Origin of the sequence: Rubrilithobacter danxiaensis, assembly GCF_047272945.1 — a bacterium.
In the GTDB taxonomy this organism is placed as follows: domain Bacteria; phylum Bacteroidota; class Bacteroidia; order Sphingobacteriales; family Sphingobacteriaceae; genus Rubrolithibacter; species Rubrolithibacter danxiaensis.
In genome coordinates this window covers 1-115343 of record NZ_JBKOPS010000006.1, presented here as the reverse complement: position 1 = coordinate 115343, position 115343 = coordinate 1, and the positions used below count along the sequence as shown (strand labels likewise).

The 115343-nt window shown below is 40.6% G+C and carries 96 protein-coding genes (1 of these 96 running past the window's edge); 23 read left to right on the top strand and 73 right to left on the bottom strand.

What is annotated here, in order from left to right; genetic code table 11:
- Together ACLCDL_RS09225 and ACLCDL_RS09220 are read right to left on the bottom strand one after the other, a co-directional pair.
- A protein-coding gene (locus ACLCDL_RS09225; RefSeq protein ID WP_423147999.1) for a TonB-dependent receptor crosses the window boundary here: on the bottom strand, positions 1 to 438 show its beginning. 2853 nt of this gene lie to the left of the window's left edge; only the first 438 of its 3291 coding nucleotides appear in the window; the start codon lies at positions 436 to 438; the stop codon falls past the left edge of the window.
- A 193-nt stretch (positions 439 to 631) separates the two neighbouring features.
- Positions 632 to 1783 (bottom strand): FecR family protein, encoded by a 1152-nt coding sequence (locus ACLCDL_RS09220; RefSeq protein WP_423147998.1) that lies wholly within the window; start codon positions 1781 to 1783, stop codon positions 632 to 634.
- A 133-nt stretch (positions 1784 to 1916) separates the two neighbouring features.
- Between ACLCDL_RS09220 and ACLCDL_RS09215 the strand changes: the two genes are divergently transcribed.
- Complete coding sequence (locus ACLCDL_RS09215) at positions 1917 to 2498, top strand: RNA polymerase sigma-70 factor (protein ID WP_423147997.1); 582 nt, start codon at positions 1917 to 1919, stop codon at positions 2496 to 2498.
- Positions 2499 to 2624: 126 nt separating this feature from the next.
- On the top strand, positions 2625 to 3641 hold the full coding sequence (locus tag ACLCDL_RS09210) for a hypothetical protein (protein WP_423147996.1): 1017 nt from the start codon (positions 2625 to 2627) through the stop codon (positions 3639 to 3641).
- 14 nt (positions 3642 to 3655) lie between these two features.
- On the opposite strand, the gene ACLCDL_RS09205 is transcribed toward ACLCDL_RS09210, so the two are convergent.
- The 10 genes from ACLCDL_RS09205 to ACLCDL_RS09160 all read right to left on the bottom strand — a co-directional run bounded on the left by ACLCDL_RS09205 (position 3656) and on the right by ACLCDL_RS09160 (position 16526).
- Entirely contained in the window at positions 3656 to 4501 is an 846-nt protein-coding gene (locus tag ACLCDL_RS09205; protein WP_423147995.1) for an SDR family oxidoreductase, read from the bottom strand.
- 352 nt (positions 4502 to 4853) lie between these two features.
- Positions 4854 to 5948, bottom strand: a complete 1095-nt coding sequence (locus ACLCDL_RS09200; RefSeq protein ID WP_423147994.1) for an NAD(P)-dependent alcohol dehydrogenase — start codon at positions 5946 to 5948, stop codon at positions 4854 to 4856.
- A 168-nt stretch (positions 5949 to 6116) separates the two neighbouring features.
- Entirely contained in the window at positions 6117 to 8582 is a 2466-nt protein-coding gene (locus ACLCDL_RS09195) for a glycoside hydrolase family 3 N-terminal domain-containing protein (RefSeq protein ID WP_423147993.1), read from the bottom strand.
- A 138-nt stretch (positions 8583 to 8720) separates the two neighbouring features.
- Positions 8721 to 11003, bottom strand: coding sequence for a GH92 family glycosyl hydrolase (locus ACLCDL_RS09190; RefSeq protein ID WP_423147992.1), 2283 nt, complete (start codon positions 11001 to 11003; stop codon positions 8721 to 8723).
- Between the two features lie 520 nt (positions 11004 to 11523).
- A complete protein-coding gene (locus tag ACLCDL_RS09185; RefSeq protein WP_423147991.1) occupies positions 11524 to 12156 on the bottom strand; it encodes a flavodoxin family protein in 633 nt (210 codons plus the stop codon).
- Between the two features lie 206 nt (positions 12157 to 12362).
- The gene (locus ACLCDL_RS09180; protein WP_423147990.1) at positions 12363 to 13181 is read right to left on the bottom strand and encodes an SMP-30/gluconolactonase/LRE family protein; all 819 of its coding nucleotides are present in this window, start codon (positions 13179 to 13181) and stop codon (positions 12363 to 12365) included.
- Between the two features lie 16 nt (positions 13182 to 13197).
- Complete coding sequence (locus tag ACLCDL_RS09175) at positions 13198 to 14334, bottom strand: aldo/keto reductase (RefSeq protein WP_423147989.1); 1137 nt, start codon at positions 14332 to 14334, stop codon at positions 13198 to 13200.
- 14 nt (positions 14335 to 14348) lie between these two features.
- Entirely contained in the window at positions 14349 to 14852 is a 504-nt protein-coding gene (locus ACLCDL_RS09170) for a nuclear transport factor 2 family protein (protein ID WP_423147988.1), read from the bottom strand.
- Positions 14853 to 14880: 28 nt separating this feature from the next.
- Positions 14881 to 15339 carry a cupin domain-containing protein gene (locus ACLCDL_RS09165; protein ID WP_423147987.1) on the bottom strand — a complete coding sequence of 153 codons (459 nt, stop codon included), beginning with the start codon at positions 15337 to 15339 and terminating at the stop codon, positions 14881 to 14883.
- 203 nt (positions 15340 to 15542) lie between these two features.
- Complete coding sequence (locus tag ACLCDL_RS09160; RefSeq protein ID WP_423147986.1) at positions 15543 to 16526, bottom strand: aldo/keto reductase; 984 nt, start codon at positions 16524 to 16526, stop codon at positions 15543 to 15545.
- A 148-nt stretch (positions 16527 to 16674) separates the two neighbouring features.
- On the opposite strand from ACLCDL_RS09160, the gene ACLCDL_RS09155 reads away from it, so the two are divergent.
- On the top strand, positions 16675 to 17568 hold the full coding sequence (locus tag ACLCDL_RS09155) for a helix-turn-helix domain-containing protein (RefSeq protein WP_423147985.1): 894 nt from the start codon (positions 16675 to 16677) through the stop codon (positions 17566 to 17568).
- Between the two features lie 146 nt (positions 17569 to 17714).
- Here ACLCDL_RS09155 and ACLCDL_RS09150 read toward each other — a convergent pair whose 3' ends face one another.
- The 6 genes from ACLCDL_RS09150 to mnmE form a co-directional block, all read right to left on the bottom strand.
- Positions 17715 to 18185: a JAB domain-containing protein gene (locus ACLCDL_RS09150; RefSeq protein WP_423147984.1), complete on the bottom strand. Its 471-nt coding sequence runs from the start codon at positions 18183 to 18185 to the stop codon at positions 17715 to 17717.
- A 180-nt stretch (positions 18186 to 18365) separates the two neighbouring features.
- Positions 18366 to 18635, bottom strand: a complete 270-nt coding sequence (locus tag ACLCDL_RS09145; protein WP_423147983.1) for a hypothetical protein — start codon at positions 18633 to 18635, stop codon at positions 18366 to 18368.
- Between the two features lie 265 nt (positions 18636 to 18900).
- Positions 18901 to 19194 (bottom strand): tyrosine-type recombinase/integrase, encoded by a 294-nt coding sequence (locus tag ACLCDL_RS09140; RefSeq protein ID WP_423147982.1) that lies wholly within the window; start codon positions 19192 to 19194, stop codon positions 18901 to 18903.
- Positions 19146 to 20015: a site-specific integrase gene (locus ACLCDL_RS09135; protein WP_423147981.1), complete on the bottom strand. Its 870-nt coding sequence runs from the start codon at positions 20013 to 20015 to the stop codon at positions 19146 to 19148. The genes ACLCDL_RS09140 and ACLCDL_RS09135 overlap by 49 nt, the downstream gene beginning before the upstream one ends.
- A gap of 11 nt (positions 20016 to 20026) precedes the next feature.
- Positions 20027 to 20776, bottom strand: coding sequence for a helix-turn-helix domain-containing protein (locus ACLCDL_RS09130; protein ID WP_423147980.1), 750 nt, complete (start codon positions 20774 to 20776; stop codon positions 20027 to 20029).
- Positions 20777 to 20830: 54 nt separating this feature from the next.
- Complete coding sequence (mnmE, locus tag ACLCDL_RS09125) at positions 20831 to 22201, bottom strand: tRNA uridine-5-carboxymethylaminomethyl(34) synthesis GTPase MnmE (RefSeq protein ID WP_423147979.1); 1371 nt, start codon at positions 22199 to 22201, stop codon at positions 20831 to 20833.
- Positions 22202 to 22697: 496 nt separating this feature from the next.
- Between mnmE and ACLCDL_RS09120 the strand changes: the two genes are divergently transcribed.
- Positions 22698 to 23099 carry a hypothetical protein gene (locus ACLCDL_RS09120; RefSeq protein ID WP_423147978.1) on the top strand — a complete coding sequence of 134 codons (402 nt, stop codon included), beginning with the start codon at positions 22698 to 22700 and terminating at the stop codon, positions 23097 to 23099.
- Between the two features lie 4 nt (positions 23100 to 23103).
- Entirely contained in the window at positions 23104 to 24651 is a 1548-nt protein-coding gene (locus ACLCDL_RS09115; protein ID WP_423147977.1) for a GMC oxidoreductase, read from the top strand.
- A gap of 37 nt (positions 24652 to 24688) precedes the next feature.
- Here the strand turns inward: ACLCDL_RS09115 and ACLCDL_RS09110 are convergent, their stop codons facing one another.
- The gene (locus ACLCDL_RS09110) at positions 24689 to 26833 is read right to left on the bottom strand and encodes a TIM-barrel domain-containing protein (RefSeq protein WP_423147976.1); all 2145 of its coding nucleotides are present in this window, start codon (positions 26831 to 26833) and stop codon (positions 24689 to 24691) included.
- Positions 26834 to 26893: 60 nt separating this feature from the next.
- Here ACLCDL_RS09110 and ACLCDL_RS09105 point away from each other — a divergent pair, with 60 nt between their 5' ends.
- The 3 genes from ACLCDL_RS09105 to ACLCDL_RS09095 all read left to right on the top strand — a co-directional run bounded on the left by ACLCDL_RS09105 (position 26894) and on the right by ACLCDL_RS09095 (position 31484).
- Entirely contained in the window at positions 26894 to 27346 is a 453-nt protein-coding gene (locus ACLCDL_RS09105) for a 3-oxoacyl-ACP synthase (protein ID WP_423147975.1), read from the top strand.
- A 157-nt stretch (positions 27347 to 27503) separates the two neighbouring features.
- The gene (locus ACLCDL_RS09100) at positions 27504 to 29366 is read left to right on the top strand and encodes a 3-keto-alpha-glucoside-1,2-lyase-like domain-containing protein (RefSeq protein WP_423147974.1); all 1863 of its coding nucleotides are present in this window, start codon (positions 27504 to 27506) and stop codon (positions 29364 to 29366) included.
- Between the two features lie 21 nt (positions 29367 to 29387).
- A complete protein-coding gene (locus ACLCDL_RS09095; protein WP_423147973.1) occupies positions 29388 to 31484 on the top strand; it encodes a plastocyanin/azurin family copper-binding protein in 2097 nt (698 codons plus the stop codon).
- Between the two features lie 122 nt (positions 31485 to 31606).
- On the opposite strand, the gene ACLCDL_RS09090 is transcribed toward ACLCDL_RS09095, so the two are convergent.
- Positions 31607 to 32263: a protein-L-isoaspartate(D-aspartate) O-methyltransferase gene (locus ACLCDL_RS09090; RefSeq protein ID WP_423147972.1), complete on the bottom strand. Its 657-nt coding sequence runs from the start codon at positions 32261 to 32263 to the stop codon at positions 31607 to 31609.
- A gap of 140 nt (positions 32264 to 32403) precedes the next feature.
- Here ACLCDL_RS09090 and ACLCDL_RS09085 point away from each other — a divergent pair, with 140 nt between their 5' ends.
- The gene (locus tag ACLCDL_RS09085) at positions 32404 to 33153 is read left to right on the top strand and encodes a hypothetical protein (RefSeq protein WP_423147971.1); all 750 of its coding nucleotides are present in this window, start codon (positions 32404 to 32406) and stop codon (positions 33151 to 33153) included.
- On the opposite strand, the gene priA is transcribed toward ACLCDL_RS09085, so the two are convergent.
- Both priA and ACLCDL_RS09075 read right to left on the bottom strand, forming a co-directional pair.
- Positions 33150 to 35630 carry a replication restart helicase PriA gene (gene priA, locus ACLCDL_RS09080; protein ID WP_423147970.1) on the bottom strand — a complete coding sequence of 827 codons (2481 nt, stop codon included), beginning with the start codon at positions 35628 to 35630 and terminating at the stop codon, positions 33150 to 33152. The genes ACLCDL_RS09085 and priA overlap by 4 nt on opposite strands.
- Complete coding sequence (locus tag ACLCDL_RS09075; protein ID WP_423147969.1) at positions 35623 to 36012, bottom strand: DUF423 domain-containing protein; 390 nt, start codon at positions 36010 to 36012, stop codon at positions 35623 to 35625. The genes priA and ACLCDL_RS09075 overlap by 8 nt, the downstream gene beginning before the upstream one ends.
- 81 nt (positions 36013 to 36093) lie before the next feature.
- Here ACLCDL_RS09075 and ACLCDL_RS09070 point away from each other — a divergent pair, with 81 nt between their 5' ends.
- The gene (locus ACLCDL_RS09070) at positions 36094 to 38727 is read left to right on the top strand and encodes a hypothetical protein (RefSeq protein WP_423147968.1); all 2634 of its coding nucleotides are present in this window, start codon (positions 36094 to 36096) and stop codon (positions 38725 to 38727) included.
- 3 nt (positions 38728 to 38730) lie between these two features.
- Positions 38731 to 40152, top strand: coding sequence for a DUF5723 family protein (locus ACLCDL_RS09065; protein WP_423147967.1), 1422 nt, complete (start codon positions 38731 to 38733; stop codon positions 40150 to 40152).
- 5 nt (positions 40153 to 40157) lie between these two features.
- Here ACLCDL_RS09065 and tsaB read toward each other — a convergent pair whose 3' ends face one another.
- The 5 genes from tsaB to mscL form a co-directional block, all read right to left on the bottom strand.
- Positions 40158 to 40844, bottom strand: coding sequence for a tRNA (adenosine(37)-N6)-threonylcarbamoyltransferase complex dimerization subunit type 1 TsaB (gene tsaB / locus ACLCDL_RS09060; RefSeq protein WP_423147966.1), 687 nt, complete (start codon positions 40842 to 40844; stop codon positions 40158 to 40160).
- Between the two features lie 18 nt (positions 40845 to 40862).
- Entirely contained in the window at positions 40863 to 41111 is a 249-nt protein-coding gene (gene yidD, locus ACLCDL_RS09055) for a membrane protein insertion efficiency factor YidD (protein WP_423147965.1), read from the bottom strand.
- Complete coding sequence (locus ACLCDL_RS09050; protein WP_423147964.1) at positions 41089 to 41481, bottom strand: ribonuclease P protein component; 393 nt, start codon at positions 41479 to 41481, stop codon at positions 41089 to 41091. The genes yidD and ACLCDL_RS09050 overlap by 23 nt, the downstream gene beginning before the upstream one ends.
- A 73-nt stretch (positions 41482 to 41554) precedes the next feature.
- Entirely contained in the window at positions 41555 to 41713 is a 159-nt protein-coding gene (rpmH, locus tag ACLCDL_RS09045) for a 50S ribosomal protein L34 (RefSeq protein ID WP_017258626.1), read from the bottom strand.
- A gap of 91 nt (positions 41714 to 41804) precedes the next feature.
- Positions 41805 to 42215: a large-conductance mechanosensitive channel protein MscL gene (gene mscL, locus ACLCDL_RS09040; RefSeq protein WP_423147963.1), complete on the bottom strand. Its 411-nt coding sequence runs from the start codon at positions 42213 to 42215 to the stop codon at positions 41805 to 41807.
- A 139-nt stretch (positions 42216 to 42354) separates the two neighbouring features.
- Between mscL and rpoN the strand changes: the two genes are divergently transcribed.
- On the top strand, positions 42355 to 43827 hold the full coding sequence (rpoN, locus tag ACLCDL_RS09035) for an RNA polymerase factor sigma-54 (protein ID WP_423147962.1): 1473 nt from the start codon (positions 42355 to 42357) through the stop codon (positions 43825 to 43827).
- Positions 43828 to 43839: 12 nt separating this feature from the next.
- Here rpoN and ACLCDL_RS09030 read toward each other — a convergent pair whose 3' ends face one another.
- The 11 genes from ACLCDL_RS09030 to ACLCDL_RS08980 all read right to left on the bottom strand — a co-directional run bounded on the left by ACLCDL_RS09030 (position 43840) and on the right by ACLCDL_RS08980 (position 55486).
- A complete protein-coding gene (locus ACLCDL_RS09030) occupies positions 43840 to 44181 on the bottom strand; it encodes a hypothetical protein (protein WP_423147961.1) in 342 nt (113 codons plus the stop codon).
- A 107-nt stretch (positions 44182 to 44288) separates the two neighbouring features.
- On the bottom strand, positions 44289 to 45536 hold the full coding sequence (locus ACLCDL_RS09025; protein ID WP_423147960.1) for a PAS domain S-box protein: 1248 nt from the start codon (positions 45534 to 45536) through the stop codon (positions 44289 to 44291).
- Positions 45537 to 45645: 109 nt separating this feature from the next.
- Entirely contained in the window at positions 45646 to 46884 is a 1239-nt protein-coding gene (locus tag ACLCDL_RS09020; RefSeq protein ID WP_423147959.1) for an efflux RND transporter periplasmic adaptor subunit, read from the bottom strand.
- Between the two features lie 3 nt (positions 46885 to 46887).
- Complete coding sequence (locus ACLCDL_RS09015) at positions 46888 to 48195, bottom strand: heavy metal-binding domain-containing protein (RefSeq protein ID WP_423147958.1); 1308 nt, start codon at positions 48193 to 48195, stop codon at positions 46888 to 46890.
- Positions 48173 to 49426 carry a TolC family protein gene (locus ACLCDL_RS09010; RefSeq protein WP_423147957.1) on the bottom strand — a complete coding sequence of 418 codons (1254 nt, stop codon included), beginning with the start codon at positions 49424 to 49426 and terminating at the stop codon, positions 48173 to 48175. Before ACLCDL_RS09010 ends, ACLCDL_RS09015 begins: the two co-directional genes overlap by 23 nt.
- A complete protein-coding gene (locus tag ACLCDL_RS09005; protein WP_423147956.1) occupies positions 49410 to 51317 on the bottom strand; it encodes an efflux RND transporter permease subunit in 1908 nt (635 codons plus the stop codon). Before ACLCDL_RS09005 ends, ACLCDL_RS09010 begins: the two co-directional genes overlap by 17 nt.
- Before the next feature lie 26 nt (positions 51318 to 51343).
- Positions 51344 to 52624: an efflux RND transporter permease subunit gene (locus ACLCDL_RS09000; RefSeq protein ID WP_423147955.1), complete on the bottom strand. Its 1281-nt coding sequence runs from the start codon at positions 52622 to 52624 to the stop codon at positions 51344 to 51346.
- A 7-nt stretch (positions 52625 to 52631) separates the two neighbouring features.
- On the bottom strand, positions 52632 to 52886 hold the full coding sequence (locus ACLCDL_RS08995; protein ID WP_423147954.1) for a heavy metal-binding domain-containing protein: 255 nt from the start codon (positions 52884 to 52886) through the stop codon (positions 52632 to 52634).
- A gap of 111 nt (positions 52887 to 52997) precedes the next feature.
- Positions 52998 to 53393 (bottom strand): HYC_CC_PP family protein, encoded by a 396-nt coding sequence (locus ACLCDL_RS08990; protein ID WP_423147953.1) that lies wholly within the window; start codon positions 53391 to 53393, stop codon positions 52998 to 53000.
- A 57-nt stretch (positions 53394 to 53450) separates the two neighbouring features.
- Positions 53451 to 54653, bottom strand: a complete 1203-nt coding sequence (gene uxuA, locus ACLCDL_RS08985; protein WP_423147952.1) for a mannonate dehydratase — start codon at positions 54651 to 54653, stop codon at positions 53451 to 53453.
- An 11-nt stretch (positions 54654 to 54664) separates the two neighbouring features.
- On the bottom strand, positions 54665 to 55486 hold the full coding sequence (locus ACLCDL_RS08980; RefSeq protein ID WP_423147951.1) for an SDR family oxidoreductase: 822 nt from the start codon (positions 55484 to 55486) through the stop codon (positions 54665 to 54667).
- A gap of 153 nt (positions 55487 to 55639) precedes the next feature.
- Here ACLCDL_RS08980 and ACLCDL_RS08975 point away from each other — a divergent pair, with 153 nt between their 5' ends.
- From ACLCDL_RS08975 to ACLCDL_RS08965, 3 genes are all read left to right on the top strand, one after another.
- Positions 55640 to 56200: a DinB family protein gene (locus ACLCDL_RS08975; protein WP_423147950.1), complete on the top strand. Its 561-nt coding sequence runs from the start codon at positions 55640 to 55642 to the stop codon at positions 56198 to 56200.
- Positions 56201 to 56432: 232 nt separating this feature from the next.
- Complete coding sequence (locus tag ACLCDL_RS08970) at positions 56433 to 56900, top strand: GNAT family N-acetyltransferase (protein WP_423147949.1); 468 nt, start codon at positions 56433 to 56435, stop codon at positions 56898 to 56900.
- Between the two features lie 16 nt (positions 56901 to 56916).
- Complete coding sequence (locus tag ACLCDL_RS08965) at positions 56917 to 57708, top strand: polysaccharide deacetylase family protein (RefSeq protein WP_423147948.1); 792 nt, start codon at positions 56917 to 56919, stop codon at positions 57706 to 57708.
- A gap of 28 nt (positions 57709 to 57736) precedes the next feature.
- On the opposite strand, the gene ACLCDL_RS08960 is transcribed toward ACLCDL_RS08965, so the two are convergent.
- The 8 genes from ACLCDL_RS08960 to ACLCDL_RS08925 all read right to left on the bottom strand — a co-directional run bounded on the left by ACLCDL_RS08960 (position 57737) and on the right by ACLCDL_RS08925 (position 68002).
- Positions 57737 to 58879 carry a glycoside hydrolase family 172 protein gene (locus ACLCDL_RS08960; protein WP_423147947.1) on the bottom strand — a complete coding sequence of 381 codons (1143 nt, stop codon included), beginning with the start codon at positions 58877 to 58879 and terminating at the stop codon, positions 57737 to 57739.
- Positions 58880 to 58950: 71 nt separating this feature from the next.
- Positions 58951 to 59877, bottom strand: coding sequence for a YihY/virulence factor BrkB family protein (locus ACLCDL_RS08955; RefSeq protein WP_423147946.1), 927 nt, complete (start codon positions 59875 to 59877; stop codon positions 58951 to 58953).
- A gap of 101 nt (positions 59878 to 59978) precedes the next feature.
- Complete coding sequence (locus ACLCDL_RS08950) at positions 59979 to 62366, bottom strand: TonB-dependent receptor (RefSeq protein ID WP_423147945.1); 2388 nt, start codon at positions 62364 to 62366, stop codon at positions 59979 to 59981.
- Between the two features lie 154 nt (positions 62367 to 62520).
- Positions 62521 to 63261 (bottom strand): 3-keto-disaccharide hydrolase, encoded by a 741-nt coding sequence (locus tag ACLCDL_RS08945; protein ID WP_423147944.1) that lies wholly within the window; start codon positions 63259 to 63261, stop codon positions 62521 to 62523.
- Between the two features lie 28 nt (positions 63262 to 63289).
- Positions 63290 to 65020 carry a GMC oxidoreductase gene (locus ACLCDL_RS08940; protein ID WP_423147943.1) on the bottom strand — a complete coding sequence of 577 codons (1731 nt, stop codon included), beginning with the start codon at positions 65018 to 65020 and terminating at the stop codon, positions 63290 to 63292.
- Positions 65021 to 65042: 22 nt separating this feature from the next.
- Positions 65043 to 66170, bottom strand: coding sequence for a PfkB family carbohydrate kinase (locus ACLCDL_RS08935; protein WP_423147942.1), 1128 nt, complete (start codon positions 66168 to 66170; stop codon positions 65043 to 65045).
- The gene (locus ACLCDL_RS08930; RefSeq protein ID WP_423147941.1) at positions 66160 to 66906 is read right to left on the bottom strand and encodes a glucosamine-6-phosphate deaminase; all 747 of its coding nucleotides are present in this window, start codon (positions 66904 to 66906) and stop codon (positions 66160 to 66162) included. Before ACLCDL_RS08930 ends, ACLCDL_RS08935 begins: the two co-directional genes overlap by 11 nt.
- Positions 66907 to 66919: 13 nt before the next feature.
- The gene (locus ACLCDL_RS08925; protein WP_423147940.1) at positions 66920 to 68002 is read right to left on the bottom strand and encodes a Gfo/Idh/MocA family protein; all 1083 of its coding nucleotides are present in this window, start codon (positions 68000 to 68002) and stop codon (positions 66920 to 66922) included.
- A 93-nt stretch (positions 68003 to 68095) separates the two neighbouring features.
- Between ACLCDL_RS08925 and ACLCDL_RS08920 the strand changes: the two genes are divergently transcribed.
- Positions 68096 to 69079, top strand: a complete 984-nt coding sequence (locus tag ACLCDL_RS08920) for an aldo/keto reductase (protein WP_423147939.1) — start codon at positions 68096 to 68098, stop codon at positions 69077 to 69079.
- A 240-nt stretch (positions 69080 to 69319) separates the two neighbouring features.
- On the opposite strand, the gene ACLCDL_RS08915 is transcribed toward ACLCDL_RS08920, so the two are convergent.
- The 5 genes from ACLCDL_RS08915 to ACLCDL_RS08895 form a co-directional block, all read right to left on the bottom strand.
- Complete coding sequence (locus ACLCDL_RS08915) at positions 69320 to 69817, bottom strand: hypothetical protein (RefSeq protein ID WP_423147938.1); 498 nt, start codon at positions 69815 to 69817, stop codon at positions 69320 to 69322.
- 82 nt (positions 69818 to 69899) lie between these two features.
- Positions 69900 to 72662 (bottom strand): PQQ-dependent sugar dehydrogenase, encoded by a 2763-nt coding sequence (locus ACLCDL_RS08910; RefSeq protein ID WP_423147937.1) that lies wholly within the window; start codon positions 72660 to 72662, stop codon positions 69900 to 69902.
- 317 nt (positions 72663 to 72979) lie between these two features.
- Positions 72980 to 73894, bottom strand: coding sequence for a PorP/SprF family type IX secretion system membrane protein (locus ACLCDL_RS08905; protein ID WP_423147936.1), 915 nt, complete (start codon positions 73892 to 73894; stop codon positions 72980 to 72982).
- Positions 73895 to 73922: 28 nt separating this feature from the next.
- Entirely contained in the window at positions 73923 to 81716 is a 7794-nt protein-coding gene (locus tag ACLCDL_RS08900; protein WP_423147935.1) for an Ig-like domain-containing protein, read from the bottom strand.
- A gap of 295 nt (positions 81717 to 82011) precedes the next feature.
- A complete protein-coding gene (locus ACLCDL_RS08895; protein ID WP_423147934.1) occupies positions 82012 to 82218 on the bottom strand; it encodes a hypothetical protein in 207 nt (68 codons plus the stop codon).
- A gap of 128 nt (positions 82219 to 82346) precedes the next feature.
- Between ACLCDL_RS08895 and ACLCDL_RS08890 the strand changes: the two genes are divergently transcribed.
- The 6 genes from ACLCDL_RS08890 to ACLCDL_RS08865 all read left to right on the top strand — a co-directional run bounded on the left by ACLCDL_RS08890 (position 82347) and on the right by ACLCDL_RS08865 (position 89067).
- Positions 82347 to 82910, top strand: a complete 564-nt coding sequence (locus ACLCDL_RS08890) for a helix-turn-helix domain-containing protein (RefSeq protein ID WP_423147933.1) — start codon at positions 82347 to 82349, stop codon at positions 82908 to 82910.
- A gap of 87 nt (positions 82911 to 82997) precedes the next feature.
- The gene (locus ACLCDL_RS08885; protein ID WP_423147932.1) at positions 82998 to 85421 is read left to right on the top strand and encodes a heavy metal translocating P-type ATPase; all 2424 of its coding nucleotides are present in this window, start codon (positions 82998 to 83000) and stop codon (positions 85419 to 85421) included.
- 176 nt (positions 85422 to 85597) lie between these two features.
- Positions 85598 to 85813 carry a heavy-metal-associated domain-containing protein gene (locus tag ACLCDL_RS08880; RefSeq protein ID WP_423147931.1) on the top strand — a complete coding sequence of 72 codons (216 nt, stop codon included), beginning with the start codon at positions 85598 to 85600 and terminating at the stop codon, positions 85811 to 85813.
- A 2-nt stretch (positions 85814 to 85815) separates the two neighbouring features.
- The gene (locus ACLCDL_RS08875; protein WP_423147930.1) at positions 85816 to 86256 is read left to right on the top strand and encodes a DUF3347 domain-containing protein; all 441 of its coding nucleotides are present in this window, start codon (positions 85816 to 85818) and stop codon (positions 86254 to 86256) included.
- A gap of 85 nt (positions 86257 to 86341) precedes the next feature.
- The gene (locus ACLCDL_RS08870) at positions 86342 to 88567 is read left to right on the top strand and encodes a multicopper oxidase family protein (protein WP_423148195.1); all 2226 of its coding nucleotides are present in this window, start codon (positions 86342 to 86344) and stop codon (positions 88565 to 88567) included.
- Between the two features lie 116 nt (positions 88568 to 88683).
- Positions 88684 to 89067, top strand: a complete 384-nt coding sequence (locus ACLCDL_RS08865; RefSeq protein ID WP_423147929.1) for a rhodanese-like domain-containing protein — start codon at positions 88684 to 88686, stop codon at positions 89065 to 89067.
- Positions 89068 to 89389: 322 nt separating this feature from the next.
- Here ACLCDL_RS08865 and ACLCDL_RS08860 read toward each other — a convergent pair whose 3' ends face one another.
- The 21 genes from ACLCDL_RS08860 to ACLCDL_RS08760 form a co-directional block, all read right to left on the bottom strand.
- Complete coding sequence (locus tag ACLCDL_RS08860) at positions 89390 to 90238, bottom strand: SMODS-associated NUDIX domain-containing protein (protein WP_423147928.1); 849 nt, start codon at positions 90236 to 90238, stop codon at positions 89390 to 89392.
- A 1-nt stretch (position 90239) separates the two neighbouring features.
- Positions 90240 to 91121 (bottom strand): AAA family ATPase, encoded by an 882-nt coding sequence (locus ACLCDL_RS08855; protein ID WP_423147927.1) that lies wholly within the window; start codon positions 91119 to 91121, stop codon positions 90240 to 90242.
- Positions 91122 to 91124: 3 nt separating this feature from the next.
- The gene (locus tag ACLCDL_RS08850) at positions 91125 to 91631 is read right to left on the bottom strand and encodes an HORMA-1 domain-containing protein (RefSeq protein WP_423147926.1); all 507 of its coding nucleotides are present in this window, start codon (positions 91629 to 91631) and stop codon (positions 91125 to 91127) included.
- Complete coding sequence (locus tag ACLCDL_RS08845; protein ID WP_423147925.1) at positions 91631 to 92608, bottom strand: CBASS oligonucleotide cyclase; 978 nt, start codon at positions 92606 to 92608, stop codon at positions 91631 to 91633. Before ACLCDL_RS08845 ends, ACLCDL_RS08850 begins: the two co-directional genes overlap by 1 nt.
- 267 nt (positions 92609 to 92875) lie before the next feature.
- On the bottom strand, positions 92876 to 94177 hold the full coding sequence (locus ACLCDL_RS08840) for a DGQHR domain-containing protein (protein WP_423147924.1): 1302 nt from the start codon (positions 94175 to 94177) through the stop codon (positions 92876 to 92878).
- Positions 94178 to 94383: 206 nt separating this feature from the next.
- Positions 94384 to 96693 (bottom strand): GmrSD restriction endonuclease domain-containing protein, encoded by a 2310-nt coding sequence (locus tag ACLCDL_RS08835; RefSeq protein WP_423147923.1) that lies wholly within the window; start codon positions 96691 to 96693, stop codon positions 94384 to 94386.
- Positions 96694 to 96721: 28 nt separating this feature from the next.
- Positions 96722 to 97144 carry a nucleoside 2-deoxyribosyltransferase domain-containing protein gene (locus ACLCDL_RS08830; protein WP_423147922.1) on the bottom strand — a complete coding sequence of 141 codons (423 nt, stop codon included), beginning with the start codon at positions 97142 to 97144 and terminating at the stop codon, positions 96722 to 96724.
- Positions 97128 to 97823, bottom strand: coding sequence for a hypothetical protein (locus ACLCDL_RS08825; RefSeq protein ID WP_423147921.1), 696 nt, complete (start codon positions 97821 to 97823; stop codon positions 97128 to 97130). Before ACLCDL_RS08825 ends, ACLCDL_RS08830 begins: the two co-directional genes overlap by 17 nt.
- Before the next feature lie 12 nt (positions 97824 to 97835).
- A complete protein-coding gene (locus ACLCDL_RS08820) occupies positions 97836 to 98939 on the bottom strand; it encodes a phosphoadenosine phosphosulfate reductase domain-containing protein (RefSeq protein WP_423147920.1) in 1104 nt (367 codons plus the stop codon).
- The gene (locus ACLCDL_RS08815) at positions 98932 to 102153 is read right to left on the bottom strand and encodes a hypothetical protein (RefSeq protein WP_423147919.1); all 3222 of its coding nucleotides are present in this window, start codon (positions 102151 to 102153) and stop codon (positions 98932 to 98934) included. Before ACLCDL_RS08815 ends, ACLCDL_RS08820 begins: the two co-directional genes overlap by 8 nt.
- Entirely contained in the window at positions 102150 to 103019 is an 870-nt protein-coding gene (locus ACLCDL_RS08810) for a DUF4007 family protein (protein WP_423147918.1), read from the bottom strand. The genes ACLCDL_RS08815 and ACLCDL_RS08810 overlap by 4 nt, the downstream gene beginning before the upstream one ends.
- Before the next feature lie 208 nt (positions 103020 to 103227).
- Positions 103228 to 104145, bottom strand: a complete 918-nt coding sequence (locus ACLCDL_RS08805; RefSeq protein WP_423147917.1) for a tetratricopeptide repeat protein — start codon at positions 104143 to 104145, stop codon at positions 103228 to 103230.
- Positions 104133 to 104711, bottom strand: coding sequence for a toxin-antitoxin system YwqK family antitoxin (locus ACLCDL_RS08800; protein ID WP_423147916.1), 579 nt, complete (start codon positions 104709 to 104711; stop codon positions 104133 to 104135). Before ACLCDL_RS08800 ends, ACLCDL_RS08805 begins: the two co-directional genes overlap by 13 nt.
- Positions 104712 to 104715: 4 nt before the next feature.
- Positions 104716 to 105210 carry a hypothetical protein gene (locus ACLCDL_RS08795; protein WP_423147915.1) on the bottom strand — a complete coding sequence of 165 codons (495 nt, stop codon included), beginning with the start codon at positions 105208 to 105210 and terminating at the stop codon, positions 104716 to 104718.
- Positions 105211 to 105215: 5 nt separating this feature from the next.
- Positions 105216 to 106154, bottom strand: a complete 939-nt coding sequence (locus tag ACLCDL_RS08790; protein WP_423147914.1) for a fibronectin type III domain-containing protein — start codon at positions 106152 to 106154, stop codon at positions 105216 to 105218.
- A gap of 7 nt (positions 106155 to 106161) precedes the next feature.
- Entirely contained in the window at positions 106162 to 106698 is a 537-nt protein-coding gene (locus tag ACLCDL_RS08785) for a hypothetical protein (protein WP_423147913.1), read from the bottom strand.
- Positions 106698 to 107927: a hypothetical protein gene (locus tag ACLCDL_RS08780; protein WP_423147912.1), complete on the bottom strand. Its 1230-nt coding sequence runs from the start codon at positions 107925 to 107927 to the stop codon at positions 106698 to 106700. Before ACLCDL_RS08780 ends, ACLCDL_RS08785 begins: the two co-directional genes overlap by 1 nt.
- A 1-nt stretch (position 107928) precedes the next feature.
- Positions 107929 to 109890 carry a type II secretion system protein GspD gene (locus ACLCDL_RS08775; RefSeq protein ID WP_423147911.1) on the bottom strand — a complete coding sequence of 654 codons (1962 nt, stop codon included), beginning with the start codon at positions 109888 to 109890 and terminating at the stop codon, positions 107929 to 107931.
- A complete protein-coding gene (locus ACLCDL_RS08770; protein ID WP_423147910.1) occupies positions 109890 to 111326 on the bottom strand; it encodes a GspE/PulE family protein in 1437 nt (478 codons plus the stop codon). The genes ACLCDL_RS08775 and ACLCDL_RS08770 overlap by 1 nt, the downstream gene beginning before the upstream one ends.
- A gap of 511 nt (positions 111327 to 111837) precedes the next feature.
- A complete protein-coding gene (locus ACLCDL_RS08765; RefSeq protein WP_423147909.1) occupies positions 111838 to 112254 on the bottom strand; it encodes a type IV pilin protein in 417 nt (138 codons plus the stop codon).
- Positions 112255 to 112297: 43 nt separating this feature from the next.
- Positions 112298 to 113233 carry a hypothetical protein gene (locus ACLCDL_RS08760; RefSeq protein WP_423147908.1) on the bottom strand — a complete coding sequence of 312 codons (936 nt, stop codon included), beginning with the start codon at positions 113231 to 113233 and terminating at the stop codon, positions 112298 to 112300.
- Between the two features lie 380 nt (positions 113234 to 113613).
- On the opposite strand from ACLCDL_RS08760, the gene ACLCDL_RS08755 reads away from it, so the two are divergent.
- Positions 113614 to 113949, top strand: coding sequence for a helix-turn-helix domain-containing protein (locus ACLCDL_RS08755; protein ID WP_423147907.1), 336 nt, complete (start codon positions 113614 to 113616; stop codon positions 113947 to 113949).
- 469 nt (positions 113950 to 114418) lie between these two features.
- Here ACLCDL_RS08755 and ACLCDL_RS08750 read toward each other — a convergent pair.
- Positions 114419 to 115343: RHS repeat-associated core domain-containing protein (locus ACLCDL_RS08750; RefSeq protein ID WP_423147906.1), on the bottom strand; the 925-nt coding region annotated here is incomplete at its 5' end.

Below are 115343 nucleotides of genomic sequence, written 5' to 3'. Positions count from 1 at the left end.
CAGAGAATATTTTCCTTCGCCATCCGTTACTGTGGCAGTGCTGGTACCTTGTAATCTGATACTTACTCCGGGTAAGGGTTCGCCCTTTTCGTCTGTAACGGAACCGGTAACCTGTACAGCCTGTGCTTCCTTTGCAGTATTAGCTATGGGAGTTATTACAATTGTTTTACGGTTGATAACATAACTGAAGGGCTGCCCTTTGAAGCATTGTTTTAAAGCCTCGTCTAATGGAACAGCGGACAGGTGCAGGTTTACTACCCGCGCTTTCCGGAGCATTTTTGCATCGTACAGAATGCTATAACCTGTTTGCTGGTGAATTTCTTCCAATGTTTCTGACAGGGAAGCATTGCTTTTATTCAGACTGATTCGTTGTGCATAAGTTGTAGCAGCTTTTACCTGCAACATTGCCGTCAGACACAAAAAAAACACCAGTTTCATAATAAGAAATAATTTAAGTTTACTGCAGGAGCGATCCCTGCATCTTATTGCAGTAGAATTTTTATACATTTGAGTGTTAGGTTTAATAATTGATTGTGTGATAAATACATCAACAGATCCTGACCCAGCTGATACAGCTTAAGTCCAGGGGTGCGGCAACACTCCTGGTTCTTTTTATCAGGAAACGTATAAACTATTTCATGATAATCAGCCTCCTTCCTTCCATTTTATAGTGTATTGCTCCCGTTAACTGCATATTCTGCAGCAATTCAGTAATTTCTTTATATTTCGAAACTGTACCACCAAACTCCCTGTCTTTTACATCTCCCCGATATTCTACATCCACATCATACCAGCGGCTTACTTTTTTCATAATGTTTACAATATTTTCATTATGGAAAGTAAAAAATCCGTTTTTCCATGCCATTGTTTCCTCAATATCGGCAGCACTCAAAGTAATTTCGTTGCTATTATGTACAGAAACCCCCTGTTCTCCGGGCTTAAGCATGGCAAACTTTTTCCCCTTTACCATTCGAACAGCCCCTTCGAGTAAAGTTGTTGTAACTGCATCGTCATCGGCATAAGCAGACACATTAAAATGAGTACCCAATACCTGAACCTGTGTTCCGTTTGCGTTAACAATAAAGGGATGTTCTTTATTTTTAGCTACCTCGAAATAGGCTTCCCCCGTAATTTCTACTTCCCTTTCTCTGCCGGTAAACACCACCGGAAAACGGATAGAAGAAGCCGCATTAAGCCACACTTTCGAGCCATCTTCCAGAATAACCTGATATTGTCCGCCTCGGGGAGTTGTAATAGTATTATATTCTGTGACTGCAGCATGAACGCTACTTTCGTTTTTATTGTACTGATAGACGAGTAAGCCATTTTTAGTTTTCCGGATGGTTATTTCATCTTTCACTTTCAGATTACCGTTTTCAACAGTGTTCAGTTCAATTCGGCTTCCGTCTGCAAGGGTAAGGTAAGCCTTATTGCCCCCGGCCTGGATTTTAGCGGGAGTATCTTTTGCAAGACTTTCTTTCTGCTGTTTATGTGAATAAAATTTAGCTATCCAGAGGCTGGAAGATAAGGTAATAAGGATAACAGCTGCAGCTTTCCACCACAAATTCGTCCTTCTTTTTACAGGAATCTCCACTCTTCTGCTTTCAGAAAGGCGGGACCATATGCTGTCGTGTATTTCCTGTCTGTCTCCAAGTTCGTTCAGCCACTCTTCATCGGACAGTTCCATTTCATCGCGGTAAGAATTTATTAATTTTTCCTCCGCGGGGGAACATTTTCCTGCAACATACTTTTCATACAAAGTGAGGAACTCTTCTATGGTCATTATTTAGGTTTATGATATTATAGTGTAATTTAATTCACGTTACACACATACTTTTTTCAATTATTTTAAATTTTATGCTGTTTATTTTATTGATTGAAGAATCTGATTTCCTATTTTTATCAACCAAGTATAAATGCCAACATCTTTTTGTAGCGACGCTGACCTATGGAAAGCTATTCGTCGGGATGACGAACAGGCTTTTAATACCCTTTTTGAGCGGTACTGGGTGAGGCTATATAAAACAGCATATCAATATTTAAAAGATGCTGAATCAAGTGAAGAGATCGTTCACGATGTTTTTTTAAGTATCTGGAATCGCAGGCACCTACTGGAAATAGAATCTTTTCCGAACTTTCTTTTAACTTCGGTACGTTACCAGATCTATAACCGGATGCGATCTGCAAAGCTTTCTATCGTTTCTACCAGTGATTACGCTGATGTTGCCAGTGCGTCAACAGAAAATAAAGGGAATGAACGAATAATGTACAAGGAGCTTCAGCAGGAATTACATCACTATCTTAACCAGTTACCAAAACGCTGCAGGGAAATTTTTGAATTAAGCCGTATAGAGCATCTATCGAATGAAGAAATTGCACTGAGACTCGGAATCTCGAAAAGAACAGTGGAAAACCAGATCACCGTGGCATTAAAACATTTAAGGGTATGTCTTAAACACATTGCTTCTATTGCTACCCTGATTATTTTCTTTAAATAAAAATCCGGTATTACAATGTTTACATGCAGCTAACATATTTTCATGTCTAGGATGTGAATGATATCCACGCAGGAAAACAATTAGCAACAATATTTGCTATACAATTCGGAAAGATGTTTTTATATTGTGAGATACCTTCTGTTACTACTTCCATTTGTATACGTTACCGCCCTCGCCCAACAGAAAGAAAGTACTGTTTCGATTAGTTGTTATGTAAATCCCGAACTTTATATTCAGGCAGGTGTTATTGCCTATGTTAGCGACAAAACGGGAAATGTTTCGTGCACCGGCAGATACATACATATTAACAATACAAGCAGAAACTCTTTTTATTATGAACATAACAATCGCTGGTTTGCGGTTAAACCCCAGGGAAAAACCGTTATTTTAATAGCTAATACCCCAGCTGCTGCTTCAACATCTCCTTCCGTTTTAAAACTTAATGTAAGATATACTCCTGATTCATCTGGTGATATAACTACCAAAATCCGGTCCATGGCCCAGATGAATGCTCGAACTGACGAGGCAAAATCCGGCAAACAAGTCGGCACTATTTCACCTCCGAAAGATCCTGACAATGAAACGTCAACAATTGATAAGCCTCAACCGGTAAAAACAGTAGTTAGAACCCCTAAAAAAGAGACCACAAAGAAAGCAGTGACTGCAGCTAAACCATATACTCCGGCAAAAGTGAGTAAATCTACATCTGGATCAAGAAAGAGCACGAAAACCAGAAAGCAAGAAACTTTAAAATATGCTACTACTGCCGGTTTACGTATTGATTTGGGATCCGGGCGTACCGGAACCGGCCCCAACATTAAGCACAAGTTTAACAGAAATCTTGCTATTGATGCAGCATTGCTGTTTTTTGAAAAAAACGTAGTAGGTTTAGGTGGACAATTAGAGCGTAATTTCTACCTAAAAGGCACACCCGGTCTCAACTGGTATGTTGGAATCGGCCCTCAATTCTTATTCGGCAAGGAAAATACAGCAACAGGCTTAGTCCCGGTAACAGCCTTAGAGTATAACGTTCCCGGAACGCCGTTAAACTTTAGTTTTGACTGGCGACCCAGCTTCTATTTATCTCCAGAGACAGATACAGAAACTGCTAGATTTGGATTGTCCCTCCGTGTGGCGTTTTAGTGACTAAATCAGCCTTACTTTAAAGCATTGGCCACGACAGTTGCAAGAGGTGTTGTTGGCCTGCCAATCAAGGATGATAGCTGGTGACTATCATCAAACAAATCTCCTTTAGATGCAGAAACATCCCAGCTGGCAATGGCTTGCGCCAAACCTTGAGGTAAGCCAAATCCGGTAAGAGTGGCAGCATATTCAGTTTCAGATAAGTTCTTGTAAGGGATATCTTTTCCTGTTTGTCGGGAAATTTCAGCAGCTAAATCACTTAAGGTGTAGGCTGTATCTCCGGCCAGTTCATATATTTTACCTTGCTGGCCTTCACGTATTAATACAGCAACTGCCGCTTCGGCATAGTCAACACGTGCGGCGGAAGCAATTTTGCCGTCACCTGCGCTTCCAACAAAAGCGCCTCCAGCCAAAGCCCCCGCAATAGATCCGGTATAATTTTCGGTATACCAGCCATTTCTTAAAAGAGTGAAAGAAATACCCGCTTCTTTCAGTGCTGTTTCAGTTGCAAGATGCTCTTCCGCCAGGCTCAGACTTGACTTGTCTGCATGAAGTAGACTTGTATAAATAATCCACTTTGTACCAGCCCTCTTTGCGGCTTCAATAATATTTTTATGCTGAACTATGCGTTTACCTACTTCGCTTGCTGAAATCAGAAATAAGGTATCAATACCGTTCAATGCAGGTTCAAGAGTTTCAGGATGGTCATAATCAGCTTTACGAACCTCAACCCCCAGATCTGCAGCTTTCTCGGGCGAACGAACCAGGGCAACACTATTCTCAGCTAATAATTTCTCTTTAAGTTTGTTTACTACAAGTCGGCCAAGTTGTCCTGTAGCTCCTGTAATGGCAATTTTCATTATTTTTCTTCCTTTTTAATAAAACCTCATTGTTCCAATATTGTTTTTTGTTAAAGCTGTCAACTAAAATTATTTTTAACGGCCCACTTACCTCCTGGTAAAGGATAGATTCCGAAGCATCCGCTTAGTACGGCTGCCACCTCCGTCTCCTTCCTAGCAACCTCCACCGAAGAAAAAGCCCATTTTACCACTCATATAATTGTTATTCGTACCTGCCGTCTTTCTTGATTTACAAATGGGACAATACGTCCATACTTATGGTTACGCTAAACTGATCTCCCGGACCTATGCCGGAAGGTTAGCTTGCCTATTCTTGTTATTTCGATTTTACAAGTTCTATTCCAAGAATAGTTTATTGTTTTATTGAAGCCATATCAATTACAAACCGATATTTTACATCCCCTTTCAATAATCTTTCATAGGCTTCGTTAATCTGTTGAATGTTTATCATTTCAATGTCGGAAACAATATTGTGCTTGCCGCAGAAGTCGAGCATTTCCTGCGTTTCGGCAATGCCTCCAATCATTGAGCCGGCAAAGCTTCTGCGATATGGAATAAGGCTGAAGGCTGCTACCGGAAGGGGATGTTCCGGCGCCCCTACCAGTGCCAGTGAACCATCTACGCGAAGCAGGTTTAGATAAGCGTTAATGTCATGCTGCGCAGAAACGGCATCCAATACAAAATGAAGTTTGCCAGCGTATCGCTTCATCTGTTCTTCATCTTTTGATAGCACTACATCGTCTGCTCCCAGACGCTTTGCGTCTTCAACCTTCGAAGGCGAAGTTGTGAATACGATAACTTCAGCTCCCATAGCCTTTGCAAGTTTAACTGCCATATGCCCTAAACCGCCGATGCCCACAATACCTACTTTCTTACCAGGACCTACATTCCAATGCTTTAACGGCGAATATGTAGTTATGCCAGCACATAGCAAGGGTGCAGTAGCCGCCAGGTCCAGATTTTCAGGTACCCGTAAAACAAAGGCTTCATCTACTACAATGCTTTCTGAATATCCGCCATAAGTTTGTGTACCCAAGTGTTTATCCGGTGAATTATATGTCCCGGTATTGCCCTCTTCGCAGTATTGTTCCAGCCCTTCTTTACAGTACTCACATTCGCGGCAGCTGTCCACCATACAACCTACTGCTGCATAATCACCTACCTTAAATTTGGTAACATGACTACCAACACTTACTATTTTCCCTACAATTTCATGGCCGGGAACACATGGGTAGATAGTACTGTGCCATTCATTTCTTGCTGTGTGAAGGTCGGAGTGACACACACCGCAATACAATATTTCAATTTCAATGTCGTGTGGTGTAGGATTTCTTCGCTTAATGTTTAACTGATTCAAAGGAGCCTCTGCTGCTTCAGTACCAAACGCCTTGGCATCTTTGGCGTTAATGGTAGTTGCCCCCTCTGCTGTTGATCTTACTGCTTCCATAGTTATACGTTTTTTAATTACTGAATTATAAATACAAGGTTAATCAATTTAAATCTTCACTTTAAATCATCCCAACAACCGTGCTATCTTATTAAAAAAGGAAGAGAATAGAAAATTATTCTCCTGCTTCAAGTCTGTGTTGACATGGTGTTGCGTGTCCTTTCTACCTTATCTTTCATCCTTTATCAGGATCTTTTGATCCATTTGAAATATTGTTTTTAACCTGATATCTTCAGAAGAGGCACCGATCATCACAGTAAACTCTCCCGGTTCAACTACCCACTGCATTTCCTGATCCATAAGCATCAGGTCTTCTGCATTCAAATCGAATGCGATTACTTTTTGTTCACCCGATTTCAGGTGGACCCTTTGAAATTTCTTGAGCTGCTTGACAGGTGTAACTACAGAACTTACATTATCTTTCAGGTACAGTTGAACTACCTCATCTCCTTCCCTAATACTTGTATTCTTAAGGGTAAAGCTTACCTTCACCGGCAACTTTTCCGGATTCTGCTGTAAGACAACTTTTAAGTCGCTATAATCGAATTTTGAATAACTAAGCCCATAACCAAAACAGTAGAGAGGTTTAGCATCCATTTCCACATAATCATGCTTAACAGGAGGTTTGTAGTTGTAGTATACAGGAAGCTGTCCCACTGACTTTGGAATTGAAACCGGTAATCTTCCTGCAGGATTAAAATCACCGAACAACACATCGGCAATGGCATTCCCCCCTTCCTGGCCGGGGTACCAGGCATCGATAATAGCGGGTACATGAACAGCAGCCCAGTTAAGATTAAGCGGACGTCCTTCAATTAAAACAAGAACCACCGGAGTTCCTGTCTTCACAACTTCCTGCAACAGCTGGAGTTGCTTTCCCATCAAACTAAGTGTAGATCGATCAAAACCTTCACCACTTTCCATATCACTCACCTGATCAGTCTCTCCGTTTACTTTTGCTGCGCCTGTACTCTGATACTCTGTCCGGAAATCTCTCGCACTCGAGCCCCCTAGCACTACAACTGCCAGTTCTGCATCACGTGCAGCACTAACAGCCTGTTCTATATTATCATTGGTGGTATCTCTGATGGCACATCCCTTTACATACTTAATTTCCGAACCGGCAGGCAGCTTGGCTTGAATGCCTTCAAGTACCGTAACTACTGAACTTTCAGGTTGCGGGGCGGTGTAATCTCCCAACTGGTTGTATATTTTATCAGCATTAGGACCAATAACAGCTATTTTTTTTATAGTCTTCTTTAACGGGAGAAGATCATTTTCGTTCTTCAGTAATATCAGTGATTCCTGAGCTACCTGCCTCGCTAGTTTCACGTGATCATTGCTTTTTACCTCTTTTGCAGCCATTTTCGGATCGACAAAAGGATGCTCAAATAGTCCCATCGCAAATTTGAGTCGCAACACTCTGCCAACAGCCGTGTCAAGGGCAGCAACGCTAACCAAGCCCCTTTTTACTGCACTTTCCAGTGCTTTTCCATATCCATATCCACTCAAATCAGCATCCAGGCCTGCATTCAAAGCCAGTGAGGCAGCATCCGTTGCGGTAGCTGCTATATGATGGCTGCCTACCAGGCCAGAAATACTGCCAAGATCGGAGACTGTAAACCCCTTAAATTTCCATTGCTTTCGCAGCACATCAGTAAGTAAAAAAGAGTTTGAAGTACAGGGAATTCCGTCGACTGAGCTATAGGCTGTCATTACCGATAGGGCTCCGGCTTTTACTGCTGCCCGAAACGGAGGCAGATAATACTGGTACAGTTCGCGAATACCCGTATTTACGCTTCCCCCATTCTGGCCACCTTCTGAAACTCCGTATGCAGTAAAATGCTTTAGTGTAGAGACAACATTAACACCGCTTTTCAAATCACTGCCCTGAAAGCCACGTACCATTGCCTCGCCCATACGACTGGAAAGAACAGGATCTTCACCATACGTTTCTTCCACCCTCGACCAGCGAGGCTCCCGTGCAAGGTCAAGCACGGGTCCATATCCAATGTGGGCGCCCTGAAGCCTTGTTTCTTCTGCTATAGCTGCAGCCATTTTCCGGATTAAGTCAGGATTCCAGGTACTGCTTTGCCCTATGGAAGTAGGAAAAACGGTTGTTCCAATAGCCATATGGCCATGGGGGCATTCCTCGGCAAGAAGTAACGGGATACCAAGTCGGGTATTTTCTAACGCATATTTCTGGATAGCATTTGTCGCCCGAGCAGCCAATTCGGGCGTTAAACCTGTTTGGAGCGTTTTTTTTGTCCATGGATCAGCTCTTAACGTCGCCCATAACATACCCGGATGCTCTTCTTTTAAAGTTTGTTTAAACTTATCACTAACGGCTACCTTATTGCCTTGTTTGGAATACATTTCCCAGCCCAATAAGACAGACAACTGTCCGACTTTTTCTTCGAGAGTCATCCGCTGCAAAAGATCGCTGATCCTTTTTTCTACAGGGGCAGAAGGATCTTTATAAACTAGTTGGTTTTTTAATGTGTTTTTACCAGAGTCAGTTACATTCTCAACTAAGGGCAGTATAAAATTTTCAGAGTTAGAAGATGGGGAGATGCTGTTTGCATTTGATCGGTAAACAAACAGGATTAACAAGAAAATTAAAGATTTTTTCATCAAAAACGTTTTTACTTTATCGTACAGGTAAAAAATTTGTTCTATCATATTACGCCCGATAGGTTACTGCAGGCATTTATAGCTTCCCATGAGAAAACATCCTTGAAAATTATATTATATATGTCTGGCAATCCCACTTTATCTTTCAGCCTTTACAACTGAACGTGGCCTGTCTTCATGACTAACACCCCAGTTTCCCGAAGGTTTACTACCCATTTCAATAACAAGGTTTCCACCATTAACGATATCCTTGTGAAGTATATAGGATTTTGAATAAGATTTACCGTTCAGCGTGATTCCCTGGATGTACTTATTTTCTGGAGTATTGTTCTTAACCCGAATACTAAAGGACTTTCCATCACCTGTTTTAATAACAGCACTGTTTATTAAAGGGCTGCCAAAAACATACATGCCGTTTGCCGGATTTACAGGATAAAATCCGAGAGCCGAGAAAACATACCAGGCAGACATCTGGCCCACGTCTTCATTTCCGCTGAGACCGTCGTATTTATCTGTATAAAGAGAATCCATGATATACCTCACTTTATCCGCAGTTTTCCAGGGCTCACCTGTATAAGCATACAAGTAAGTAATGTGGTGCCCAGGCTCATTCCCATGCGCATATTGTCCTATAAGACCGCTGATATCGGGCGATGCTTCTTTTCCTAAATCACCCTGGACAATAAAAAGAGAATCAAGTTTTTTGGTAAATGCAGTTTCACCGCCCAGAAGTTCGATTAATCCCTCCACATCCTGCGGCACCAGCCAGGTATATTGCCATGCATTTCCTTCGGTAAAATCACTTTTCATATGAACCGATTGGAAAGGATTAAATGGAGTACGCCACTCATTGGCCGAAATTCTGCCCCGCATAAATCGAGTTTCAGAATCAAAATAATTCTTATAATTTTCTCCTCTTTTACTAAAATATTGGTAATCATCCATCTTGCCCATTTCCCTTGCCACCTGCGCAATACACCAATCATCTATGGCATACTCCAGTCCCATTGACACAGATTCAACAGTACTATCAGCTGGTATGAAGCCTAGTTTTTTCACATATTTAACTCCACGTTCATCCAACAATGCAGTAGTTTTCATTGCTTCAAAAGCCAGATTAGCATCAAAACCGTGAAAACCCTTCAGGTAAGCATCGGCAATAACAGGCACTGCGCTATACCCTACCATTGTATTAGTTTCATTGCCCATCAAATGCCATACCGGCAACTTCCCCTGCTGCTTGTAGATGGCGAGCATCGTATTGACCATGTCATCTTCTTTATCGGGATGAAGAATGGTGAATAAAGGATTGGCTGCCCGGTAAGTATCCCAGAGAGAAAAGGTAGTAAGATTCGTAAATGGAGCCTTTTGATAAACATTCTTGTCGGTGCCCCGGTAGTCGCCATTATGATCATTAAAAATTGAAGGTGCAATCATGGTGTGATATAAGGCAGTATAGAAGATACGCTTAGATGAAAGGTCGTCTGTTTCTATAGTAACCTTTTGCAGTTCCCGGTTCCATGCAGCTTCTGCATCTGCAACTTTTTGATCAAAGTTCCATTCTGGTATTTCCGCCCTGATATTCATAGCTGCATTTTCTTTGCTTACAGGAGATATACCAACCTTTACCATAATTTTCTGATCTTTTTTTGTCGGGAAAACAGCCAGTGCTTTTACTTTCTTTCCTTTTAGCATTATTCCCTGCTTTTGTTCCGTGCTGTCAAACAGTGAAATTGTATTGATAGGTTCAGAAAATACTGCTGTAAAAAAAATACGCTGATCTGTCGCCCAACCTTTAGAAAACCGGTAGCCCGAAATAGTGGTATCATTTACCTTATGGATAAAAGTTTCAACAGGCATATCCCAACCTATTCCCTCCTGGAGATCGATAAGGATTTTACGTTCTGATGATCCTTTGAAAGCATAACGATGAAAACCAACCCTTTCTGATGCCGTTAGTTCGACATCAACGTTGTACCTTTTCAAATGTACCGCATAATAGCCCGGACGAGCCTTTTCTTCTTTGTGTGAAAAGAGCGAGTAATACCCGCTTTCCGGCTTTCCGGGTATGCCTTTCATCATTTTTACGTCTCCGCTCAGCGGCATAAAAGAAATATCTCCCAGGTCTCCAATTCCGGTTCCACTTAAGTGAGTGTGAGAAAAACCGATAATCGTGGAATCTGAATAATGATATCCGGAGCACCAATCCCAACCCTCAGACCTGTTGGTCGGACCAAGCTGAACAGCCCCAAAAGGCACATTTGCCCCCAGAAAAACATGACCATGTCCTCCCGTTCCAATATAGGGATCTACATACTGCGTGAAGTTTGTTGATGAATAACGTTTTTTCATGCGTTGCGGCGCACATCCGCTCACAACCACTAGTAAACAAATTATTGAGCAATGAATTATTTTTTTCATTAATTGTTGTTTCATTTATCCTATTTATCGTGCTATTATATGATATTTTTTTTGGTTTGAAGAGTATAATTTCCCGATTATTCCTTTTCAAACAAACACGAGATTATGAGAGGGAGCAGAAATATAAAAATTAAGTACTTTCGAATATTTTATTAAATTCTTATCTCTTCTGTTACTTTCCGATACAAAAGATACTAATTACTTAATTATCAATAGTATAGCAAAAAAATAGGTACAAAATAAGTATACGATTTTCTATTTTACCATAATAAACTGATATACAGACACTTATAGAGCAATTTTACCATTTTAGGGCCGGACAAAAAGTAAGGCTGCTCCTTCTGTAGTTGAAACATAGTAAAAAAGCGCGTTTTGGGGCCTTGGAAGCATAAATCGTAGATTTGCTGAATTTCGAGTAAAAGAGGCTCATATTAGAGAACATACTAACGGCTATCATTATGAATGATATCGCTATTTCTTTATAAAATAAGTTCCTCTCCGGATGTCTTATGTTTTTCGATCAGCGGGTATTTAGCAGCCCGACTTTTTGCAACCATTTCTTGACTTGAATCCGGGCCTGCTTTTCTTTTTCGCCTTTCATTACAAAATAAATTCCGTCTCTTTCCACACCGCCTTTGATTGAAAAGCCTTCCAAGACAGTGCTGTTCGGACACAACTCTTTCACTGTTTGAAAACCGGTTCCAACACCATACCCCGCGTTGGTATTAAATGGGATGATGGTTTTCCCGGTCAAATCATATTGCTTCAAAAAACTTTTCATTGGCGGTGGCAACTGCATTCCCCAAGTCGGGAAGCCCACAAAAATCAGCTCATATTGTTCGATGCCGACAATCTTAGTTTTGAGCGCCGGCAAATACCCCTTCTCATTTTCCCTCGCCACTTGGTCAACCGTTGCTTTATAGTCGTCCGGATATGGCGCTGCCAATTCCAATGCTACTAATGTTCCTCCCGCTTCTTGATGGATCATATCTGCTATGGCTTTCGTGTTTTGTGTTCGGGACAAGTACACAATCACTATGTTTTTATCAGCCGGCAAGACTCCTTTTTCCGCCGGTGGTTTCTGAGCTTGGGAGCAGCCGGAAAATATGCTAATCGCTGTCATCATAACCCAAATCGCTGTCATCTTTTTCATTTCATTTAAACTTGTCTATTTGCAAACGTCCGGAGTATGATAGGATTTTAGGTAGATGGATGACCGGAATTCAAAACCGGTATTACCGAATCGAGACCTGAATGCCATTTTTCAAGGCTCGACAGACTCCGGTAATTGAAGAAACATCAAACTCGTCTTTTTTTATAGAACTGAATTTAACAGGAGTGCGACAGAAAGCTAAAATTTTACCGGTTAGATGCCCATTTTAGTTTATATGCGATAATACGGTTGGTTCCAAATGAGGGAACATAAAGTGTTTTTGTTTCGTCGTTATAACTAATATCGTTGGCCATTATGCCATTAGCGCGGCTATCCAATAAAACCCGGTTTGTTCCGTCTTTACTTACATAATATAAAATGCCCTTGTAGTTGCTGAGCACAAATTCATTTTCTGCTACCCTCACAATACCGTCAAGTCCGCTCTCAAAGCCGTCGGCGATTTTCGTGATTTCTTTGTTGGCACTCACTTTTTGGAAAGTTGTTGATCCTGCTACGTACAAATCGTTGCTTACCGTCAATAAACCGTTGGCCCCCGGGATATTTTCTAAGAAAAGAGCGGGTTTGTCTCCCTCTATCCTATATACCTTACCTGTCCGTGTGTCGCTTACATAAATAACTCCCTTTGAATCCGCGGCAAGATCGTTCAACATTACGGCTCCCTCGACCGGAATGCGTTTTAAAATTTTACCGGTAGCAACATCCACCACAGCGATGGAGGAAGTTTCGGCGGTATAGAATTTACCGTTAAACAAAGCCGATCCTTTGTTCGAGTTGAGACCGGTTACCCAGTCACTTTTAATCACTTTTCCATCCGGCCCCATCCGTACGACAGAACCGGAATTCATGCTTGATACGTAAAGCGAGTTTGATTTTGAATCGTAGAGCACCGATTCAGGGCCTTTCAATGTGATCGAGTCGGATTCCCACAACTTTTCCAAAGCATGCTGAGCAAATAAGGGAGAAAAGGCTAGTACTATGATTGCTAATAACAAGGATTTTTTCATAATAACCATGTTTAGTTTATTTCTTCTTTGGTGCTTCAACTCCCGAGAAGGCTAGGACTGCCTCCGGTAAACGCAGCCCCTTGATCTCAATGGCCCTAACGGCTGAATTCAGCGCGGTGAGTTCAGAGGTTGTAAATTTCACGTTATATGCGTTACTATTCTGCTGCATGTGAGCCATATTAGTTGTCCCCGGTATCGGAACAATCCAAGGCTTCTGCGCCATTAGCCAGGCAATGGCGATTTGAGCAGGTGCAACTTGCTTTCGTACGGCCCAGGTCTTTATCAAATCGACCAGCTTCATATTGTGAACGAGGTTTTCCGGAGAGTATCGAGACGTACCTGCACGGATGTCGCCGGGCGCAAATGTTGTATTTTCATCAATCCATCCGGTTAACAGTTGGCAACCAAGTGGCCACCAAGGTACAAATCCAACTCCTAACTCCTCACAAATAGGAATTACATCCTTTTCCGGTCCTCGCCAAATCATGGAGTATTCGTTTTGAATGGCAGTCAACGGTAATGTGACATGAGCACGCCGGATTGTTTGAAGCCCCGGTTCGGAAAGTCCCCAGTGCAAGACTTTGCCCTGATCCATTAGATCCTTGATCGCTCCTGCCACGTCCTCGATCGGCACTTCGGGGTCAACGCGATGCTGGTAGAGCAAATCAATGCGGTCGGTGCGAAGGCGCTTCAGGCTCCCCTCCACCGCAAGTTTAATGTGATCGGGCTTACTGTTAAGCCCGGGAAACCGCTTCCCGGTTTGTAGGTCGATGTTCCACCCGAACTTGGAGGTGATGACCACTTTATCCCGAAACGACAGGATCGCCTCACCTAGGATTCTCTCGTTTTCGTGCGGCCCGTAAGCCTCCGCGCAGTCAAAAAATGTTATGCCATGGTCGTAAGCGGCACGTATGATTTCGATCATTTCGGGACGGTACGGCACGATCGTATTGTGCTTGCGATGCATATTCTGCACGCCAAGGCCAATGCTTGATACTTCCAGTTTCCCAAGCTTCCGTCGTCCCGGAGCCACTTTTTTTAAATTATTTTGATCGGTCTGTTCTTGTGCCAGCAACTCAGCGCTAGCATTTGAAGCCAGCAAAGAACCTCCGGCTAATGTTAAACCTGTTTTTAAAAGATTACGTCGATTCATGTCTAAAGTGTCTGTTAGTGCTGCTGATTGTTATTACTGTTATTTATCTTTAGCGGTCTAACCAATCTTGAAAATATTAGTGAGCCCATTTTCCATTTCCCGTTCTCTTTAACATATACTTCAGTAACCATGAACGGGTTAACAAGTTCGTTTCCGCCGACTATAGCCACTAAGTCGATGTCGTTTAAAAGAATGGCGGTGTTACCGATAAAATTTACGGCAGCCGAGTAAACCGCTGCTTTCTTGTACCAAATACCGCCGCTTTTTATGACGTTAAGTTCTTGGGCCTTTCCCCAACTTCCGCCCATATGAACAAATACACTCTCTTCATGAAACAATCCGTGCAAAGACTCTACGTTCTTATCTGCCATCCATTCCCACTTGGTTTTGGAAAGATCAAGTATCTCCTGTTCTGCCTTGGTAGGGCTGTCCGTTGTTGAACCCGGTAACTTGGCCTGAGCAAATGACAGCTCCACAGTGGAGATAAACAAGAACATTCCGATAATAGCTTTTTTCATAATCTTAAGTTTTCAGTTTATATCTGATCTAATTTTTTGCGCTTTTGTATTCCTCATCAGTAACCCTTTTTCCCCAGATTGTTTTTCCCTTCTGAGCGGGGGTAGTACCGATATAAGCAAAGCTGCTTTGTGGAGTTGCACCATGCCAATGCTCCACTCCCGGAAGACATTTGATCACGTCCCCTTTACGAACTGTCTGTTTAGGCTTTCCTTTTTCCCGGTAATAACCGGTACCCTCTGTGATTAACAGGATTTGTCCGGCAGGATGAATATGCCAATCCAATTTTGCACCGGGTGCAAAGGTGGCAACAGCAATGCTGTAGTTAAAGATACTATCAGGTTCACTCAGTTCATTCAGCCAAACTGTTCCTGTGTGGTTATTTACGGTAGCAACTTCACCTTTTGGGAAAATTTCGGACTCTTGGGCCATCGCTTGGGTAGACATAACTACCATGAATAAGCAGGCAAAATACAATAGTTGTTTCATCACTTTTTTTAGGGTTAATTGATTCAAGTTTATTTAAAATATTTCTTTTCCTGGTTATTAGAAATACAAAGGTCTAACCTTTTGTTCGCCGGGGTAGGATATAGATTACGGATTTGTGAACCATTTTTACTGAATAACCGCACCGAGCCCGTACTTCTGTCGAAAAAACAAACACAGATAATTTCTGATATCTAATTTCAACGCTAGCGTCCCACTCGCTTTTGCAGATGTTCCGGGTAGCGTGCACCCTGCACTTCGACTTGTGCAACCGCCTTATTGATCTCTTTTAGGTCACTATCTGTTAATTCAATTTCAGCAGCAGCAATGTTTTCCTTCAGACGGTGCAACTTTGTTGTACCCGGAATAGGAACTATCCAAGGTTTTTGAGCCAGAAGCCACGCTAACGAGATTTGAGCAGACGTTGCATTTTTTTCGTCCGCAATCTTTGCGAGCAAATTAACCAAAGCTCGGTTGGCTTTCCTGTTCTCCTCAGAAAAGCGCGGAACAATGTTTCGGAAATCTGTCGCGTCGAAATTGGTATTTTCGTCTATTTTACCTGTCAAAAAACCTTTGCCAAGTGGGCTGAAAGGCACGAAGCCAATTCCCAATTCTTCCAGTGTCGGCAGTATTTCTTTTTCCGGCTCTTGCCACCAAAGTGAGTACTCGCTTTGCAATGCGGCTACCGGTTGAACAGCGTGTGCCCTTCTGATCGTGTCAATACCTGCTTCCGAAAGACCAAAATATTTGACCTTGCCTTCTTGAATCAGTTGCTTCACTGTGCCTGCAACATCTTCGATCGGAACATTGGGGTCGACCCGATGCTGATAAAGCAAGCCAATAACATCTGTTTTCAAACGCTTAAGAGCCGCGTCGGTAACTGCTCTTATATTTTCCGGTGTGCTGTCCATCCCCAGTTCAGTTTTGCCTCCCTTGAAACCAAATTTGGTTGCAATCACCGCCTCGCTTCGAACTTCCTGCAGTGCTTCTCCCAGCAGTTCTTCATTCTCAAATGGGCCGTAGGCTTGGGCAGTGTCGAAGAAGGTGACTCCCGATTCAAAGGCTTCTCGGATTAGTTGAACTGCATCTTTTTTATCCGTTGCCGGTCCATAGCCGAAGCTCAGTCCCATGCAGCCTAGGCCGAGAGCTGAGACCTCTAAACCACTATTACCCAATTTTCTCTTTTTCATAGTCATTAGTTTTCCATTCAAAGGTCCTACCTTTTGTTTGCCTAAACCGGATACAGATTACGGATTTTCAAACCAATATTACAGATCAGGGAAAGAGAACATTTACAGCATGGATAAAGTAGTAACTTTGGTTTAAATATTTAGGGATATGGACATGAGACGCTTCAATACAATCAGCGAGTACAACGCGTTTAATAAAAATGAGACGAAACACCCGTTGGTGAGTGTTGTGGATTTATCGAAGGCAGACCCAAGACAAGGCTCCCGCATGTATTTCGGTTTTTATACCATATTCCTCAAAGACGTGAAATGCGGAGATCTGGTGTACGGACGAAATACCTATGACTACCAAGAAGGGACTTTGGTTTTCCTTGCTCCCGGTCAGGTAGCCGGTATAAACAGCAACGGGGATATCTATCAGCCGAAAGGATATGCGCTTGTCTTTCATCCCGATTTAATTCATGGCAGTTCTCTCGGTCGTCGCATACGAGATTATACTTTCTTCGGGTACCACTCAAACGAGGCACTTCATTTATCGGAACGCGAAAGGAAGATCATCTTAGATTGTTTTTCGAAAATCGAATACGAATTGGAACACGCGATCGACAAACACAGCAAAAAATTGATTGTATCCAATATCGAATTGTTTCTTGATTATTGTGTCCGCTTCTATGATCGGCAATTTGTAACGCGAGACACTGTACACAGTAGTATTTTGGATAGGTTTGAAGCCCTGTTGAACGATTACTTTCAGTCCGAAAAACCGCAGACGGTCGGATTACCGTCCGTTGCTTATTGCGCTGACGAACTATATTTGTCGGCGAATTATTTCGGTGATCTTGTTAAAAAAGAAACAGGCAAGACTCCTCAAGAGTATATACATTTCAGATTAATTAATGCTGCCAAAGAGAAAATGTTTGATGCGAACAAAAGCATCAGTCAGATTGCGTACGAATTGGGCTTCAAATATCCTCAGCACTTTGCCCGCTTATTCAGGCAACAAGTAGGGTGTTCCCCCGTAGAATTCCGATCTCGTAATTGAAGTAAGTGAAACAAGCCCGATTGGACAGCAAGCAGGTATGGACATTAAAGCTTCTTTATCTTAAAAAGTCTTATTATATCTGAAATAAGCTACTTTTTGCAAATTTATTCCCGGGAGGCTCGATAACAAAAAAGGGGTCTCCCCCCTTAAATCATTCCTTCGTCTGCAAAAGAATAATAACCTTCTGAAGAAATGATGACATGATCAAGGACTGCTATATCGAGTAGATCTCCTCCATGTTTAATTTTTTGTGTCAGCGTTATATCTGCCTGACTTGGTTTCAAGTTTCCTGACGGATGATTGTGTGATAGAATAATTGAAGCGGCACAGGCTTTTAATGCAGTGCTGAAGATAAGCTTTGGACCTGCTATTGTTCCGGCCATCCCTCCTTTTGATACTTCATAAATGCCAAGCACTTTATTCGCCCTATTCAGAAGCAATATCTTGAATTGTTCCTGCAGTTCCAGGATGTCGATGTCCCAGTTATTTATCAGAATGTTATAGACGTCACCGGATCCGCAAACCTTTAATCTTTCGCTCGCCTTTAATTTCGGTTGATAGGTAATATTGATTTCTGATACTCGGAACAATGAAATCGTACTTTGAAGCTTTTCCATAACTTAAGATTTAATAGTGATTAAATGAATTAATTATGGCGCTTTCAAGTCGCTGTCCTTCACTAAGGGCAAGGTGGAGATTAAAAAAATGCGGAGGGCTCCCCTTGGGATACCCCTTTTTTTAATACTACCTTGGCGAAGCACACCCATGTGAAGGACAGGGACTAACTTTGTGGCGTATTAATGAGATGACCTCTCTTTCTTTTCTTTTAATCGGTCTGCCTTCTTCCTTGCTTCTTTGGCCTGCTCTTCTTCCCTCATAGCTATGATTTCTGCATCATGCACCTGCTGCTGATGTTGCTCCATACGCATAACGGAATCTCTGATCCCCTGAACATCCTCATTATATAGACGATCAACCCGTAGAGCTTCATTCGGGTAGAGCTGCCGCATTATCCTGTATTTCCAGGAATTAGCTAAAAGTTCCGAATTCCTTTCCCAAAGACTCATCGCCGAAATACTCGCAATGGTCAACACGGACAAGGTGGGCAGAACCGGCCCGATTTACTGCGGATGCCTTCGCTGCAAAAGGTGATCAGGCCTATATTTATCTATTCTCATATGTTTTCTTCCGCCAAGGTGTGAACACCTAAGGAGTTTCGGATAATGAGAAGAATAGCAGAAATTTATTTATTAAAAATACCTAGATAATGATTGACCTTGTTTTTGATCAGGCTAATTTTACGGCAGAAACATTTAAATGAATTAAATTTTTTCAAACCTTTAAATTCAACTTTATTCTATTTGCTGCTTCTTTCTTTTTATCATCAATTACTTTAGTATAGATCTGTGTGGTTTTCACGTTACGATGCCCCAGCATTTTTGACACCGTGTAGATGTCAGTGCCCGATGATAATTGTAAAGTAGCGTAGGTATGCCGAAAGCTATGGAAAGTAATATTTTTAGTAATCCCTGCATCTGCAAGCCATTTAACGAGTGCAGGCTTTACCTGTGAATAGGTTAAACCTTTAAAGACTTTCTGCTCTGCCGGTCGTCTTTCGCCAAGCAAAGAATGAGCCTGATCAGAAATAGGAAGCGTTTGGCTCCAGATGTTTTTACCTGCCTGAACTGCAGATAATAATTGTCAGCAACGCCTCGAACCTCAGACCAAACCAAGGTAGATATATCAGAAAAACGAAGGCCTGTTAAACCCGAAAATATTGCCGCCCTTTTAACCAAATCATTTGAACAATACGCTTCAGCCAGTTTTTGAAATTCGGAAATTGTCAGGAATTCGCGATGCGTTTCCTTCTCTTTTACAGTTTCAACCAATTCATACAGGTTTACCGGAATCAATTTAGACTTATATGCGGCTTTTAGAACGAAGCGAAACTTTCCGAAGTAACTAATGGCCGTGTTGTTAGATATCCTCCTGCCCCTCTTTCCAAGCGCCGGAGCAGAGAGCAAATAGTCTCTGTAGTCGTTACAAAAGGATTCCGAAAGGTCAATAAACCTAAAATCCGGGCCGGCAAAATTCTCAAAATATCTTAGTGCCATTTTCCAGTTATCGGTATTAGTCCCTCTTTTCTTCGCCACGATTTTTCCAAAAAAGGCTACAAAACTTTCATTCCTGCTGCTATTCGGAATAAAACCGAAATGTTTATTTTGAATCTCCAGTTGACGTGTTGCACGTATATTTTCTGCAAGAGCCAGTGTTTCCTTGTTGTGGAATCTCTCCAATTCAGTTTTAGGTTTATCGAACAAGTAAATACGAAGAAATTCCCGCCGGGTAAGTTTGCCGGTATGCGGATGAAGAAAAGGAGGATAATAATCCAGATATAAACTGTGTCTCCCCTCTGTTATTGGCTTCTTTCGCAATGTCACTTTCATAGGTTAAAATATTATTTCGACAATGGATCAATTAATGCTTTAGGCACATAAACAAATTTTCCTTTTTGAATCTTAGGAATATCATTTCTTTTAATATAGTCATACAAGGCTTTTGAAGACATTTGAGATTTCGCCTCAGCTTCAGCGATGGTATAACAATCTTCTATTTTATATACATTCTTTTTGGGTTCTACCTTAAAAATCTTTTCAGGTATAGAAGATTCGTAAAGCTTTTCAACTTCTGACCGCTTTATCACTGTTCTTCTTTCACTTATTTTACCTGCAATCAATCTTCCGGAATTAATCATCCCATAAACTGCCTGTTTTGAACAGCCCAAAAGAAATGCTACCTCTTTCGCGGACAGATATTCTTTATCCTTCACATTCCCAAATGAATTAACTATAATTTCTTTGGTCTCTTCCTTACTACGTTCAATCTTTGATTCCTTGATTTTTTGCTTATAGGCCCTTTTTGCGCAGGGATCAGAACAGTATTTTGTAACTGTAGTCTTTGCGGTAAACCCCTTGCCACAATGCTGACATATTCTGCTAATTCGAATATTTGAACTCATACTTCTTGTTCTAAATAAATATAAATAAGGAGCAGCTAGTTTAAATAAGTTTAAATAAGACAAGTAATTTCTCCTAACATAAGACAAATGATAATTTCGAGGATTGAGGTACAAATAGGCAACGAAAACACTCAAACCATCAAAAAACTTCGAAAACAAAAATAATAAAAAATCCGCTATATCATTCAAATACAGCGGATTTCCTATTTTTACTACGAGCTTATTTTGCGAATTATTGTCCGTTTATTTGCCGATACAGAACTTACTAAAAATATTATCCAGCAAATCATCTGTCGTCACTGTTCCGGTAATTTCTCCCAGATAATACAATGCCTGTTTAATGTCCATAGAAAGGAAATCAGAAGTAACGGGGTTATCAATACCATAAAGTACACGTTCGAGTGCTTCCTGCGTATGACGTAATGCCTCAACATGACGTATATTGGTTACCATAATATCATCTGTGTTGATGTTATGGAGGTTTACTTTTCTTAAAATCTCCTCTTGCAGTTCATTAATTCCCTCATTATTCCTGGCTGAAATATAATTCGGACTGAAATGAGCAAACTCCTGCTGTTTCTGGGGACTAATCAGGTCGCTTTTATTCACTACCAGTACCAGCGGAATATTTAGCAGGGAGGTATCTTTAATTTGTTCTTCTATTTCTGCGAAAGTTTGTCCGGGATCAACGAGATAAATTATAAGCCGGGCCTGTTTCATCTTTTCCAACGTACGTTCCACACCTTTCGCTTCTATAATGTCTTCTGTGTGACGAATTCCGGCAGTATCAATAAATCGAAAAGTTATTCCCGCTATATTTATTTCATCTTCAATTGTATCGCGTGTAGTTCCGGCAATATCAGAAACAATGGCACGCTCTTCGTTTAAAAAAGCATTCAGCAAAGTTGATTTTCCAACATTTGGCTTACCTGCAATAACAATGGGAACACCGTTTTTCAGCACATTTCCCTGCTCGAAAGAGTGGATAAGTCGATTCAAGATGTTATTAATTCGAATAATTAACCCTTTAAGATCATCCCGGTTGGCAAATTCCACATCTTCTTCCGCAAAATCGAGTTCCAATTCTATCATCGAAGCAAAATGGATCAGTTGTTCTCTTAAATTTTTGAGCTCATTAGAGAATCCACCCCGCATTTGCTGCAATGCAACCTGATGAGATGCCTGAGAATTGGAAGCAATCAGATCTGCAACCGCCTCCGCCTGCGAAAGGTCCAGGCCGCCATTTAAAAAAGCTCTTAAAGTAAACTCTCCGGGTTTTGCCGCTCTTGCGCCATTATGGATCATCAGTTTAATAATACTTTCGATAATGTATTTTGATCCGTGGGTAGAAATTTCAACTACATTCTCTTTTGTATAAGAATGTGGAGAAACAAAGATTGACACGAGTACTTCATCTAAAATATGTTCTTCATCCCGGATGGTGCCAAAATGAATAGTATGCGATTGCTGTTTACTGAGATCTTTGCCTCTGAACACCTTATTTACAATGGTAATTGCATCGTGACCCGAGAGGCGGATAACGGCAATGGCCCCTGCCCCCGAAGGGGTGGCTAAGGCAACTATGGTATCCGGTTGATTGAAGTTTGCTGACATTGCGGTAAAAGTACGAAGTTTGAAATTCCCCCTTGCAGCCTCAGTGTAATTTGTATAATAAACAGGTTCATTAAGATTCTAATCTGTTTAATTATCTTACTTAACATACTTTGTAACATCTTTGTCACTGCCATGTACAAAATGATGTCCTCTTCAAATTAATTCCTTTTAATTCAAATTGATAACGACTAAATTCAAAAAGTCAAAAACTATAAAAACTTTTTATTGTTCAAGTAAAAGTTATTAATTAATAATATGGTCAGATGGCCGATCGGAAGGCGGAAGTCCGCAAGACTTCTTATGGTGGTTCGAATCCATCTCTGACCTCAATGAGTTTACTATACTAAACTTAAAAGATATCCGTTTATTAAAAGCTTGCGGATAAATCAGGAGTTGTTGATGAAACACTCCTTTTTTTGTAAAAGTAATTTTACTTCTTTTTTTACCCCAACTGATTACATTTGATAAAGGATCTTCCCGACATCCTAAACCAGTTATGAACAGGAGAAATTTCCTTTATATTTCATTTGCAGGCGCTGCAGGTATTACGCTTCCATTTGTACGTTGTAAAACAAAAACTTCCGACGTAGAAGGAGTTTTGGTTAAGCCGCAATTGTTATCGCAGTTGTGCGATGAAAAAACTGTAATAACTATTGGTAAAGATTATCTGAGAAGATTTCCGGAAGAAGCAAAATCCGCCACTCTGGAAAGTTTACTGTTAACTGATGAGAAAGGAAACGCCGTTTCTGAAACAGCATCTCTTTCTGCTATTCAAACCCTACTGGATAAAAAAATACAACAGGATTTCCGGTTGAAAAAAATACTAACACTTAAAGGCTGGATACTTTCTGTAACCGAAGGACGCCAATGTGCCCTTTATTCACTTATTCACTCGTAATCCTATGCATATTGACGCCAGAACTTTAGAAAACAATTCTGTAATTGAAGGTGATATTTGCATTGTTGGTGCAGGTGCAGCGGGAATAAGTATGGCTCTTCAATGGATTAATACACCCTATAAAGTTATTTTACTGGAAGGTGGTGGTTTTGAAGTTGAAACCGAAATACAGGATTTATACCGTGGAAAAACAGAAGGCCAGCGGTATTACCCCCTACAGTCGGCACGTTTGCATTATTTTGGCGGAACAACAGGACACTGGGCGGGTTTCTGCTCTACCTATGATCCAATCGACTTTAAAAAGAGAGCCTGGGTACCCAAAAGCGGCTGGCCGATTAAAAGAGAAGATCTGGACCCTTTTTATCCACGTGCACATAAACTGGTTGAACTTGGCCCGTATGAATACGATCTGGAATACTGGCAGCAGAAAAACGAGGGACTGATCCCGCTTCCGTTTGATAAAGATGTTATCTGGAATAAGATCTGGCAATTTAGCCCTCCAACCCGCTTCGGAACTAAATACCGGGAGGCTATAGTAAAAGCAAAGAACATTCACTTATATACTTATGCCAATGTAAACAACATTAAAACAACTGATTCCGTCTCAGAAGTAGAGGAAGTGCATATAAAAAACCTAGCGGGGAAAGAGCACAGGGTAAAGGCGAAGCATTTTGTACTAGCTTGTTGTTCTATTCAAAATGCAAGATTACTGCTTGCATCCAATAAGCAGGCTCCAAAAGGATTAGGTAATGACTACGACAATGTCGGCAGGCATTTTATGGAACACCTGGAAGTTTACTCAGGAGATTTGTTTTTAACGGCACCGCAATCTCTTAAATTGTATATGTGGGAGTTTTTCACCACAAAAGCTCGTGCAGAACTGGCAGTGACAGAAAAGAAGCAGGAAGAACTGCAAATCCTTAACGGAACAGCTTCCCTCATGCCATACATGGGAAAAGAACAACCTGCGTTTATAGATACTTTTTCCGATAGTGCGCAGGTTTCGGTTGAACAATGGAAAGAAAGAGAAAAAAACTATAAAGAAGGTAAAATGCCGGAACGGCCACCGGGCACATATAAGCAGTTTACCTTGTTTACACGGATGGAGCAGTCGCCTAACCCGCTTTCAAGAGTAACACTTGATAAAGAAACCGATGCACTGGGAATGCCACGAGTACTATTAAACTGGAACCTGACGTCGTTAGAAAAAAGAAGTATACGAAAACTTTACGAACTGATCGGGCAGCAATGCGGGTTATCGGGAATTGGCCGGGTACGTGTGATGGACTGGCTGCAGGATGAGAACGACAGCAACTGGCCTTCTATTTTAGGAGGAGGCTGGCACCACATGGGCACCACGCGTATGCACCACGACCCTAAAGAAGGGGTGGTGGATGCAAACTGTAAGGTGCATGGGATAAGCAATTTACATATTGCCGGTTCATCCTGTTATACTACAGGAGGCACTGCAAATCCTACCTTAACATTAATTGCATTAACCCTGCGCCTTTCAGACCATATAATGAAATTAATGGATACAAAACAAGCGTAAGAGTCTCAGTCTGAAAATTGTCTTAATAAAAACCCCTTTATTTTACTACTTCCCAGGAAACCACTTTATACCGTTTTTCGGGATATTTTCCTGCATAAGTAACTTTCCCTTTCTTCCGTTTCCATAAAAGTTCGGCCTGACTGTACAGCCCTTTTTCAAAATCGAGATTTGTACTGTTATCAGAAAACAGATGAACCGGCTGATGCGGATCTCCATATACTTTACAATGTATTTTAAACGTGGTTGAAGGGGAAATAAACTGAACAGGCTCGGCTAAAGGCAATATAGTGCTATCTTTTATGAACATGGGTATTTCATCTAAAGACATCGTAATTGTATAGCTTTTCCCTCCTTCGTATTTTTTGTTAGTATTAAAATCATACCAGATACCTTCGGGGAAATAAATCTTTCGGGTAGACGAACCGTCAATAAAAGGAGCACACATAATATTATCACCCATCAGGTATTGATCATCAATTTTCCAGACTTCCTTATCTTTCGGAAAATCTACTACTAGAGCACGGAAAGGCGGAACTCCCTGAAAATGATACTTCGCAAAAGCGCTGTACAGATAGGGAATTAAACGCATTCGCAATTCAATCAGTTTTTTGGCTTTCACCTCCAGTTCTTTATGATTTGGAAGCAGTTCGTGCCGGGTATTTTTATCAGCATCGTATTGCAGCCACGGCGGCAGATCAAGATACCAGCAATTGGCAACCATCTGAGAAGACATAACCGTGGTTTGCAAGCGACGAATAAGATCGGCTTCCGAAGATGTTTCCCTTAATTCAGGCGACCAGTTTACTCCTGCAAAACCAGAATTAACAATCATTCGTACAAAATCCCCGTGGCTATACATGTCTGAATACAAAGCCGAATTGTAGGGAGAAGCAAATAAATAAGAAGCCCGAACATCAAACATGGTTCGAATGTTATTCTTTTTATACATCTCCAGCATGGATTTCTGGTAAAGCAATCCGAATAGCTGGCGCATTTGTTCCCCGTCTAAACCTGAAGGAAATTCTGCAATATCAGGAAAGCTCCATTCACGATGGGCGAGTTCAAAATTGGCTGCGTCACATTCATCGAGTTTAAATGCTGCAATTCCTTTCTTTAAAAATTCATTTTCATGATAAGTAGTAAATATTTCACGGCCTTGAGGGGTTATAAAATCTGGCACTGCTCCCCCCCAAACCGTATAATCTGCAGAATAAGGAACTATTTTATTGAATATTGGTGAACTTGGATGCGTATAGGCATGTTCCCACAAATTCAATTTAAAACCCTGGTCATTTATTTTATGCGTAAGAGAATAGGGATCGGGATAATTCTTTTTATTCCAAATAAAAGAGCAGGAATAGGCGGCTGTTTGCCAGCCGGGCTCCAGTCCAATTACATCACAAGGAATTTTATTTTTCCTGAAATAGTCGGCTGTTTCTAAAACCTGTTGATCTGTAAAAGTCGCCTTTGCCCGGTACTTAAATCCCAGGCCCCACATTGGCGGTAATGAGCCGCCGCCTGAGAAGAGATTATAGCGCTGAAGCACTTCTTTCATTTGCGGACCGGCAAATATATAAAGTTCAATACCCTGAGTACCATTAATATGAATGCTTACTTCGTTTGAAGGAGTAACTGATTTTCCATACAAATCAACCGTGCTTAAGGCAATTTTTTTCTCCTTCTGATCGGCAATCTGTTTTTTCACACTATCATCCAGTTTACCTTTGGAAGCCATGTAAAAAGTAACATAACGTGAAGAATTAACAAGTACGCCGTAACCTTTAGATGAAATATAAAATGGCATGGACGCGTGGCCAAAGCCTACATTTCCTGCTGTCCAGCTGTTGGTTCTGATTTCCCGCCGCATTCCACGCTGCTCAAAGCTGTTTGTTTGCATTCCGAAACCATAAAAACGTTCTGCCTCCTCCACCTTCATTTCTGCCAGAACGCCTCCGTTAAGCAATCTAAACTGCACATCTTTTAAGTCGAAAGGAGGTTTATCTACAGCAGAAACGTTCTTTAACTCCTGAAGCTTTAAAGGTTCTTTAAATTCATCAGGCAAATGTTGTTGGGGAATACCATAGCTTATTTTCCATATTCCAGGCGCAACCGAGTCAATTTTCTGAGCAAAAAGCGCTGAGGAAAAAATCAGGAAGAGAAAAACCAGGCTATAATTTTTCATTTTTAACTATTAGGGTTTACAAATACAGGCAGTTACCAAAATAAAGTATAATCTTGCAAAATGTTTGAAATTAAGGAGAAGTTATACCGGCATTGTTTGAAATACATTGAGGATAGAATCAGCACTGCCGAGAATGCAATTATATCTGCACAGGAAGCTTCAAAAGATGATACCAAAAGCAGTGCCGGCGATAAATATGAAACAACCAGAGAAATGATGCAGCAGGAAATTTCAAGAAACCAGGTGCAGTTACTGGAAGCTAAAAAACTTCATCATGCCTTACTGCAGATAAGCCCCGAAAACACGTCAAAAACAATACAAGCTGGGAGTTTAATTTATACCAGTAACGGAAATTTCTATTTTGCAATAAGTGCAGGGCAGGTTCGTATTGAGAATGAACTATTTTTTGCTATCGCCCCAACCTCTCCTATTGGTTTTAAATTTAAAGGAAGAACAGCCGGAAATGTAGTTGCATTTAACGGCAGAGAATTTCTGATTAAAGCTATATATTAATGTAAAAGTGTAACAGCAATTAAACTGTAAATATTAAAAAAAATAAAGGCATAAATGCTATTTTTGAAAGATAAATGTAAAAGAAACAATTGATATAACTACTTAACTGCCTTTACAAAACCAACTATTTATAATCATTTATACAACCTTTATATTCATGCGACGTTGTTTTAATTTTATTATTGCTCTAATCCTGTTAAACTGTTATCAGGTCTTAGCACAATCTGAACTTCCTTATTCTACCCTCGATTTAAGCAGCCTGAAAGATTTTAAATCTACCAATGGAAACTGGAAAGTTGCAGGTGATGTTTATTACGACATTAATAAAGAGGGTAAAGGTTCAACAAAATCCGGCAATGGAATTCTGGTAAACGATCCCTCCTCAAAAAGCCACGATCATCTTTTCACCAATTTCGAACACGGCGATCTGGACCTCGAACTTGATTTCATGATGGATAAAGGCTCTAATGCCGGCGTATACCTGCAGGGAAGGTATGAAATTCAAATGTTTGATAGCTGGGGAGTAGAAAAATCAAAAGTTACAGATTGCGGAGCTATCTATCAACGCTGGGATGAAAGCCGGCCGGAAGGATTTAAAGGATATGAGGGACATGCTCCGGCACAGAACGTAGCAAAAGCGCCCGGATTATGGCAACATTACCGCATCATCTTCCGAGCGCCCAGATTTAATTCAAAAGGAGAAAAAATTGAGAATGCCAAATTTGTGAAGGTTATTCATAACGGTGTTGTTATTCACGAAAACATTGAAGTTACAGGGCCTACCAGGGCTGCAGCCTTTGAAGATGAAAAACCGCTGGGACCTTTAATGATACAGGGCGACCACGGTGCTGTAGCAATCCGAAATATAAAATATAAAGCTTACGGAACAGAGGCAGTAACCCTTACCGGCATGAAACTAAGCTCCTACGACGGCTCATTCAAATCTTTCTCCGACCTGAACGCTTCGACTTTTAAAAGAGAAATGGCTGTGGACCTGCTTGCTCACGCTGCTCCGGGAAGTAAAGATAAGTTTGGCGGCAAGATAACCGGAACACTAAATGTGCCTGTTTCCGGAAAATACCTGATAAATCTTGATCTCAAGTGGATTCCTTCAGAAACTAATCCACAAAATCCGAATGGAGCAGGCGAATTAATGATCGGAGGAAAAAAAATACTGGCGATTGAAGGGACTAAAGGAGGAACTGCAACAGCACTTGTTGATTTACAAGCGGGCAAACTTCCATTCGAACTTAATTATTATAAAAATTTTGGCTTGTGGTATGCCAGAAGTAACGATATCGTTTTGGGTATTGAGGGGCCTGGCGTTCCATATACCATCTTAAATCCGGTAATTCCGGAAGTAGAGGCTGTAGGTGCAATAAAGGTGCTCAGTAAAGGTGTTCCGGTTATGCAAAGAGGTTTTGTAAACAACCACGGCACTAAAAAAACGCATGTAATTTCTGTAGCAGAACCCGGAGACGCAAATTATACTTACGATCTGAAACGCGGAGAATTTATCCAAATATGGCGTGGCGATTTTCTTGAAACTACCCAAATGTGGTATGGTCGCGGCGAAACACAACTTGCAGTTCCGCTGGGAAGTGTTACCGAACTTCCTGCTAAACCTGCACTTGCTTTTCTCTCAGACAAAAATGCTGCATGGCCTGATTCAAACTTAACCTATAATTATTCAGGTTATGACGTGGAGAATGACCGTCCGATAATAAAGTACACATTAGGAAATACTCCTGTGAGAGAATCATTTATTTCGGAAGACGGAGGAAAGAAATTAACACATATTATTGAAATTACCAATAAAGCAGATAAGGATTTATGGGCTCTTGTTGCAGAAAGCAATGAAATTGAAAAATTAGCAAACGGACTTTATGCTATCAATAACAAACAGTTTTATATAGACCTGAAGGATATAAAAAAACCTCTTATCCGAACCAATAGCAAAGGCCTTAAAGAACTGATTGTGCCCATAGACAATACCGTTAACTACTCTATCATCTGGTAATTAATTTTCTAAGAAGAAATCATGATACTATATATCAACCGAATATCTAAAGTCATATTACTCCTCTTTGTGCTGTCATCCGTAACATCGGCGCAGACTAAAAAAGTAAATCCTGCTACAGGAAGCAAACAACCTGCACCACCTCCCGCCGGACTTGCGAAGGTTGATCAGGAGCCTGAAAAGGAAGATGATTTTTACAAATTAATATCCTTACCTGTTCCGGAAGATGTTATACTGGAAGTTGGAGGCATGGCAACTCTGCCTGACGGCAGCCTGGCAATCTGTACACGAAGAGGAGAAGTTTGGATCGTCAGCAATCCATATATAAAAGGAACTGAAAGGCCTTCCTATCGTCGTTTTGCTTATGGCCTTCACGAGCCGCTTGGTTTGGCTTATAAAGACGGGGACATTTATGTAACACAAAGAAGTGAACTCACGCGGTTAAGAGATAAAGACGGAGACGGAGTGGCCGACTCATATGACAAAATCTATTCCTGGCCCTTATCCGGAAATTACCACGAGTATTCATACGGTCCAACTTTCTTACCTAATGGCAATATGCTGGTAACCTTAAATCTGGGATGGAGCAATAGTTTGGGCCATGGCATTAGTCTGGTTCCATGGAGAGGCTGGACACTGGAAATCACTCCAGACGGCAAGATGGTTCCTTTTGCCGCGGGAATGAGATCACCTGCCGGCTATGGAATGAATGCTGCCGGAGATTTTTTCTATACAGAAAACCAGGGAGACTGGGTAGGTTCTGGTAGAATATCACAAGTTGAAAAAGGGGATTTTTTAGGAAATGCTGAAAGCTTAAAATGGACCAATCTTCCCTGTTCACCACTGAAACTTCGGCCCGAAGACGTTCCAAACACGGGCGAACCTTTATACGATGTTGCAAAACGGGTTCCGGATTTAAAAGCCCCGGCGGTATGGCTTCCTCATGGAATTTTAGGGATTTCAACTTCGGGCTTGCTGAATGATAATACAAACGGAAAATTCGGCCCCTTTGAAAATCAGCTTTTTGTAGGCGACCAGGGACAAAGTATAATTACACGTGTGGATCTTGAAAAAGTAAAAGGAAAATATCAGGGCGTGGTTTTTCCATTTCGTGAAGGTTTTTCTTCAGGAATATTACGGATGGTTTGGGGGCATGACGCTTCTATGTTTGTTGGTATGACAAGCAGAGGATGGTCATCAACAGGAAAAGAGCTGTTCAGTTTACAACGGGTTGTATGGACAGGAAAAACACCTTTTGAAATGAAAACCATCAGGGCAAAGCCTGACGGATTTGAAATTCATTTCACCGCACCCGTTAATAAAGCAACTGCAACTGATCCTGGCTCCTACAACGTCAAAGGATTCAATTATAAATATCATTCTACTTACGGAAGCCCTGTAATAAATAATGAAGAATGCCCGATAAAAGGAGTAGTGGTTTCGGATGATGGCATGAGAGCGAGGCTGGTAGTAGATAATTTAAGATTAGGATATATTCATGAAATAACTGCGGAAGGCGTAAGGTCTGCCGATGGTAAACCTTTACTGCATGCTGTTGGATACTATACACTAAACTCTGTTCCTGATGGCGAAAAACTCGCAATAAATTTTCCTGCTCCGGCCCATTCTCATAAAACGGAACCTATGAAAATGAAAAGTTCAGGAACCGGAAAAAGCACTGTAACTGCTAAAACTGCTGCTGTTAACGGCAAAAGGATCACTAAAATGCCGGCAGCCTGGGGCGAAGCAGACTATACGATTAATATGGGAACAAAACCCGGACTGAAATTTAGCCCTTCTCAATTTCAGGTAAGAGCCGGAAGTAAGGTAAAAGTGGTATTTACAAATAACGACGACATGCTTCACAACTTTGTAGTTGTAATGCCCGGAACAGCTATAAAAGTAGGTGAAGCGGCTATGAAACTTGGTCTGGAGGGGCAGGAGAAAAACTACATCCCCAACACCAGCAATGTTCTTCATCATACCAAACTGCTTCAACCAAATACTTCAGAAACTATTTATTTTACAGCACCTGTACAGCCGGGAGAGTATACTTATGAATGTTCTGTTCCGGGGCATTTTTATTCCATGCAGGGAATTATGAAAGTGGTAAAATAAATTACCTTTCAAAAATAAATCGAAGCAAAAATCAATTTGCGGCAATCTGTAATTTTCTTTTATAGATTGCCGCAATTGCTGCTTAAACACACTCCTCAAAAGCAAAAAGAGCTTTCTTTATCTTACCAGGCCTGGTCGCCAACCAGAGGCACAAAACGAAAGGTATCCAGTTCTATCTTTTCATAATCGGTTTCCGAAACCCGTAAAACAGTAATCATTTTTTGCGTATTTTCATCTCCTACCGGGATAACTACAATACCACCTATTTTTAGTTGTTTCAGCAACACTTCAGGAACAAAAGGCGCTCCCGCGGTGACTAATATCTTATCATAAGGTGCCTTATCGAGAATTCCTTTGGAACCATCGCCACAAAAAAACTCAGCCTGATATCCCATCCTGGGCAGCACGGTTTTTGTTCTTTCAAAAAGCTTTTCCTGCCGCTCAATGGTATACACTTTTGCTCCCAGTTCAAGCAAAATACAGGTTTGGTAGCCAGAGCCAGTACCTATTTCTAAAACTTTATCTCCCTTTTTTATATGCAGCAGTTGCGTTTGATAAGCTACCGTATAAGGCTGTGAAATGGTTTGCCCCTCGCCTATCGGAAAAGCGATGTCTTTATAAGCCTGGTTCCAGAAAGTTTCGTCAAAAAAGAAATGGCGAGGAACTTTTCCGATTGCATGCAATACTTCTTCATCGCTGATGCCCTTTTCTTTTAACTGCGTAACCAGGCGCTTTCTCGCTCCTCTTTCCCGGTAATTATCTACATATTTGTATGCCATTTGGGTTTCAAAAATACTTCCCAGAAAGAAATTTATCACATAAAAAACTATTTCTTTCTTTTAAAATTATTAATGAATTGGTTATCATTGGCCTTATTTTCGCTAATCCGGCAACCATTACTTGTTTTAAAACAGATATAATGAAAAAAAGTGTCTTACTAATTATACTTCTTTGCACAATTATTTTTGAATTAAAAGCTCAAATTGTACGCATTGACACCTTAAAAGCACCCGATCTTTCTGCATGGAAAAACAATTCCTATCAGCGTAACCGGTCGTATAATTATTCTGTTGCTGTAAAAGTGCTGGGCATTGAGCAATTCCCCAAGATTCTGAATCAGGTAAATACAGATAATTTTATTAAAACTCCTTTCAGCGGTTTAATCTTTAAAATAAACGACAACCAGATCAGCTATCGCTTTTCGGGGAATTTTTACCGGAAAGATTATTCTTTTAAGAATAATTGCGCTGAGTGCGAAATAGCAGCAGGTAAATTAACAGATTTCTCATTAAAGATGGGATTTGAAAAAGCCATTTCTTATTCAACTATTCAGCCTTACTATGGCTTTGACCTGGGATACAGAAGAACAAAATTTACCGGCGATGTTACAAATGCCTCATCAGTAGGCACAACCACGCCGTATGATGTTAACACTTCAAAAAACGGAGCTATGCTGACACCTTTAATAGGAGTTAAATTTAACCTGGTTGACCATTTGACTATCGGATTTGAAGGAAGCATGGACATTTTATACGACTACGAGCGCCAGGACAAAACCACTCAGGATGTAAACCGAACCAGATCGCTGAACAAAACAACCAACTGGGAATTTCTTTTAAAACCCCTCAGCATGTTGTCGGTACAGTATAACTTCGGCTTGTTAGATTAATAAGGATCAACATCTATTTGTATTAAAACACCTTTCTGAGCTTTGTCTGATTCGAATTTCAACAAAGCTTCCCTGAGGGCCTGTTTTATTTTTTGTATTGAAACTCCGCTACGCTCCACTTTTATGATCACGGTTTTAATAAAGTAATTCCTGATTTTAGAAATTAAAGGTGCTTCGGGACCCAGAATCCGGTCTCCGAATAACTGCCGCAGTTCAACTGCTAATTTATCTGCTATCGCGTTTAGCCGTACAAAGTCCTTATGTTTTACATCCAGCTGGATAAGACGATAAAAAGGAGGATATTGAAAATTCTTTCTTTCGGCCATTTCTGTTTGAAAAAACTCCTGGTAGTCATTCCGTATTACCTGGTCTAAAATCCGGTGTTTTGAATTATACGCCTGAATAATAACCTTACCAGCCTTATCCCGCCTTCCTGCCCTTCCTGCTACCTGTGCAAGCAACTGAAAACTTCTCTCAAAAGCCCTGAAATCCGGATAATTGAGCAAACTATCTGCATTGATGATGCCGATAACGGTAACATCGTTAAAGTCGAGGCCCTTTGCTACCATTTGTGTTCCTACCAGAACATCGATCTTCTTTTCTTCAAAATCACCCAGAATCTTCTGAAAGCTATTTTTCGAACGGGTAGCATCAAAATCGAGGCGCCCGATTTTGGCATCAGGAAAAATAAAACTCAAATCATCTTCAATTTTTTCCGTCCCGTATCCTTTCTGTTCAATATGAGTTGATCCGCATGCCGGGCATACAGAAATTACTTCCTGCTTATATCCACAGTAATGGCAATGCAGTTTTCCGGTACTTTTGTGGTAGGTTAAACTAACATCGCAATTAATGCACTTAGGAGAAAAACCGCAGGTACGGCAGAGTAGAAAAGGCGTATATCCTCTGCGGTTTTGAAAAAGAATTACCTGCTCCTTTTTCGCAAGGGCATCTGTAATTTCTTTAACCAAAACACTGGTAAAATTATATTGAATTGTTTTCCGTTTTGTTTCTTCCTCAATATTAACCACTTCAATTTGTGGAAGCCGGGCAGAGCCAAAACGTGTTAAAACTTCGGCAAACCCATATTTACCTGCCACAGCATTGGAATAACTTTCTAAAGATGGTGTTGCCGAGCCTAATAATACTTTCGCCTTATGCAAAGAAGCCATATAAATTGCAGAATCTCTTGCATGATAACGTGGTGCCGGATCAAATTGCTTATAAGAAGACTCATGCTCTTCATCCACAATAATCAATCCCAGGTTATTGAAAGGCAGAAAAATTGAAGAGCGTACACCAAGTATTACCTTGTATTCATCTTTTAGAACTTTATTCCAAACTTCAGCCCGCTCATTATCATTAAACTTAGAATGATAAATACCAATAGATGAACCAAAATGCTTCCGAAGCCTTTCAATTATGTGTGTCGTAAGCGCTATTTCCGGCAGTAAATACAAAACATTCCGGCCGCTTTGAATTGCCTGCTCGATGAGCCGGATATAGATCTGGGTTTTGCCGGAAGCTGTTACGCCGTGTAACAACACTACGTCTTTATCGGAGAACTGCTGGTTTATTGAATCAAATACCTCTTGCTGAACCTTGTTTAATTCAAACTCTTCTGAATTTTCCTGTTCCAAACTAAGCAGCCTGCTCACCTGAATATCCTCTTTAATAAAAACACCTTTTTTTATTAACGCGTTTATTGCCGCATCGCCGCAATTGCTTTCCTCTAGTATTTCGGCTTTAGAAATTTTAGGATTATTTCTGCTCAGCTTAATATAAGCCAGTAATGCTTCCAGTTGTTTTGGCGCTCTTCCAAGCTCGTCAAAAAGATGTTTTTTATTTACAGGATCATTATAAAAATCACTTAATTGAATAAATGACTTATACCTCGGCTTATAACGCTCTGATATCTCTTCAGAAATATGGATAATACCTTTGTCAAAAAGACCCTTCAAAACCGGAAAAACAGTTTTTTGACCCAGCAGTTTACTGATATCGCTTACCTTTAATTCCGGTTGAATTTCCAGGGCATCTACAATCAGGTACTCTTTATCAGTAAGTTCCTGCTTGGAAAACTCATGCTGAGGGAGGAGTATAATTTTCGTTTCGCTTGCAAGCTTTAGGGCTGCCGGCATTGCTGCCTGCATCACTTCACCGGCATTGCACATGTAATAATCCGAGATCCATTCCCACAGTTTTAATTGAAGATGATTGACGATTGGATATTCATCTAAAACCTCTATAATATATTTTGCTTCGTAAAGTGCTGGAGGATTTTCTGAAACAGAACAGATAATGGCAGTATAAATTTTACTTTTCCCAAATTGCACAATTACCCTTTTGCCAATCTGCACCTGCTCGTTTAAAGAAGCAGGTACACGGTAAGTATATGTTTTCGAAATGGCTAAAGGTAATATTACCTCAACGAAAAGTGTTTGACGTTGACCGAGCCCTTCGTTAAGTTCAAGCATTTTTAACCTTTACGGCAGCAAAAAAGAGACATGCCCAGCCAATAATAAAACTTAGCCCTCCTATCGGAGTTATAGGCCCTAAAAAAGCAGCAGCAAACCCTGTTAAAGATCTTGTTGAAAGTAAATAAAGTGATCCGGAGAACAAAATTATCCCTATAATAAATGCGACAGAAGAAACATTAATCAGCTTGATGCGATGCTCCGGAATAAGAGATAAGAACAAAAGCGCAAGGGTGTGATAAAACTGGTAATTTACCCCTGTTTTCCAATTATCCAATTCAGCAGCAGTTAGGTGAGCTTTCAATCCATGGGCACCAAATGCACCCAGCAATACAGCAAGTATTCCGGATATAGAAGCGATAAGAACCAGGCGTTTATTCATACATTTTCTAAAAGATGCTAATTTAATAAACCTTCCAGCATTTTCTTTCGCAGCGCTTTAAAAATATACTTTTGTAATTGGATGAGAAAGACGCTACTCTTTATAATTCTGTTATTTATTACTGTTTTAGCTGTAGCGATACTGTATTTTTCGAATATTGCTACCGGTTCAAAACAGAATACCAGGGCGCTTGCATTTATTCCTGCAGATGCAGCAATGGTAATGGAATTTAAAAACGATCCGTCTTTTTATGAAATCTTTAGGAATTACCGGCCTTTTGATGCTGTTATTGGCAGTCAGAAATCAGCAGAGCTGCTGCAATTAAAAAACATTTTTATTGAAAACACTCAACTGCATGAGCTACTTAACGGGCAAGATATTTATTTTTCATTCCATCCGGCCTCAACAGGAATAGAATTATTATGGCTGCTAACTCTGCACACTGATTATTCTGCAGAAGATATAGAGAAAATCTTACTCAAATCTCAAAATACATCTTTTAAAAAAGATATATTTGAAGGAGAAACTTATTACGAAATAGAGGTAAAAGACTTTAATAAGCCTTTTTACTTACATCTTTCAAGAGGAATTGCTGCAGGAAGCTTCTCAAAAAACCTGTTTTTACAAGCTCTGGATAAAGATGTTAAAAAAATTGACAGAGAATTTATAACCGAAATCAATAACGACAGCCAGAAAAATTCAAATTCACCTTTAAACCTGTTTATAAATCACAACACTCTACCCTTGTTTCTGGGCGAGTATTTTAAAGAAAAACCGCAGTCTTATTTCAATTTACTGAAACAGTTAAACGGATTCTCTTCTCTGAATATGAATTTCAGAACCGATGTTATGATGTTTAACGGATTGACTTCAACCGATACTTCTGAAGCCAATTATCTGAACGTATTTCTTCATCAGCAACCTGTTCCGAATACGATAAAGAAAATAATCCCGTCAGGCACGGCAAATTTCATACTTTTCGGTATATCAAACACCGATCGTTTTTCTGCCGATTTGAACAACCTTTTTCAGAAAAGAGGCGAAGCAGACGCACTTAAAAAACAAATAGAGCGTATTAATTCAAAAACAGGAATAAATACAGGCAAAGATCTGCAGCGATTATGGGGAAAAGAATTTGGCCTGATACAGGCAGCAAACAGAGAAAAAGTTGCAGCAATAAAAACTACCAACGGACAGGAACTTGGGCGGGCACTTGATCCACTAAGTACGTCCTACTCGCCAACTATCCGGCATTTTGATAATTCAAATTTACTTTACTATTATTTTGGCGACGCCTTAAAAGAATTTACAAGGCCATTTTATACTATTATTGACAATTACCTCATTGCAGGAAAAACACCTTCAGCTGTTCAGCAGTTTCTGAACGATTATTCAGCAAATAAACTGCTTATAAAAGAAGCAGACTTTACTAATTTCAATCAGTATCTTGCTACAAAAAGTACAGTTCTATTCTTTATACATACCAGGAACTCCGAACGGATAAGGAACGCTTCACTCAAAAATTCTTTTTCGAACAAGTTTAAAGACAACGACTATGACCTGAAGAGTTTTTACGGCCTGTCTTTTCAGCTAAGTTCAGAGAACGACCGGTTTTATACCAATTTATATACGGAGTATAAATCGCCTGAAAAAACTGAAAAAGAATTAGCCTGGAAATTTAAGATGAACGGACGGAATGCTATTACTCCCCAGGTTGTTTTGGCAGATAACGGACAAAAGCTAATACTTGTACAAGATAATATAAATAATTTGTACGCCCTTTCTGAAAATGGCAACAAGCAATGGAGCACGCAGTTAGACGGAAGAATACAGGGAAAAGTTTTCCAACTGAGCGATAGTTCCTTATTATTCAATACAAGCAGGCGTCTTTATCGAATCCGCACTACGGGAAATTCCTTTCCTTCATTTCCCATAGATCTTACTGAAAAAGCCACTAACAGCTTAAGTATTACGAGCACAGATACCGCCGACTTGCAGATCCTCATTCCCTGCACTGCTGATATTATTGCCTATACAGTGACAGGAAAACAGCTTCCAGCATGGAAAAAACATTTTGAATCGAGCATTTTAGAAGACATTAAAATCATAGATACGGAACCCGAAAAGCGAGTGCTTGTAGGAACAGAAAGTGGAGCGTTCTATTTTTATACTTACCAGGGAAACCTTGCGGAAAAACTACAGGATCCGAAAAGAAGAAAAATAGCGGGCCATTTTTACCTGGATCTGAAAGAAGAGAAAAAAGATTCAAAAATTGTGACTACTGATACCAGTGGCACGCTGCTAAATTTCCATTTTAACGGCACGGTTACGGATAAAAGTTTCGGCTCCTGGCCATCGGAACACTTTTTTTATTTAATGAATATAAACCGTGAAGAAAGTAAAGAATTGATCTACCTGTATACTAATCAGCTTGAGGTATATGATTCTGACAATACATTGTTGTATACTTACGAATTTCCGTACCCTATTACTGAAGATGCTTCGTTTTTTCCTGTTAATAATACTATGTATCAGATAGGAATCTACTGCGGCAAAAATAAATCCCTTTATTTATTTAATGATGACGGAACTCTTGTTAAAGGATTTCCGTTTAAAGGAGAGCCGAACTTTTCCATTTCAACAATAGGAAATAAAGGCGAAAGATATCTTATCTGCGGCACTGAAGGCAATCATATCAGTGCTTTCAAACTTTAAAGAATGAAATTACGACTGCTACTATTAATCTTATTAATAAATTCAACTTATTCATTTGCGCAACAGTTCTCTTTATACAACACCAATACTTTGTTTGACGGATTTGAGAACCCTTCACAGAAAACAGCAAAAGCAGATACTACACGGCAATATGCATTCAATTTTCTTATTCCCGCCACCGGATTTAATGCTGCTTTTTTAGGCCCTGCCCAACCGGCAGTTAAAAATATTCTTGCACAAGGCTCTGTAAAAGGAAGTAATCTTACTGTGGGAGATAATGAGCTAAATAACCTGTATATAAGCTCCAATAATTACCTGGCAATGTTTAAAATATTTAAAACAGTACGTTTAAATAAAGAGATAGGGTTTGCATGGCAGGTACGCACCGATAATAAGGCTGATATTACAACAGAAACTTTAGCAATTTTTGATAATTACGGGCCATTCCGAAAACAGGCTTATTACGAAAACGCCTTTAATAATATAATAAACAATCAATCGTATCACCAGTTAAGTTTTACCTACCGGCAGGATATAGATAAAAAAACTGGATTTGGGGTTAAGCTAAGTTATTTAAGCGGAATAACTTATAATAAATTAGAAGTTGATTCTTCCATGTTATCCGTTAATAAAGACGCTGATTATTACATTTTGCGGTTGCAGGGTTCATTAAAGTCAAACTATCAGTATAAAGAAATAGACCCTGGCATCAAGTTGCCCGGATTCAAAAACCCCGGCCTGGCGTTCACGCTTAGTGGCTATCATAAATTCAGGAACGGCGTTTTTGTAATGGGTAATATCAAAGACCTTGGAATAATTAAATGGAGTAAAAAATCATATTACTACTCTTTTGATAACTCTCTTGATTCGGTACGCATTGACAATGCTTCCCGCCAGGATGCAGGTAAAAGATTAGGAAAAGGAATAGATACCTTAATAATGAAACATGCTGCTCAGAAGGGCTTTGTTTCTGCCATTAACGGCAAAGCTGAATTATTGGTCACCCGCGAGTTTGGGAACTACAAACCTTCACTCCTGCTTTCAAAAAGCCTTTTCTACCCCGGGTCTGATATTGCTTTAATGAACAGTTTCAGAATAAAGGCATTCAATTTCAGCCTTTCAACCACGTACAACACTACCGGATTATGGCAGGTTGGCGGTATGGGCATGATCCAAACGCCAGATTTTGAGTTTTACATTGGCAGTGATCAGTTTTTAAGATCTTACTATACAGGCAAAGGAATAATAACAAGTGATAATAATCTTGGAAATGGAAACTCTTCAGGGGCTTCCTTTTACATGGGTTTCGCAGTAAAATTTGGACGCGTTGTAGAACACAATGCCAATGCGAGTTCAATACCGGGAGTCGGCCGAAATGAAGAACGGCCCGGAATATTCAGCAGGTTGTTTAAGAAGAATAAATAGAAAAACTATTTCTTCGGGGGCAGGATTAAAAAATCTTTCAGGTAAAAAGGCTCGAAATAAGCTGTATCTTCAAATTGCCTGCTTCTGAACTTGCTGTATGCCGCCGCACTCATGTGCTTTGCTGAGTTTGAGAATTCGGCATAAAAATGAGCATTTTTATTATCAGCCAATACTGCTTTACACTTAGAGGCACCATCGCCAAAAAAAACAATCGGTTTTTTTTCCAATACCTCTTCAAAAGCATGTTCATCAATAATCTTTGCTTCAACAGGTAAAATCTCTTCCAGTTCAGAATTATAAAGAGCGGTATACACCTCCATTCGGCGTGCATCTATCATAGGGCAGAATAAGGTATCCTGATCATATACATTTAAAGCAATTATACCTTTCGTCATCGATTGAAGCGTATCTACAGCAATAAGAGGTATATCCAATGCAAAACAAAGCCCTTTAGCTACAGAAACACCAATACGCAACCCTGTATAAGAGCCTGGCCCTTTGCTTACTGCAATGGCATCCAGATCATTCATGCTTTTAGCTGCATCGGCCATCACCTTTTCAATAAACAATGTAATTTTAGCAGCATGAATATTTTTTTCATCCCTCTCTTCAAATGCAATTACTTTTCCTTCCAGAGATAAAGCTACTGAACACGAGGATGTAGAAGTTTCAAGTTGAAGAATTAGTGACATCAGTAATGAATTTTAATTTTAAGGAACAGGGTCGTGACCGTGTTTTCCCCAGGGATGGCAGCTTGCCAATCGCTTTAAAGTAAGCCATCCGCCTTTAAATGGTCCGTATTTCTTTATCGCTTCTACTCCGTATTGCGAACAGGTTGGAGTAAAACGGCAGGAAGCACCTAATAAAGGTGAGAGAAAATACTGGTACAATTTAATTATCAGTAAAAATATTCCTCCTATAAAAGGTTTTAAACCGTTATCCCAAAGTTTTCGCCACATACTCCCTCACTAATTGTTCAAATACCTTTTTGATTTTTTTCTCCAGAAACTGAAAATCATGAATTTCCCGGCCGATGTAACTTACACCAAAAACAACAGGAGTTTCATCTTTCAGAAAAGGATACAGAAGATTGTTTTTATTTAAACGATAAGCTTCGCGTATACGCCGCTTCAGCAAATTGCGGTCATGTGCCCGTTTAAATTTTCGTTTTGGAACACTTATCACTACCTGCGCCGGAACGTTTTCTGTAAGCTCTGTAATGAGCCAGCTTACCCGGTAGGGATATAAAAGAAAAGAAGAACCTTTATGGAAAAGCTCGTCTAAAAGCTTTTTACTACATAATCGTTCTTCTTTTTTAAAAGTATACATTTTCGAATGCTTCAACTTTAAATGCAGATAAAAGAATCTGCCTTGCTCCGAAGAGCTGCCAAGCAATCAAAAATTATGCTTTATGACGACGCTCGTCAGATACTGTCAGTCTTTTTCTGCCTTTTGCTCTTCTGGATGCTAACACCCTTCTACCATTGGCAGTGCTCATGCGCTCTCTGAAGCCGTGCTTATTTCTTCTTTTTCTCTGAGAAGGCTGAAATGTTCTTTTCATGACGTTATATATAAAGTAGCTTTAAAAACAAGAGCGCAAATATAGCTGCTTTTTTTTCAAAATCAAATTCCAAAACTAAAAAAGAACTTCTTTATGCCTTGCTTTTTAAAATATCGCGTATCTCTGTTAACAACACTTCTTCTTTTGTTGGCGCCGGCGGAACTGAAGGTGCAACTTCTTTCTCCCGTTTCAATGAGTTAATCAGCTTTATGATCAGGAAAATACAAAAAGCTACTATCAGGAACTGAATAATTGTATTTATAAAATTTCCGTATTTAACAGCAACTTCCGCAATATTATTTGCCTTATCTGCTGGTTTTAAAACCCATTGAAGTTCTGAAAAATCAACACCACCGGTTAAATACCCTATGGGTGGCATAATAATATCATCTACAAGGGAGGTAACGATCTTTCCAAAAGCAGCTCCGATAATTACACCGACTGCAAGATCTACTACATTGCCACGCATGGCAAACTCTTTAAATTCTTTTACAAAGCCCATAAATAGTTAATTTGTAAATAAAATTATAAATCTTTTTTATACATACAACGTTTAAGCGATACAGAATTAACAGTAATAATTTTGCGGCAGGAGTATCTGCAATGCTATATTTATTTAATTTTGCGCTACCAAGGTATATATGCTAAAACAGAATCTACAACAAAAGCTACTTCAAAAACTCTCTCCCCAGCAAATTCAGTTCATAAAGCTACTGCAAGTTCCAACCGTTGCTTTAGATACGCGAATTAAAGAAGAACTGGAAGAGAACCCCGCTCTTGAAGATCTGAGTTTAGCAAATATGAACGAGCCTGCCGAAGAATATCCGGATAAAGACCCCGATGAGGAGAGTTTCAATGAGGAGGATACCGGCGAGTACGACGAATTCAATATAGAGGATTATCTTCAGGACGATAACCTGAACGAATACGGATCAAAATACGAACACAATGGAGATGATGAGGAAGAGCATAAGGAAATACCGATTGCCGTTCAGAACTCTTTTTTTGAAAACTTGCAGCAGCAACTCGACCTGGTGCCGCTGTCGGACAAAGATTTTTTAATAGCACAGCAGATAATTGGCAGTCTGGATGATGACGGTTATTTGAGAAGGTCCATTACTTCGCTGATAGATGATCTGGCTTTTTCACATAACATCTTTGCTGAAGAGGATGAATTGGAAGAAATGCTGAAACTGATTCAATCTTTTGAGCCTCCTGGCGTTGGCGCAAGAGATCTGCAGGAATGTCTGCTTATCCAGTTGCGAAAAAAAGACCTTAATAATCCAGCCATTAAAAAAGCTATTATAGTAGTAGAAGATTACCTGGACGAATTTACCCGCAAGCATTACGAAAAAATTGAGAAAGCACTAAACCTGGATTCTGAAGAACTGAAAGAGGTTGTTGCTGAAATATTAAAACTTAATCCCAAACCGGGAGATTCGGGAGAAGTAACGACGAAGCAGTTGCAGGTTATTCCCGATTTTCATATAACTAATAATGATGGCGTGCTGGTGTTAACTTTAAACTCAAAGAACGCCCCCGAACTTCGTGTAAGCCGCTCGTACCAGGAAATGTTCGAGCATTATGATAAAACAAGCCAGAAAGACAAAAAGCTTAAGGAAGCTGTTCAGTTTGTTAAACAGAAGCTCGATTCGGCTAAATGGTTTATAGACGCTATAAAGCAGCGGCAGCAAACGTTATTAAAAACCATGAACGCTATCATGAATTACCAGTATGATTATTTTCTTACCGGTGATGAGCGGAACCTGCGCCCGATGATTCTAAAGGATATTGCCGATAAGATTGGAATGGATATCTCTACTGTATCGCGGGTAGCAAATTCTAAATACGTGCAAACAGAGTTTGGTACTTTTCTGCTGAAATCCTTTTTCTCTGAAGCCATACAGACAGAAAGCGGCGAAGAAGTTTCAAACAAGGAAGTGAAAAAGATACTGGAAGAATGTATCAGCAAGGAAGACAAACACCATCCATTAGCGGATGAAAAATTAACGGAGATATTAAAAGAAAAAGGATATAATATTGCCCGACGAACGGTAGCTAAATACCGGGAAGCTATGAATATTCCTGTAGCAAGGTTACGGAAAGAATTGTAGCATTACCGGTTTTTATTCCATCTCTAAACCTATAGCCTTTGCTATAAGCATAATTTTACTTAACCAGCTTTGCAGCAGATATCCTTTTCCTTTAGGGTATTTTACAATGAGAAGAAATTCACGCTGGTTAATTTGTGAAGAAGAGTGAAAATTATAGGTATAACCCTCGTTCAGGTATTTTCCGAAATCATATTCCAATGCAGATGAAGCTGCTTTAATGGTATTCGAGCCCCACTCCTCCTGTTCATACAAATCCAAAACTTCTTTCCCGGTACGTCCTAATAATACGGCAAATTCTTCTGCTGATAACCCCTGAGCCTGAGCAACACTTTTTACAATTTTTCCAAAATGCATTGAAATAAGTTTTTATTGATTTCTGAACAGATTGCTGTTCCCGTATTTGTTCGGAAAAGTGGGGATAAAAGTTACAAGTACTTATAATAGGTTCAAGAAAAGATAGTTCAGGATTCTACCTGGTTTATTTTCTGAGTTATTTCCCTAACGATTTCATCAAGCTCGATGGAGGATGTCTCAAGTAAGGCAATCAGCTCTTTTCTTTCTTCTGTATCATAAATATCTTTTAATAAAGAGGTGAGGCTTAGAATGGAAGCAACCGGTCGTCTAAACTCATGCGAACTCAGCCAGGCAAGATGCCGCAACGCATTATTCTGCTGATTTATTTTTTCTTCCTTTTCCTTTCGCTCTGTAATTACTGTTTCTACAACAATATAATATTCCAGGTCAGCTTCCTTATCAAAAACAGGGCTACCGTTTATCTGAACCCAGTACTCTTTACCGGTTTTAGTATAATTAATATTCTCGGCAATAAAAGTCTGGCTATCCTTTATAGATTTATCCAGCAAAGCACTTATTTCCCTGTTGGTATTTTCTCCTGCTAATAGTTCTTTACTTCCATGTTCTGTTAATTCATCTGCAGTATAATTTGTGTAATGTACAAAAGCTTTGTTAACCCAAATTATATTTCCCTCTTTGTTATAGACTTTTATGTGGTTGTCAATCTTATTTATAATTTCTGCCAGGCGCCTGTTTTCTTTATTAGATTGGCTGATCAGTCCAATATGTTCTTCCAAAACGCTGTTTAATTCTTTTTCTTTTTGATATGCCTCCTGTAGTTTTTGTTCCTGGTTTACATTGTCGGTCACGTCGGTTATCAGCACCATTCTGCAGGTAAGCTTATTAAAATACACAGTATGAGATACGATGGAAACAATAAAGACCTCCCCCGATTTTTTCATGTGATTCCAAACACCCGAATAATTTATGGCGAATTTCAAATCTTTTATCGTTTCAACTAATTTGGGGCTATCCTCTACAGGCCGGATATCTTTAATCGTCATTTGTAAAAACTCAGATCGTGTATATCCGTATTTTTCAATCGCAGCATCATTTACTTCAATAAATTTTAAATCTGAAGTACTATACAGCCACATTGGGTTGGGATTAGCAGCAAACAGCGTACGGTATTGCCTTTCGGAAACGATGAGCCGTTTTTGCTGGCGTTTCATTTCGAAATATAAAATAATAGCGGTAACAGTTACAAAGAAAGAACCTTTACTGATTCGGATAAACAACCTTACCTGATTGCTGGCATCCAAGGCAAACCAATCTATCAGATTATCGCTAAAATACACCCAGCACAAACCGGTTATAAGATATAGCAGAGGAATTCTGTATAATTTTAGTTTCATGTGAGCGCCCGCAAGTATTAATTGGTATAGTTATAATACTGATACGTAAATTATTCGCCGGGGTTGTATAAATAATAAAAAACTTAATTTATAGTTTATTGAAGAAATATTATTGAAGCATTCCCATTCCTGACATGGGATCGGCTCCTTTTTTAAGAACAAATTCGCTGTAAATAAGATAAGCTCCAGTGGCTGCTATGGCATCACCTTCGTTAAGTCCTGATACGATTTCAACAGCTTCAGAACTTTCTGTACCCGTTTGCACTGTACGTGGTTCAAATGTATTTTGCCCTGTTTTTACGTACACCTGCGTTCCTTTTTGACTGCGTACTATAGCAGTTAAAGGAACCGTAAGTTTTAAAGAGCTGTTTCTGTTCAGCTTTATCTGCACCGGCATTCGGGGTTTTAACATGCCTGAAGGGTTAGGCAAAACAGCCCTGAAAAGCGTCAGCTGAGTTGTAGGTTCATATTCAGGATTAATAAAACTTACTGTCGCATTGAGTAATTGATTTTCAAAACCCGGTATAAGTAGTCCAATCTTTTCACCAATTTTAATTTCGGAAGCTTCCCCGGGATATAATTCGCCCTCGACCCATACTCTGTCTAACTTTTCAAATGCATAAACGGCTGCTCCTTCCGGTAAATATTGACCTTCCGTAGCCCTTATTTCGTTTACAATACCTGCTTGCGGAGCAAAAAAAGTAACCTGAGGTGTTGTTTTCCCGGCTTTTCTGATGTGCGCAAGCTGTTTTTTACTCATACCAAAAAGTAGGAGCTTCTTTTCAGCGGATTGAAAGAAGGATACATACCTTGGATTTTCCCTGCCAAATTCCCTAAGTTGAGCCCAGGCTAATAAATATTCCTGCTGCAATGTTAAAAGTTCTTCACTAAAAAGCTGAAATAATGCTTCGCCCTTTTTTACTGAAGTTCCTGTTTCTTTTATAAAAAGTTTATCGATGCGTCCTCCAATTTTCAAGCTCACAACCTCAGATTGTTCCGGGTCTGCAGCTATTCTTCCATTAATAATCTTTTTTGAAGCCAGCGAACCTGTACCTGCTTTCATTAATGTGATGTTAGCAAGCTTGAGTTGCGCATCTGTAAATTTTATAGAATTGGATTTACCCAAATTTTCTTTTACAGGAACCAGATCCATCCCGCAAACAGGACAGGAACCAGGTTCATCTTTTACAACTTTCGGATGCATCGGACAGGTATACTGCTGATGCAAATGATGCTGCCCTGCATCGTGAGAGCCTGAATCAATAGCTGTAACTGTATTCTTTTGGCCAGTACAGGCCGCAAGAAAAACAACCAAAAACAATACTACAAGAATTTTAAGTTTCATCATCTCTTATTCTGAAATTGCAATAAAGCTTTCACTGTCAACCAGGTAATGTGCATTGGCAGCAATCTGATCGCCAGAAGATAACCCTTTTTTTACCTCAACTTTACCGTTCAATCGCATACCCGGAACGATTTCCCTCGGAGTAAAAACACGCTCATTTTTTACAAATACCAGTTGTTTTGTACCCAGATTGATTACTGATGCTGCAGGAATCCACCATGCATCTTTGACTTCCACAGGAAGTTTTGCCTGAACTAATTGCCCTATTTTCAACTCGCCTGCATTGGAAACATTCAAACGGACTTTTAAAAAACTTTCTCCGGCAGTATAAAAAGGAAGAATCTGTTCAATATGAGCATTTTCAAAAGTAGTTCCATTTGAAAATAACGGAACCTTTTGGCCTTCGCTCACCTGTTTTACATTTTCGGGGGGAATAGTAATTTCTGCCCATACTGCTGAAGTATTTACAACTTTAAACAGAACCTGACCGGTATTTACGTAGCTGCCTTCCTGTAATAAAGATGTAGTATTATTGTCAGAGACCGGAGCTGAGGCCGTGTTGACTGTTTCCATTCCTCCACCCATCACCGGTTCCTGTGAGGATGTGATGTTACCTGTAACAGCATTCTGAACCGGTCGCTGAGCACTTTCATCTACTAAATAACCAGAATAAGGGCTATAAATTGCAAAGCTATATCTTTCTTTTCCCGAACGTATTACCTGCTCAACCTGCGCCTCTGTAACTCCCAGCAGATACAGTTTATTTTTAGCAGAAGCAATTAAGCTCCTGTTTTCCGGATCCATATTTACCAGGTAAATTAATTCCCTCTGCGCTGTAACCAATTCAGGACTGTATATTTCAGCAAGTTTCTGCCCTTTATTAACACGCTGATAACGATATTTTAGATATAATTTTTCTATCCTTCCGGAAAAACGTGCAGAAATTGAATGTATCTTGCGGGTATCATAAGTAATAATTCCAGGGACAGTAACAGTTGTTTTTACAGATTGTGAATCAGGCCTGACCACATCAATATCACTTATAATTACTTCATTGGGCGATTTTAGTAAAGAAGTCAGGTTTGCGGGAACTCTCAATGTATCTGCTGCTGATTTTTGGCGCACTAAATTCATCCCGCAGATCGGACAATCTCCAGGTTTATCTTTTACAATTTGCGGGTGCATCGGGCAGGTATAGCGTGTTTCTTCATTTGCACTTCCTTTTGTATGTTCGTACTGATCGCAGGAAACAAGCATCTGGACGATCAGCATAACTGCAAGAACAAGCGTATTACTTTTCAATCTCTTTTTCATACTCCGCAATCATTAAATAATAATTCTCCATTTCATCCAAGTATTTCATCCGTGCCATATTCAACTCTTCCCATGCTCGTATCACAGTTGGGAGATCGGATTGATTTTCTTCGTAAGCGATATGGCTTGCATCAAAACTTTTCCTGAGGGCAGGAATAATCTTTTGCTGGTAATTATCCAGATGATGTTCCATCACCATCAGATCACTTAACATTGACTGAATTATATTTTCGGTTTCTATCAGCCTGGCACGACGCTCGTTTTTCATTGCTTCAATATTAAGCTGCATTGCTTTTACTTCTGATCTATATCCTTTAGCCGACCAGGGAGCAATGGGAATAGAAATCATAGCCATTGCCGTGAACTGGGCAGGCATCATGGCATCCCTGTTCGCCATATGATCAAAGCGGATCCGTAGATCCGGCCTGGCTTCTGCCTTTGCTGCTTCTGTATTTAATTTCATCGAAGCTATATTTTTATCTATCTTGCGGATTTCGCTTCTCGACTGGCTTAAATAGCTCGTGTCAATACCTGCAAGCGGATTAAATTTCACTTCGGTAGAAGTATCTATTTTAAAAACCTCCTGCGCAGGCCTGTTCATCAGTGTATTGAGGCCAATCTGCTTTTTGCGGATCTCGCTTTCAAGCAGCATCTGCATGTTTTCTACATCAAAAAGCTTTGCTTCTGCTGCATAAATACTGCTTAAGTTTCCTTTATTATAGGAGTAGCGTATCCGGGCAAGCTTTTTCAAGGTTAATAGTATTCTGTCATTTTCCTGCACTACTTCCATCCTCTTTTCGGCTACTAACCATTGATAATACAGTTTTCTGGCGGTAAACCTTAAATCGTTAAAAGCGTTCTCCCTGCCTTCAATTTCGACTGAAGAAAGCGAACGCTGATATTCCTGTTTTCTATTGAGCTTTGCAGGATTGGGAATTTCCTGTTCCAGAGAGAACATTAGAGCACCTTTGTCCTGTTCAACAACTTGACCCTGCCGGGGATAGGGTGTCATATAAGTTCCCGCACCAATCATGGGAGGCATCCATGCCTTTGCACCTTGTGCCTGAACTGAGATGCTTTTAGCACGGCTGTTGAATGCTTTTAAATAAGCATTATTCTGATCAATACGGTTTAAAATAGTATCAAGTGTCAGGCTTTCCTGCCCCAATGCTTGTAGCTGCAGCAATAAAACTGCTGCAAATAGTACGTATTTCTTAATGTTTAACATCATACACTTCTATTTTTCCAAATTTTTTCAGCTCATATTCCTTTGTCATTTCAAAAACAACCGGTGTAACCAGCAGAATATGAATAGATGAAGTAAATACACCACCTATCATCGGCAATACAATGGGTAACATTACATCGGTTCCTACTCCTGTAGCCCATAAAACAGGTATTAAACCAAATAAAGAGACTGAGACGGTCATGATTTTAGGACGAAGACGCTTAGCTGCACCTTTAAAAACATAGTCTCGCAGATCTTTTTTACTGATTGTTTCATTTGAATTCCCTTTAAGTTCCACCAGTTCCCGCATAGCTTCATTCAAATAAACTACCATAACCATTGCCGTTTCTACTGCCAGTCCGAAAAGTGCAATAAAGCCAACTGCTACAGCTACCGAAAGATTAATTCCGTAAAAATACACGATGAAAACGCCCCCGATTAGGGCAAAAGGAATAGTAATAAGATTCAAAAGGGCCTCCCGAAAGGACCGGAAAGTAAAATAGAGAATAAAGAAAATGATAATTAAAACCAGCGGAATAATCAGTTTCAGAGTTTGTGTTGCCCTGATCTGGTTCTCCCATTGCCCGCTCCATTCTACATAATAACCTTTGGGAAGAGCGGTTAAACCATGATTCAATTTAGCAATTGCTTCTTTTACTGTAGAGCCAAGATCGCGTCCACGCACGTTAAATAAAACAGCTCCGCGTAGCATAGCATTTTCGGAGTTAATCATCGGAGGGCCATCTTCAAAACAGATATCAGCCACGGATGACAAAGGAATATTACCCATTGACGAAGTAGGAACAGGAATCCTTCTGAACTGATCCAGGCTGTTTCTGAATTGTTGCGCAAGCCGTACACTGATCGAGAAGCGCCTACGCCCTTCTACCGTTGTTGCAACGGGAGCGCCCCCAATGGCAGATTCAACCACACTGTTAACTGCGTCAACACTTAGTCCATATCTCCCAAGGGCGTCTCTTTTCACATCCATTACCAGATATTTCCCCCCGGTAACAGGTTCAACATACAAATCATTCACACCGGGAATATCTTGAAGAAGTGTCTTTATTTTCTCAGAAGAAGAATAAATAGTATCTAAACTTTGCCCGTAAACTTTTACTCCTACATCGGTACGAATACCTGTTGCAAGCATATTGATCCGGTTAATAATGGGTTGAGTCCAGCCATTAACCACTCCCGGAATCTGAAGCCTGGCATCAAGTTCTTGTATAATATCCTGTTTGGTTTTTCCTGCCCGCCATTCTGACTTTGGCTTCAGCATAATAATTGTTTCGATCATGCTGATTGGGGAGTTATCGGTTGCTGTATTCGCCCTTCCGGCCTTTCCCAAAACCTTTTCTACTTCAGGAACAGACTTGATAATCTTATCCTGCACCTGTAAAATTCGTTTTGCCTCTGAATTGGAAATATCCGGAAGTGTGACGGGCATAAACAGGATAGAACCTTCGTCAAGCGGAGGCATAAATTCTGTACCTAGGCTGAACATCATCGGAATTGCAACTGCAAATGCTACGATATTAATCCCAATGGTTGTTTTACGCCAGTTGAGGCACCATCTTAAAACAGGGCCATATACGCGTTCTAAAAAATTATTTACCGGATTTGATCCTTCCCGCCTAAACTTTCCACGCATAAAAATATAGATCAGCACCGGAGCTACGCTTATCGCAACAAGTGTATCCACCAGCATAATAAAAGTTTTAGTCCAGGCTAAAGGGCTGAAAAGCTTCCCTTCCTGCCCTGTCAGAAGAAATACCGGCAAAAAGGAAGTGATTACAATTATTGTACTCCAGAAAACACTGGGACCAACCTGTTTTGCAGATTTTTCTATAATCTCGAGCCTTTCCTGGTTTGTTAATTTACGGTCGGACATAACTAATTTCTTATTGTTGGATACTGTTAGCTTTGAATTTCTTTACCATGAGCAGCATCCGCAAGGTGCCGATAGGCATTTTCAACCATTACAATAGCATCATCTACAATTACTCCGATAGACAAGGCAATACCCGTAAGCGACATAATATTGGATGTAATACCGAAAGCATTTAATAGAATAAAGCCAATTGCTATTGATAAGGGAAGCTGAATGAGGATTACAAAAGCACTCCTCCAGTGAAAAAGAAATATCAACACAATAATGGCGGCAACTATCATTTCCTCGATCAAGGTTTGTTTAACAGAACTTACAGACTCCTCAATAAGTCCGCTTCTGTCATAAACGATATTAAACTTCATACCCTTAGGCAAGCCTTTTGCTACCTCGAGCATTTTTTGTTTTACATCTTTTATTACCCGATCGGCATTTTCGCCGTAACGCATTACCACAATTCCTCCTACAGCCTCTCCTTCGCCGTTCAAATCAAAAATCCCCAGTCGTGTTTCTCCTGTCATCTGAACTGTACCGACATCAGCGATGGTTACAGGAACAGAGTTTACACTGCTTACAGGAATGCGACTAATCTGCTCTATGGAATTAAGATAACCGGTGGTTTTAATAATATAGCCTACATCGCCTAATTCGATCTTTCTGCCTCCGGCTTCATTATTATTGCTACGAATTGAAGCAATAACTTGAGGCACTGAAAGTTTAAAATATGCGAGTTTATTTGGATTCAGTGTTACCTGGTATTGTTTTTGAAACCCTCCGAAGGAAGCTATTTCACTAACTCCCGGCACATTCTGCAATCCAAATTTCACATACCAGTCCTGAACTGCACGTTGCTCACCCAAATCCATTCCGGGAGCATCCAGCGTGTACCATAAAATATGCCCCACGCCTGTTCCGTCAGGACCTAATGAGGGTGTAACACCTGAAGGAAGTAGTTTTGAAGCATAATTAAGACGTTCAAGAACACGTTCGCGAGCCCAATAAACATCGGTATCATCATTAAAAATAATATAGACAAAACTCATCCCAAACATGGAAGAACCCCGCACATACTTCACCTGCGGCAATCCCTGTAAATTAGTAACTAAAGGATAAGTGATTTGGTCTTCAATGATCTGCGGGCTCCTTCCCATCCATTCTGTAAAAACAATCACCTGATTTTCTGACAAATCGGGAATAGCATCAATTTTATTCTGCCGGATGGAATAAATTCCCCATCCGAATAAAATTACAGCTACCAGAAGAACCAGGGTGCGGTTTCTTAAAGAAATCGAAATGAGTTTTTCTATCATAAGAAAATTAATGAACGTGATGAACGCTATCAGTTGAAGAAATTTCTGAACCTTTTTCCACCAGGTTCATTCCGCATTTTGGACATTTGCCCGGTTTATCACTTATTACTTCCGGGTGCATAGGGCAGGTGTAAGTTACTGCTGTTTTTTGTACTGCTGCTGAATCTTCTGTTTTCTGATTTACAGAAGAATTTGTTGCATTGTTACAAGCCGAAAAAGCGATTGTTAAAGAAGCTGCAAGAGCTGCAATTAGAGTTTTCATGTTCTGAATGATAATTAATTGTAAAAAATATTGAAAAACTACTGGCAGAAATTACCAGAAAAAGATAGTTGCCTGAGTCAGAAGATCAGGTTGAGAGAAGACAGGAAAAGATCAGATACGGAAAATACAATGCAGGATATAATTGGAAACAGCATGTACCCGTGGAGGTGCATTGCTTACCGGGTAATCATGAATAATGGCTGTAAGGCCGGGAAAAGAAAAACTTGTAAAGCTGCGGATGATCGGAATTGAGGAAATAACTTTGGCAAGAAAAGAAGCTTCGGATGCAGTGTGCGATTTATCCAGCTTGACTTGTTTTACTTCATCTTTACAGCAATTTTCGGCTTTCTCTTTTTTCATGCCGCAATTACTGCATACCTTATTATGTGCTTTCTCCCCCAGTTCCCAGTTAATAAGTTTGCCCATACAATAATGTAATTGTACAGTTGCCCCGCTTGATATACCGAGATAGAAAAACGCCAATATGGTTACAAGAGCTTTTTTCATTTAATGCTACAAATATATGCAGAAATTAAATAATAAAATAAATTAGATGTTGAGGCTTTATTTTTTACAGAACGAATTAATAATCCCATATTCCAGCCCTCTTAACTCTGCTAAGCCTCTTAATCGGCCTATGGCGGAATAACCGGGGTTCGTTTTCTTTTTTAAATCGTCCAGCATCTGGTGCCCATGATCGGGCCTCATTGGAATACTTATTTCTCTTTTATGACAAACCTGTACAATTTCCTTTACTACAGCATACATATCCACATCTCCCTCCAGGTGGTTATCCTCATAAAAATCACCAAATTCGTTTCTTTTTGTGCTGCGTAAATGAATAAAGTTGATCCTGTCAGCAAACTTGTGGACCATCTCGGCAAGACGATTGTCTGGGCGCACACCAAAAGAGCCCGTGCAAAAACATAACCCATTCCTTAGAGATGGTACGGCTTTTATCAGGAAATCGATATCCTCAGCAGTGCTTACTACACGGGGCAAACCTAAAATACTATATGGAGGATCATCTGGATGAATGACCATATTAACATGGTTCTCTTCGGCCACCGGGATAATCTGTTTTAAAAAATAGATAAGGTTTTGTCGTAATTTTTCAGCGTTGATTTCTTTATAGGCAGCTAAAGCTGTTCTGAATTGCTCAAGAGTAAAACTTTCCTCGCTTCCCGGCAAACCGGCTATGATATTTCTTTGCAGCAGGAGCTTATCATCTTCGGTCATTTCTTCAAACCGTTGTTCAGCCCCCGATAGTTCTTCGGCAGTGTAATCCTGCTCTGCTCCTTCCCTTTTCAGGATAAATACATCAAACGCTATAAAAGCTGCTTTTTCAAATCGCAAAGCTTTTGATCCGTCTGCTACCGTAAAACTAAGATCGGTACGTGTCCAGTCAAGAACAGGCATAAAATTATACGTAATGATTTTTATGCCGCAAGCTGCCAGATTCCGGATACTTTGCTTATAATTTTCAATATAAACTTCAAAACCTTCGCTTTGCGTTTTAATATTTTCATGCACCGGAACACTTTCTACCACGCTCCAAACCATGCCCGCCTCTGCAATTTCATCCCCGCGTTTTTTTATTTCTTCCACAGGCCAGATCTCGCCGTTTGGAATATGATGCAGCGCAGAAACAACGCCGGAACAACCTGCCTGTCTTATATCCTGAAGGCTTACTGAATCTTTTGGCCCGTACCAGCGCATGGTTTGCTGCATCGGATACTGCCCGTTAACAGAATAATTTGAACCCATCAGATGTTGATTTATACTCCTCCAAATATTGAAAAGCCACCATCCACACAGATCATTGCACCCGTTACAAATTTTGAGGCATCACTTAGTAACCAAACCAAAGCTCCTTTTAATTCATCCGGATGCCCGAATCGTTTAAATGGCGTCTGCCTGATGGCCAGTTCTCCCCTTTCCGTATATCCGCCATCGGGTGTGGTTAACAAATTTCGGTTTTGTTCTGTAAGGAAGAAACCTGGTGCCAACGCATTCATCCGGATCGTATCCCCATAGCGTCTGGCAAGTTCAACTGCAAACCACTGATTATAACAGTCCATTGCTGCCTTTCCCATATTGTACCCCAGCACCTTAGTAATGGCTCTTTTGGAATTCATTGAAGAAATATTTACAATACTTCCTTTACCTGCAGTTTGTGCAATAGCTTCGCCGAAAATCTGTGTTGGAAGCAATGTTCCCCACACATTCAACTCCATTACTTTTTTCATTCCTTCCAGGTTCATCTTAAAAATATCTTCATCCGCATTCAGCACTCCTTCAGGACGGTTACCGCCGGCGGCGTTTACAAGGCCATCTATTTGGCCAAATTCACTTATAATTTTTGAACGTGCACTTTGCAAATCCTCCTCATTCATTACATCGGCAATAAGGGCAATGGCTTTTCCGCCGTTTTGGTTAATCTTCTGTGCCCGCTCTTCTGCAATTATTTTGTTTCTGCCGAGGATGCCTACGGTTCCGCCTGCCTCTACTATCCCGTTAACAAATGCTTCTCCCAAAATTCCGGTGCCACCGGTTACTACAATTACCCTATCCTTTAAAGAAAACAGTTCTTCTGACATAAAATTGTTATTGTGATTTTAAGAATGAAATTAGTACAATAATAACTTTTTCTTTTGCTATACCTTAAGGTAAAGAAGATTTATTAATAAAGAAGATTAGTTCTGTGCTCAAATACGTAAATTAGAATATAAATTATACCTAAATTTTAAGTCATGAAAATCTATTTAAACCCAACTGGGGTAAAATCCTTTATGATAGGATTACTTATCAGTTTTATGAGTATCGGTACGCTGCTGGCTGACGCTCTACCTATTGACCAGGCTCAAATGCTAGCCGACTGGAAACGTGCAAAAGAATACACCAAGGAGTACCTGGACGCCATGCCGGAAGATGGAATTAATTTCAAACCTACTCCTGAAATTCGTTCATTTGCCGAACAAATGCTGCATATAGCAAATGCAAATTATGCTTTTGGTGCAGGAGCTTCAGGAAAAGCAAATCCTAATGAAGGAAAAGACCTGGAAAAAATGAATGATTTTAAAACCAAAGCAAGTCTCACCAAAGTCGTTATGGACAGCTATGATTATGTAATTAACGCTTTGCAGGGAACCAATAATTCACAATTATCAGACAAGGTAAAAATATTTAATATGGATTTAGAAAGGGGCCTCGCATATGAAAAGGCTTTTGAGCATCAAACCCATCACCGCGGGCAATGCACGATCTATTTAAGGTTAAAAGGTGTAAAACCGCCTCAGGAAAAATTATTTTAACAAGTATAAACATTGATAAAAGTCCCAAATATGGGACTTTTGCTTTTTAACATAAATCCTTCACACAAAAAGACCTTTTTTTGACAAACTATTTTGCATTCATTGAAGAGAATTAAAATATCTTTAGAAAAAACAATAAGTTAAACTGGAATTAGTGAGTTTTTTGGCTCAAAAAACTAAAAAAGAAGAAAATTTTTCTCATTCATTAATTTCTTTTGACTTCTGATGTAATATGATGAAACTTAAAAGAACAACAAGCGATCATAAAGATTTCCAAGATTTAATTAAATTACTGGACAATGATTTAGCGGCACGATACAGTAATCATGAATATAAATACAATGTGAACATTAACATTGACCGCCTTGACACGGTTGTTCTTGCTTATATCAATAAAGTAACCATCGGTTGCGGATGCTTTAAAGAAATAAATGAAGATACAGTAGAAATTAAAAGAATGTATGTTCACCCCCAACTAAGAGGCTTTGGAGTTGCTTCTGCCATTTTAGAAGAATTAAGCAACTGGGCAAAGGAACGGTATTATATAAATTTGGTACTGGAAACAGGGAAACAACAACCTGAAGCCATTAAACTTTATAGTGAACACGGCTTCTCAATTATTGAAAACTTTGGCCCCTATATTAACTCTCCCGGTAGCCTTTGTATGGGAAAATCAATTAAAACCTCCTCCTGGCGATAGTTTTAACTATAAATTCATGAAGCAACTACTTTTCATCCTGCTACTTCTTTCACCTTTTTTCAGCAGTGCCCAGCAACATGTCCGCTGGCCGAAAGGTAAAAAGGCCGCTATTATTTTAACATATGATGATGCATTAAAATCACAGATTGATATTGCAATTCCTCAGCTTGATTCTGCAAATCTGAAAGGCACTTTCTTTTTAGACACTTATTTTAATGAACAGGATTTAAGCCGATGGCGGGCGGCAGCGAAAAAAGGGCACGAACTTGCAAATCATACACTTTATCATCCCTGCGCTGCCTCATCTGTAAAAACGAAGCCGGAGTACAGCTCTGAGAATTATACCCTTAATAGCATAATAAGAGAGATTGCAACCATGAATAAGCTACTATATACTATTGATAACAAAACATCACGTACCTACGCTTACCCTTGCACTGAAACAGTTGTGGGCGGAGGAAATTATCTGGATACTTTACGACGTTCATCTTTAGTAAAATATGCACGCTCCGGCGGAGATAAAAATTCGATAATTACTGATTTCAAAACCCTTGACAACTTCCAGGTGCCCAGCTGGGCTGCTGCAAATAATCCGACTGGTGATGAATTAACAGATTTTGTAAAAAGAACGCAGACTGCAGGCGGCCTTGGAATTTTTATGTTTCATGGTGTAGGCGGCGACTATCTGCAAATTTCAGCACAAGCCCACCGTCAGTTACTCAAGTATTTAAAGGATCATGAAAAAGAAATCTGGATTACTACTTTTCAGGAAGTAATGGATTACGTGAATAAAAATCTGAAACAGTAGCCCTCTAAACCTTTTTCATCCCACGATTCTAATTAACCTCCAGATCATTTTTTGAAGGCAACCTGGGGAAACGTGCATGAGGTTCGGTTTGATACCAGTAAGCTACCGAACTGATATCCGATTGCTGCGGTAAATACCTTCCGCCGCTTCTCCAGCCAAGGTCCTGAATGGTAACTTTTAATTCCTTGTTAAAACGGATAGGATCCATAATATGCCAGCGGTATAAACCAAAGCGTTCCTGCGATTTATACGCTCCGTCGGGACGAATTACCTGTGGCAAGCCCGTATATGCTGTACTAAACTCGGTATACTTACCCTGGCGATCGAAATTATACGAACCGCAAAAATAATCTTCTGTTCCTGTGCCGGCTATAGTTGGAAATTTGTTATCCCCATCCATATAAAATTTAATCTCTCCTTCTCCCCACCAGCCATTATTATTAACGCCCCAGGCAAGATACGTACCCACGTACTGACCCTTACCTTTTATACCATCAACCAGGGTATGCAGAGAGCCTTTGGTAGGATTGCTGCGATTAAATTGGGCATGAAAATAAGCAGCGTCAGCCGGAACGTCTGTTAATGTATAATCAATCTGATAATATAAAGTCATCCTTTCAGTATTGATATTTTCCATCGTAATCCTGCATTTTCTTCTGAAAGGCATTGCCCAATAGCAGTTAAAAGCACTTCCTGGATTTACCGTTACTGCAAGCGAATTTAAATGTGCATACTCTCCCCAACCCATTCCAAAAAAGTCACCAACAGGAACTTCTACCGATGGTTCTTTTTCATCATCCCAATAAAATCTAAGAATTGAATAGCGCCAGTTCCCCGTTGGTGTCATCCAGATATGCTGTATTGCTCCCGGGCCGGTTATTTCAGCAAGGGTGAACGTCTGCCCCGGTTCTATGTGGATATACGGATTGACTTTCCAGCCCTGGCCCAATTCACGGGCAGCGCCTTTTGCATTTCCTTCCTGAAGCGTTGCCATTCCGCCTTTTCCTGGTTCGCCGGTTAAATTTTCCGGACTTATAGACCGGGTTTTAGCATCCGAAGTACGGTATAGATTTCCCAATCCTAGATCCAGTCCGTTAAATTTTTCTTCCTTCTGGGCATAAGAACAAACGGATAGAAAAAGCAGGACAGTCAGTATGTGTAGAAATTTCATGGGTTTATGGGTTAGAAAAACAAGATAGCAAATTTTGAGAGTTGAGAACAAATGTTGTTTCTCAAAAAATGTTATACTTCGTGGATTTCGTATCTGTAAGCTTCTTTTAATGGCCTTATGGGTTGATTTAGCATTTCACTAAGTATCTTGATCACGCATCCCCCAAAATAAAATATGAAAGACGAGTAGAAAACGAAAAGCATAATCAGTACAATTGAGCCCGAGGTTCCATAAATAGTTCCGATGTTGCTTTTTGACAGGCAGAACCGCAGAACAATTTTCCCGATATCAAACAAGAGGGTTGTTAATAATCCTCCACTAAAAGCTATTTTCCACAGTGGTCGCCCTACTGTAAGGAATCGGAAAATGCAGCTGAACCAGGCTGTTGCTATGAGAATAAACACTACCTCATTTATCGTGGTATTTAGGTATTTACCAATTTCAGGCAACAAATAATCAATATAATTGCCTAACAAAGCCTGTACTCCTTCTATTAACAATCCTATAACAAACAATATTCCCGCTAATATTATAATAACCAGGGAGCGCAATCTTCTTTTGAGGCCAAACATAAAACCTGCATTGGGTTTTATACGGATCTTCCAGATTTGATTCAGGGAATTTTCGATTACAGAAAAGAGCGTTGTAGCAACAAAAATAAGGAATAAAAACCCGAAAACGGTAACGTACCAATTTTGGGCAAGTGCTGTAATATGTTCGGCAACTTCCTGTATTTGTCCCGCAGCACGACGCCCCAACATAATCTGCAGGCGCAAAATAAGTTGCGAACTGAGCCTGTCTTGCTTAAAAAATACCCCTAACAGCTGGATAATGATGATAAGGATAGGCGTAATAGCAAAAGTACTGAAAAAGGAAGTAGCTCCTGCCATTCGCAAAGGATCGTTCTTTTTTAATTCCTGAAAGGACTGTTTAATAAGCCGGCCAGTAAACATAATGCCTGGAATCGCTTTATTAATTATGGTAGCTGATCTGCTCAAAACTTTATAAATATATAAATTCTGATACAGCTTTCAGACAAAAAAAGCGCCTGCTAATTGAATAACAGGCACTTATGTTTGGTAAAAATACTGTGGCAAAATCAGTTATCTTTTACCCGGTTTGCTTCTGCTTCAGAAGCGGTATCACGTCTCCGGGCAGATTTCAGGCTTTGGTTTCCAAAATTATAAGTAAACGTTAAACGGATATTACGGCTTTCATATAACTGCCGGAAGTTGACATCTATTGCCTGGTACTTTATAGTTGCTTTTGTTTTATCGGTAAAAAGCAGATCGTTGCAATTCAGGCTTAGCTTTCCTTTTTTATTCATAATCGTTTTCTGAATGCCGAGGTCCAAACTGCCAAGGTTGTCTATCATGATAAACTCATTCAGAAACCGTGTCATGTAATATCCTGATACTTCAAAGTTCCATGATTCTGTCGGCTTGAATGCAACCTGCCAGTAGGCTAACCAATTCCATTTTCCTCTGTTAAAATTACTGCCCAGATATTCTGCTTTATAGTGGTTATAAATCAGTTGATTGCCACCATAGCCGCTTACCTTTTTTCCGAATTGAATAGGAAAATTAAGTTCGGCAGCGAAATTATCGTAAGAAGCGAGATTTTCGGAGGTGGTATAGGTGAGATTCCCTTCCTGTCGTGGCGCATTATCAAATATGACATCGTGCTTCTTATTGTAACTGAGGGCAAAGAACGGTTGCTTCTCGTATGTAAAAGAAAGTTTATACTGATCGGCTGTTTCAGGTCGCAGTAAAGGATTACCTTTTGTATATGTTAACGAATCTAAAAATTCAACAAAAGGATTTTGCTGCTGGTAACTGGGCCTGTTAACCCTTCTGCTGTATTGAACAACGGTGGCTATCTTGTTTGTTATATTTCTGGTAATGAAAACAGATGGGAAAAACTGCCAGTAATTGCGGTTCAACACCTCCTGTGACTGGCTTTTTCCACTTGCCATGGTTTGTTCTGCCCGCAAGCCGCCCTGTAACTCCCATTTATTAAATTTCTGATAATAAGAAGTATATGCCGCATTTATATTTTCTGTATATCTGAAATCTGTACTTCGTTTGTTATCAATAATACCGCTTTGCCTGTAAGTCAGGAAATTATCAATAGTAGCAAGGCTTACCTTTGCTCCCGCTTCAAAACGCGAGGTTTTACCTAAAGGATGTGTATAATCTGCTTTAAGAACTCCAAACCTTACAGGATTATCTACCAGCTGATTATTTATATATTGAGTTCCGTCGGTTAGCCTGTTAATAATCACGCCATCGTTATTAATACTGAATTTCGAGTAATCCAGGTCGATATTCAAATCTCTTCCCGCTGTATCAAAACTATGCTTCCAGTTCAGGTTACCTGAAAAATTACTTCTTGTGCTTTTGGTAGTGTTAATAGTTTGAAAGGCACTCAACAAAGCATCGTTTGCAACCTGTAATTGCTGGGTATTATTATTTGCTTCCCGTAATCCATCCCGGGTAAAACCTCGCACAATAACACCAAAAGTATTTTTCTTATCAGCGTATAAATCTGCTCCAGCCATAAAATTATGACTATCTCCTTTGCCAGGACTGTAATTTGTCTGAAAGAAGCGGTTGGTATTTATTATGCGGCTAAACTCGCTGTAGTCGTAATAATTGTGATGAAAAAAACTATAACTGCCAAAAAGATTCCATTTGCCATTACGGTGATTCAGATTCAAAGTTGGACTTAACCGGTAAAAATTACGATCTAAATAAGGAGTTGACTTATCATACAGCCCCACCCCGCTTGAAAGGCTGAAGCTGCCATTAGTGCCAAGATTTGCATTCTTTTTAAGGATAACATTAATAACGGATCCACCCGCCGCATCGTATTTCGCTCCGGGGTTCGAGATCACCTCCATCTTATCAATATTGGCAGAACTTATTTCTTTTAATACCTGAGATATATCGGTATATTGAGAAGGCCTTCCATCCACCAAAATAATGGGCGTTCCTTTTCCGATAATGGTTACCTTATCATTCGAAACCATCACTCCCGGAACTTTCTTCAACACCTCCAAGGCTGTTGATCCGGCAGCTGTTGCACTTGCCGCTACATTCACTACTAATTTATCCGCCCGTTGTTCAAGAAATGGCTTCCGTGCTGTTACGGTTACTTCATTTAAAATTTTTGCTTGAGGAATCAGAATTATTGGCGGTACTGCTGTTTCTGCCTGACTAACAGTTAAAGCCTGATAACTTTTCTGATAACCAACCATTGTTACAGAAATTATATAATTTCCCTGTTGAACCTGCGGAAATACATATGTCCCCATTTCATCTGTAAGCGCTGATTTTAATATGGAAGAATCAGATTTTAAAAGAAGAACGGTTGCAGCATAAGCAGCTTTTTTATTCTCGTCCTGAACAGTGCCTTTTATTGCAGATTGAGGAAAGGCATAATAAACGGAAGTGATACTAAACAGAAGGGTAAAAATAGTTTTCATTGAATTTGATAGTAAATCTCTTTTTATAATTTTGAATAAGACATTCAAAAAGAGTTTTACCCCTATCTGCAAAAGAAAAAATTTCCCTAGCATTCCCTAAGGAAGCGATATATAAAAAGGTTTTCAAACGGAACAAAAACGTTTAAAAAGAAAATTAAAGCCTTTTTATTTGAATATTTCTATACCAAACATCTGCCCCGTGATCTTGTAAACCGATTTTCCCTTTCTTGAAACTACCAAAGTCCGGCATATCTTTGAACTTACTGTTTTGTATCAGTTTTTTCCAGGAATCGTCCCACATTGTGGTAGATAAAACATGCTCATTGTTCATGTAAAAATCCAGCTTTCCTTTATTTGATACTACTTCAACCTGGTTCCATTCTCCTGCCGGCTTTACTGCATCTTTTGTTAAAGAAAGCAGATCATACAGCTCTCCGGCCCGGTGTTTTTTTAGTTTTCCATCTTCATTTTTCTGGTTATCTGCAACCTGCATTTCCGGACCAGTATACCAGGGATATTCATATCTGGAGTCTTCTTTAATATAAAACATGATGCCGCTGTTTCCTGCAGGGGATATTTTCCACTCAAGTTTCAGATCAAAATTTTCAAATTCCTCATCTGTGACAATATCTCCTCCACCTAATGTCTGCCAGTCGTTTTTCTTTGAGGCATCCAGATGCAGAACTCCATTCTCGGCTTTCCAGGCACTGCCCACAGTATCCTGGCCGTACGTATGCCAACCTTTAGTTGTTTTTCCATCAAATAAGGTTTTCCAATTGGTGGAAGTATCATTATTTGCAGAATGTACAGAATCAACGGTTGAATGTTTTATTCTACCTGAATTGCAGCTACTTAAGGCCACGGCAGCAAAAAGGATTGCAAAAGTTCTATTCATATTTTATTATTAAATTAAGGCGACAGACTTACAAATTACCTTTTTTCATTTCGCTTACTGCATAGTTAGCTGCACGGGCAGTTAAAGCCATATACAATATTGAGGGGCTTTGATTTCCGGTACTGGTCATACAGGCACCATCGGTAACAAAAACATTTTTACAATGGTGCATAGCATTCCATTTGTCAAGTAGAGAAGTTTTAGGATCGCTTCCCATACGGGCTCCTCCCATTTCGTGAATATCTAAACCCGGTGCCTGATGATTTTTGTATTGCTCGATATTCTTTGCACCTGCTTTATCCAGCATTTCAGCACTTTGCGTTAAAAAATCATCAATCAGTTTTTCATCATTATCATCGTAATCAACAGATGTAACAAGTAAAGGCATTCCCCACTGATCCTTTTTGTCTTTACTCAAACGCACATGGTTAGTTTCCTTAGGAATAGTTTCTCCCTGCATGTACATATATACCCGCCATCCTCCAGGTTCGCTGATGGCATCTTTATAAGCACCCCCAATTTCTGCAGGTAATGATTCGCCTCCTGCACGCGGGCGGTAAGCTCCCATAAAGGTAGTATAGCCTCCTACAAAATCGGTATCCTGTTTATGCAGGTTTCGAAAATTAGCGAGAATAGATTCGGCAGGATTTCTTCCGAAATAATATTTATCCTCGTACCCTTCTATTCCGGCATTTAAAGAAGCCCGATACAGATGGAAAGCCACGTACTTACCCAACAAGCCGTTATCATTCCCCAAACCATTGGGAAAACGGTTTGAAGTAGAATTTAATAATACCAGGTTACTGTTTAATGCAGAAGCGTTTACAAAAATAATCCGGGCAAAATAATCGGTAATTTCCTTTGTATTGGCATCAATTACCCGTACACCGGTAGCTTTGCCTTTCTGCTCGTCGTAAATAATGGAGTGAACAACCGAGAACGGCCTGATGGTAAGATTGCCTGTTTTATTTGCCCATGGAAGAGTTGAAGTTACTGAGCTGAAATAACCGCCATAGGGGCAGCCCCGCATACACATATTTCTTGCCTGGCACTTTCCACGGCCCTGATCTAAATGGATTTGATTTGGCTGCGATAGTTGCGCCCAGCGACCCTGAACCATAAAACGGTCTTTATAATGCTGATTTATTTTTTTTGACAGATCTGCTTCCACACAGTTAAAATCAAAAGGTGGAAGAAATTCTCCATCAGGCATTGCTTCCAGTCCGTCTTTATTTCCACAAACACCAATAAATCTTTCTACATGCGAATACCAGGGAGCCACATCCTCGTAACGGATCGGCCAGTCTAAACCGTAACCGTATCTTGCCGGAGCTGTAAATTCAAAAGGACTCCACCGTTGCGTTGCCCGTCCCCAGATCAGCGACTTGCCTCCTACCTGGTATCCTCTTATCCAGTCGAACGGTTTTTCCTGAACATAGGGATGATCTTTATCTTTTATAAAAAAATGAGCCGTATCTGCTCCGTAGCCCGCTGCTTTACTTATCAATGGATTTTCTTCGAGTTCCTCCCGTGTCATCCGGAAACGATGCTTAAACTCCCACGGTGCCATAGTTGCAGTAGGATAATCTTTAATATGTTCGATATTCCTTCCCCGCTCCAGAACAAGCGTTTTTAAACCGTTTTCACACAATTCTTTGGCTGCCCAGCCCCCGCTAATGCCGGAACCAATTACAATAGCGTCAAACGTATTTTTTTTTACACCCGAAGCATTGATGTTAACATTTTTATTATCAGGCATTTTGGTATAGTTTTAAGTAAATTTAAGTTTTTAAATCTTTTGAAGAATGCTTTTTAGAAATATAATCAAGCATTTCTGGGATACACGGACTTTTAGCATTTTGCATATAAAAGGAAGCAACTGTATTCGCTAATAATAAACTTAGATCGGGATCAAGATCCATCAGCATAGCAATACAATACCCGGCATTAAAATTATCACCTGCACCTGTAGAAATTTTAGGATTTGCAATAAAATCGGGAGTACTTTGATAAACTCCTTTCTTATTCCATGCTACAGATTTAGCTGAGTTATGAATAACCAGCGTATCAATATGAATAGCTTTGTAAAGCTCCCCGGCCACCTGCTCTAATTGCTGCACTTCTCCCGGCAAAGACAAAGCCTTATATACAAGTTGTGCTTCATTTTTATTCATGCTTAGTATAACATCGCAGTAAGCAGAAAAACGCCTTATCAGATTTAATGCATCCAGAATTTTCTCACTGCTTCGTTTCGAACAGTCGGACAGATCAAAAAATGCCTTTTTCTTGTTTGATGGTGAATTAAGAGATGGGAGCACTTCATCTAATAAGCCAAGCCAGATACTATTGGAATGATCTAGTTCGCTCCAGTTTACGAGGCAAAAAAGATCGCTGTTGTTATACGACTCTATTATTTTTTCAAGACCTATTGCTGTCCTTATTGTCTGCCAGTCTCCATTATTAAGGTCTTTCATCTGAGCCAGCATTATTTTTCCGTCATTAAATTCTAAGGCAGATGTAAAGCCCGGATTAGTAAAACTAAATAACCGGCAGCCGGGATGCATATTTGTAAAAACAGGGTGAAATGATGGAACACCAAATGCTCCTATACAATCTGTTTTAACGCCCATTTCGGCAAGAGCATTCGCCATTATTGGCATATTTCCACCTAATTTCTGAAATAACTCTTCCGTTTCAAGACTAAAACCTGACCCTTTCTTTGCAGAAATGTAGTTACCGAATTCTTCAATGTCTTCAAAAAAAACAGGCGCAGAATTTTCGGATTTGTCAGAGATCACTTTAACAATAGAATCTACAAAACCATCAAAGCCGGCTGTAACTTTTTTCTGTTGCAGCAACTGCCCGTTTTTAAATAAACACTCTTGCAAATACTGCAGGTTATCCTTCATTAAACTTATCCAGTTTTAACTGAGAAGCAGCGTCTTTATCCAGGTACACTACCGAGTTTTCTATTTTTTGAAAAATACTTGCGGGTACCTGGTTGGTAATTTCACCATCCAAAGCCTTAGAAATTATAGAGGCTTTTTTAGATCCGTGTGCAATCAGAACAGCATGTTTGGCTTCCAGCAAATGTTTAATACCAAGTGTAATTCCTTCTTTCAGTTCAGTTTCCTGTTTGAAATATTTTTGGCCGACTGTTTTTGTAGTCTGATCTAATTCAGAGTGATGCGAATAAGAATTAAAATCAGTTCCGGGTTCATTAAGCCCGATGTGCCCGTTCATTCCTACACCCACCATCATTATATCTATTCCACCTTTCAGACTTATCAGATCATCTATTCGTTTGCATTCTTTATCCAGATCCAACGCAAGTGCATTAAAAAAAATTATCTGGTCGGGCCGGATTTTTAATGGATTGAAGAATTTGGAATACATGTAATGCTTACAACTTCCCTCATTTGTTTCATCCATTCCAACCCACTCATCCAGGCCAACAAATGAGCACTTATCAAAATTCACTTTTCCTTCTTCGGCATACCTTATCAGTACACTTAAAATTCCTGTAGGGGAATCTCCGGAAGGGAAGCAAAGCAGGGCATCCGACTTTTGCTGAATATAACTAACTACAAAATCGGCAGCAGCTACCGACATTTTCTCGTAGTTTGCAAACGTTAAAATTTTCATTACTCTATAGTCTTTACCTGTTTAGCCAGAGATCAATTGGTTTAGCCACTTTCGGTGAAAAGGGAAGTTCAATTTTTCTACCTTCTCCTGCAGATGCATAAGCAGCATAAATAATTTCAAGAACTGCCCTTCCATCCTCACCTGTTACAAGAGGGGTTTTATCTTCCCTTACACATTCAATAAAATGCTTTAACTCGTGGGGGTATCCCTGGTTAAAAACCTCTTCAAAAACAGTAAAGCTCCAGCCCTGGGTTGTATCAGCTTTTTCCATTGCATAACCGTATCCTTCCCTGCTGTATGTTATAGCAGAATTTCCCATAAACAGATCGGCATAAATTACTCCTCCCGTTCCGTAAATTTCACACCGGTCGTCCATACCGCCGTGCTTTGCCCAACTGTTTTCAGCAATGCCTGTAACACCGTTTTCAAATTCAACAATCACTACAGAATTATCTTCCCCTTTTGTGCGGCCTTTATGAAAAACGGTATTCATAGTAGCATACACGCTTTTAACTTTTTCATTTTTTAACATCCACCTGAACCAGCCGAAAGCATGACACCCCATATCCATCAGCACTCCACCACCTGCAAGATTAATATCATAAAACCAATCTGTATGCGGACCGGAATGTTTTTCTGCCTGTTTCAGCATAAAGATCTCCCCAACAGCACCCTCTTTTACCAGGTGACGGGCACGTTCGTACTTAGGTGCAAAGCAAAGCTCTTCAGCATACATCAGCTTTACATTATTCTGCTTGCATGCATCGATCATTTCGTCGGCCTCTTCAAGAGTTACTGCCAGCGGTTTTTCAATTATGATGTGCTTCCCGGCCCGGGCTGCTTTTATTGTTGCATCGGCATGCAAATAGTTGGGCAAACAGATATCTACCACTTCACATCCCGACTCTGAAATTAATTTTTCAATACTGTCAAACCATTGAGGGATGTTGTATTTATCAGCAAAAGATTTTGCTTTTTCAGGATTACGTGCATAAACTGCTACAACTTCTGCTTCGGGGATAAAACGGTGATAACTTTCTAAATGGATGTCAGAAATAAAACCTGCTCCAAGAATTGCAACTTTTGTTCTGTTCATAAATGGGTTAGTAAATGGGTTTATAATACAAGAATAATCATATTTGCTTTAAGCAGAGAAAATCAGGATTATTGTTACAAACTCGCTATTAAAATGAATTACAGACCTTTTAAAGACGTTTCGGTATCAGAAACAGGACTAGGAACCTGGCAGCTGGGAAGTGCTGACTGGGGAAAATTAGAGGAAGAAGATGCGTTCGATATCTTAAACACTTTTTCTGCACTTGGCGGAAATTTTATTGATACCGCTGATGTTTACGGAACGGGTATGAGCGAAACTGTTATTGGAAGATGGCTTAAAACTACAAGCAAGAAATTCTATATAGCAACAAAGCTGGGCCGCAGACACGACGGCTCAAACGGCTGGCCACAGAATTTTAGTTATGATAATATGCAAAGACATGTAGAATCATCATTAAAAAACCTAGATCTGCCTTCGCTTGTTCTGGAACAGCTGCACTGTATTCCACAAGAAGAACTGCAGGCCGGAAAGGTTTTTGAGCATCTTCGTAAACTTCAGGAAGAAAAATTGATTCAACATTGGGGTGTAAGTGTGGAAACTGCAGAAGAAGCTCTATTATGTCTGGAACAGGAAGGAATTGCATCTCTTCAAATTATCTTTAATTTATTCCGTCAGCATATTGCTGATGAAGTATTTGCAAAAGTCAAAGAAAAAAATGTAGCCTTAATTGTAAGGGTTCCATTAGCAAGTGGTTTACTTTCAGGAAAATACAGCGAATCAAGCACTTTTGAAGAGAACGATCATCGGAATTATAATGCAAACGGAGAAGCTTTTAATGTTGGGGAAACTTTTTCTGGAATTGAATTTAAAAGAGGTGTTCAGTTAGCGCAAGAAATTGGGAAACTGCTGCCAGATGAAAGAATGGCTCAATGGTCTTTAAGATGGATCCTGGACCACCCGGAAGTAACAACTGTAATTCCCGGGGCGACTAAAGTAAGTCAGGTAAAAAGTAACATGGAGGCTTCTTCACTCGAACCTTTGTCCGGATCTGTTCACAGTAAATTAAGGGAATTATACAATCAGAAGATAGTAAAGAATATCAGGGGAAGGTATTAGGATGATATTTTATTATGCTCTAATGTTATTAGCCTTTAACAGAATCGCATCGATCCACCTTCAACGGCAATTACTTCTAAAAGATTAAACCCGAAGAAATGGCTTTCTCCGGGTTTAAAAAATTAACGCTCTCAATTACTGAATATAAAAACGCAGCTCCCGGTAAAATGTTTTACAATACTTAAAAAAAATTTAAAATATTTTTTCCGACACTATTTTCGGGTTCCTATTCTATTTAAACTATTGCCAATAGAAGCTGCTGGCGACACTAAATACAATCGTTATTGCTATAATAAATACAGCTTTCCTATCTGAAACATGATACGTATTAAGCATGCTTTTTCTGCAAAGCAGGTATTGAACAAAACAATAAAAAGCTATCGGAAAAAACAAGATTAATAAAATTAGAAAAGAGGTATAACTGTTAAAAAGTGTGGTTATAAAAAGAATAAGATTTATTACAATGGAATAAATAGTGTACACGCTTGCTAAAATCCATCCTGAACTTTTGCGCTTCCAGAAAAGAAAAACCGCAACCGGAAAGATAAAATAGCTTAAAGCATAAAATAAAAAATCAGCAAAACTGCGAAAAACGCCGAAAATAACACTAGTAGTTAATCCTTCCGTTGTAGCTATGCGATACAAAAAGAAGGAAGCCAGCAATAAAATAACCAGCGATACATTTTTATCTTCTACGAACACTTCCCTGAAATCCGTTTCCTTTTGCTCTTTGCTCACATTATACTCTTCTTAAGCCTTCACTCACGCAAAAAGCCTTGCTGAGAGGCCAGCAAGGCTTTTTGCTTTAGATTCTTTTACTTTATTCAGTGATCTGATCTTTAAAGGTAATATCCCTTATCTGTACAAATTTTTCTGTACCAGCAGCTTCAGGATTCACAAACACGAAATAAACGGGATGGAATCCGCTTACATCCTGAAGTTTAGCTTTTACTTTACTCAGCCGGTACGGATTCTCTTTCGTTAAAAACGGAATCTCCGTTGTTTTACCGATCACTTTACCTGTTGGCGAGTCAATGCGAACCTCAATTACTGCTCCCTTTTTGCTATTATCCCCCGGGATTGAAGAAGTTGAAAATTCTATTTCCTTTATACCCGTCAGATCAATTTTATTGAAACTTGCATACGACCCGGATCCTTGCGCAACAGCCCTGGTTCTATTATTGTTAAAATCCAGGTTCTCAACTTTATCAGCGTGTGAAATGGTAATAGTTGGATTTCTTAAAACTACTACATCTTCAGATGACTGTGAAGGCGCTGATTGCTTTCCTTTATCGGTATAAGCGGCACGGAACAAGAAACTGCCTTTGTCACTTTCTCCGTTGGGAACCTTAGTAATGTAAGATCCTTTTACCGGGAGTGATTTAATTGTTTGATGCGGTTCTGCAAGGCTTAAAATATACTTCACAATTGACTGAGCGTCTTTTTCGGGCAAAGATGAATGCGCAGGCATCATGGCATCGCCCCAAACACCGCTTCCTCCCGTTATAATTTTTTTTGCCAGTTTATTAACCGCGTTTGCATTTCCTTTGTATTTTTTTGCTACCTGAACAAATGCTGGCCCTAAAGATTTAGCGGCCAAACTGTGGCAAGCTTTACAATCACTTTTAGCAATCATACCTTTTGCTGCAGCAAATTGAACCGAAGCATCTACGCTACGCTGACTTTGTGCTATTTCGGTAAGGTCATACCCTTCCGACAAATAATTAATGCTTACAGAAACCTGAGAAGGCAAAATCCGCTTATTGGCTAAACTGCCGTCTTCTTTGTCAGAAACCAGAACGTTATAATTGATCTTTCTATCCGGAAAAAAGAAAGACCGGTTGCTGCCTAAAAGATTGAAATCTACTACCGGGGGCTCGTTTCCTGCCCTTACTTCAACCGTTTTGCTATTTTTAGCACCTGAAGGATCGGTAACGGTTAAAGTTGCTTTATAAATTCCCGGTTTGGAGAATGTAACTGTAGGATTTGCTTCTTTAAAAATTCTCGGAGCACTTCCTTTGGATGTTACTTTCCATTCATATTTCAATGCATCTCCATCGTAATCTTTTGTTCCCTCAGCAGATAGCTGAGTTTTTAATGGAACGGCTCCGGCAGACTTGCTTGCAGTTGCCTGAACGATTGGCTTCCGGTTTCCTCCGTTATATTCAATGCGCACAAGCTCTGCTTCGGGGTTATCTTTAAAATAACCATTTCCATACTCCAGCACATACAAATCACCGTCAGGGCCGAAATCCATATCAATTGCACCGCGGAAATTCATATCAGGAAGAAATCTTTCCATCGACTTGTAATCTCCGTTTTCATCAAGTGTTATCGACATAATCCATCCGCGAACCCAATCTGTCACTAACCATTTTCCTTCATAATAATCAGGAAAAGGCCTTTTGGGATTATTAAAATTTGCCCGGTGGTAAATAGGTCCCCCCGTAGCGCTTCGGCCTCCGCTTCCCAGTTCAGGAAATTCTTTCGATTCGGCATACGGATAATAAATCATAGCAGACTGTGCCGGAGGAAGATCAATTAAACCGGTATTATTTGGCGAATGATTAACCGGATGTTCCACAACAAACTTTTCTCCGGAAGTTTTGGTAGCAAAATCGTAATCCCAGTATGCTTGATTATTGCCATTAAAATAGGGCCAGCCGAAATTTCCTGCTTTTTTAGCTACGTTAAATTCGTCGTAAGAACGTGGCCCTCTGCCAACAGAATCTACTGATCCGTCTGGGCCAACTTCGCCCCAATATAAATAACCCGTTTTGGTATCAACTGATAAACGCCAGGGGTTCCGGTTACCCATTGTATATATTTCAGGCTTTGTTTTATCCATTCCTTTAGGAAAGAGATTACCCATAGGGATAGAATAGGTTCCGTCCGGTTCGGGATGTATACGAAGAATTTTACCCCGAAGATCATTTGTATTTCCTGAAGATTTCTGCGCATCCCGCGGGCTTTCTCCCGGACGTTCATCTAATGGTGAGAACCCGTCCGAAGATCTTGAAAATGTATTGTCGCCGGTAGATAAATATAAATTTCCGTGTGCATCAAAAAGCATTCCTCCGCCAACATGGCAGCACTCTTCCCGTTGAACGGGGACATCGAGCAATACTTTTTTGGTAGCCATATTAAGCTGGCCTCCATCCCATTTAAATCGTACAAGTGTGTTTCTCGGTTCACCTTCTGCCGGAGAATAGTAAACATATATCCAATGGTTCTGGTCGTAGTTTGGATCAAGGATAACTCCCTGTAATCCATCTTCGCCTTCTGTTACTTCACCTTTTTTACTTACATATTTCGTACTGACATTAAAATTGGCAATTACTTTTACCTGTCCATCGGCAGGATTGTAAAGTTTCATTTTACCTTTACGTTCAACAAAAAGAACACGGCCATCCTTCAGTATTTCAAACTGCATAGGCTCTTCAAGCTTTTGAGCCAAAACTACCTTTGTAAAGCGATTATCTTCCGGCTTTTTAGGTTCATCTTTAGAACTGGAAAAACTATAAAAAAGTACACTGGTAATAAATACAAGCAATATTCCTATAGAATATTTATAACGGGACATACTATTGGGATTTAAATTCAGGGCATGAAGATAATATTATTGATATGAATGCACGAAATAAATAACGGAAATTACAGATTGTAGTAGAATTATGGCTTTGAAGATTAGATACATACTTCCATCGTGCGGTATTTTCTTAACACAGTCGATTGTTTAAAGGGGCTTTGAAACCATAAATAGACGGATATATCCAGTCTCTTCGGAAACAATCAATTTTAATTTCAATAAAAAAGCGATTAATTTTTCAATCAATCGCTTTGGGTGCGCTCACCCTTCTGCTTCCAGAACTTTTCTAAACGATCTTGAATGTGTAAATCTTAAAATAAACTCACTCTCAAATTAATTTCAAAAGTACCGTTAGTATATCCGCTTAGTGCTGCTGTTTCGGTATTATACATTCCCATTATTGCAAGTGTCTTCTTATAATTAATTCCGGCTCCAAATGTCGCACTCTGTGTAGTATGATACATAGCCATTAAGTTCAAAGCGTTGCCGGCAAAACCTAAGTATGTTCCTATATCAGCAATGTTATCATATCCTTTAACTCCGCGATAGCATATTTTTGGTTCAACAATAAATCCATTTAATGATTCTTCATTAACTATTTTATAACTGATTGCGCTGTAAAAAATTGACCTATCTGCCACACTATTGTTTTGATCCTTGCTGAAAATACTTTTCATATTGGGAAGTGCCCCTTGTATAGTTAAGCGTTTTCCTGTATAAGCTATTCCAAAATCTCCGTCAAAAAACGTTTCCCGTTGGTTATATCGTCCCACTATTACATCAGGAGAAGTATCTCCTTTCATATCTTCTGTATTTAAACGATCATTCATAAACCCAAAAGACACTCCGAAACTCAACTGCTGAGAATCAGACCCAACCGGCAAATGGTATGCATAAGTTCCCATTATCCGTGTCTGCTTTTGTAGTCCTGCCTGATCGTTGTATATATTCAGCCCCAATCCAACTTTATTACTAAAACCATAATCAGCGGTAATGGATTGGGTTTTAGGAGCCCCGGGGATGGAGTTCCACTGTTGGCGCATACTTAAATTTAAGTTTAGCCTATCCTCCAATCCTGCCATAGCGGGATTGGCCTGATACTGATTCTGAAAGTAAATTCCGCCAAGAGGATTTAATTGTGCCCGGCTCTCTTGCTTAATAAACAGCAAAAGGAAGATTGGCAGTAACAGCTTTATGATGCTTTTATTTATACCGCAAGTGTTCATCGTATGTCTCTTAATAATTTCTGTTGTATTACTCTCTAACTATAGTTACAAAACCTTTGATCTTTCCTATTCCTGCTCCAAAATTAACCACATAGTAATAAGTATCTTCTGCCAGCGGTGCTCCCTGAAACGTTCCGTCCCATTCATTGCCGTAATTTTTCTTACTGTACAACAAACGACCGGCACGGTCAAATATCTTCACCTCATTGTTAGGATACATGTCAATATTCTTTATCATTAATCGATCATTAACTCCGTCGCCGTTTGGTGTCATGATATTATTGATATCTAATACACTGTAATCATCTTTAACATAAATAGTCAGTTGTGATTCCTGGCTACAACCACTTAAATTAGTTACTCTAACCCGGTAAGTGGTCGTTTTAGATGGTCGAACTGTTAAGGTGGAAGTATTCCTGCCGCTTACTATTCCTTCTGCATCAAACCATTCATAGCTGCTTCCGCCTGCAGCTGTTAATTGCGCTTCTAAGCCCTTTGGTAAGTCGGTGCCTTTATCTGAGCTAATAGATACAATTGGCAGGGCGTTTACTGTAATTGTAAAAGTTCTGCTGAAGGTGTCGGTTCCTCCATTTGCAGTTCCACCATTATCTTTTACAATAACTGTAACGGCAGCGGATCTGCTGGCTCCTTCGTTAACTTCATATCTTAGTTCTGATCCTGCTATTGCAAGGGTCTTAAAGAAATCCGGATTCTCAGAAACTACGCTGATTACTGTGTTTTGTCCTACATCCTCTCCTGCTGTAATTCCACTTAAAGTTATCTTTCGAAGATCGGAAGTGTAGCAGATCTCCTGATTATCAACTATATCAAGCGCAGGTACTTCATTTACATTATATAAAGCAATAATCAGCTCTTTTTCTAAAGAAAAGCCATACTGAGTTGTAGCTTGTACTCGTATGTGATAATTTGATTTCTGCTCATAGTTGAGGCTACCCCTTGTTTTGATTTTATCATTTTCGATCAGGAATTGTCCATTATCTGTATCCCCGTTTCCTGATACTAATTTATAAGTAAATACAGCACCCTGATCTTCAGAGGTAGAACTTAAAACTCCTGCCAGCGTTCCGGCGGGTCGATTCTCAAACAAAGTTGTCGCTGTCAAGCTGATACTGGTTGGTGCGCCAGGCCTAACCGTTAGTGTTCCATTATGATAAATAAAGTTGTAATTAGCTGATTGAGCTCCATTGACTTCGATTGGATAATTACCAGGAGGCGAGTTTTTATCTGCTAGTGTAGAAATATCAGGCTGAAGAGTTAAATCGCTCGCTTTGTCTCCGTTTACAAAACCATCATAACTTACCGTTAATTCCGGATTGGCTGTACCGATGAATCTGGTTTTGTTATCGGCAGTAATGCTTAATACTTTTTTATTAACAATTAAGCTACTATTGACATACGTGATATTGTAATTACCGAGTCCGTCTCCTGAGGCAGCTGAAGGAACTATGGTATATGGAGATCCTGCAACAGCAGCCTCAGCAATTGTTCCAGAGCTGCTTAAAGTCACCCCGGAGATCTTATCGTTATTAATGAGGCCCGTGCTGTTGAATTCTGTACCTGCAAAAACAACTCGATCACCATAGGTTTTGCTGTTTTCATTTGCGGCAACAGTCAAAGCTTTAGGAGTGACAGTGAGTGTACCATCTGAAATATTTAAATTATAATTCGAAAGCTTATTGTCCGGGTTAATTATTGTAGCTGTTATAGGATAGGTTCCGGTTGTAGCAGTCACTTCTGCCCCGCCGCTGCTTCTACTCAAACTGATGTTATCTCCATAAACGATACCGGTAATACTTCCACTAAAATCCGAGTCTGTTAAAACTTCTCCATAAACTTTAGAGCGGCTGTTATTGATTACCGTTAAATCCTTTTTATCGATATTCAATGTTTGGAGAACGTCTGGAGCAGCATTAAAAGCAGTGCTTCCAGACTGACTGCCTGTAATTACTGTACTCCCAGCTTTCAGAATAGTGGCTATATTACCGCTGATAACAACGACAGAAGGATCTGCTGCGGTATAAGTAACCATAAGACCAGCTGATGAGCTGGCATTACCTAATGTAAAGGCTGCATCCCCATAGGTTTTTGATGTGATAGCATTAAAAGTGATTGTCTGGTCTGCTTTGGGAATTGATGTAACATCTGAACTTGAAACACTGGTATTTCCCGTTTTATCCACTGCCAGTATCCGGTAATAATATGTAGTTCCATTAATTAAGCCGGTATGTGTGTAGCTAGTCGTTCCTGCTGCAACATCTGTTAAAAACGTAACAGGTGTCGGGCTGGTTCCATACAAAATACGATAGGCAGACAAATCCGCCTCCGTATTACCTGTCCAGTTCAATATAATTTGTGTATTACCTGAGATTGCCTTTAAATCTGTTGGAGTTATAGGCGTGGTTTCATCAAAAGTGACAGAACCGGAGCCAGAATTAACATCTGTTCCGGCATTACCACTTAAATCATCAAATGAAATAGTATAACTTACTAATCCTTCTGTATCACCTTGAACAAAAGTATAAGTTGCAGTCCAGTTATTAGCTGAGGCGGTTGCCACAACCAAATGGCCTGCAATTGCAACTACCGGAGCTTGAATACTTTCACTGGAAGTAAAGGTTAGCGTCGCTATATCGCCTGCTTTAGCAAGCGTTGCCGTGCTATTATTAGATACGATAGTTACAGCTGACAGAGCTGGTGCAGTCTTATCGAAAATCACACTGTTGCTGTTGGCAGCTGTTACGTTCGTTCCTGTATTACCTGCCGCATCAACGAAAGCTACAGAAAATGGAATGTTTCCTTCTATATCTGTGGCGGTTAATGTATAAGTCGCCGTCCAGCTGTTTCCGCTGCCATTTGTGGCGGTTACAACATGTGTGGCTATAGTCACTGTTGGCGTTTGAATTGTTTCGCTTGCGGTGAAGCTGAGTGTTATCACATCTCCTGTTTTGGCAAGCGTGGAAGTACTGTTATTTGAGGCGACCGTAACAGTTGTTAAAGTTGGCGCTGTCTTATCAAAAATAACACTACTACTGTTGGTAGTTGCTGTTACGCTTGTTCCTGCAGTGCCTGAAATATCTGTAAAACTAATAGAGATAGGAACATTGCCTGCAGTTTCGCTTGATGTCATGGTGTAAACTGCTGTCCAGTTATTTCCTGTAGTAGTGCTAACGGTAGCAGATTGCGCTGCTATAGTTACTGTGGGTGTTTGAATCGCTTCGCTTGAGGTGAAGATTACTGTTACAACGTCTCCCACTTTTGCAAGTGTTGAAGTGCTGTTGCTTGAGGCAATAGCCACAGTGCTTAAAGTTGGTGAGCTTGTATCTATGGTAATACTGAGTGCTGTAGAAGTTACACCCACATTTCCTGCTGCATCAGTAGCTTTTGCTGTAACAGTATGAGCGCCTGCACTTAAAGCAGAACTCGTAATCGACCAGTTGCCTCCAGTAGCGGTTCCGCTTCCAAGAACCGTCGTTCCATCTGTATCATATAAAGTAATTGTGGCTCCCGTTTCGGCAGTTCCTGTAAAAGTCGGAGTGGTATCAGTAGTAATATTATCACTATTGGAACTTCCGCTGTCACTGCCGGTTGCAAGGTCTGGTGCAGATGGTGCAGCAGGTGCTTTGGTATCAAAGGTAAGAGAAGGCGTAGTACCAGCCCCCCCTGCATTACCTGCCGCATCCGCATAAGAACCGGAAGCAACGGTAATGTTCGCCGTTCCACCATTGGTATCAGCATCTGGAGTGAATACAGCAGTTCGGGTAAGTCCTGTACCAGAAATGGCACTGAGAGCTCCCCCTGAAACGGTGATATCACCCACAGAACCATCCCATGAAAAGGTAGTACCCGGATCTTCACTGAAAGTAAAGGTAATGCTTGCTGTTTCAGCTATTTTTAATGCAGAAACACTGCTGGTGATAGCTAACATTGGTGAGCTTGTATCTATGATAACACTCAATGCTGCAGAAGCCGCACTCACATTTCCTGCTGCATCAGCAGCTTTGGCTGTAAGTGAGTGAGTTCCTGCACTCAAAGCAGAACTCGTAATTGACCAATTGCCGCCAGTGGCGCTTCCGCTTCCAAGAACTGTCGTTCCATCCGTATCGTATAAAGTAACAGTAGCTCCGGCTTCTGCAGTTCCGTTAAATGCTGGTGTCGTGTTATTAGTTATATTGTCTGTTCCTGACGTTCCGCTATCACTACCGCCAGCAAGATCAGGAGCTGATGGAGCAGCCGGATTCAGCGTATCAAAAGTAATCGAAGGAGTTGCTCCTGCACCACCTACATTACCTGCAGCATCTGCATAAGAACCGGAAGCAACGGTGATATTAACGGTACCACCATTGGTATTTGCAGTCGGAGTAAATGTAGCAGTACGGGTAAGACCGCTGCCCGAAATAGCGCTAAGTGTACCACCGGAAACAACTATATCACCGGCAGAACCGTCCCAACTGAAAGTTGTGCCCGGATCTTTACTAAAAGTAAAGGTGATGGCAGCCGTCTCACCAGACTTTAAAGTCGATCCATTACTTGTGATAGCCAATGTTGGCGAATTGGTGTCGATTGTTACTGCTAAACCGGATGAAGCGGCACTCGTATTGCCCGCAGCATCAGTGGCTCTTGCGGTGATTGTATGCGATCCTGCACTTAATGTCGAACTGGTGATCGACCAGGTACCGCCGCTTGCGGTTGCACTTCCAAGTTCTGTCACTCCATCGGTGTCATACAATCTGACTGTAGAACCAGCTTCGGCAGTACCTGAAAATGTTGGAGTAGTGTTATTAGTTAAATTGTCTGTATCAGAAGTTCCACTGTCGCTGCTAACAGCTAAATCTGGGGCTGATGGGGCAGCCGGATCCAGGGTATCAAAAGTAATCGAAGGAGTTGTTCCTGCCCCGCCTGTATTGCCTGCAGCATCCATATAAGAACCGGAAGCAACAGTAATGCTCGCCGTTCCGCCATTGGCATTTGCAGTTGGCGTAAATGTAGCAGTGCGTGTGAGTCCGGTTCCTGAAATGGCACTGAGTGTACCGCCCGAAACAGTGATATCACCTGCAGAACCATCCCAGCTAAAACTTAAACCCGGATCTTCACTAAAAGTAAAGGTGATAGTTGCTGTCTGGCCACTTTTTAAAGCAGATGCACTGCTCGTAATTGCCAGTGTTGGCGATATTCCGTCCACTAAAAGAGAGGCAGCTGAAGTGACGCTGAGTGTATTATCTGCATCTACAGTACCGGCTTTGATTGTACCGCTGTTTAAAGAAATAGATCCGATAGTCACACCATCGTTATCCAGATCACCTGAAATTACTGTGTACCTGAAGGCTACCTGATTTCCGCTGCTGCCCGGCTGAAAATAAACGGCAGATTTAAGAGTAGATCCAACAGTTACTTCCAGCGCTGGCGACCCTGTAACGGTAACATTGTCGGAATAATTAACCATAACATCGAAAACGTCACCAACTTTAAAAGTACCGGATGGAGCAGCCACCGAAGTAACCGTTGGAATAAGTGTTTTAGCAGTTATCGTATTAGAATATGCACCTTCACCTTCAGAGCCTGTCGCTGTAACTCTATAATAATAGTTTGTCCCCGGATTTAAGCCCGAAATTGTCAGCGAGCCGGCAACATTCGTTGCTGAAAAAGGTGAGCCGGGAATCTGACTGCCGAAAGCTGCATCTGTAGCAACATAAACATTATATGAATTTATAGTAGCCGGAATAGTAGGCACTGTCCAGTTTGCCTTAAAGCCGGAGTAGCTGATTGCAGATGCAGCGGTGGCTGTTGGGGCGATCAGTGCATAACTTCCCATCCAGTTTGAACTCGAACCCGTAAGTGTGAAATTATTCAGGGTTCCGTCAAAGTGATTGGCCGTCTGATCGGATAGCGTTGTTAATCCTGTATTATCTCCTGCTGCAATCCCTTGATCAAAGTTATAGTAAGCGACAAGATTAGTGGAACTCGGGTTTACTTCTGAAAGCATTCCAGCCTGAATCTCAGCCTGTGTACGCACCACGTTCCATATCTTTAATTCATCAAGACGCCCCTTGAACGGTTGGTTATAACCGACGTTTGGAAAATTACCGATTACAGCAGTGACAGACGACAAAGGAATGGTAACTGTACCGTTTCCCGCTATCTCGCCATTCACATACAACGTTGCAGTACCTGATGTTCCTGCTCCTTTGGCAAAAGTTACTGCCACGTGTGTCCATTGATTTGCCTTAATTGCTATACTGCCTGATAAACTGGAACTTGTACATTCAAAATATAACTGGCCGGTTGCAAGTAGAAATAGTGAATAACCAGCAGATGCGTTCCCAGAGTTCTTATGAGAAAAAATGGTTGGGTTGCCAGAAAATGTTGACGGTTTTATCCAGGCTTCTAAAGTAAAGGACGAAGAGCTGCCGAAATCTGTTGCTGTACTGCCAGCTGCATTTAGTAATACTTTTTCGGTAGATCCTGCAAATGCCAGGGAATTACCCGGGGGAGCAAACTGACGGGTTATAGTTAGTGTATATGTTTTTATTGTTCCGTCCTGAGCTGTTACAATAATCGGAATGCTATTAACCCCCGTAATTAATGAAATACTTTTAGCGCTTCCGCTGGTAGTTGCAGTACCATTGACGGTAACAGTAGCAGTTGCATCAGCTACAGTCGGGATTATATTCACAGAGGTAGTGGCATTAGGCACAGAAGCTGTGTAGCTGGTAGTAGCTGAAGCGAATGCGGGAGACAAAGTGCCGGAACTAATGTTTAAGTTGGATAAGTTGGCATTGGAAGAAGCTGCCGGCTGAGTGATTGTTGCAGAAGCGGTTGTAGTACAACTATTTGCATCAGTTATCGTGCAGGTATATGTACCTGGAGACAAATTTGATGCAGTAGCACTCGTTCCTCCTAAAGGCGCCCAACTATAGGTATAACCAGGAGTACCGCCGGAAGCAGTCACGCTAATTGAACCGTTACCAGCGTTGTAAGCTGTTACATCTGTTTTAGAGGAGGTTGCCGACAAAGCGGCAGGTTGAGTTAATGTTACGGAAGCCACACCAACGAGGCCGTTTGCATCAGTTACAGTAGCAGTATAAGTTCCTGTTGCAAGACCAGTGATAGTTGCACTTGTGGCACCAGATGGCGACCATGAATACGTATAGGGACTTGTACCTGTAGCGATTACCGTTGCTACTCCATTTGACCCGCCATTGCAACTGATATTTGACGAAGTAATTGAGACAGGTAGGCCGGCAATACTAATATCATTAATACTTCCCCACCCTGTACCATCAGCATAAGTAATTCGTACTTCATCAACAACATCAAAGGTGCTATTTAAGCTAATAGTAACAAGACTTTCATCACTATTCGCTGTGAAGGTCTGGGAAGCAACCTGCGATCCATTTCGATAACCTATTACATTGACGTTTGTTCCAGCGTAACTCCAGTCGTACCATCGAAATCCATTAATATCAAAACTTGATCCTTCCTGTGTTTTTATTTCTATTCCAGCCCACCATTGATTAGGATCAGGAGATAAAAATGTTGTAAGACCAGAAAAGTCCAGGCCAGGAGCGGCTAAATCTGTATTGTTGTGCCACTCTATTGGCACTCCTAGAGCGGTCCCGCTACTATTACTAATATTGAAAATCTGAATGGTTGCACCAGGAAAATCAGCAGAACCACCCTCCCCATCCTGAGCAATACCATCGGCCCAGGCAGTTACATCATTAGATGAAAATGTTAGAGTAGTCTGTGCACGAGCAGTAACCATTACGCTAATAAAAGCGACAAAAAGTAAAATTTTTTTCATTAATTGAGTGTTGTAAGTGAACAAGCGTTTGAACGGGTATTTATTCAGTGGATAGAATAGTCTGACTACTGTTCGTACTATAGATTGTAAAGAAGTCCAGGATATCCGGAAATAAAGATTCAGAAGGGAGTTTTATATAATTGAGTAGCATATAGTAAAGCGTCGGATGTAAAAGTATTAAATTTTCAACAATAGGTAAAAAATATACTAAAAGTTAATCGCTTCCCCATTATCAATACTATAACCAGTGTAATCGAAAACTTGTTACTATCCTTAAACTTTATTGCACATCTTATTAAATAACCTGAATGACTCCTGCCGATGTGAGTTTGCTTTCTGTGTTGCCTTTTATTGTAGCAAGCTGACCTTTATATTGAAAACCAATAACCAAACCTGAAGACGGAAAAACCTTGTATTCGCTTTCCAATTCATTCTCCGACAGTAAAAAATATTTGATGTAGGGTTTAAGATTTTCACTCGGAAACTGTTTGTTGAATTTCATCCCAGTTGCTTTAATAGTTCTTGCGAAGACTCCGGAAACAAATTTATTAGTAAACGAATCACTGGAAGAAATTAACTATAAATTTGTACAGTGAGCTATCACAATACAAAAAACGGTGGGAATAATATATGTCTAAGATATTCATAAAGAACATGGTTTGTAACCGCTGTATTATGGTGGTGGAAAACGAGCTGCAAAAATTAGGATTGCGGGCCAGTAAGGTAACTTTAGGGGAGGCTGAGCTTGAAAAAGATCTTACACCTGAAGAAAAAACTAAATTAGACAGAGCTATGACTGATTTGGGTTTTGAGCTTATCGATGATAAGAAAAGCCGGATCATTGAGAAGATAAAGAATGTGATTATCGATATGGTTCATCACCAGCAGTACGACGTAAAACATAATTTATCTAATGTGCTAAGCAACGAACTTAACCACGATTACAATTACCTGTCGAATCTCTTCTCGGAGGTGGAGGGCACTACGATTGAAAAATATTTCATTGCACAGAAAATTGAAAAGGTTAAGGAGTTGCTTGTGTATGATGAACTGACGCTAAGCGAGATTGCCTTCAGACTGAATTATTCAAGTGTAGCCTACCTGAGCAATCAGTTTAAAAAAGTCACCGGTCTCTCTCCCAGCCATTTTAAGCAGATTCGGGAAGAAAAACGAAAGCCGTTGGATAAAGTGTAAATCTTACAAATCAAACATAAAATAACGTAACCGCCAACTTTATCCTTATTGCCACCTTTGTGATATAAAAATTGTAAAAAGGATATCATGGCAACAGATATTGAAAATATAAAGGACACGATCTATCTTCCACTTGAAGATGTGGAAAGTGAACACTGCGCATTGATTGTGGATAAAGGCCTTGCGCAGGTTAAAGGGGTGGAGAGCCACAAAGTTGAGCTGAATAACCACCGGGCCGCCATAAAGGTTAGTAACCCCGAAGCAGTTGTGGATGCCGTTAAAACTATAAAAGATTTAGGATACGGCGTTACTACTGTAAAGAAAACGCTTCCTGTACTGGGGATGTCTTGTGCATCGTGTGCGGGCAGTGCTGAAAGCATGGCGAAGGCCTCGGAAGGTGTGGTTTCCGCTTCTGTAAACTTCGCCACAGGGAATCTTACAGTGGAGTATCTGCCGAACATGACGGATGCTTTAAAGCTGCAAAAGGCAATCCAGTCTGTTGGATACGACTTGCTCATCGAAGATGAATCTACCCAACAGGAAACACTGGAAGCTATACACGAGAAAAAATTCCGACAGTTAAAAAAGAAAACTTTACTGGCTGTTCTCTTATCGCTTCCTGTAGTGGTGATCGGCATGTTCTTCATGAACATACCCTATGCTAACCAAATCATGTGGTTATTCTCTACGCCAGTAGTACTCTGGCTCGGTAAGGATTTCTTTGTTAATGCATGGAAGCAAGCTAGTCACCGGTCGGCTAATATGGATACCCTTGTAGCACTCAGTACGGGAATTGCTTATCTGTTTAGCGTATTTAATATGCTGTTCCCCGAATTCTGGCACGAAAGAGGCTTACATGCACACGTCTATTTCGAAGCGGCATCGGTTGTGATAGCATTTATCCTGCTTGGTAAATTATTGGAGGAGAAAGCCAAAGGAAATACATCAACCGCCATAAAGAAGCTGATGGGTTTACAGCCTAAAACGGTAACAGTTATTTCGCAAGATGGCAGCGAAAAGCAGATTGGAATTGAAGAAGTTGCAGCAGGAGACGTCATTCTTGTTAAACCCGGCGAAAAGATAGCAGTGGATGGAATGGTCACTTCAGGAAGCTCGTATGTGGACGAAAGCATGTTAAGCGGTGAGCCGGTTCCTGTTCTAAAGGAAGAAAATGAAGAAGTTTTTGCGGGCACTATCAATCAGAAAGGCAGCTTCCAATTTAAGGCAGTGAAAGTGGGCAGGGAAACTATGCTTGCTCATATCATCAAAATGGTACAGGACGCACAGGGGACCAAAGCGCCAGTCCAAAAATTGGTGGATAAAATTGCGGGCATTTTCGTTCCCGTTGTGATGGGTATTGCCATATTCACTTTTATCCTCTGGTTAATTCTTGGTGGCGATAATGGTGTGGTGCAAGGCCTTTTAGCAGCAGTTACCGTTCTTGTAATCGCTTGTCCTTGTGCGCTTGGACTTGCTACTCCAACGGCTATCATGGTAGGTGTGGGTAAAGGCGCTGAGAGAGGAATTTTAATTAAGGATGCCGAAAGTCTCGAATTAGCTAAAAAGGTAAATGCTATTGTGCTGGACAAAACCGGTACTATCACAGAAGGAAGACCGGAGGTAACGGGCATCAAATGGTTGCAGAACGATGATACTCGCAGAAATGTATTATTCAGCATCGAAAAGCAATCTGAACATCCCCTGGCAGAAGCAGTGGTAAAGCATCTGGAAGGAGCAAAAACCAGTTCATTGTCGGCTTTTGAAAGTATCACGGGAAAAGGGGCTAAAGCGATCCATGATGGAGAGACCTACTTTGTGGGAAATAGAAAATTACTCTCTGACAACGGTGTAACTATTGCCGTAGAATTGCAACGGCAAGCAGATGAATGGAGCATTCTTGCAAAAACCGTCATTTGGTTTGCAGACAGTAAAAAAGCATTATCAGTACTGGCTATTTCGGATAAGATTAAAGAGAGTTCTCTCACTGCCATTAAGCAATTACAGGAAATGGGCATTGAATTGTATATGCTTACCGGCGATAATGAAGCGACCGCTAAAGCAATTGCTGAGCAGACCGGTTTGAAAAATTATAAGGGGGAGGTATTACCGCAACATAAAGCTGATTTTGTAAAAGAGCTTCAACAAAAGGGTAAAGTAGTTGCGATGGTTGGTGATGGCATTAACGATAGCACAGCTTTGGCCACTGCCGATGTAAGTATTGCAATGGGTAAGGGCAGTGATATTGCCATGGATGTGGCGAAGATGACTATTATTTCATCTGACCTTACTAAGATCCCTCAGGCTATCCGTTTATCAAAGCAAACAGTAGCTACCATCAAGCAAAATCTGTTCTGGGCCTTTATTTACAATGTAATTGGTATTCCTCTTGCCGCCGGCCTTCTATACCCAATTAATGGGTTTCTTCTTAACCCGATGATTGCCGGTGCGGCTATGGCTCTCAGTAGTGTAAGTGTAGTCAGCAACAGCTTACGCTTGAAGTGGAAGAAATAGAAGAATCAAAGTACGCAGGAACCGGTATCTCATCTTCTTGTGCTTGCATCTTTGAATGAATCATGGGTAAAGCCAAAGCCTTCACGGCAGTAAATCTTACAAATCAAACGCAAAAAAACGTAACAATCAGGCACCCGGATTAAGGACCTTTGTAGTATAATTTAAAACAAAAGAAAATGGAAAATACAAATCTTCAATTCAAGACAAATATTAATTGCGGCGGATGTATAGCTTCAGTAAAACCGCATTTGGATAATGCTCAAGGCATCTCCGAATGGAATGTAGACACTACAAATAAAGATAAAATTCTTACGGTTAAGTCTGAAGGAATTACGAAAGAGCAAGTAGTTAAAATAGTAGAAAAAGCTGGGTTTAAGATAGAATCAGTATAAGAATGAAAAAGCTGGTATTCGTATTGACAATCATGTTTTTCGGTTATTCAGCATTTGCGCAGAATACCGGAAAGCATTTAAGCAATTATCTGGCAGTTAAGAATGCGCTGGTGAGCAGCGATAGCAAAGCAGCTGCCAGAGCAGCAGTTATTTTTCAGCAAGGTTTGAAAGAGGATCAGAATTTTGCTCAAAAGAACGACTTGTTGAAAGCAACGGATCTGATATCCCAGGCAGGTTCTATCGATAAACAACGAGCTGCATTTAACGACCTCTCAAAGATCATTTGGAAAGTTCTCAAAAGCTCAGACAAAGCCGGAGAACCCGTTTACTACCAATACTGCCCGATGAAAAAAGCGTATTGGCTGAGTAAAGAAAAGGAAATCAAAAACCCTTATTATGGTGCTGCGATGCTCACTTGTGGCAGCGTGGTAGAAACTCAATAAGAATATTTAAAAGGCATTGCTCAGGCAGTGCCTTTTAAATATCATCAAAAAGATATTAATGGATATCCAAAAGTTTTTTAAAAGAATGTTGTTGTCTTTAACGGCCCTGGTGTTTTTTGTAACACAGAACGCTGTTGCCCAGAAAGTAGTGCATTACGATTTGTACGTAAAGGATACACTTGTTAATTATGTGGGTAAACAGAAAAGGGCTATCGCAGTAAATGGGCAGATCCCAATGCCAACGCTGCAGTTTACAGAAGGAGACACAGCTGAAATAGTGGTGCATAATTTGCTAAATGAAAATACTTCCTTGCATTGGCATGGTGTATTCCTGCCAAATAAAGAAGATGGGGTGCCTTTTCTTACTCAAATGCCAATAAAGCCCGGCACCACATACACTTACCGCTTTCCCATTATTCAAAATGGTACCCATTGGTATCACTCCCATTCTGGCTTGCAGGAGCAGATCGGGATGCATGGAAGTTTTATCATGAACAAAAGGCCGGATGACCCGACCTTCAGAAAAGGTATAGACGATCTGCCAACGGTTCCTGTTATTCTTAGTGAATGGACAAATCTTAATCCCAAAAATGTAGAGCGGATGCTGAGCAACGCCAGCGACTGGTTTGCCATTAAGAAAGGCGCTACCCAAAGCTATGCCGAGGCTATTCGACGCGGGAAGTTGAAGACTAAGCTCACGAATGAATGGAAGCGAATGATGGCGATGGACGTGAGCGATGTTTATTATGACCAGGTGCAGACGAATGGAGCTCAGATCGCAGATCTGAAGAGAATAGGTGGAAGAACCCTAAAAGGCGGAGATAAGGTTCGTTTACGAATTGCCAATGGGGGCGCATCCTCGTACTTCTGGCTTCGTTACGCAGGAGGCAAAATCACCGTTGTTGGCAGTGACGGTAACGATGTGGAGCCGGTAGAGGTAGATAGGCTGATCGTGGCGGTTTCAGAAACATACGATATCCTATTAACTATACCTGAAGACGGCAAGGCTTATGAATTTATGGCCACTACTGAAGATCGTACCCAGTCAACCAGTTACTTCATCGGAAACGGAGCCAGGCAGCAGGTCGGGCCAATGCCACGCCTCAAGTATTTTGAGGGCATGAAGATGATGAACGACATGATGAAGATGAACGGCGACCTTGACGACATGGGAATGAGAATGAGCCTCAACCAGATGGATATGAATGCAGTGATGTATCCGGAAATCACAGGAGAAGAAGACACTAAAGGGCAGATGAAAATGAAGGAAAATGGCGATCATCAGGACACCCAGGGCAGTATTGTTACCCTGAACTACGCCATGCTAAAATCTCCTCTAAATACCACCCTTCCAAAAGAGGCTCCGGTAAAAGATCTCAAGTTCACCCTTACCGGAAACATGAACCGCTATGTATGGAGTATGGACAATAAGGTGCTTGCTGAAAGCGACAAGATACCGGTTAAGAAAGGGGAAGTATTACGGATCACGCTGTATAATAATTCTATGATGCGCCACCCGATTCACCTGCACGGCTTCGATTTCAGAATATTGAACGGCCAGGGCAGCAATGCGCCTTTAAAGAACGTGGTAGATATCATGCCGATGGAAACAGATACTATCGAGTTCCTGGCAAATACAGAGGGCGACTGGTTTTTCCATTGTCATATTCTCTATCATATGATGGCAGGTATGAACCGGGTATTCACTGTTGACGACTATAAAAACCCGAATCTACCAGACAAAGAGATGGCCTACAAGATGCTTCAGCGTGAAAGCAATATGATACATGTGATGGCACAGAACGATTTTGCCACCAATGGAAACGATGGTGAAGCAATGCTGATGAATGCAAGGTGGAACCTTGGAACCGAATGGCGTTTAGGATATAGCGCTATGCATGGGTACGAGGTAGAAACCCATTTGGGACGGTTTTTGGGAAAAAATCAATGGTACATGCCTTTTGTTGGATTTGACTGGCGTTATCGGAAAATGGGAAGGGATGAGCATGAAAAAAACATGTTCGGACAGGCGAATAAAAAAGATAGCAGAACTGCGGTAAGCCTTGGTATGATGTCCACTTTGCCCATGTTGCTTAATCTTCAGGGCGAGATATACCACGACGGTATAGTAAGGTTATCTCTTATGAGAGAAGATATACCGGTTTCCAGAAGACTGAGGGCAGGATTTATGTTGAATACTGATAAGGAATATATGGTAGATATGCGTTACATCTTCACCAGAAACCTGAGTATCCGCACCCATTATGATAGTGACATGGGATTTGGTGCAGGACTTTCACTCAACTATTAAGAGTAATTTAAATTATATGTAAGCCGGTTTATCAATACGGCAAAAGCTAACGTTAAAATAAAAAGTGGCAGGAAAGCCTTTTTACAAAATCTAACTAATTAAGCTAAATTTACTTTATGAAAAAAATAACTAAACTCTTGCTCATACTCCTTATATCGGGCAGTGCATTTGCTCAGCAAAAAGAAACTGTGAAGGTGAGTGAATTCAAAAAAGGAATAAAAAAAGAGCAAGCATTGGTACTAGATGTGCGAACTCCCGAAGAGTATGCGACAGGGCATATCAGGGGAGCCGTAAATATTGATTGGAAGAACGCTGAAGAATTCAAAGCAAAGGCAAACGAGCTTCAGAAAACCCAGCCTGTATATGTATACTGCCGCTCTGGCGCGAGAAGTGAAAAGGCGTCGAACTGGCTCAGCACAAACGGCTTTACCAATGTTACCGATCTCGAAGGAGGCATAGAGGCCTGGAAAAAAGCCGGCAAGCGGGTTTCAAAAAAATAAGTCGCGATCAAAATAATCCTTTAAAAGAAATAAGAGGCGGGGCTCGAATCTAAAACTGCTATAGTAGGGCGCAAACGCAGTTTTTCAAGAACAGGAAAAATAAAAAACCTCGATTTCCGCTGCGAAATCGAGGTTTTACTTACTCGGTGCACGTAACCAGGCACTTCTCGAACCATTTTTTGGATGATTTAAGGAGATTAGCAAGATTAGTATCCTAATTTCATTTCCAAATCCGAGGTAGAATTAATACTACAACCATTCGATATCGATAAGTTATGCTACAGTTTAATATTGACACTACTGTTAATTTTGTCATAGTTTATCAGTCGTCGGTCCAGCGTTCTAAAATGGCCCATTTGGTGTGAGCGGCGATTTCGTAGTTGGTTTCTTTATTATGTTCATTAAAGCCTAGGTTCTCAATGAGCAAGCGGTCGGCCCATTTTAGCTCGCAGTTGTCACCCAGTTTTTCCAGCTCTTGCAGATAGGCAAGCTGCTCATTGTTAGGGATCAGGTCGTAGATCTCATAAAGCAGAACTTCCTGCATATCCAGTTTTTTGGCTTTACGCATCGGCGTTCGCAAGGTGGTCGAGTAACTGTAATCTATATATCGGAATAGCTGTCGATCCAGGATATTGGTAGACAATAACTCTTCGCAGAATTCGCGCCATTGAGATATCTCGCGGTCTTCGCGCGACTGGAACCAGTTCAACATCGGTATGACGTGCTTACCCGGGACTGTGAAGCGTAGGTCGTTCTTCGCAATGCCATGGTCGGTCTGAAATTTACGGTCCGGTTTGACTTTGTAGCGGCTGAATATGGCACGCGACGAATCTAGTGCTTTATAAGCGCCGCCAACGAGCTGATAGTAATTGTTCTTGCGGTTCTTGACCAGTAGATAGCGGTCATTGACTTTGATTCGATATAAGTAACTGATCGATAAACGAACATCCTGTTCACGAAAGAGCACCTTGGTCTTTAAAAAAAAGCCAAGGTCTTTCAGATAATATAGGCCTTCAACGATCAGGAAGTAGATCGGTGCCGAAGCAATATTAACTGCCAGTCCGATCAAAACCGCGTTGAGCGGGGTATCGCTTTGACCGATCATCAGCAGGTGAATGACCAGCGCTGCACTACCTAAGAATATAAGGGTCTTGATAATTAGGTGTCGCATGTTATTTGATCCGGGGGCTAGGTTTAACATCGTTGATCACCTCTTTTAACACGGCAAAGGTCAGCGGGCGTTCGGGGTAACAACGGGCTATAGCTTCGGGTTGTATTTTAAGGCGAAGGTCTGAGAAGGAATGCCCTAAACCGTCGTTGGCGTCGGGGCCAGTTAATGCAGCTAATTCCGCTAGCTGGTCCTCGGTCAGGTTCAGGCCTTCAAGATCCTGGGCAAACAATTTCTGGCGCTCTTCGCTGTCAGGACGCTCAAATTCCAGCACGATGGCAGCACGGCGGACAATAGCCTCATCTAAAAAGTGCAGGCGGTTGGTGGACATGAATACCACAGCGCGGCCGCCAAGCTCACGGATCTCATCGATCTTTTGGATAAGCGTGTTGACAGCAGCTTTCTCCTCTTGGTGCATTTGGCCAGTAGACCGGGTCGTGGCGATAGCGTCGGCTTCATCGATGAGCAAAAAGGCAAGCTTTTTCTTTCCAGCCAGGTTTCTGAGCTCTTGGAAGGCATTGTTAACAAGGTTGCCCATTTCTCCGTGCAGGCCTTCTCCACGTACACGCGTGCTGAGTTTGAGGAAATGTGCTTCCTTTTTTAGTTCACGGGTCATCGTGTCCGCAATGGCTTGTGCGGTAACGGTCTTACCCGTACCTGCATCGCCTGCGAGGATAATGAGCGGGTATTTGTCGGTCAGGTGGGTTACCGCTGGTAAAAGGCAATCATGATGTAACTCGCTCCAGGTGGCTAAGCCTTCCTGGTCTAAAAGCAGCTTGAGGTTCGTATAAATTCTTTTAAATTTTTTATCGAAGCCGATAAGGCTGCTGCTTTGCTGCTTGACCTGTTGATCGGGCAGTTCTTTGGTATGATCGAAAATTGACATGGCTTATCTAAAATTTGTTTTTTGAAGTTCATAACCGTTGCTGCCATATAATTGGCCACTTTGTTTGGAGAGATTACTGTAACGGGTATCGATATCGCTCGCTCCCCAGTTCACCCATAATCGTTCGAGCTGAAAGTTTTGTTGACCTGTTGCACCGAGCAAGGCCCATTTGGTGGTGTATTGGGTGATCACCACCAGATATGTATCAGGGAAATTTTCCCAATCGTTACCGCCTGGACGTTCGCTACTGATCGTCTTACCTTCCTCATTGACCGTATAACGCGCGGCGCGAACAGCACTGCCGTTATTGCACATGAGTGTAATATCTACCGCTTGCAAATACTTTTCTTCGGCGAGGGCTAAAATGTCGTGAACAACGTTCTCGGCATAATCAAGCGTCCACTTACCGGTACGACGGGCGATCATTCGAAGATCAGCCTCAAAACCTTCAAATGTTTTTCGGATATCTGTTACGGTATAGGTCCGTGTGTTCGTGATGGTTTGTGACATTATTGATCCTCCACCGTAATGTTAAAACTTGGACCAAAAACTGTTTTCCATTCATCGATGGTCGCTCCTTGGGTGTTTATGCTCTGCGCATAATTCAACGCTTCAAAGGCTTCATTGGCTTCCTGTCTGACGTTTTGCCAACTACTCTCGTCCAGCTTCTTTGCGGCATTATTGTCGTTATTAGTGGGATCGGCAACAAACACAGGTGTGCCAAAAGCAGGAATTTGGTTGATCGCTCCCTTAAAGTTGATCACGGGGAAATTAGAGCCACTGACCACTCTAAAGAAGCGGATGATCGCCTCTTCGATATTGGTCTCAATGCCTTCTTGCAGGTCAAGGTGAGCAACGATCAACTCGATCGTAAACGAGGATAGCTCAGGTTTGAGCTCTTTAAAGTTACGCCACCACTTGAGGCAGCGCACAATAGCATTATAGGAGTGGTTGGCGCTGTAGCGTGCGCAAGCAAAGGCCAATTGCCCGCTAACACTGGTAATATATTTACCTCCGCCGCCCCGCTGTGGTTGCAGTTCATAACTGGCAGGTTTGTCTAGTGGTACTACCGGTACGATATCAACCTCTAGGCCAGAGCCAATAAATTTAATCTTAATGGACTTGGTATTTCCCTCCACGTCCACATCACGTTCGATATCCTTAGTGGGATAGATCGCTGTAAGATACTCGTACACGAAGTCATGGAGCTTTTTAAGGTCCTTTGCAAGGTTCTCATCTCCTTCCACATACAATACCAGATCGATATCGACAGGGTGATCCCCCGTGCGGCGCAGGATGGTGTGTTTCTTCCATGATCCGGCAATAATAAATTTAGTTACCCGGATGGCGTTCCGCTCATCCTCTTTCATTTTTTTCTCCAGCTTTTCTTTCAGATGTGTCAGCTGGTCACGGTACTTGCCCATGTTCGCTCGCTTAAGTTTGATGCGGCGGACAAAGCGCTTAAGTTCGGTGTTCGTAAGTTGCATACGTTCTCCTCCTGGTACAGATGCCTGTACCAATCAATTGTTGATGGTAAAACTCCATTTGCTCGGCAGGAAATCTCCGGTAACAGGAAGAGAAGTATGAAATGAGTAAGCCTACAAAATTTGATTTTTCAAAATTTTTGTATGTTTACTGCGTTATTAACACAACAATGTCGTCATACAAGCATGTCGGGATCATATCCCCCTGTTTAACTTGACACACTTAACAACCTGAAAGGGGTCGGATCTAATCGGGTTGTTTCTTTTTCTTTATAATGCCAATTCTGGCAGTTCTAATACTTTCTGGTCTGTCTGTAGATTATCTATATCGATACCGTTAACAATATTGTAATTGTATTTTATCTCTTTAATCTCCGATTTTTTCATCTTATCGCCAACGAGCAAATAGGCCGTAAGCTGTTTAGCCCGCTCACGCGCATCAGGGCTGGCTATGATAGACTTGTTCAAATTGATAATCACATTGGTCCAGTGGCTATCATTCATACTCCAAGTACGTTTGTTAGCACGTTCGATCACCGTGCTTAGATGAAGTCCTGAACGTAGGATGGCATCAACCAGGCCATCCACGAACGCGATCTGCCCTGCTGGTTTAAATAACAGTGAATACGGTGAACCTTCCAAACGCATGTTCGGTATATTAGCGGGTTTAGCACCATCAACAACTTGTTTGAAGGGGATGAATTGTTCAAATAGCTCATTCCAGAAATCGACCACGATACCGGTAGCTTCATCTAGTTCTTCGTCAGAGGGTCGGTTGATCGTCTCTTTTTCAGTGAAGTTTTCAAAACAGCTATTTAACTTTAAAATGATCTCGGTTATTTCATACAGCGCGCTTAAGGTGGTGATACTTTTACTGCGGGGAGCAAGCGTATTGTGTTTCCAGGTCACCAAACCCTCCTCGTTCATTTTAACGCCTGAATAGAATGGGCCGATAGGTTGATATACCAATCTTCTGGTCACTATGGCGATACCATCATCCTCGCTAGTAAGGATATTGTCACCACGGCTTGTTGATTTTGCATATCGGTTCACCTTGTTAAAAATGCGTCGGGTCTTCTCGTCAGACTCGTGCTTGATGAAGATCACGCTGACCTCGTCCGTGGCGACCTGACTACTTTCACTGCCTTCGACCTCTCCTTGCATCACACTTTTTAAACCGTACCAACGGTGTTGACCATCCAACACTAATAGCTTTCCACCATCGATGGTGATAAAACCGATATCTTCTGCTTGACTTTTATAGGCGCGCGGCAAATTGAACTTAAAATCTTTGATAAGGCTTTCAAAAATGAGTTCACCTTCGTAAACCAAGACGATAATAGAACCAAAAAAACGGTCTTTTGACTTGGCTAGGTAAGGTGCTATCTGATCTTTTACGCGTTTGAGGTTCGCGTCGCGCTGCATGCGTTCGTGTGGAGGAAGATCTCTCCACCATTCATGATAGTCTTGAGCTGGGCTAACTCCCTGGAGTAACTCGCGGACCACCATCTTGGAAAGGTAGTACTCCGTGGTTCCCATTTGCCCTCTTAATGCTGGTGATACAATGGCCATACTTTATAATTTTGTTTTTGAACACTTCGATCTTTAACTAATATGTTTTTCGAAAACAAATATTCGAATCATTTTTTTAATATCCAAATGTTTTTGCAAAACATTTTTAATTTTATCTTCTGTTTAAGAAAACTACCTATTATACCAAGCCAAAAACAAAGCCCAGTGAACAAGTTTCACTGGGCTTTGTTTTGAGAGTTAATTATTTAAAATATCCAGGGTGCGATCCTGTCCCATAATAATTCCAAGATCTTTTTGGCACGTTTTTGAACGATCTCAGCATTCCATTCTGCATCTTCATAGGTTAAAATGTGTGCAATATGGGAGGAATAGTTAGAACCTTGCAACATCTTAACGGTATTTTCAGCTAACTCGATCCCTGCTGCTTTGGCTTTATTGGCCAGTTCAACCAGCTTGTCAATATCCTGTTCGCTGAGGTGCTTGTAATAAAGTACCTTTTCTTTCCAGCCTCTGTTACTAGCGCTGATATTTACACCATTAGGTAGCAGAGTAAGGTTGCCTACAGAGTGGTACAGTTTATCCAGGCCATACAAGCTGGTACTCCAATCGCCTTCTGAACGTTCAGGTGCGATATGTTCTATCGTTTGAAAATCAGGGTTTTTCCATTGCGATAACCGAAGGAAAGGTGCTGAATGCGGGGTCGCTGCTTTCATCACCCCCTTCTGGTCGGTATTCGGAATAGTATCGTGTGCGGCGTTATAAAGCGCGAACTTCACAATGGTGGTGGAGTTATCATACCTGCAAAATGGCAATGCTTTGGCAAGCCAGCTATTTCTGTCCGTGATCTCTCGTCCGGCTAAGACCTGTTGTAAATACGTTTTAAGTTCTGATAAATTAAAATCCCTGCTTTCGATCCATTGGTGGGGCTCAAGGCCTTGCTTGGAACCTTTAAAGAAGGTGCGGTAGGCATCGTCCAGGCCGCCGTTACCATAGGCTGATCTCCAAAGGATGTAAAAGGCTGATATCGCTTTGACAGCATTGCTGAAATTCGCGACCGACTCTTCTTTTCCTTCTACCATATTGCTGTAAAAGCTGGCCAGCATGGTAATGGACATCTTATGGTTACTTTCTTTTAGGAAAAGAATTAATAATGATACCAGGTCGGCGTCAGATGTACCGATCAATGAGCGGATCGGCATATCGCCGTCTGCTCGGTAGTTGTTCCAGATCTCATCGTAAAATTCGGAGTAGTTGCCAAAAAATTTAATGAAGTCCCGTTTGGCATCTGAGCCAGCCAAGCGTTTCTGATAAATTTTCTCTAGCCACTTCCTTTGCGAACTGAAGTGAGTCGCTAACTTGTGCCCCTCGATAGGTAAGGCAAAAGAGGTCAGCAGCTCGTTTGTGAGCTTACTCTTTTGGGCGGCACTTTTCATGTCCTCGAAGGCACGTTCGATCTTGTTAAAATATTTGTTCTCTATCGAGTTCTTAAATTCACCTCCATCAAGATTGGCAGTATTGACAACCAAGGGCTTAAAGGTCTCAATAGCAGTTAATGGGGTACCTGTAGCATTGAGGGATTGAAACATATCAAACGCCCAATCATCATTGACCGGCTGTATGATCGTGAAGCAGCAGCGATCTAACAGGTAGTGGCAGACCGCCAGGATCTGTATCATGGCGGTGAGTTGATAACTGAACGAATTTTTATCTTCGAATTCTTCGCTGTTGATCAGGCTGATCAAATGTGAACGGTCGTATTGCCAAATGTTCTCCTGATTGATATTGTTGATAATTTCCAACCCGCTGCAAAAGCCATTGTCAGTGATATGCGCTTCAAATACTACCCGGTTCAGCCAATTACTAGCTATGGTCAGATTTTTACCGGCATTACTTTCTTTGTCAAATTTGGGGTATTCTTTTCCACGTAAGAAATGGTCGATAAACTCGAACAAGTAGCGGGAAACAGTTGAGCGATAGCTCTCGTTCTGTGTTTCAGACATGATCCATTTATCGACACTACCGCGGATGATCTTGGGTTTTAAGGTCGGCGTACCTCGTTTGAGGTCCACAGCGAATACATCCTTCAGCTTATCTTTCCAGAACTGGGTGATCTCGTTAATGTTATTGATTAATTCTTCACGGTCTTCTTCGCTGAATTTTTTTAGGGACTTCAATAACCGTTCCTTGCTGATATCGATATGCTTGAAAAGCAATGCAGATAATAACGATATGGTAGATAAGCGCTGCTGTCCGTCAATAACTTTTTCAATAGAAGAAGGCAAGGCACGTGTATCTTGTGGCTGCACTTTATTTTTATCCGCTTCAGTGACCGTGATGATCGTACCAAGAAAACGGATCTCGTTCTCATCGCTGTCATCATCTTCGATCACATTTTCGATCCCTTTAGCGATATCTTCGAGTAGTTGTCCGATGTTGTCGAAGTCCCAGCTGTACTCACGCTGGTATAACGGTATGTAGAAGCCGACACCGGGGCGTTGGTAATATTCAAAAACGCTTCGATTCTCGGTATTAAAGGCATTATCAATTGTGATCATGTAAAGTGTTTGGATGTCGTAAGGTTAACTAATAGCGCGTCGAAAGATCATTTTGGTCAGCATGCGAAAATCGTTGTAATAGGGCTATTCCATCTGCAAGGTTGTTAAATACCATTGCTGAAGAATGCCGAACGATCTGAAAGTAGTTCTCGAATGAGGGATCTTTTTCTGAGCGTTCGTCAACCAAAATAATGGTCTTATTTAGGCCTAAAGCCAAACCTGCTTCAAATGCTAATCCATACCCAGAGGGGTTGGTCTTTTCCATGTAAGCGAATAAAATATTACATTCTTTTACGAAATGGATATCCCAAACGGTATAACTTCCTGGGTCGTTCAAGCCGTGTTCTCTTGGGTTAAAAAAAATGAAATCGTCACCGACTTGGTCGATAACGCTCTTTTGCCAATTGCTACGGAAACCTCCCGAGAGAAATACTTTAGGCTTGTGATGCATGTGATAATTGTTTGGATAAAAATATAGAAAATGGAAGACCTATGGCAATGGCGTAAAAACGATTACGTGTCTCGCGTAAGAAAAAGTAGCTAAGCAACAATAGTATGTACAGGGTCACCGTATGAGCGTCTGTCTTAATTGCAGGCGGGAAGGTGAACCAAATATGCATTAAGGAGCTTAAAAGACCGGTCACAGCGATAATGGCCGAAACATTAGCGATATGTCTGGATAATTCCGATCTAAACATGAAGGTATAGACCTTTTGATCGGCTTCAGGGGCTGTACTCATCGCCAGATTACGGGCCTCACGAACAGAACGGAGATTTACTTGACGATTGATCAAAGGTAAAAGGCGTGTTTCCATAATCGATACGGCATTAGCATAGGTGTCCCGGCCTTTAACTTCTGCTTCTTTCTTTTTCGTATAGGAGCGATCGCCTAACCATTTTTCTTTGATCTCGCTTAACCCGTAGATAACATATCCAAGGATGTAAGCTATAAAATAGATTCCTAAAGAGACTTCCTTATCGGACAGGCTAAGAAATTTGCTTTGATAAAAGTAATTAGCATCTATACAGATGGACAAGATGATCAGTAGATATAAACCGGGAACGAAGTAGCCGACGATATCCCAGATAAATTCTTTGAAAGATTCGGCAAATGATTTGACTCCTTCCATAATCTTAAACTATTAGATGAAACATGAGGCACAACCAACACCTTCTTCTTCATCAAGTATATCAAGTAAGAAGTTGGATTTCGTTTTAGTGCGCTCCTGTCTTTTCATGTATTCGGTTTTGATCTGCTTGATCCGGTCAGGTGCGATCAATTGCTCCAGACTTTCATTCTGCATCCAGGTATATCCATCCTTTTCATAGGTCATTGCCTTTTGAAAGAGCTCGGGATGCTGCTCATATAACCATACCCACTCGATCTTCTGTTGGTAAAAACAAAAGAAACAACCTGATCGGCTGCGGGCGTAGGAAGACGACCGATCTCCGACCGCAAAATCGATCTTCTTGTAATAGTTTGGTACACCTACACCGGACTCTTCGAGTATTTGAAAAATGCGATCACGGTTCAAGTTATCTTCATTGTCTAACAATGGGAAATAAGTGTTATCCAATGCCAAAGGATAATTGGTGGTCTTCAAAAAGCTATATATCAGGTGGTTGGTCTCTCGCACGCCGACATCTAATAACTGGTTGAGTTTATTGTGCATGTGGTAGGCCATACTTAATGGTTTGAGTAAGACCTGCTGCATCTTTTCGGCTGTCGCTCCGAAGCCTAGCGATGGAAGTGTGTCGATCAGTTTTTCCTGGATATTGTTGGCAAGGAACTTTTCAATAACGTCTTCACTCCAAATGTTACGGCGAAATGGAAAGATGGATTGGATGTTTGAACGACGGGAAATATATCCTTCACGGTCTTCATCTCCGCGAATACCAACATAAGATACTACCGGGTCAGTTCCAACATACTTTTCAAAGGGTTCCAATTTAAGTTTTTTGGTACACCAACGCGAATTTGATGAAGGCAAAAAACCGCCGTACATCTTTAAAAAATGATCAAATGGATCTTCATGGCTGTTTTCGGCGGCCTTGAGGATCTGTATGGACTTACCGAGGTAGATCTCCAGGTTTCGGATCAGTTGATAGGTTTCGTCTAATTCCTTTCCGGTATCGCTGGAATAATATTCGATATCCATTAGCGGATAAAGCGTCCTTAAATATATGGCCAGGGCGGCGCTGTCTTTACCGCCGGAAATGCCTAGTACGTGTCTTACTTTATTCATTGGCCAATAGTTTTTGAAGCAATGTAGTTAAAACGACCTTATTCAATTCCAAGTCATCGCTAAGATTAGATTCTAATGAAGAAACCAGTGGTTCTAACTGTATCGATGCCAGTTTCGGTAAACGAATGATGCTTTTAGAAGCGGACTTGCCAAACGTAGTCACTTGTATATTGTAAACCTCTTCTTTGGTTTCATCGATATCGATTACCGATAACTCTGTTAGGCCATCAAGGTCTTGTACCATGGCACGAATTTGATCATAGAGTAAAACCTCGTCGTCATCGTTGAGATTTTCCAAAGGTTTACCACTGAGCGCTTGACATACTGAACTAAGCCAAGGCCGTTTTTCATCCAGCTGGGAATCGATGCGTTGAACAAATGCCTTTTGTTTGGGTAGTAGTAGATGCCGCTTTAAATATTGGTAGCGTTTCTGCAGCTTAGCTTTTAGGTCTTCAAAGCTCAGCGTGCTCTCCTCAAAAAGTAATTCCTGGCGAATAAAACTTTCAAAGCGTTCAACCAAACCATCAAAACAAGTACGTATCTCCCTGATCGCCGCCTGCAAAGTGTCGCTGTAGGAAGGCAGGTTTTCGGGAAATTCATTCAATTCAGTGATATTGGTGCCTAATGCCATAGGAAAGGTATCAAAGAATGTTGCTTCTGGATCTTTAGACTTGGATATGGCATCTCTGATCGCTAAACCTTCTTTACTGAGCCGCTGGGTTTGTTTTGCGTAATCAGGCAAGGTGCGGTAGAAAACTAAAAAAGGTTTGATCGTTTCAATAAATGATACGTTGCCCAGCTTTTGCTTACTTTCTTGATCTAATATGATCCGGTAACTATTGAAGATATCCAGTTTGACACCGTCGATATCAAAGGCTTTGATCTCAAAATCTTTAGGTTTCTTCGCGATCAGCTCTAACGTTTCTTCGGATATATTGGGAATGAACGCACCATCTACATATAACGCAAAATCATCTCGTTTTAAAAATAAAAAAGAGGGTATCCAGAAATCTAAGAACCCCTGTTTTAATTTAAAAGGAGCGGCGCTTAGTTGTTCAGATAGACCTGTAAGAGGCTTGCGTGCGCCTTTGGTGCTATCGAGAAACTCGTTGCTTTGACGCCACAGGTGGTAAAAATTATCCGTAGGCTGAAGTGCAATTCCTTGATATTGGTCATCTCGGTAAGGTGCCAATCCGCTATCCTGTAGCAATGATTTAAAGATCATCTTCTCAGGCGGAAATTTGTGTGCAGGGATGCCGAGATCTGCTTTATCCCAATCATTGGCTAACGCTTTAAAATAGTTGCGTTTCGCGGTGTGTATGGCACTGGATATTTTATGTTTATTGACCAGTTCATTGCGAAAGACCGGGGCTTCTTTATAAACTTCTTTACAGATCTTGGTCAGTAACTTATTGAAGGCTTTTTTCGATCCTACTGTTTCGGTATTACCGTTCCAATACCATAATACTTCTCCTTCTCCTTTATAAAGATTATCTAAGATGTAATGGTTCAATAGCGCTTTTTCATGCGTAATTATGCTCTCCAATTCACGACGCGCGACCCGGTCATGCAAATTTTCGGAAAGTACTTTTTGGGTCTTTTCCAGATCATGCAGCAGGGTTTTAATGCGTTTTGTGTTTTGATAGGCTACGAAGACATTAGCACAATCATTTTTGGATAGCTCGGTTAGTAAGCTTTCATCAGGCTGTTCTTTAAAAATCAATTGAATATACCCATCGATCTCGCCCACGGGTTTGATCAAACGAGGATGCTCACTGATCTCATATTGAAAGTAGCGGCTGGTGCCGTTAAGATAGCTGAACTCTTTGGCCAAGGCAGGGCTGAATTCAAAGTATTTCTTTAAGACGGTCGGGATATCTGTGATCGCAGAAACGGTCGATTCGGCCTCCAGGAGTGCCAATTCTATATCGACCTCGGTCTCTTCCGTTAATACATAACGTTTACTATGTGCGCGGTAGCGGATGATCTTTTTGGCGACAAGGTCGCTGATCACGTTTTCCGCATCAGAAATTCCGAGCACTTGATTGGCATAAGCAGCCATGAATTGTTCATCCAATACTGCGCCAGTGGCCGAGAAGTTATTTAATAGGCCGATGCTTTTAACCAGTTTAAGGTAGTTATTGATCCCCAGGTCAAAACTACTTTCCACTTGTTCAATAGCAACTTTGATCGCCGACCAAGAAGCGGCATCGGGGTTGTATTTAGAGTTAAGGAAAGAGAAGAAATTATTGGTCAGGTAATCAAATACATGCGATAAGTTATAGAATGGCTCTTTTGATTGCTGAGCGAATCGAGACAAACTGGTATTATCGGTTGATTCCAGGAAAGAGAATAGGGACCTTTCATTTTGCCCGTATCGTTGTAGCGCTAGGGTCAGTACATTCGCTGAAAGCAGATCCAATGGGAAAAGTTTCTCCGTTATCTCCTTGGCATAAGTAGATTTGAAGGCTTTACTGCGTTCAAAGATCTCCAAAGCCGCTTTGACCTTCCGTTTCGGTGGTACAAACTCGGTCGCACGTGCGATATGTTCGGCTGCTAAAAATAGCAGTTGTTCTACCGGTTCGTTAAAGGTGACTTCTTTAAACCGGCCTTTTACTTTTGTCCATTCTTGACGGAGGCGTCTGTTTAAGTCGTAAGCATAGGTGTCAAAGCTTTGGTGTACAGATGTGATCAGTACTATGCGATGACGCGGGTCGTTGGCCAGTTCTGCTAGTTGCTGAATGAAATAAAGCTCTTTTTCGGGTTCATGTTGTGCCGCATACTCCAAAAACTTGCCGAACTCATCCAAGACGATCATTAAGGCCCCGTCTTTTTTGATGTTGCCATAAACGGACATGATCTCCGTAAGGGTATGCTCGACACGATTCTTGATCTGCGTAACGCCAAGGCGTTCAGCAAACACATCGATGATCGACTCATAACTGCCGACGATCTTTAAAAAAACGTTAGGGCGACCGGCGAACAGTTTTGTATCAAAGTGTTTTGCTTTGTTGGTCAACGTCTGTTCAAGCGCAAGCAAAAAAGAAGATTTGCCTGTGCCATAAGACCCAATGATATTAAAAGATCGAAGCCCGGCATCAATATCTGATTCCAACTGCTCGACGGTTTTAACGGCGTTGGGTGTAGCGATATAAGCAAAGGACTTGGTTTCGTCGCGCTCTATATTAATGGATGGTGTGAATTGTCCTTTCATAGCACAACGGGTTTAAGTACATTATAAATATCACTAGGGCGTTTTTTGACCTGAAACTCTTTGACGCCAGCATGGTCGTTAAAGGTGTAGTCATCGCCAAATTGCTCTTTTACCAGATCGATCAATTCTAAAATCGCATTTCTGCTAAGCGCAAAAATGTTACCGGGGCCGTTCTCGTCATTCTCTAAAGCTTGTAGGCTGACAGATGCGCCAAATTGTTCATTATCTAAAACAGCGTAAAGGAATACTGCCGGGCTTAAAGAAGAGCGATCGGAATTGACAATAAAATAGCTTCCTTTATGCTGTGATTTTAGCAATTGTAGATCGGCCAGCAAACCCAAAAATGAATCTTCGGTAAGTTTATTGTCTTCAGACTTATTGAGGTACATTTTTTTGAAAACGTCAAAATCGTCGCCTGCGGTCTTTGGATTGACTTGCTCTGATTTACGTAGGACAAAAGCCTGAAAATTCTCTTTGGTAAATTGCATTTTTTCTTTCCGGAATTCATTGAATACCAGCGAGTAAATAGAGGCAAAGTTATTTTTGACCAATTTATAATGTAATAGCCAAAGACTTTGATCATCTTCTAAATAAGGGTCAATGCCGGCTTCATTATCAAATAAAAAATGTGCGAATTCAGTTAACTGATCATTTGGTCCAAGCACGTCGAACGCTTTGAGCCAAAATTTGATTGCTGTGACCATGTTTTTTCCTACACCCAAAGTGACAACCGCATCCGCATCAGCGAATGCATGCCCTTCGCGAACAAAATCGTAGCCTTTCTTAAGCCAAAGGTGTCGGCAATGGAAGGTCTCGTGTCCAGACAGCGTGAGACGCATATTATCAGAAGTAGTTAGTGCTGCCATAAATAATTAAAAAAACAAAGTAAAAAAATACTAACTATATTAGCAAGTCGAATCTGTAAATATCAGCAAAGAATCTTGTATTTATACAGTTTTTCTTAATATAAAGATCGATAAGTATTCTGTTGATGACAACTATTCTTGATAACTAACTCAATGTTAATTTTTTATTTGAGCACGATAGCGCGAAATTAACTTACATATAGATTGATCAATTACGGTATTTCTTCATGAGCTCGGTCATATCCGTGATCCTTAACGCATCTATCCACATCTCTTCGGGGGTAATGCCTTGCCTTAAACCTACGGTGTTCATCCAGAACGCGAACCATTGAAATACTTTAGTTTTACCGTTGATATCCCGGCCGCCATTTAGCATGATACAATGAAAGCACAATTGTTCTATTATCCGCTCGGCCTCAGCCCCTTCACGCCATTCGTCAACGCCACCGGTGATATAACCGAGCCCTATGATCAATAGAAGGTAGTCTTTATTTGAACTATCGACTTTTAGCAGTTGATAAAGTTGGCCCATGGAGCGCCAAAGTAGATCCCTGAAAGGTGTACAGGATATCAACATGGTCAAATAAAGCAACTTTCCTTTCAAGGGATTAGGCATAGCGGCAACCGCTTGCTCAGCATTCATAGCAGAAATTAACCGAGTATAAATATCTGTTAATTGTTCACTGACATTTTCAAGTGCCACTTCAATCCGTTCTTCATTCAAAAGTGGGTTATTGAGTAATTCAGGCCGCTCGTAAACTACGTGCCCAATCTCTGATAGCGAATTACCGAGATACTCGTATTGTCGATTTCGATGAAAACCTTCAACCGTTAACAACAATAGTTTTAAGCCTTCATCTATTTTTCCGGTATGAATTAAACAAAATCCTAAATGGTGATAGCTACTTAGCAGGTTTGTTTCGTCATTACATTGTTGTTGGACCTTGATCGCCTTCTCATAATAGCCGATCGCTTGCTTAAGGTCGCCTGAAAATTCGTAAACTTTTCCTAACTCGCTTAATATAAGTGCCGTATTGCCAGGGGCAGTTACTTCGTCAATGTAATGTTCAGTGCCGCCAACCTCGTTACTATTGAGAGCTGTTGGCTTTTTTCCTAAAAGATCCAATGCAGCGGTGAGATGCTTTTTGGAAGTTTTAATTTAATTTTTTTAGGTTTATACGCTTTTCCATTGCGATAATATGACGAAGAGTCTTTTTCCGAATACACGGTAATTTTACCGTTTAACAAGTCATTCCGGTACTTACCTTTCTCTTTTAGTCTTCCTTCTGTATCATATAAACTATACTTCCCATTCTTTTTACCAGAATTCCAGCTATATCTGTCTTTCAAGTGGCCGCTTTCGTACCAGGATAGCCACTCCCCTTTTTTTAACCCTTTATTAAACTTTCCCTTTTCTTTTAAATTTTTATTCAGGTAATAATCAGTATAAGTACCATGAAGCAACTTACCGCTGTAACCCCCTTGTGTAATCGAAATATGATTGGCTGAATACCAGTAATAATGTTTCTCGGTATCTGATGAAAGCGTGCCTTTCATCGCTTTCACAAAGAAGGTCACCGAATGATCGGGATAGCTAATAGTAACTTTAGGTTCCACGAGTTTTTTATAAGACTGACAAAATGCAAAAGCATTAAAAAGAACAGCAGCAATAATGGTAAACAAGTATTTCATACAACTATTTCAAAACAATGTATTTCGTTTTTCCCTGATAGGAAATCTGAATTGAATCTTTCAGATTTCTGAGGAGTTTTACGCCCTCACTACGGTCTCCCTCGGAAAGCATTTTCTCCCTTTCATTAATTCGTACCAGGGCAACTCGCTTCTTTGTAGAAGGATTAATTATAAATCCCGTGTATTTAATAATATCCCAATTGATCGAAGGAGCTGTAACACTTACAGGTGCAGAAGTTGAAGGATTTATAACAGGCATAACAGTCAACGTATCTTTTGCTGTAGTTCCCAGAAAAGGATCACGGTAATTGAGCGCCAACTTAAAAGTATCCTGTTCATCGTAATTCTCCAGCGGTTCGGAAGCTAAAGAAACAGTCTCGCTAAGATGTTCAAGATTGTCATCATCCTTATTTGCAGCTAAAAAAATGCGATAAAATATTATTCCCCATATCGCGGCTACAGAAACAATGAGAATATAGGTTATCTTTTTGGATTTCATTGACTTTATTGAACAGTAAAGCTTCGAACCTCACTAAAAATCCCTTTATTTCCTGCTTCGTCAATAGCCCTTACCTTCCAGTATAACTTTTCGTTGGTCGTTCCTTCATTAAAAGAGAAACTGGTAGCAGTAAGCACTTTGGGGAATGTAGCGTTATATACAGACGAAGAATCACTTTTTAAAACGATCAATTCATACTTTCCTGCTCCGGCAACCGCCTCCCATTTTAAATTTACGGGTTTAGTAACTGATTCATTTGTCGTCGGAGAACTTAAAACTACTTTTTCAGGAGGCGTAGCGTCAAAGGTTAAACGATAAATTGCAGACCATCTTGATTTGAGCGAATCGTTCTCTGCTCTCACCCGCCACTGATGAACTTTTTCTTTACTTAACGGAACTTTAAATTCTGAATTAACCGTTGTCTGATCATACAAGAGCTTAGTCGTATCGGCAAAATTATTCGTATCTATCTGAAGACGATACTGAGTTGCTCCAAACAATTTATTCCACCGGTAAGTAATATCTGCTTCATTGGTGAGTAAATTATTAGAAGGGCTTATAACCTGCACATGTTGCTCTGCTATTGTTGAAGAAAAAATAGTTAAAGACCGGGTGGTATAGAGAGATTGACTGCTACCATTTTCCGCCCGTACCCGCCATTGGTATGTCCCTGGCTCAAGTGTAAATTGAAACTTATCTGTATTAAGAACTGTATCTGTCACTAAACTTACAATACTGTCAAACGAAGGACTCACGATCTGTAAGCGGTAAGAAGACGCATCTTCAACAGGCTCCCACCAAAAGGTCTGATTATAATTATTAGTTTGTACACTATCACCCGGCGCCAGTAATCTTACTTTTTTATCTTTTACTGATGACTCAATGAATTCTTTGCAGGAAGAAAATATTGACATCATTCCAATTAAAACTATTATTCTCTTCATACACTATTTACTTTACTATTGCTGTAAAGGCTGTTTTTAAAATAACCTCTTCTTTCTCTCCCTCATATCCCCTTTTCTTTTCCCTTTCAAAACTTACACTGGTAATCTTGCCTACCCGTGGTGTTTTTTCTAAAGAATCAAGCAAGGCTACCAAAGGCTTGAACTGGCCGAGGAACTGAATTTTTTGTTTTAACGCGTTGGAAGAGCTGTCTGAGGAAAGACTAATCTTGTCCGGTGAATAAATAACTGCGATGCCCCTGTTTGAAGCTACCGAGGACACATTCAACCAGAATTCATTTTTCCACTCCGCCGAATCAACCTGGTATCTTTTCAGAATAGTATTAATTGCAGACTTTTTTCTGTTTAGATATTCGGGATTGTATGACAAATCATTGCTCTCATCGTGCTGTCTGGTCAAGTTCCGATATTGTGCAACAACATCGACGGTTTTGCTGAACGCGAATATCCAGGAAAGAATTAGCAGAAGAGCCGCTGTTACCAACAATAATTTATTCTTTACATGATAAGATAAACCTTTCAGCATTAGTATTTAATTTTTATAGTAAACTCCTGACTTAATGCTTCCTGATCGCTATCTGTCGACGGGGAAAAGCTTGTAAGTAAAACTTCCTGTGCCCATTTCTTTTCTTTCAACATATAGATCCAGTTATTAACTGCCTGCATGTTATCTGTTCTGCCCCTTATTTCGATACTACCCATGTCGATGACTTCCCGTCGCTCACTGGTCGTTTTTACAGTATTCACAGGATTTATAGCTAATTGAACAAGGTTTACAGCAGAAGGAGTAGTTTGAGCAATCTGATCAGATAAAAACGCATACTTTATTCCCTTCTTCCAACCAAGGTCCTGAAGCTGCACTTCTTTGATCTCAATGTCTTCTTCTATACCTTTAAGAGTCTCTATGCTGGCTGAACTTTGGTTTACCCGCGATATCAATTCTTCATTTTTATTACTGTAGATACTGAAGATCAGAAAATTCATCAGCAGGAGAAAAAAGAAAGCGCCTAAAATCCCCGTAAGCCTCATTTTAAATTTCTTTTCTTCTTTAAATTCAGTCAAAGCAGAAACTGTAACATCACTTTCTACAGATACAGGAAGCAAGCGGTTAAATAGCGCCAACTGGAAAGCAGTAGCATAAGACAGGACAAAGGTTTCAGGAATAGTTTCAACATCAATTTTTAAAGGAAACGGCGATCGTAAATCCGGATTATAAGAATACTCCAGCCATTGATACTGTGTATCATAGTTGATTCGATGTCCGTCAAAAATGAACTGATCGTTGTAATTGTTAAACTGATTCAGTACCTGCGAGACAACAAATGGGCCAAGACTGATAACTAAAACCTTCAAACCAACTTTCAATGCTTCTTCAAAAATCACATCTACCAGTTCTTTCCGGATGATAGAAAGAAAAGAATGATCACCGGAAATAAAGTTTTGTATATAAAAATTCTCAATAACCAGATTAGGAAAAACTTTACTGAGAGTTTCCTGGCTTATCACCTCAATCCGATCAGTTTTTTTTATCAGAATACCCTTACCCGTCAGCGTTACTGCTATTGCCTCTTTTCCCTGTACTTTTTTAAAAATCGTTTTTAAATCTCCTTCAAGCTCCGCTTTATCATCGATATGAAGGGCTGATTTATTGACAGAAACAGAGCACACCTTTGCTTTGTATTGATTCTCCCCCTGTATGTTCAGTTCAATTCCAGAACAGAAGGATAACCATTCATATGTACTCAGCCAGCTCATCTTAATAAATAATCGTCGGTTTGATGAACACTATCGTTACGACCTTATTATTCGATTTCTCCCGGCTGCTGAAAAGCCATTTTAAAACCGGAATACGAGACAAAATAGGAACGCCAGAGCCGGAATCGCTTTTTTCAGTACGCTCAAGTCCTCCGAGCACTATCATGTCTTCGTTCTTAGCCCGGATAATGGATTCGAATTTACTGGTTGAAGTTGGTGGCGGAACATTCATCGGTGGATTACCTATAAAATCAGAAATATCAATATCGATATTTAAGGTAACCTGGTCATCGCCGGAAACTATAGGTTTAATTTTTATAGCGAGATTAGCCTCTACGGGTGTATACTGCTCGGTTATGAGTGTCTGTGAACTTAATGAGGGAATGACATTCTGTGTACGTGTACTATAATACCGTTTGCTTCCGATACTTAAATTTGCCGTATGACCATTAAGAGTTGATAATTTAGGAACTGAGCGCACTTCCACGTTATTATTCTGCTCCAAAGCACTCAGTTTCACATAAAAATTAGGAGTTACTCTCCCGATATTAATAGAATTATTTCTACCCAAACGCGACAAAAAATCATTGATCGAACTGGCGGTAAAGGTATAATCAACACCTGGAAAAATACTTCCTCCTGCTTTTACCGTACTGTCGGCAACATTTGCACTAATTCCTGTTTTAACCGTCTTTCCTTTTCTTACATCCAGCAGAGTTACCTCTATTAATACCATCGGCACCAGTCGGTCTATCTGGTGTATGTAATTTTCAATTTCAGTTATCTGAGGAGAAGAACCGGACAGCAGCAGCGTATTCTGTTCTCTGAATTCCTTTATTTCCACTCCCTTTCTCCACTCTGTTGGAATCATCGCCTGAATGGTATCAATAGAACGGTATTGAAGCTGAATAACCTTATTCGTCCTTAATCCTTCCAGTCGTCGTTCCCCGATCAGATACACCCCATTGTCCTTTTTAAAAGTGTAATCGGATCCCTGGAAAAGCGAACTTAAAAAATCATCAAAACTGATATCATTTACACGTGTAGTAACATTTCCTTTTATATCCGAATAAAGAAAGTAATTCGCTTTCACTTCCTGTGAAGTAGCTTTAACAAGATCGAGAATAGCTGTATTGGAAGCATCCACACTAATAAGGCGATTGCCCAGAGAAGACGTTTTACTGTAAATACTGAAGTTCCCTCCTCCTGGCTGCGTATTCCCTGCTGAACCGGGACGGGAATTTCTCCGTACAGCAGTTGTTCTATCCTTATCAATAAAAAGCTCCTCGCCTTCTGTTAGTCCTTCAAAAACATACACATTATCCGTTGTCCGGGTTATTTTCAGATTATTGGCAAAAGCGAGTTTTTCTAAAGCCGTTTCAAACGGAGCTTCGGTAAAAAAAGCGGTCACGCGATTATTAAACAACGATGAAGGAACCACAACGTTCTTTTGTGACAGTTGGGATATCTTTCTTGCAACCAGGCCCAGGGTATCGTTGTTCAACTCCATGCTTAAAGTATTAGCGGCATTATTGTACCGCACGTTGATCTCTCTGCGGGGCACCTGTAGAATAGGCGGAGAAACTCGGGTAATGGACATAATGGAACCTGTCAGGTTTATATCCAGATCGAATTGCTTGGTTAGAAACAGCAATACATTTAAAGCGGTCTCGTTGGTAAAATTATTATAGATCTTAAAATCCAGGGCAGGATCAATATTGATATTGAGGTTATTGGCCTGTGCAAGCGCTCTTAAAAATTCTTGTGCCGAGGCTCCAGATACCGCTAATTGCACTTTTTGGTTTAAGCCTGGAACTGTCACTGCCAGGTTCCTCAGCCTTTCTTCTACCAGCCTATACCGTTCCTGAGAAGAAGTTTGTCCATATACTGAAATATGAAAAGAAAAAAACAGCAGACAAATCATTCCTGTTAAACTCCACTTTCTTATGTAAAAATCTTTCATCAATAGCTAAAAAGTAATGGGTAAATTTCTTCTAAGGAGGTTTGGCCTTCCGCAAACAAATCGAAAGCATTTTCTGCAAGTGTCCGGATTCCTCTCTCCTTCAGTAGAGAATCGATATACAAATTACCTTGCTTAATTTCAATGGCCAGTTCCTGGTCTATAGGAATAACTTCATATACCGCTTTCCGGCCTTTATACCCTGTGTAATAGCATTCCTGACAGCCTTTACTGATATAATGCTCGTGAACGCGATAAAATGGTTTAAAATGTTTAGGATACAAGTCGCGACTACAGCCGGTCTTTATTTTACAGGACGGACAGAGCAACCGTACCAAACGCTGAGCTACGCTCGTATTCAACGTATTTGCCACCAGAAAACCCGGAATTCCCATGTCCATTAAGCGGGATACAGTTCCCCATGCTGAATTTGTATGAATAGTTGATAAAACCAAGTGACCCGTTAAGGCAGCCCTGATAGCCATGTTTGCTGTTTCTTGGTCACGGATCTCTCCTACCATGATCACGTCAGGATCCTGTCGCAGAAAAGTTCGTAGTGCAGAAGCAAAACCAAGTCCGATACTTTCTTTCAACTGTACCTGGTTAATGCCCTCCAGCGTATACTCAATAGGGTCTTCAATCGTAAGTATGTTGCGGGTTTCTTTATTAAGATATTTTAAAGTACCGTATAAGGTGGTTGTCTTTCCCGAACCGGTAGGTCCGCTTATCAACAGCATGCCATTGGGCCGTTTCACTCCCTGCAGGTAATTTTCAAGATCGAAATCAGAAAATCCCAGTTGGGTGACTTCAATATTAGTAGCGTTATTGTTTAACAGACGAAGAACGACCTTTTCACCATGCAGGGTAGGCAAAACCGAAACACGAATATCGAATTGTTCTCCCTGTTCTTTGAAATTAACCCTGCCATCCTGTGGCAATCGCTTTTCGGCGATGTCAAGGTTAGCCATAATCTTAATCTTGTTGATCAACGAAGGATATTCGTCCTTTTGCAGCAGGTAACGCTCAATCATCATACCGTCGATTCGAACACGGACACGACATTTATGCTCATAGGTCTCTATGTGAATATCACTGCTTTTTAATGATTTCGCTTCCAGAACAAGTCTTGTCAGAAAATCAGTATTGTTCAAAGAAACAGTCGAAGAGGGAAGATCCGTTCGCTTATTCTCGTTGAAATAGTAGGTAGATAAAAGCCGGTTAATTTCAGACTGGGGAAGTTTCTCAAGACCGACCTGTTTACCTAATATTACTTCCAGCTCCAGATTTAAGGTACTTTCATCGGCATCCTCCTCACAGTAAAAAGTAGTAAGGTCTGTCTTTTCTTCCTTGGGAAGTATGCGATAATGCCATGCCTGTTCCCTGCTCAACAGATGAACAGCTTTACTTGAAATCGTTATTTCCTGCTCCCCCTCCATCATTGTAAGTAATTAAGTATCCATTGATCGTTTTGAAGATTTAATGAATTGTTGTTCCAATCCATAAGCAAAATCAAGGCAAAAAAAAGGGATTGGAGACCTGCAAGAGGGATCTTGAAAGTTCGTTGAGTATTTTGACTAAAAAACAGGATAGTTGCAAGCAGGACAAGCAAGAGACTTATAATATAAAACACCAGGAAATTTGCCGGTGAGAAATAAAAAGCAATTGTAAGCAGAAAAAGTACATCTCCGAGCCCCAGGTAACTATTAAGTAAGTTAATCCATTGCTTTTTCTTTATTGAAAAGTATCCTGTAAGAAGAATCAGTTGGATAAGAAGAAACAGTATATTAACAAAACTATTGGTAAGCACAATCGGAAAGTAATCTTGCTCCTTTGAAACAAGAAAAAGCAGGATCAGTAAAATTGGAAACACTATCCAATAAACTGCCCGGTGCTTCATATCCTGATAAAACAGGAACAGCAGGCAAATAATCACTCCTGTTTTCACAAGCATTAATCCGCAACTACTTCTTTCAGGTTCTTTTCCTGGTCAATCTCCCAAACATTGAAAGTGCCATTTCCGTTAAAATCGGCTACAGCTGTGGCACGTGCAATAAAAGTCGCAGGACCAGATTGTACAATTTCAATCCGATAATTTGCACGTCCATCCTTTCCATCTGTTGTCAGCTTTTCCTGGATAAAGCCAATCTCTTTCAAATCTGTAGAATATTTCGACTTTTCAAAGAAGTAATTCCGTTCAAGCGTATATACGTGTTCGAGTTGAACTTTGGCTTCCGTGCTTTTTGCTTTCGTTATTAATGGAAGGAGATTCGGCAGGGCCAGTAGTACCAGGATGCCAATAATAACCAATACGACAAGAATTTCTGTAAGCGTATAGGCTTTTACTTTTGTTTTGCAAAAAGATAACATAGTAATGAGAGCTGTGATCTAAAAAACTTTTTCAAAATAACATTTATTTTTCAGCGGAGCCAACTTTTTTTAATAGTACGTCAATTTGTTGTTGCTGAAGTTCTAACTTCTTGTTTTGTTCGATAAGATGCAGGGTAAGTTCTTCAATTTTTTCAAGGAGCTTTGCGTTCATTTCTCCCAGGTTTACGCCATTCTCTTCTACCTCTTTTGCCGACGGAATTTCCGGAAGATGGTTATTTAGTTTTATAAATTTTTCGAGATCGTTTAAGGGAAGTAAAAAGTAGTCTTTTTGAAAGACGTAGTCAGGAAAATTCGCAGTTTCTACTTTGATTTCTTTAGCACGTATCCTTCCGTTTACAGCTAATTTTGAGTAGCCATCATCTACTTTAGTTCCAATCAAAAGGTTACCTGCAGCCGACAATCTCATTCTTTCGGTAGAAGTACCATACCCTGCATAGGTTTGTTCTTTGGTGAAGAATCGATGATTCCCACCATTAGGTCCGGATGAATTATAATAAACATCTGTTCCCACTCTTCCTATACTATGACTTGAGCCCGCGGATGTTCCGAGAGTAAGGCCGCCTGTATTAAAAACAGGCATATTCTCAATTTGACCAACATACTGAAAATTCAATGCAAATAGAGTTTTTCCAGCAGTTCCAAAATATATTCTATCACTACTTTGGCCAGGGATTATATATATAGCTCCTCTGTTTGCATTTCTTATATCTGTATTTACTTCTATAGAGGCAAAGCTGGAGGCACTTACTCCCCCGTTACTATTACTTACTAATAATGCTCCATTTTTTGCCACGACATTTCCATCAGAAGAAATCCCTCCATTAGCATTTAAAATACTATTAAAAGTTTTTATCCCTGTTATAGTTTCATCGCCGCTCTTATGGACAATATCATCGGTTTGTGCAAAAGCGATATTTATACAGAATAAAATGGCAGAAAGAAGAAATATTTTTCTCATACTTTATAATATGCTGTGAAATATCAAAATTGAATATTTACACTGCAGTTAAACTGCAGTGAAGAAATTATTTTCAGAAATAATGGAACTTTTATTTTATTGAATGCGATTAAGATCGTTGTTAAAAGCAATGGCAGTAATTAAAGCACAAGGCTACTCATACTCTTCGCAAGCCCATAGATAACTTATGACAGTTTGAGATATAGGCCGATCTATATCCAAACATCTGGCTCGTTTGACAGAACCAGTTGTTTTGCTTTTTATCGAGTTACAAACTCTTTTCAATTTGACAATCCGTAGTCCCTTACCCTTATAGCCACGCTACAGACTACGGACAGTTAGTGTATATAAAGCTGCAATAACAGCGCTTTTAGATAAACATGATTAACATTGGAGAACGTATAACCCAGCTTAGAAAGGCCAAGAACTGGTCGCAGGATGATCTGGCTAAAGAGATTGAGGCTTCTCGTGTAATGATTGGCAAGTATGAAAGAGGCGACAATTTACCTTCTATCGAAGTGATTGTAAAGCTGGCCAAAGCCTTCGAAGTTTCTGTAGATTTTCTGCTGGGCGAAGGAATGAACGCTGCTTACGATAAGGAGACGGTCAAACGCCTGGACGAACTGGAAACGCTACCGGCTGAAGAAAAGCAGTGGGTTTTTCATTATATTGATCTTATCATCAGGGATTATAAAACCAAAAGGGCTTACGCCTAATAACACAAAAACGCCTGGCTCTACTCAAGAACCAGGCGTTTTACTTTACAATCGACACACGAGACACGCGTGAACCAGTTAGTTTTTTTTACTTTCGAAATAAACCACCAGTGATAGGACTAGACCTTTAATGAGTACCATAGCTGCGACCGTCAGAAATATGACCTTCCTATCCAATGTATCAAAACTTACTATATCGTAAAGAATAAAGTCGACAACATAAAGTAGTACCGCAACTAGTAAAAGGAACAAATACTTAATAGGCCTACTGTTGAACTTGTAATAAAAAAAGGTAGCAACTCCCAGTAGAGCTACCCATAAAAAAATCAGCAGTGGAACATTTGTCTGTTTATTAAAAAGTCTCACTACTACACTTAAGGCACCACCAATGGCATATAAAAACAGGTCATTGAGAAACCAATACAGAAGAAAATAAAGTACACTTGCGGAAACTAGTGTTACTAAAAATCTATTTTTTGTTTTCATCTGTTTTAACAAATCGTTTATTCCAATCTGCAATGGATATCACCGTATTCTTGCCATTCTCATTGACTGATATACCTTGAAAAACTCCATTTTTATCAACGTTGATTCTCACACCAACTTTCATTTGAACATCACCTTCATTTTCTAACGGCAAATCAGTAACTGGACCAGACTGTCTGTCTCCTGAGGTTGCAAAAGCACCCAGCATTACGCCATTTCCTTTACTATCATATACAATTGATTCTTGATTAGGGAAATCATCTCCACTGATCGTTCCTGATATATTAAGAATATGATTGCCTTTGACGTTGCCCTCTATGTTAGCCGTTAACTTGGTAAACTGATCTATATCCCATGAACCAACTTGAGCTTCATTTCTTCCTGCAGAATGAACGTCTATCTTATTACCCCTTGATCTATTCTCTTCCACAACTGTCGTAGACATTGCATCCTTAGAACCATCTACCGTGTGAGACCTTCTACTTGATCCTGTCGCTGTGGTAACTCTAGTTTCTGTATTATGTCTAATGGTTACGCTTGACCTAGACGAAGCATTCCTGCTAACAGAAGCTCCTCTACCGTCTCCATACCAATTGTTACCAGGGCCAAAGGTTTTAAAAGGAGCATAGCTTCTCGTTATAATTTCAATCGGATAAAGTCCGCCATAATCAATAAACCTGATAGGATTATTGAAGGCATAGGTGTAAGGCGAATATCCCCTCATCTTCTCCGCCAACGGATCCACCACATTCCACCTCGCAATCACCGGATCATAGAACCTTGCGCCGTAATCTAACTGCCCTAAATCCTCCTGAAACTCCTTCCCATTATACTTGTACTTGTTATCCGGAGTTGGGTTAATGTTTCCTGCTCCTGCTATCTCCCTGCCAAATCCATAATAATCATTT

Coding starts and splice junctions, on each gene's coding strand:
- ACLCDL_RS09220 (WP_423147998.1), bottom strand. CDS start 1,783: ATGACCATAGAAGAGTTCCTCACTTTGTATGAAAAGTATGTTGCAGGA.
- ACLCDL_RS09215 (WP_423147997.1), top strand. CDS start 1,917: ATGCCAACATCTTTTTGTAGCGACGCTGACCTATGGAAAGCTATTCGT.
- ACLCDL_RS09205 (WP_423147995.1), bottom strand. CDS start 4,501: ATGAAAATTGCCATTACAGGAGCTACAGGACAACTTGGCCGACTTGTA.
- ACLCDL_RS09200 (WP_423147994.1), bottom strand. CDS start 5,948: ATGGAAGCAGTAAGATCAACAGCAGAGGGGGCAACTACCATTAACGCC.
- ACLCDL_RS09195 (WP_423147993.1), bottom strand. CDS start 8,582: ATGAAAAAATCTTTAATTTTCTTGTTAATCCTGTTTGTTTACCGATCA.
- ACLCDL_RS09190 (WP_423147992.1), bottom strand. CDS start 11,003: ATGAAAAAAATAATTCATTGCTCAATAATTTGTTTACTAGTGGTTGTG.
- ACLCDL_RS09185 (WP_423147991.1), bottom strand. CDS start 12,156: ATGAAAAAGATGACAGCGATTTGGGTTATGATGACAGCGATTAGCATA.
- ACLCDL_RS09180 (WP_423147990.1), bottom strand. CDS start 13,181: ATGAAAAAATCCTTGTTATTAGCAATCATAGTACTAGCCTTTTCTCCC.
- ACLCDL_RS09175 (WP_423147989.1), bottom strand. CDS start 14,334: ATGAATCGACGTAATCTTTTAAAAACAGGTTTAACATTAGCCGGAGGT.
- ACLCDL_RS09170 (WP_423147988.1), bottom strand. CDS start 14,852: ATGAAAAAAGCTATTATCGGAATGTTCTTGTTTATCTCCACTGTGGAG.
- ACLCDL_RS09165 (WP_423147987.1), bottom strand. CDS start 15,339: ATGAAACAACTATTGTATTTTGCCTGCTTATTCATGGTAGTTATGTCT.
- ACLCDL_RS09160 (WP_423147986.1), bottom strand. CDS start 16,526: ATGAAAAAGAGAAAATTGGGTAATAGTGGTTTAGAGGTCTCAGCTCTC.
- ACLCDL_RS09155 (WP_423147985.1), top strand. CDS start 16,675: ATGGACATGAGACGCTTCAATACAATCAGCGAGTACAACGCGTTTAAT.
- ACLCDL_RS09150 (WP_423147984.1), bottom strand. CDS start 18,185: ATGGAAAAGCTTCAAAGTACGATTTCATTGTTCCGAGTATCAGAAATC.
- ACLCDL_RS09145 (WP_423147983.1), bottom strand. CDS start 18,635: ATGAGTCTTTGGGAAAGGAATTCGGAACTTTTAGCTAATTCCTGGAAA.
- ACLCDL_RS09135 (WP_423147981.1), bottom strand. CDS start 20,015: ATGAAAGTGACATTGCGAAAGAAGCCAATAACAGAGGGGAGACACAGT.
- mnmE (WP_423147979.1), bottom strand. CDS start 22,201: ATGTCAGCAAACTTCAATCAACCGGATACCATAGTTGCCTTAGCCACC.
- ACLCDL_RS09120 (WP_423147978.1), top strand. CDS start 22,698: ATGAACAGGAGAAATTTCCTTTATATTTCATTTGCAGGCGCTGCAGGT.
- ACLCDL_RS09115 (WP_423147977.1), top strand. CDS start 23,104: ATGCATATTGACGCCAGAACTTTAGAAAACAATTCTGTAATTGAAGGT.
- ACLCDL_RS09110 (WP_423147976.1), bottom strand. CDS start 26,833: ATGAAAAATTATAGCCTGGTTTTTCTCTTCCTGATTTTTTCCTCAGCG.
- ACLCDL_RS09105 (WP_423147975.1), top strand. CDS start 26,894: ATGTTTGAAATTAAGGAGAAGTTATACCGGCATTGTTTGAAATACATT.
- ACLCDL_RS09100 (WP_423147974.1), top strand. CDS start 27,504: ATGCGACGTTGTTTTAATTTTATTATTGCTCTAATCCTGTTAAACTGT.
- ACLCDL_RS09095 (WP_423147973.1), top strand. CDS start 29,388: ATGATACTATATATCAACCGAATATCTAAAGTCATATTACTCCTCTTT.
- ACLCDL_RS09090 (WP_423147972.1), bottom strand. CDS start 32,263: ATGGCATACAAATATGTAGATAATTACCGGGAAAGAGGAGCGAGAAAG.
- ACLCDL_RS09085 (WP_423147971.1), top strand. CDS start 32,404: ATGAAAAAAAGTGTCTTACTAATTATACTTCTTTGCACAATTATTTTT.
- priA (WP_423147970.1), bottom strand. CDS start 35,630: ATGCTTGAACTTAACGAAGGGCTCGGTCAACGTCAAACACTTTTCGTT.
- ACLCDL_RS09075 (WP_423147969.1), bottom strand. CDS start 36,012: ATGAATAAACGCCTGGTTCTTATCGCTTCTATATCCGGAATACTTGCT.
- ACLCDL_RS09070 (WP_423147968.1), top strand. CDS start 36,094: ATGAGAAAGACGCTACTCTTTATAATTCTGTTATTTATTACTGTTTTA.
- ACLCDL_RS09065 (WP_423147967.1), top strand. CDS start 38,731: ATGAAATTACGACTGCTACTATTAATCTTATTAATAAATTCAACTTAT.
- tsaB (WP_423147966.1), bottom strand. CDS start 40,844: ATGTCACTAATTCTTCAACTTGAAACTTCTACATCCTCGTGTTCAGTA.
- yidD (WP_423147965.1), bottom strand. CDS start 41,111: ATGTGGCGAAAACTTTGGGATAACGGTTTAAAACCTTTTATAGGAGGA.
- ACLCDL_RS09050 (WP_423147964.1), bottom strand. CDS start 41,481: ATGTATACTTTTAAAAAAGAAGAACGATTATGTAGTAAAAAGCTTTTA.
- rpmH (WP_017258626.1), bottom strand. CDS start 41,713: ATGAAAAGAACATTTCAGCCTTCTCAGAGAAAAAGAAGAAATAAGCAC.
- mscL (WP_423147963.1), bottom strand. CDS start 42,215: ATGGGCTTTGTAAAAGAATTTAAAGAGTTTGCCATGCGTGGCAATGTA.
- rpoN (WP_423147962.1), top strand. CDS start 42,355: ATGCTAAAACAGAATCTACAACAAAAGCTACTTCAAAAACTCTCTCCC.
- ACLCDL_RS09030 (WP_423147961.1), bottom strand. CDS start 44,181: ATGCATTTTGGAAAAATTGTAAAAAGTGTTGCTCAGGCTCAGGGGTTA.
- ACLCDL_RS09025 (WP_423147960.1), bottom strand. CDS start 45,536: ATGAAACTAAAATTATACAGAATTCCTCTGCTATATCTTATAACCGGT.
- ACLCDL_RS09020 (WP_423147959.1), bottom strand. CDS start 46,884: ATGATGAAACTTAAAATTCTTGTAGTATTGTTTTTGGTTGTTTTTCTT.
- ACLCDL_RS09015 (WP_423147958.1), bottom strand. CDS start 48,195: ATGAAAAAGAGATTGAAAAGTAATACGCTTGTTCTTGCAGTTATGCTG.
- ACLCDL_RS09010 (WP_423147957.1), bottom strand. CDS start 49,426: ATGATGTTAAACATTAAGAAATACGTACTATTTGCAGCAGTTTTATTG.
- ACLCDL_RS09005 (WP_423147956.1), bottom strand. CDS start 51,317: ATGTCCGACCGTAAATTAACAAACCAGGAAAGGCTCGAGATTATAGAA.
- ACLCDL_RS09000 (WP_423147955.1), bottom strand. CDS start 52,624: ATGATAGAAAAACTCATTTCGATTTCTTTAAGAAACCGCACCCTGGTT.
- ACLCDL_RS08995 (WP_423147954.1), bottom strand. CDS start 52,886: ATGAAAACTCTAATTGCAGCTCTTGCAGCTTCTTTAACAATCGCTTTT.
- ACLCDL_RS08990 (WP_423147953.1), bottom strand. CDS start 53,393: ATGAAAAAAGCTCTTGTAACCATATTGGCGTTTTTCTATCTCGGTATA.
- uxuA (WP_423147952.1), bottom strand. CDS start 54,653: ATGGGTTCAAATTATTCTGTTAACGGGCAGTATCCGATGCAGCAAACC.
- ACLCDL_RS08980 (WP_423147951.1), bottom strand. CDS start 55,486: ATGTCAGAAGAACTGTTTTCTTTAAAGGATAGGGTAATTGTAGTAACC.
- ACLCDL_RS08975 (WP_423147950.1), top strand. CDS start 55,640: ATGAAAATCTATTTAAACCCAACTGGGGTAAAATCCTTTATGATAGGA.
- ACLCDL_RS08970 (WP_423147949.1), top strand. CDS start 56,433: ATGATGAAACTTAAAAGAACAACAAGCGATCATAAAGATTTCCAAGAT.
- ACLCDL_RS08965 (WP_423147948.1), top strand. CDS start 56,917: ATGAAGCAACTACTTTTCATCCTGCTACTTCTTTCACCTTTTTTCAGC.
- ACLCDL_RS08960 (WP_423147947.1), bottom strand. CDS start 58,879: ATGAAATTTCTACACATACTGACTGTCCTGCTTTTTCTATCCGTTTGT.
- ACLCDL_RS08950 (WP_423147945.1), bottom strand. CDS start 62,366: ATGAAAACTATTTTTACCCTTCTGTTTAGTATCACTTCCGTTTATTAT.
- ACLCDL_RS08945 (WP_423147944.1), bottom strand. CDS start 63,261: ATGAATAGAACTTTTGCAATCCTTTTTGCTGCCGTGGCCTTAAGTAGC.
- ACLCDL_RS08940 (WP_423147943.1), bottom strand. CDS start 65,020: ATGCCTGATAATAAAAATGTTAACATCAATGCTTCGGGTGTAAAAAAA.
- ACLCDL_RS08935 (WP_423147942.1), bottom strand. CDS start 66,170: ATGAAGGATAACCTGCAGTATTTGCAAGAGTGTTTATTTAAAAACGGG.
- ACLCDL_RS08930 (WP_423147941.1), bottom strand. CDS start 66,906: ATGAAAATTTTAACGTTTGCAAACTACGAGAAAATGTCGGTAGCTGCT.
- ACLCDL_RS08925 (WP_423147940.1), bottom strand. CDS start 68,002: ATGAACAGAACAAAAGTTGCAATTCTTGGAGCAGGTTTTATTTCTGAC.
- ACLCDL_RS08920 (WP_423147939.1), top strand. CDS start 68,096: ATGAATTACAGACCTTTTAAAGACGTTTCGGTATCAGAAACAGGACTA.
- ACLCDL_RS08910 (WP_423147937.1), bottom strand. CDS start 72,662: ATGTCCCGTTATAAATATTCTATAGGAATATTGCTTGTATTTATTACC.
- ACLCDL_RS08905 (WP_423147936.1), bottom strand. CDS start 73,894: ATGAACACTTGCGGTATAAATAAAAGCATCATAAAGCTGTTACTGCCA.
- ACLCDL_RS08900 (WP_423147935.1), bottom strand. CDS start 81,716: ATGAAAAAAATTTTACTTTTTGTCGCTTTTATTAGCGTAATGGTTACT.
- ACLCDL_RS08895 (WP_423147934.1), bottom strand. CDS start 82,218: ATGAAATTCAACAAACAGTTTCCGAGTGAAAATCTTAAACCCTACATC.
- ACLCDL_RS08890 (WP_423147933.1), top strand. CDS start 82,347: ATGTCTAAGATATTCATAAAGAACATGGTTTGTAACCGCTGTATTATG.
- ACLCDL_RS08885 (WP_423147932.1), top strand. CDS start 82,998: ATGGCAACAGATATTGAAAATATAAAGGACACGATCTATCTTCCACTT.
- ACLCDL_RS08880 (WP_423147931.1), top strand. CDS start 85,598: ATGGAAAATACAAATCTTCAATTCAAGACAAATATTAATTGCGGCGGA.
- ACLCDL_RS08875 (WP_423147930.1), top strand. CDS start 85,816: ATGAAAAAGCTGGTATTCGTATTGACAATCATGTTTTTCGGTTATTCA.
- ACLCDL_RS08870 (WP_423148195.1), top strand. CDS start 86,342: ATGTTGTTGTCTTTAACGGCCCTGGTGTTTTTTGTAACACAGAACGCT.
- ACLCDL_RS08865 (WP_423147929.1), top strand. CDS start 88,684: ATGAAAAAAATAACTAAACTCTTGCTCATACTCCTTATATCGGGCAGT.
- ACLCDL_RS08860 (WP_423147928.1), bottom strand. CDS start 90,238: ATGCGACACCTAATTATCAAGACCCTTATATTCTTAGGTAGTGCAGCG.
- ACLCDL_RS08855 (WP_423147927.1), bottom strand. CDS start 91,121: ATGTCAATTTTCGATCATACCAAAGAACTGCCCGATCAACAGGTCAAG.
- ACLCDL_RS08850 (WP_423147926.1), bottom strand. CDS start 91,631: ATGTCACAAACCATCACGAACACACGGACCTATACCGTAACAGATATC.
- ACLCDL_RS08845 (WP_423147925.1), bottom strand. CDS start 92,608: ATGCAACTTACGAACACCGAACTTAAGCGCTTTGTCCGCCGCATCAAA.
- ACLCDL_RS08840 (WP_423147924.1), bottom strand. CDS start 94,177: ATGGCCATTGTATCACCAGCATTAAGAGGGCAAATGGGAACCACGGAG.
- ACLCDL_RS08835 (WP_423147923.1), bottom strand. CDS start 96,693: ATGATCACAATTGATAATGCCTTTAATACCGAGAATCGAAGCGTTTTT.
- ACLCDL_RS08830 (WP_423147922.1), bottom strand. CDS start 97,144: ATGCATCACAAGCCTAAAGTATTTCTCTCGGGAGGTTTCCGTAGCAAT.
- ACLCDL_RS08825 (WP_423147921.1), bottom strand. CDS start 97,823: ATGGAAGGAGTCAAATCATTTGCCGAATCTTTCAAAGAATTTATCTGG.
- ACLCDL_RS08820 (WP_423147920.1), bottom strand. CDS start 98,939: ATGAATAAAGTAAGACACGTACTAGGCATTTCCGGCGGTAAAGACAGC.
- ACLCDL_RS08815 (WP_423147919.1), bottom strand. CDS start 102,153: ATGAAAGGACAATTCACACCATCCATTAATATAGAGCGCGACGAAACC.
- ACLCDL_RS08810 (WP_423147918.1), bottom strand. CDS start 103,019: ATGGCAGCACTAACTACTTCTGATAATATGCGTCTCACGCTGTCTGGA.
- ACLCDL_RS08800 (WP_423147916.1), bottom strand. CDS start 104,711: ATGAAATACTTGTTTACCATTATTGCTGCTGTTCTTTTTAATGCTTTT.
- ACLCDL_RS08795 (WP_423147915.1), bottom strand. CDS start 105,210: ATGAAATCCAAAAAGATAACCTATATTCTCATTGTTTCTGTAGCCGCG.
- ACLCDL_RS08790 (WP_423147914.1), bottom strand. CDS start 106,154: ATGAAGAGAATAATAGTTTTAATTGGAATGATGTCAATATTTTCTTCC.
- ACLCDL_RS08785 (WP_423147913.1), bottom strand. CDS start 106,698: ATGCTGAAAGGTTTATCTTATCATGTAAAGAATAAATTATTGTTGGTA.
- ACLCDL_RS08780 (WP_423147912.1), bottom strand. CDS start 107,927: ATGAGCTGGCTGAGTACATATGAATGGTTATCCTTCTGTTCTGGAATT.
- ACLCDL_RS08775 (WP_423147911.1), bottom strand. CDS start 109,890: ATGAAAGATTTTTACATAAGAAAGTGGAGTTTAACAGGAATGATTTGT.
- ACLCDL_RS08770 (WP_423147910.1), bottom strand. CDS start 111,326: ATGATGGAGGGGGAGCAGGAAATAACGATTTCAAGTAAAGCTGTTCAT.
- ACLCDL_RS08765 (WP_423147909.1), bottom strand. CDS start 112,254: ATGTTATCTTTTTGCAAAACAAAAGTAAAAGCCTATACGCTTACAGAA.
- ACLCDL_RS08760 (WP_423147908.1), bottom strand. CDS start 113,233: ATGAGAAAAATATTTCTTCTTTCTGCCATTTTATTCTGTATAAATATC.
- ACLCDL_RS08755 (WP_423147907.1), top strand. CDS start 113,614: ATGATTAACATTGGAGAACGTATAACCCAGCTTAGAAAGGCCAAGAAC.